This is a genomic window from Paenibacillus lemnae, assembly GCF_012933385.1.
GTDB lineage: Bacteria > Bacillota > Bacilli > Paenibacillales > Paenibacillaceae > Paenibacillus_AQ > Paenibacillus_AQ lemnae.
In genome coordinates this window covers 173,014-288,356 of the sequence record NZ_JABBPN010000003.1, presented here as the reverse complement: position 1 = coordinate 288,356, position 115,343 = coordinate 173,014, and the positions used below count along the sequence as shown (strand labels likewise).

The following is a 115,343-nucleotide window of genomic DNA, read 5'->3' as shown; positions in this document are numbered from 1 at the left end:
CCATGAGGTTATTGTGGTCACACGTTCCAAGCCGGCCCCGGAGGATCGAAGTGAACTGGAGCGAAAGCTAATCTACTTGACCTGGAATGATATGGATCAGCAGCCGCATCTGTTCGAGGGCTTGGATGCCTTAGTCAATCTCGCCGGCTCTTCCTTAAGCCAGCGTTGGACCGATGCTGCCAAGAAACGCATCATGAACTCACGCCAACAGACCGTTGCCTCTGCAGCCAAACTGATGACTTCACTGACACAGCCGCCGCCGGTCGTCATCCAGGCATCCGCGATGGCGATCTACGGAACCTCGGAAACCGAAACCTTTGATGAGAGCAGTCCTGCCACGGTCATGGACTTCCCCTCCCGTGTGGTGCAGGCCTGGGAAGAAGCGGCCGATAAAATTCAGGCAGAACGTCTGATCAAGCTCCGGATCAGTGTCGTGCTTGGAAGTGAGGGCGGGGCTTTTCCCAAGATGCTCTTCCCTTACATGCTTGGTGCAGGCGGTAGAATCGGCAGCGGCAGACAATGGATGTCCTGGATACATATCGACGATATCGTCAGACTGATCGAATTCTGCATTACAAACGACAATCTTTCATCGGGTCCTGTGAACGCAGCGTCACCGAACCCAGTAACGAACGACGAATTCGGACGCACGATTTCTGCGGTATTTCACCGGCCGCATTGGTTCCCGGTTCCTGCATTTTTATTGCGTACCGTTCTCGGGGAATTATCCCTCATTCTGCTGGAGGGACAGCGAATCATACCGGCCAAGGCCGAGAGAAACGGCTTTATATTCCGCTATCCCGAGCTGAAGGATGCGCTTGCGGAGTTAAAGGAGCACTGACACCGAATAGGACATACTATCTGAAACAGTCCGCGGACTCTTGGTCCGCGGACTTGGGTGCGCAAAAAAGGCCAAGCTCGATGAAAGCTCGGCCTTAAATGATTTCTATTGCACCGCGATGTAAACCTCTACCTGTGTATCCACCGGGTTAAATCCTTCTACCGAAACCGGATAAAGTTCAAAATCCCCTGTATAGCTTCGTCTTTCATCACTATGTAAGAAGTAGCTCCATATCCTCTGCCAAGTTTCCGGCACCACCTGGTGCATCGGGCCTCTGCTGCTGGTAAACACCAGATAATCCGAAGCGGGAACTTTGGCTTTAGCATAGGAGGCCGACTCTTCGACTTCTGGGCCTTCGGTTTCTTCATACCCGATCAGCAGCGTATAGTCACCATGCACACCTTCTTCATATTCTGTGTATAGTCCATAGATGAAACTTCGTTCCATGGTGTGATCTTGAACCATGTTTGAGGAAAAAAACTGCTCCCATAATCCCGGGATTTTTCCATTAGGACCTGCCTCTAGCGAATTTGAAGTTCTTGCCAATACTCCTGCCAGCCGGAACGCTGGTCTTGTGACTCGTTTTATTTCGGTTTCTGGTTTCTTCATCCTGTATATTCCTCTTTTCCAAACGTGATGAATCCAGTGTAAACCGTGAATGTGGACAGCTATGTGTCCAGGTTCCGATACTGTGCGGCAATTTTTTTCGCTCGCCGTGACAATTCTTCTGCAACCCAAGAAGGTCCTTCAACCAGAACAGTATCTCCCATACTCAGCAATGTCCCATATAACCATTCATCCACTTTAAGCACTGTGGATATGACCACCGAACCATCCGCTGCTTCAATCCAGCGTTCAGGATGAAACCAATCGGCCGCTCGCGGCCGTGCAGAAGGTGTGAACCTGAGCGTAACCGTACAAGGCATGCCTTCTGACCAGACCGAATTCCAGCTTAAAGCATCCAATTGGGGTCTCAAACGGGGCTGAGCCCGAGTTTCCAGCAATTTAATCTGCTCTATTCTGGATATCCGGAAAAGACGATGATCTTTGCGGTATAAACAGTATGCCTGAACATACCATACATTCCCCTTCAATATAAGCGAAACCGGCTCAACCTCCCGCTTCCGAACTACAGAATCTGCACCGGAGGATACATAATGAATGATAGCTCGTTGTTTTTGGGCGATGCATGCTCGTAAGAGATCAAGCTGCTCTCGAATCCCCTCCCGCTGTCCCCATGGATTCAAATCCATAATGAGCGGTTCGAAAGCCATGTGGTCTTCCTCGGGAATCCGCCCAACCTTGGCCTTATTAAGTAAATTTTGAATTTTATCAAGCAAAGCTTTTGTTTCCGGACTGCCGAGTGCTTGATGGATTCCTTTCGCCGCTGTGAACAGGGATCCCATCTCTTCTACCGACAGCCAGTATCTGTCGATCATAAAAGATTTCATAATTTCAAATCCTCCGCTTAAGCCCGGGTAAGCTACAACGGGGATTCCTGCCTGACTGATCGTATCCATATCCCGGTAAATCGTTTTGCTGGACACTTCAAATCGTTCCGAGAGCTCTCTGGCACTGACTCTGCCTTTATTTAGCATAAGCACAATGATACCAAGCAATCGATCTATTTTCATAGTTTCTCCTTCTTTATCTTAACTCTCATTAAACTCACTCAAAATACGTAAGACATCGTTCAAGTATCCTTTACCTGACGTTAAATAAGCTGTGCTACAATAACAGGACTGACACCTAAGAATATCGCTTCATACATAGCCAGGAGGAATGACACATGATCGAAGAACGATTACGGGATATGCGCCGCTGCCATCCGGATTACGTGAAGGTATCCCGTATTTCCGGAATTATAGGCGGTGTAACTTTAATGACCGCTGCTGCGGCTTATCTGCTGTTGGCGCAAAGCAAAGGATGGACACTAATTCCCGGCTGGGCGGCGCTGGCTCTTTTTATCATAGCGTTCATCTGGTTTACCTGCATCGAACCAGGTCTCACCTATCGTACATTCGGCTTTAAGGTGTCGCCGGAGCAGCTTGAGCTTGCCTCAGGTTATATCTGGCTTTCTGATACCGTTGTTCCCATGACACGGGTCCAGCACGTAGAGCTCGAGAGCGGACCACTGCTGAGAAGGTACGGTCTTGCCGAGGTGAAGGTCGTTACAGCCGCCAAAACCCATGTCATCAAGGCTTTAGAAAAAACCGAGGCAGAACAGCTCAAATTCCGAATCGGAGAGCTTGCCAAAGTGGTGGATCATGATGAGTAAACAGCATAACGTCCGCCGGCTTCATAAGCTCTTCATCCTGTTTCCACTGGTCGGATTTCTAAAGGCTCTTCTGCCTCTGACGGTTTTCTTTATGTTCCGTCTCAATCAAGAAAACGGGTTACTATCTGCACTCTGGCCCTGGACAGCAGGAGCCGGCGGGATCATTCTGCTCCTGCTGCTGACAGGATGGATGGACTGGAGACGGTTCACTTATGTATTGGAGGATGACAAAATCGTCATTCGCCGCGGTATCTGGCTGCGGGAGGAACAATCCATATATACGGGCCGCATACATTCCATGAATATGGAGCAGCCGATTGCTCAAAGACTCTTCGGTCTGACTCAGGTAAAGATTGACACCTCCGGGAAAAATGAAGACGGCGGAAAGCTGCCCGCAATCTCGCATGGTGAAGCCGAGCATCTTCAACGCTGGCTCCGGGAACGTACTCACATTCGTCATGAGGATGATTCCATAGTAAAACAAATTGAGGAAAAGAACGAACTTTTCCCGGGAAATGACACTTCCTGCCGGAAAGATGCCGAATTGCCGGCAGAAGAGCGAACCGTGCTGCTCAAGCTTTCTGCTGGACGTCTGCTGCTCGCCGCTCTGACTTCGTTTAACCTGTCACTCGCCTTCGCCTTTGCTGCGGCTATCGCTTCCTTTGCCGATGATTTGCTGCCGGATCAGCTGTATACCGTACTGTTCAAGGAAGCAGGACAGCTGCTTTCCGGCGGATGGACAGCTGCTATCATTCTTACTTTAATTCTTGCCTGGCTGTTATCTGCGGTTCTATATACCGTGAAGTATGCCGGCTTCACGGTAGAGCGTGTCGGCCAGCAGATCGCGGTAACCTGTGGACTGCTGGAACGAAAGCAGATGTTCTTCTCGCCGGGACGTGTTCAGGCCGTCTCCGTCAAAGAAGGTCTTCTGCGCCAGCCGTTCGGTTATGCCGAGGTGAAGCTCCATGTGCTGACTTCGGATTCTGACAAGCACCTGGTGCTGCATCCAATGCTCCCTTTAAAAGAAGTTCACGGTTTACTGCACAAAACGGTTCCGCATTTCCAAGCTCTTCCCGTGGACACTCGTTCTCCGCGCAGAGCCCTGTGGCTGTATCTCCGGCTGGAAGCATTGTTTACTACAGCAATATGCGCCGGCTGTATCTGGTACTTCAAGACACCTGGTCTGTGGTCGCTTCTGCTGCTTCCGCTGTCCATTTTTTATGCATACTGGACACACCGTGATACCGGCATGGCCCTGCATGAGAAGCAGTTAATTCTTCGCACACGGACACTCGCAAGGCACACCCGCTATGTCCGGCGTCCGCAGGTCATCAGCTTATCCGTTAAGGGAAGCCGATGGCAGCGCCGCCGCAAACTATTATCATTCGAAGTCAGCCTCATTTCGAGTCAGTATAACGGGCAGATTACGGGAATGGAACAAGCAGATGTGGAGCACGTCAAGCTGTGGTTCATGAAATCTGGCTCACCTTAGGCTTAACAGGTTCGGCACAAGTTCAGCACAGGATATGGATAACGTTGAAAACTAATGCACACATCTATATATTTATATACATACGATCTACATAACTTTAGTGCTGGAAAGGATTCTTGACTTGAAATCACAAACCAACGTTTACCTGCAGCTGACCCTCTCCATGTTCCGGACCGGTATTCTCGGATACGGAGGAGGCCCATCCGTCATTCCGCTGATCCGGCATGAAGCGGTTCACCGATACCAGTGGCTGTCCAATGACGAGTTCGGCGAAACCCTAGCACTCGCCAACGCCCTCCCAGGCCCAATCGCCACCAAAATGGCAGCCTATCTCGGCTATCAGCAAAAAAAGGCGGCCGGAGCCGTCGTGGCCGTACTTGCACACATCCTGCCGACGGCCCTTGCTATGATTGTTCTTTTCTCGGCAGTCCAGGTGCTCAGCAGTTCTACAATCATTGCCGGTATGATCGCCGGTGTGACGCCTGTCATCGCTGTCATGCTAGGCACGATGGCTTACGAATTCGGTGAAAAGGCGGTGAAAGGCCTCGGCTGGTATGCAGGAGCGGCATCCTTCATCATTGCTTTTCTTTTGCTGGAAACCGTACACATTCACCCGGCTATCGTTATCGTACTGTTTCTGACCTACGGGGCCCTTCACTTCAAGCTCCTCTCCAAAATGAGAAAACAACGCAAATCCGGAGAGGGGGCCTGATTCATGGAATGGGTTCAGGTATTTATCAGTTTTCTGATCTCCAACGTGCTGGGTTACGGCGGAGGTCCTGCCTCCATCCCTCTAATGTATGAGGACATTGTCACACGTCGGGGATGGCTGAGCGATCATGAGTTTTCAAATATGCTGGCTCTGGGCAATGCGCTGCCGGGTCCTATTGCCACAAAAATTGCCGCTTTTGTAGGATACGGTGTCGCCGGCTGGGGAGGCTTTACGGCAGCACTTGCAGCCACTGTGATTCCGTCCGCAGCGGCACTGATTTTGCTGCTGAAGCTTCTTCAGAAATACCGCAGCTCCCCCGTTGTCAAAGGAATGACGCTGCTGGTACAGCCCGTCATTGCGGTCATGATGCTGATGCTTACCTGGCAGATGACCTCAAGCTCTATCGTTTCTATCGGTACGGTTCAAACCCTGAGTATCGCAGCCGTCGCCTTCTGGGCCATGAATATCCGCAAAATCCATCCGGCCCTTGTGATCCTGGCTGCTTTCGCCTACGGTGCCATCGTGCTGTCACGTTTGATGTAGCTGATGGGCAGCACAAAAAAGGCGTTTCCCCAGACCACCGACAGGTCCGGGGAAACGCCTTTTTATGTGGCTCGCTCTCTTTTACACAACTTGATTCAACTTTAACTTCTTATAACTTAACCGTTGACCAGCAGCTCTTTCATCTGTTTAATCTGGTTCCGTTCCCCTGCGAGAACAATCATGGCCCCGGTTTCCAGCACATCGTCAGGACCCGGATTAATTTTCTGGCCATTCTCCCCAATGATCGCCAGAATGTTAACGCCGCTGCGCTGGCGGACCTGCAGCTCGGCAATCGACTTACCTGCGGCTTTATGTCCTGACTCCACACGGCACCATTCAATCACCAGGTCTTCGAGCGTCACTTCAACGTTCTCCAGCGCTGTCGGTCTGTAGGTCATTCCACCGATAATACCTGCCAGCTGACGAGCCTCATCATCTTCAAGTGTCAACGTGGAAATACTCTCGCTAGTGTCATCGTAATCAAAATGATGCATCTCTCTGCGGCCGTCATCATGGATGACCACCACCAGCTTATCGTCGGATCTCGTATCGATCTGAAATTTTTTGCCAATGCCCGGCAGATCAGACTCTCTGATCATACTCATGTGTTGATTCGCCTCCTGACTATTTAAACCAGCCTTTTTCCTTAAAGCGCGTAATGGCTTCGATCCGGTTGCTGACCCCAAGTTTGTCTAAGATGACAGATATGTAGTTCCGGACTGTTCCTGTTGTCAAATACAGTTCACTTGCAATTTCCTTCGTATTCTTGCCGTCAGCGATCAGTCCAAGGACCTCTTTCTCCCGCTCGGTCAGCGGATTTTCTTCCCCGTAAGCCTCATCCACCAGCTCAGGGGCATAGATGCGGCGGCCCTCCATAATGCTGCGGATCGACGTAGCGAGTTCCTCACTGGGACTGTCTTTCAGGAGATATCCGTGCGCACCAGCTTTCAGCGCCCGTTCAAAATAACCCGGGCGGGCGAAGGTCGTCAGTATCATGACCTTGCAGCCCTGTCCCTTTAACTCCTCTGCCGCTTCCAGTCCGCTCTTCACAGGCATCTCGATATCCATAATACAGATATCCGGCTGATGGAGATGAACCAGCTTCACAGCATCCTCTCCGTTACCTGCGGTGCCGACAACCTGCATGTCTTCTTCAAGGTCAAGCAGGGAAGCCAAAGCCCCCAGCAGCATTCTCTGGTCTTCCGCAATGACAACTGAGATCATGATTCCCCTGCCTCCTTCTCGGGCTTTTTGAGCACATGGGGCACCCTTAAAATCAAGGTTGTCCCTTCATCTGATTGAATGTTCATGCTCCCGTTGACAAATTCAAGCCGTTCCCACATGCCGCGCAGGCCGTTGCCCCGTGAGTATGCCTTGTCCCCGGGAATGCCGATCCCGTTGTCTTTCACCGTCACCACGAGTTCTGCTCTCGCGGGGGCAAGTGTGATGGAGCACTCACTGGCGCTGCTGTGCTTCACGATGTTGTTGACCGCTTCTTTCAAACACATACTGAGTACATTCTCATTCATAAGTGAGAGGTTCACCTCATCGGGATCTCCATGAAGATAAAACTCTATCTGGGCTGCTTTTAAAATCTGTGTGATCCGAAACATCTCATCCACCAGTCGTGTTCCTCTCATCTGAGTCACCAGCTCGCGTACTTCCTGGAGCGCAACCCTTGCGGTCTGCCTGACATCCTGAATTTCTTCATGGGCACGGTTTGGGTCTTTGGTGATCAGCTTGCCTGCAAGATCGCTCTTCAAACCGATGAGAGACAGCTTCTGCCCCAGTGTGTCATGGAGATCCCGGGCAATACGCTGGCGTTCTTCCAGCTTGACGAGCTCGGAGATCTTTTTGTTGGCATCCTCCAGCTGGCCCTGAAGCCTGTCGTTGTTGTTCCGGTTAAAGGTGGTGATCGGCAGCAGAACGACGGCCACGACACTCACGAGGACGAACGGCAGCTGGGTGATGAACCAAGGGTTGCGGGTGACAAAGCCATAATTCACGGTCAGTACGGTCGTCATCAGATGGATCGTATACAATGTGAAAAAACCGACTCTGTTTTTGATATTTCCTATGAAAAACGCCAGAAACAGCGCAAAATACACATATCCGAAGAGCAATGTCATCGTGATGGATATGAGAATCTGTACACTGGTCCAAAAATAAACGAGCCACCCTTTCGAAAGAAAGGACAGCACGTAGCAGCCGAAAAAAACTAGAATCATCACAATCCCGATCACAACCTGATAGGTGGACGTGGAGCGGAAGATAAAGTAAAACGGCAGGATATAAAAGACGACCCATACATAAGGATTCAGCCCTGTGCTTTTCTGAAATATCTGATACCATTTCTGCATAGGGCGTCACCTCTTCATAGCTTCATCTACTGTATCATAACATATTCTTCAGGTCTTACGAATACAAATCAGCCGGTTCCGGTTTTCAGTTCTGATACGGCGAGATCCGGATTCCGCTTTTCTTCACGTCTGCGCTTTTTCAGCTCTTTAAAGCTGATAAACGTCTTGCCTTTTTCATCCCACAAACGGAAGCTCAGCGCCTTCAGGCTGGTACGGATCGTAATGGTCGTTGCCTTGTGCAGCGGCGGTGAGGCATTATGCGCTTTTTCCAGGTGATAGTTCGGTACTTTCGGGCTCAGGTGATGCACATGGTGGAATCCGATGTTTCCGGTAATCCACTGCAGCAGCTTCGGCAGCTTGTAGTAAGAACTTCCATCTACCGCGGCATTAACATAGCTCCATTCCTCATCATGTTCGAAATACGTATCTTCGAATTGATGCTGAACATAGAACAGCCAGATGCCCAGCATTCCGGAGAAGAAGAACACCGGTGCCTGTACCAGTACAAAGGCCTGCCAGCCGATAGCCCAGCACAGCAGTGCATACAGGCCAACCAGCGACACATTCGTCACATACGTGTTAATGCGTTCTTTGCGTTTTGCGCCTTTACGGTTAAAGCGATAATCGATCAGAAAAATAAAGATGGGTCCAAGTCCAAACATAACCAGCGGGTTCCGATAAATACGGTAGCCAATTTTCGTCCAGATCGAAGCCTGTTCATATTCTTCTATCGTAAGCACCCACATATCGCCGGTTCCGCGCTTGTCGAGGTTGCTGCTTGTTGCATGGTGAATGGAGTGGCTGGTTTTCCACTGTTCATAAGGGCAGAGCGTCAAAACACCAGTAATCGTACCTAGAATCTTGTTCGCAGTGCGGCTCTTGAAGAATGATTGGTGACAGCAGTCATGGAAAATAATAAAGGTCCGCACGACAAAGCCTGATGCTACCATCGCGATCGGCAGTGTAAGCCAGTAGGATACCGAGAGACTCAAATAAGCAGCATACCAGAGTAAAGCTAGAGGCAGCAGTGTGTTGAGCATCTGCCGGATGCTTGATTTCATATCATTATGTTCATAGGGAGCGACATGTTTTTTTAGATGGGACAGTGAATTGGACTGGGCCATGATGTTTTCCTCCTCATTATGACGCGTGGCTGACAGATAGATTACCGGTACAGCTCACCTTTCTCTGTCTCTAGTGTAACCAAAAAGTGTCATGACACACAGTCACAAACGTCAAGTGACACATATGACAAATGTCATATTGCATGTAAAACAAGCCCTGTATATCCTTATACAGGAAATCATTATGTGCATGCAAAAAAGCCGTTTCCTGGGTTCACCATCCCAAACAGAAACGGCTTGATTTCAACCTTTTGGCCCATTTCGATACCGGTTCAGTTAACTCGGTTCTTCCCATCGGCAGGGTACACGAGACCGATCTGCCGCCTGGCTTCTTCTGCAATCTCTGCCGTGACCAATGTGGCTTCATGCGAGTTCATGCTGCTCTCTCGCTTCCCGGTCTCCAGGAGACCTATGAATTCCTCCAGTTCATAGAACATGGACTCATGGGTCTGGGATTGCGTAATATCCTCGATGGTGCCGTCACGATAATAAATTTTCACATCATAAGGCTGGTTGATCTTGTCAATGACCATAGTGCCGTTCTCGCCCTGAATCTCGGCCGGGAGGTAGGAATCACTGATTTTGGAGTGCATAATGACGGCATCCATGTCCGGGTAACGGATCAGCAGACTGCCTTCTCCATCTACACCGGAGGACAGTTTAATACCTTCCGCCTTCACCGCTTCCGGTCTGCCAAACAACACCGCCATGGGATAGATACAGTAGACACCGAGATCCATCAGAGAACCGTTAGAAAATTCAGGGTTAAATGCATTCAAAATCGTTCCCTGTTGAAAGGCGTCATACCGGGAAGAATATTGACAGTACCCCGCGAAATAGCGGCGAATGCGTCCCAGCTTGTACATATTATCCCGCACAGCCTTGAAATTCGGCATCATGGTCGACTTCAGGGCTTCCATCAGCAGAACATTATTCTCTCGAGCCGCTTTCATCATAGCGTGAACCTCAGCGGTATTGGATGCCATAGGCTTTTCGCACAGAACATGTTTGCCGTGATTCATACAGATCATCGCATGCTCTGCATGAAACGAATTCGGGCTGGCGATATATACAGCATCCACCTCATCGCTTGCCGCCATCTCGGAAATATCCGTATACACTGCAGGACGAGGCTCATATTTTGCTGCAAAAGCCGAGCCTTTCTCCTGGCTACGTGAATACACTGCTGTCAACCGAAACTGGTCGCTCTCCATCGCCGCTTGAATAAACCGTTCCGTAATCCAGTTGGTACCGATAATACCGAATCGAACCTGTAACAATTCAAAGTCATCCTCTCTTATGTAAGCTGCCCGGGCCATTGTTCAAAATCAGAGATGACCCTGCGCGCTTCCTCCGGAATGGGCGTGCTTTTGCCGCTAGCGGTGTCGACCAGTACAATCGTTCCCCGCCCTGCTGCCTTCAATTGATCCTTAACCATAATCGCATACTGGATTTCCATGGAAGACCGGCCGATCTCCGCCACCCGCACATGCAGGATCAAAGGATCTTTGAGGTACATCTGTGCCAGGTACTGACATTCCAGATCCGCAACCACAGATACGGCCTTCTGACTAAACAACTCGTCTGTCAGGTTCAGGTGCTCGAAATATTCAATCCGGCCCTGCTCAAAATACATAAAATAACTCACATTATTGACATGCCCCAGCATATCCGTCTCGCAATATCGGATTTTGATGGGAAATGAAAAATGAAATGTCTGCAGCCAGCTCTGAGGATCCGGCTGTATAAAGGTCTGTTTTCTCACAGGTTGTCCCCTTTCAGTAAGCGGCCATGCAAAAAATTGTTCTTTTACAAGCATAATGAAAAAAGCTGGCAGCCGTCAATCATGTAACACAACAAAAAAAGCAGAAACCTGTAACGCAGGCCTCTGCTTTTTCTTCCATTCGAAAGGTTAATGCTTCTTCTTATAGTAGGTAACCGCCAGCGCTAGCGCCAGCACCGAGCCTTTTACAATATCCATCGCATAGTAGGGAACCGACATCATAATCAGACCATTTTGCAAAATACCGATCAATACAGCACCGACAAATGTGCCGAGTGCATTCGGCTTGCCTGATCCCAGCACGGAGTAACCGATAAAGGCAGCAGCTACAGCATCCATCAAATAAGGGCCTCCTGCATTGACCTCAGCATTCATGACGCGCGCACCGAGGATGATTCCTCCCACCGCTGCGAACAGGGCGGAAATCAGATACGCTGTGAGCCGGTAGCGGCTGACTGCAATACCAGACAGCTCCGCCGCTTCGCGATTGCCGCCGATCATGTACATATACCGGCCATGCTTCGTATAGGTAAGGAACAAGTGAACGATCACGACGACCAGAAGCATGATGATAATAATCCAGGGGACCTGTCCGATTTTTTCAAACAGCGCTGGAATCTTCCCCTCCGCATATTCTCCGCTCGGCATAATCATATTCTGGGACACTGTGGCGCCGCGCGTGTACGTCAAGGCAACACCCTGGAACACAAACATGGTTGCGAGGGTCATCAGCATATCCTGAATTTTAAAATTAATAACAAGGAAAGCATTAATTAACCCTACAGCGAGACAGAAGACCAGCGTTAACGCAATGCCGGCACCGATATTATGGCCATGCCAGACAAAAAAAGAAATCACGAGAGCATTGGCCAGTGAGGCCGTGGAACCGACAGAGAGATCAAATCCTCCTACCGCCAGTGAAACCGTCAGACCCACTGCAATAATAGTAACAATCGAAATGGAGCGCAGGATGTTGATCACATTGCCCGAGCTGAGAAAATTATCGTTCATGATGCCAAAAACCGCGATCAGCACCACCACCGTAATCAATGTTCCATATTTATATAAAAAGTCAAAAGCACTTTGTGCCGGTTTCTCCCGGGTGACAGCCGGTGTATTCATGTCAATCCCCCTCCAGTACAGTACAGAAGCAGCTCTTCCTCGCTGCTGTTCGCTGTGTCCAGCTCCCTGGCAATTTTGCCGTCGTACATCACATACACACGATCCGAGATGCCCACAATCTCGGACAGCTCACTGGATGCGTACAGCACGCACTTGCCCCGGGAAGCCAGCTCTGCCACCAGGTCGAAAATGTCCCGTTTGGCTCCAACATCCACTCCCTTGGTCGGCTCGTCAAAAATATATACGTCAGCATCCACCAGCAGCCACTTGCCAATAGCAACCTTCTGCTGGTTCCCCCCGGACAGGCTGCCCACTTTCGTGTGGCCGCCGGGTGTTTTGATGCCCAGACTATCGATAATCACATTCGATGAACTGTTCTCTTTGCGGGAGCTCATCCAGATGCCGAAACGGCAGAACCTGGACAGCACAGCAGCAGTCAGATTGACCGAGACGGACTCTTCCACAAAAATCCCTTCACGCCGCCGCTCTTCCGGCACCAGGGCAATGCCCTGGCGGACTGCATCATGCGGTGAAGCGATGCGCAGTTTACGGCCGTTCAGCCTGAGCTCACCCGAATGCTTGGAGGCTCCGAACAATACCCGGCACAGCTCCGTTTTACCGGCACCCACAAGTCCGGCCAGACCTACAATTTCACCCTTGCGCAGCTGCAGGCTGACATCATTGACCTTGCCTTCGGTGTCCTTGATGCCCCGCGCTTCAAAGGCGGTCTCACCTACTGTACGTTTGCGAAGCGGGAACTGCTGCTCCATCCGGGCATTCAGCATGTGTTCCACAACTTCCTCTTGAGACAGATCCCGAATAGCTTCGGATGCGACCCGTTTACCATCACGGAGGATTGTAATTTCATCACAGATCTCATACAATTCCGGCAGCCGGTGAGAGATGAAAATCACACTGACCCCTTCGCCCTTCAGCTGCCGGACAAGCTTGAAGAGCTGCTCGGTTTCACTTCGGCTGAGCGGCGCGGTTGGTTCGTCCAGCACCAGAATACGGCACTGCTTGCTTACAGATCTTGCAATCAGCACCATCTGCTTCTCGGCCAGCGTCAGCTCCTGGACCAGCTTGCGTGTTGGAATATGAATACGCATACGTGCCAGAACAGCCTTCGCCTGTTCATGCATCTTCTGCCAGCGGATCATATGGCTGCCTTTCATATCATGAACCATAGATTCCAGCATGATATTCTCTGCGACCGTCAAATTGGGAATCAGCGCGGTGTCCACCTCTTGATACACGACCTGGATGCCGAGATCCTTCGCGTCTTTCGGCGAGGAAATGGACACGTTTGCTCCGTCCACGAGAATATCACCCTGATAATGGTTATAAGCCCCTGCTAAAATTTTCATCAAAGTCGACTTGCCGGCACCATTCGCTCCAATAAGTGCATGAGCCGTACCTGCTTGAAGTTCAAAGTCGACCTCGGATAAAGCCAGCACGCCCGGGAATGAAATGGTTATCCCTTTCATCTGCAGCAGCGGCGCAGCCGTTGACGGCTTAACCTGAACTCCAGACGGGTTTGTGACTGACATGATGCATCACCTTCTCCCCTCATTAAAATGGGCGCCCCTATCCAGATGGATAAGAGCGCCAGGCGGCAAATTATTCACCGTATACTTCTTTTAAAGACTTCATCCATTCTTCTTCAAAATCCGTACTGGTACCCCAGCCTGGAATCAAATCTGCAAGATTGCTCATATTCACAGCCTCTTGAGATTTCGAGAGACTGACTTGATCAATCAGTGTAGCTGGCAGGCTGAAGGTGGAAGGTGTTTCTTCCCCGGCGAGTTTCTTCGCCAGCAGACGCACATTCACAGCACCGATTGTTTTTGGATCCACAGCAGCTGTAGCCGTCCAAGGACTGTCCTGCTTCTGCATAACTTCCAGATCCGCGTTCGATACGTCGATCCCGTAAATCTTGATCTCATTGCGGCCGGCTTCGTTCAGGGCTCTTGCCGCCCCAATCGCGAATGCGTCCCAGGTGGCGAAAATCGCATCAATTTCACCTTTAGGATGCTTGGTGAGCATCGCAGCTACCGCATTCTGGGTTTCCACCGAAGTATCACTGCTGGCAACACCAAAGCGCTCAATTTCCTTAATTCCCGGATTGCTCTTCAGTGTTTCCTGATACACTGCATTACGGCGAACCATTGGCGGAAATCCGTCAACCCACAAATAGATGATGTTGGCCTCTGACCCCTGCTCTTCTACCAGGCGATCCAGCGACAGCTTGGCCAGATTCTCATCATCCTGGGAAGTGACGGTCACGCCTTCAATCTCAGCCAGCTCCGGTACAGAGTCAAATGCGACAACAGGAATTCCTTTCTCTTTCAGTGTCTTGACGTCTTCTACAGTGGCAGGGTCATCGCCGTGCGACAGCACTATACCGTCATATCCGTTACCTGCAGCCTGGGCAATCGCATCGTGGAACTTGGCTGCATCATTATTCGCGGTAAATGTATCTACTTTAAAACCTAAAGCTTCACCTTCCTGCTTCGCACCAGCCAGGAACTGTGCCGTGTGATCATCTCCGCCGATCTTGCGGATGACCATCAGCTTCATGTCTTCTTTCTCAGCAATCGCTGCCGGCAGGTTTTCGATGTCCGCCCTCGATCCGTTCTTGCTATCCCCTGCGGAACCCTGGCCGCATCCTGCAACCAGAATGGCTGCTGATAACAGCAAGCCGGACAGCTTGTACCATGGTTTTCTTGTGTTCATGTGTTTCTCCCCCTCAAATCATATCTCTTTTTATTACAAGTAATCCTATCGGATTTAAACAGGGGAGTCAACACTTTTTTATTTTGTACGTTAACGCAGTCAAGCAGGCGGGATCTTAACAGCGAATACCCATTGTATCCATCCATGCTCTCGCGATGAGTGCATGACCGGCCGGCGTCGGATGAACACCGTCATATGCCCAATAAGCCGGCTCCCTGCGGGCAGCTGCCGCGTTGAAAAGTCCGTCCAGCGGCACGAGCAGCGCTCCGAACTCGGCTGCCAAATCACGGACCGCGGTAATCTTCGGATCCAGGTCCTCACGCCAGCCTCTCCGGTCCTCAGGAACCGGAAGCACGAACGGCTCCATTAGAATCAGCTTCGCATTCAGTTTTTCCTGTGTCTGCTGCAGCAGCTTCCGGTACCCTGACTTGAACTGCTCTGTGCTTGTAGGATCCTGCGAATCATAACGGCGCCAGCAGTCGTTAATCCCGATATATACCGATACCCATGTTGGTTTAAGATCCAGGCAGTCTTCCTGCCATCTGTCCTGCAGGTTAACGACTCTGTCGCCGCCGATCCCCCGGTTCAGAAACTTCAAATTCAGCTCGGGGTGGTTTAGGCCTGCCAGACCGGCAACCATTTGCGGATATCCTGTGCCCAGGCTGTCAGGGTCCTGCCGATTTCGTCCGGCATCAGTGATGCTGTCTCCTTGAAAAAGTACGATATCATTCTCATGCAGCTGCATTAATAATCATCCTCCAAATTTAGACTGAGATTATGCTACCTATCTGGCGGCCGCGATGGCAAATGTTCTTACGACCGCTGTCACCTCCACTATAGAAAGGTATTTTTTTCATTTAATCTATATATGTATTTGCTATTAATACCCAGGTTCCTGCTGTCATAGTATAAATAATCACATGAGTTTTCAGGTTCTGCCCAGCCATGCGCATGACAAAAAAGAGCTTTCGATCAGGCGTCCGGAAGACGATTGATCGAAAGCTCCACAAGGTTGCAGATACATTGGCGAGATCTAACAGCCGCCCGCCGGACATCAAGGTTGGAATCGTGAGCGCTCAACCTGTGGCGGGTTACTTCTTTTTATGCTCGATGTATGTCAGCAACGCGATCACAAAGGATGCGAATAGGCTGCATCCCCTGGCCTAACCCGGACTAAATGCCCGGCTCTAGGATTCAAAAGGGTGACCTGCTAATCACAGCACATCTTCATAAAAAAGCTTAGCTTGTGGTTACTGCTTCGGGCTGGATACAGTGTGCCATAGACAAGATCTCCACATTGCCTGCGCGCTCACGCTCAAACGCATCAGTCCCCTGGCTGCGCCGGGAGAAAGTGATGTCTTTGGGCTCACCGGGAATGAGATCAAAGTCATTATCGCTGAAGATTCCCTCAATATCTGAGGACAGCCATACATGCCTCGCCAAGGTGCTGGTCTCCAAGCGGTAGACTGTACCTTCACTTTCCTGTATTTCCGTCAACGTGATTTCAGGCAGGCTGAGCTTCAGACCGCGGTCCTGGACAAAAAACCAGGTTTTGCTGTCGATGACATGCTCCTGCTCCTTCAGTTCAACCAGCAGTACCACGCTGCTTTCATCATGACTTCCCAGCAGCTGTTCTGTATCAACCTGATAGACCACATGGGCTTGCCGAGCAGATACACTCACCAGACGGGAATCATTCCACAGCAGCTCTCCCGTGAAGCTCAGAAGCCGCAGATCCAGAACACCGTCCCCATCTTTGGAGAGATCGGAGATGAGGGTCACGGACAGCACATCATCCTCACGATCTATCACCAAACTCACATCCCTGAAGCTGCGCTTGGCCGTATACTGCAGCGCCTTCCATCTTCCGAGATAATCCATCCCGGCCCATGAAGCTACAGGCCAGCAGTCATTCATCTGCCAGTACAGCGTTCCCATACAGTAAGGCATGCGGCGGCGATGCGCTTCAATCGCGGTTTTCATCGCTTCCGCCTGAAGCATCTGGCTCATGTACAGGAAGGATTCGAAGTTTTTCGGCTCGTTCATGTATTGGTCCATGTAGCTTTTTATCAAACGGTTTCCGGCACCGTTCTTCTGATGAGCCAGCATGACCTTGGACTCCAGCTCCATGTCGCTCTCTTCAGCATAAGTACGGACTGTGCGCGGTTCAGGGAAAGACTGAAATCCATATTCGCTCATGAAGCGGCCGACATGACGATTATAATTCTCGAACGGCTCTGTATTGTGCCACACTCCCCAATAGTGGATGTCCCCGCTCGTCGTATTCGGATTGGAGTGCTGGTGTTCATCATTGCTCAAGGACACCATCGGAGAGGAAGGCCAGTAATACGCCCCAGGTGCGCAGGCATTCACAGCCTCAGGAAGAATCTCGTGAAAAACCGCCTCATAGTCTCTCCAAATCTGCTCCCTCTGCTGTGCATTGTATTCCTTCTTCCAGCCCCACCCGGCGTTCTCATCATAGTGCGACCAAGCGGTGTCGATTTCATTGTTGCCGCACCAAAGGACAATGCTCGGATGATTGCGCAGGCGTGTGACATTCTCCTCTGCCTCAAGCCTTACATTTCCGAGAAATGCCTCGTCGCCGGGATACATACTGCAGGCAAACATAAAGTCCTGCCAAACCATAATGCCATACTCATCACACAGCTCGTAAAATACATCTTCCTCATAAATCCCGCCGCCCCATACACGCAGCATATTCATATTCGATGCTGCCGCAGAAGCAATCTCATGCCGGTAACGATCTGCCGTCACCTCTGTCAGAAAGCTGTCATTCGGAATGTGATTGGCCCCTTTGGCAAATACCGGTACCCCGTTCAGTTCAATATAAAATGAAGTGCCCTGCTCATCCTTGTTCCGGATCAATCTGGCACTGCGCAGGCCGGTTTTTACCGAGGCTGATGCTGATGAACCCTCCCCACACTCGAAAACGCTCTCGAAACTATAGAGATGCGGGTCTCCGAGTCCACGCGACCACCACAGCTTAGGATTTTCCATCTCGAGCTGAAGCTCAATACTCTGACGGCCGGCACTCAAGCTCAATTCCTGTGACCACTGGTAGCCCTCTGCAGATACTGTAAAGCGTCCTCTCAGTGCGCTGTCAGCTTCAATACTGGCAATCGCCGTAAGCCTTGCACCTGCTGCATTCACCTCATCCTGACGAATGAACAGATCATGGATCCGTACACCGGACCATGCCTCCACCATAACGGGCCGCCAAATGCCGCTTGTGACAAACCGCGGACCCCAATCCCAGCCGTAATGATAAGGCGCTTTACGAGCGAATATACTGAGCTTATGACCACCCAGCCCTCCAAGCTCCGACTGGTCATTTGTTGCCGGCAGCGGATACCCCAGCTTCTCCAGCTTGGGCAGATCCTCCTGAATGGGTGAACGAAAGACCACGCGCAGCGCATTGTTTCCCGGCTGGAAATGCCGTTTCACGTCAACCCGCCAGGAGCGGAACATGTTATCGGCAGCGAGGATATGCTCTCCATTCACATAAACGTCCGCATAGGTATCAAGCCCAGTAAACACAAGTTCCAGATGGGTTTCAGCCGCAAGCTCTTCTGTTACATCTACAACAGCTTCATATTCCCAGTTTTTTTTATCGATCCACTGCAGGTCATGCTCGTTGGTCCCATAAAAAGGTTCAGCAATTACCCCGTGACGCAAAAGGTCCGTGTGCACACATCCCGGAACCTTGGCAGGAAGCCAATCCTGACCTTCCACTTCTTTAAATTTCCAGTCTTGAATGATCAGTTGTTTAGGCATTATAAAGAACCCCTTTTCCCCAATGAATAACAAACAGAAAATAACAAAATAACATTAAATATTATTTGAATATCAAAGTTTACTGACATCTGAAGAAGACTTCATATATTCTTTCCAGACCGGCAGTTCCTCCCGTGTAACAGTCAAAGGATGCTGGTATGTTTTGATCAGCTGCGCCAGCTCTGTATATTGATTTGAGTAAAATCTGCGGCCTCCTTCTTCACGGAATACAAAGCTTCCATACCAGGTACAATTCCAGGCCCATGGAACACCATCCTTCAACATCTCATCCGGGTCGGGAATTACCCCGTTTTCGGATAACGCAATGATTTTCCTGGCCGTACTGTACTTTTCAGCCGTATGGAACCGCTCCTTCTGAGATGAATAATCGCATTCCGGTGAATAAATATCCTCTCCGATGATATCCACATACTCATCCCCGGGATACCAGTCTCCATGCTGCCCATTCCATACCCAGATCAGATTGTCCAGGCCATGATGCTTTGTCATCCGCTCATACATGAGCTTCCAAAGTGCAATACAGGGCTGGGGGCCTTTCGCCCCCCACCAGAACCACCCGCCCGAGGCCTCGTGCAGCGGTCTCCACAGCACCGGAACCTTCGCTTTTTGAAGCACTTTAAGCTGACCGGCAATGACATCAATATCCCGAAGGAGCAGATGATATTCTTCTGACGCTGGATCACTCATACCTTTTGCCACATCAAACGTAGTAGCCTTGGTGTAGAATCCGCTGTTCCAGGCTGCATTTGGGGGAAGATCAATCAGATCCTTGGGAGCATTCCAGTGCCAGCAAAACGTGACGATCCCGCCTTCTCTCCACCAATCCACTGCCAGATCAGTATCCCGGCATACCCTTCCCCGTTCTGCTCGGGAGGGGGAATAATCCATGAAGTCAAAGCCGGCGACTGCTGGATATTTCCCTGTATATTCATACAGTAAATCCAGCTCCGGCGGCGTCATGGTAACGCCAATCTGCTGGCCTGTCAGCATTTTTTTGCCGTACATACTGCAGAGGTATTCCATCAGTCCGCCCGCTTCCCAGGAGGGATGGGGATGGATAAGTTTCGGCTGCACTTGATAACGGGTGTCGTCAAGGTTTACGATTTGCTCTGCCATGAACAAGCCTCCTCATATGATGATGGCTGATCGCTGATCATTAATACGACGATACACGAGCACTTATCCAACGACTCCAGTACGTTCTACACTCTCTACGAAATGACGCTGCACGAACAGATACAGCAGAATCAGCGGAATGATAGCGAGCAGAATGCCAGTATCCACCACCAGCGCCACATAGTTGGGATCTGCTTCTGCCGAGTTGGAAATCCCCATTAGTCCCGGCAGGAACTGGCTGGCATCCGCCGGCAGGGAGGCGATCTTGAGCGGCATCAGCGCGCTGTCACTCATAAAGAGTGATGTATAGAACGTATCGTTATACTGCCAGACGAAGGAGAAGAGGGTTACGGTAATAAGCGGCGGAATGGCATTAGGCAGCATAATGCTAAAAAAGGTCTTGATCCCTCCAGCGCCATCAATGAGTGCCGCTTCTTCGATCTCCTTCGGCAGGCCGCGAAAAAACTGGCGGAAAATATAAATAAACAACCCTGCTTTAAGCCCTGTCGCCGTGGCTGAGGTAATAACTGACGGCCAATATGTACCTAACAGGTTAATGCCGTCTTTTCCCGTAAACAGGTGTACCACACCTAAAACGTCAAAGCTCCGGAAATGCAGATACATGGGCACCATCAGCGTGCTCATCGGGATCAGAATGGTCAAAACGACCAGCCCGAACAAAATATTGCTTCCAGGAAATTGAAAGCGGGCGAAACCGTAACCTGCCAGCGCTGTCGACATGGTGGTCAGCAGCATCGTCACAAACACATACACCATCGTGTTCAGCAAGAGCGGCCAGTAATCCAGCAGCTTCAGAGCTACACTCAGATTATCCAGAGTAAAATGTACCGGGATCATATAAATTGTCGGATTATAAATATCTTCTTTCGCCTTGAAAGCCATGGAGAATTTGGTCAGAATCGGATAGATAATGATAAAAGTAATGCCTAATATCAGCATAAACCGGCATATGGACCACAGCGAGTTCAGTGATTTGTTCTTGATCCGGTTGATGCGGTTGTGTGAGTCCTCGTCCCACCGTTCCCGAACGATAGCCATAACAATCCCCTCTTTCTCAGCCTAGTTGTGGTAAAAGGTTTTTCTGGATACAATGACGCCCATGACAATTAACAGCACACTGACCAGAATCGTGTACAACCAGGCCATCGCTGCGCTCAAACCGAAATTCTGTGTTTTGAACGCCGTCTCGTAAATCGTCTGGGTCACCCTGCTGTCCGAGAACGAATCAATAATGGTATAAATGATGTTCGTCAGAATGAGCGGACTGACCATCGGGAAGGTAATTTTCCAAAAGGATTCATAAGCGGTTGCACCTTCGATTTTGGCCACCTCATACATGGATCCAGGAACAGACTGCAGCGCTGCGAGAAAAATCAGAATCTGCACACCGGAGCTGCTGATGATCTCATAAATCCGCATAACCGCATCCACAATATAGTCTGTAACAGCGAGCGGAAACCCGGCTTCGGATAACAGAAGCACCATAGACCGGGCATTGAATTGGGAAGATGCCTGACCCAGCTGCTCCGCCACCTGGGCATTCCCGACAAGATTGATGAGACCCGCACTCTCCGCAGAAGCAATCGCCCCGGATGCGAGAATGACTGGCAGGAAGAAAATCGCCCTGGCAAGTCCCCGCCCCCGAAACTTCTGATTTAACAGTACTGCTGAGAACAAGCTAAAAAAAAGAATCAGCGGTACGTCCACCAACATGCCGAGAATCGACTCTGTCAATATCCGGTTAAAGTTGGCATCCACAAAGAGCGCATCTTGAAAGTTTTGCAAACCGACGTTCTGAAGCTCATACCCTCCCGGTGATACCATCAGCTTATTGAAGCTGAAACGGATCGACTGGGCCAGCGGCCCTGCGAACAGGAAGATGAATCCGATTAGCCAGGGCGCGATAAACAGCAGACCGAGCATGGATCGTTTCTGGACCAGTGTCAGTTTTATTTTCATGCCCCGTCACCCCCTGACGTAAAATCTTTCGCCTCCACCTTAACGCCGTTCACCGATACTGGCTTATCGGTATAGTTAATCAGCAGCGATGTTCCGCCTTCATACTTCACTTCCACTACGCCCTGCTGATGCCGGATATGTTCATCGATCGGCGTATTCCGAAGAGGACCCAGCACCTCGTTAACTCTGTTGTAGTAGGTAACCGCTTCCTCATACCAGTCCTCATACTGTGTGGAATACATATCATCAAACCGGGTGAACTTCAGCAGGGATGAAGGCTCATAGGACCATACAAAGTGCGGTGCAGCCCCCAGCTCCACCGAAGCCAGAATTTTGTGGCGGATGTCCTGCTCGGCACCGATATTCAGCGTCTGCCCGGCATAGTCCATATATCCGTGGATGACCATCTGATAAAAAGGCACCTCTTCATCGGTCAGGCTGAACCGGCTGGTACCCTCCGGGACATCCAGGATGTGATTGACATAAGGCCATGTGTAAGCATTCGCATCCGACACCATAACATCCGGATATTGTTCCTGCAGAAGCTTCATCTGACTGACTGCAATATGCTTCGCATCTTCACGGAAGACGACCCGGCCTACCCGGTAATCCGAGGACACCAGACTGCCGAGATCACGCAGGGATAGTGCCCCAATCCCGTAATTCTCATAGTTCCGTGCAAACTCCTTCACATAATACGGAAGCTTGGCTGGAGACAGCAGCGTATACGATCCATAATAAGGATCCATCCGGTTCATGTTGCGATCATAAGGATGCAGTTCTGCTGCTTCTCTGGTCACGAAGCGCGCCGCATCGGAGGACGGGTTGAAACCCGCTCCATCCCGGTAGATGTACTGGAATGCTACATCGGGATATAAGCCGCCGCCGCTCTGCTGAAGCTGTTCCTGCAGCTGGCTCAGTTCTTTTTTGCTGCCGAGCACGCGATCTGCCTTTACAGATACCGGTGCTTTGTGATGCACGCCCTTGCCAAACCAGCCCAGGTAGCGCATCCGCAGATTGGAGATCCCGTCCTCTGACAGCTTCCGCGCAATGTCACCGGCTTCCTGAAAGCTCGTCATGGATATCACCGCATCATAAGGGACACCCAAAAATGATTTCTGTTTATCGAGACTGCCGAGCATATCCACATAAAACGGCAGTTTTTGTTCCTCTGCCAGAGGTGTCAGCTTGTTCTGCTGCACCAGCATACTGCGATAGGCCTTCGCCATTCCTGAATAGCTGGCATCTCCCCCTGTCAAAAAGCTGTAGCGCACCGACAGATTTCCACGGTACAGCTCTTCGCTCAGCAGCTTGATTTCCTGAATCTTGGATCCGGTGTACAGCTCCAGTTCATCTTCGCCGCGCACAGCAAAACTGCTGTATACATAATTGTAGGAACTTTGCTTTCCCCCGATATCTGCAGCAATGCGGGCAGCGGCGTCGCCCTCTTCAATGACAGCGAACCAGGCGGCATCATCTGCCTTCAATCCATACACCGGCATGGCTGCCTTTTCAGCTACCTGTCCCCGGCCCCAGCTGTTGTCATTCGGGTCGGGTCCGTATACCTGCTGCACATACTGCTCTTCACGAATCTTCCCGTTGTTAAGACGAATCAGAGCCCCGCTTCCGTCAGGCACCAGCATGTAGCCTTCTTCCTCGGAGCCTGCTGCGCCGAAAAAGCGAAGCAGATCAATGCTGGCTATCCGGTGGTTCTCACTCTCTGTCACCTGATGCATCGGTATACTTACAAGCAGTGTACTGCCGTCCAGACGATACTCCATCGGAATCGTAAAGCTGGGCTTTGTAGATTCACCGCCTGCCGCTGATCCATTCTCTGCATTGTCTGCAGCGAGATCTTCTGCTGTATAACCAGCCTGCTCAAAAGCGGACAGCATTTTTTTCAGAACGAGCGGTTTTTTCACCTGTTCATCGAGACGTTCCAAAACCTCTGGATTGTTCTTGGTCGGGTAATACCTTGTTTCGACGTAATTGGCAAGAGATTCATCCAGCTTGCTCAGTACTTTCTCCTGAAGCCGTGATTTTGTTATATACTGGGGCAGCGCATCAACGCCGAGGGAAACATCGCCCAGCGTATAGGTGATACGAATTCCATTCTTAATGGCTTCTGCCGTGAAGTTCTTGCTTGTTACACTCCAGGGGAAACTATGATATGTTTCCAGCGTGCCAATCTGGTCCCTGAAAGAAACTGCCAGCTGGGAAGAGAGTACTTCTTTTTCAAAAGGAGACGCGATGGTATCCTCATTACGTTCTGAGGGGTTGCTGTACCATATATGTTTGCTTCTCTTGTCGCTGACAGCCACCTCGGCAGTAGTTTCATTGTAATACAGCGCCAGATCCTCGTTCTGGGCCGCCAGAATCATCCCTGGAATACCGGCTGCAGCCTCCGGCAGTGACTTCAGCTCCGTCCCGGGCTCAAGCTCCTCGAGCGTTTGGCGAAATGCGGATAAATCAGCAGCAGGTGCTCCACGGCTGGTGAGCCACAGCCCTGCCGCCAACATCAGGATAACTGCCCCGGCGAAGAACAAAAGCCACTTTTTTCGTTTTTTCACAGTGTTCCGCCCCCCTTCATGCCCGGAAAATAATCTCTCTGTACACATTGATCACGAATTCTGCGATCTGCTGGAGCATGCTGAAGATCAGCGTTCCCAGAAACACGATAATTCCCATGACTACAACACTAAGAAAGATCGTCAATATGGTTTTGGACGGAGAGTACTGGTGGACGGTCATAATTCCGACAAACAGCAAGCCGATAAACCAAAAGACGGCAGCCGTATTCAGCAAATAATAAAATACGGTTTCTTCCTGCACCATAAAGCGGCTGAACAGTGTCATCGGCGGATAAATCAGCACCAGAGGGACCAGCGCATACGACGTGGCCATCAGGATATCCCTGAACTTGCCCTCTCCTCCCATCAGGGTAGTCACAGACCAGTTCGCAATACACCACAGCAGCAAGGGTGCCAGCACAAAAACCAGCTCGCTCAAGCTGTTTAACCGGCGGAAATCATTGTAATTGACCAGGAATCCGGCATATTGCTTCTGAAGAATCATCGCCAGTACCAGCAGAAACAGAATGACCGCCGCTACCCGCAGTCTGCCGCGGTTTTCATATTTCATATCCCAGAATCCGTCAAACGGATGAAGGATCACATAGAGAGGAAACTTAAAATCCTGTTTCATGATTTCTCTCCCTCCTCAGCTTCCAGTGTCTCACCATTCTGAATCCCGCAAAGGCAGCCCCGGCGGCAAGCAGGAGGGAAAGCACGGTGCCAAAATGCTCTTTCATCACTTCTCTGCGGTATCTCTTATAGGCAACAGAATAATTTTTCCGATCCATGCCCAGTTTGAAATAAGTTAGCGCTTCCTTATTCTCCTGATTCATCAGCTTTGCTTTGCCGATCCCCGTATAGGCTATGTCGTAATTGGCGTTCAGCTGCAGAACCTGCTCCCATGCCGTTTCCGCCTCATCCGCTTCACCGCGGTAATGATGCCGAACAGCCTCATTAACGCGGGAGCCGAATACCGTCGGTTTAAACACGACAATATTTCCTTTCCCCCTGTCCAGTACAAGCTGCTTCTCACCCGCCATTTCGACGGCAGCCGGCGTTTTGAACAGACCCAGCTGATTGCCTTTCCCTCCAAAAATGTAGAGCAGATTGCCGTTCTCGTCATAAGTAAAGACCCTTCCCTGCGTAGAGTCCAGTCCGCTGTACATCCCGTCTCCCAGCACCTTCACATCAATAAACTTGGAAGGCCCTGTCGTCCGGCGGAAATAAACATCCCCTGCAACAGGATAATAACCAAGCCGCTTCAACACATCCTGTCCTGCCGGGTTAAGACGCTTAATCAGCTCTTCTGAACCAATATCGATGTTCGTTGCATACACAAAGCCTTTCTCGTCAATATCCACATTGGAAAATTCGGTCGGAATGAACAGCCGCATCTGGGCCTTCTGCGCTTTGGTGGAGACAAGCCTCCACAAGTAATCCGCATAATTCCGTTTGACCTTAATCGTACCGACATAGCCGATAAAACTGCCGTCTTCATCAAATTGCATAATCCCTTCGTACACCCCGCGGGCGACGACGAAGATCCGGTTCGCTTTATCGACGGTGACCTTCAGCGGAATAAACTTGAAGTCTTCCGGAAGCACCTCCGATTCCGGGTTCTGAATCATCCCAGCCAGTTTCCCCTCGGGAGTCAGGATGACAATCCGCTGGTGATCCGTATCGGCTATGTACATTTTTTCATCGTGATCCACAAAAATCCCGCTGGGATTGCTGAAGGTATCCTCCTTTCCTTCATGTTCAAAAGTTGTGATCACCTTAGCCTCCGTCCAGTCGGGGTTCATCTGCACAATCCGCTGATTGCCGGTATCCAGCACGTACAGTCTGCCTGAAGAAGAAACATGCATATCCGCAGGCTCCAGAAACTCCCCGATCCCCAGATTTTTTCCGGTGATATATCCTTCAGGCAGATACGCGGCCGGCATCGGAGTGGCTTCCTCCCAATAGTTGTAGTTGTAGCTCTCATAAGGAGCTGCTGTGGAGGAGGCGGCTGCCGGCTCCCCGGATCCGAGGCCGGTCAGCAGCAGGGAGACGGCCGCGACAAAGGCTATTAATTTCTTGGCTGGCATATGTTCATCCCCCTTAATCCTTCATTCCTGAAGTCGCCATGGTCTCGATAATCCGGCTCTGTGAGAACACGAATAGAATGATTGGCACGCTCATCAGTATGAGAGCAACCGCTGCTCCGGCACCGGCCCGTGCAATCCCGCCCATAATGATCTGATTCGAGGCAAAATGAAGCGTCTTCAGCTGCTCGCTGTAGATAAATCCATTCCCATCACTTCCCCACAAGATCTGAAACAGGAGAATAATGAGCGTGAGCCATGCCGGCTTGACGTTCGGCATCACGATGGACCAAAAGATACGGTACTCGTTCGCTCCGTCAATCTTGGCCGCTTCGAGCAGCGCATCCGGAATCTGCTCCATAAACTGCTTCATAAGATACAGTCCCAATGAGTAGGCAAATGCCGGAACGATAACGGCCCAGTAGGTGTCGATCAAGCCCAGCCAGGAGAGAATCATATAGTTGGGCGTTGCGGTAACAGCCGGCGTGAACATCAGCGACAGTACGACAATGCTGAACAGAAATGTTTTTCCCGGAAACTTGTGCTTTGCCAGCGGGTATGCAGCCGCCGAGGCCAGTATGACATGACCAACAATTCCGGCACCGGTAATGAAGACGGTGTTAAAAATGTAGCGGGAGAACGGTACCCATGTCTGGCTCAGCAAGTTCATAAGTTCGGAAAAGTTGTTCCATGTCGGATTTCGCACAAACAAGGTTGGCGGAAAGAGAAAGATTTCATCCAGCGGCTTGAAGGCATTGTTAATGGCGTATACCAGGGGAAGTGCCATGAACGCCCCAATGACAGCAAGCAGCATGAACAGCGAAAAGGTTCCCATGAAGGATCGGTTGACTCTTTTCTTACGAATCGGCATCAGCTGCCGAAGTTTGCTCCCGATCGGCTTTCCTGGAACATCAAGTGCAGCCTTCATGGTTACCCCCCCACCTTTTGCAGTAATTTTTGGACTATGAGATTGGTGCCGACCATCAGGCCAAACAGCACAGTGGCAATGGCAGACGCATATCCCATTTCGAATCGGGTCGTACCGTAATCAATAAGATGAGTTACTACGGTTTCTGCGGCATAGTTCACGCTCGGGAAACCTGCCAAAGCAATGGACACATCAGCTACGGCAAAAGACGTTGTCAGCTGAATGACTGCCCCAAACATAAGCTGCGGCCGCATGGAAGGCAGCGTAATATACCATAATTCCTGCCACCGGTTGCGAACCCCATCAACTGCACCCGCTTCATATAATGTTCTGTCTACCGTCTGGAGGCCTGCGATAAAAGCCAGAAACCCCGTGCCAAGGCTGAGCCAGAGCTGAACGAGAATGATGATCGGCATAATGTATGCCTCGGTTTTAAGCCATTGGATAGGCTCTAAAATCACACCGATCTTCATCAGCATTCCGTTAGCGATCCCGTAGCGGTCACCGGAAAAAATCATCAGCCAAATAAAATAAATGTTGCCCGAGATGGAGGGCGCATAAAAAATCAGCGTCATAAACGCTCTCATCCGGGGCGTGAGCTCATTAATGATCCATGCAAAAATAAAGCAGGCCAGATAACTTACAGGCCCTGTGATCGCCGCAAACAGCAGCGTATTCTTAATGGCCGTCAGGAAGATATCATCTTCCAGAAACAGCCGTGTGTAATTATCCCAGCCCACAAACCGGGGCAGCTCCAGCATATTAAAGTAAGAGAAGCTGAGTATGATAGAAACACTGACCGGAAGTACTGTGAACAAGGTGAAAAGGATCATGTATGGTGCGAGCAGAATATACGAATGCTTGCTGGCTTTCATTTCCTGCCGTTTGATGGACCACCATGAATCTTTTTTCGGCAGGCGGAGCTGAGCAGGCTCGGCACGCTTGACTTCCTGTATACTGGAATTTTGCAATTAGATCCCCCCCTGCTCCTGCAGCTGACCGAATTCTTTTTGCTTGTTGTAGATTTCATCCTGGATATACTGAACGGAATCCATGATCGCTTCACGGGGTTCAACCTGACCAATGACCGACCGGTAAAAAGCATTAAATAAATGCCTGCCGGTCGAATACCCTCCAGGAACCTCCGGAATGCCCTGTACCCATTGGAATTGTGCCTTCAGATTTTCGAAATCATCCACCGGCCACGGCAGCTGTTCCAGTGCCTTGATATTGGCAGTCGGATAGCGGGCTGCAGCGCCCATCAACCCTTCCATTTCCCGGCCAAACCCTGTCTGCGTCTCATCACTGGTCCACCATTTCATGAACTCCCATGCCGCTTCCTGATCCTTGGCCTGATCCAGCATTAGCACAGCGCTGCCCCCCGATGGAACCGTCCGGTCCAGTGTCCCGTCTTCCAGGACCGTGCCGGGCACAGGTACAAATCCCCACATGCCGCGGATTTCAGGAGCAAACACCGTCAGCTGGTTATAAGTCGTGTAATCGGCGATCCCGATGGGCATCTCTCCCGTTCGGAAACGGTTGGCGAAATCATATTCTCTCTCGAGCTTGTAATCTGTGTAGTACTCGCTCCACTTCTTGAAGGCCTCAATTCCGATTTTGGAATCCAGATCCGACTCCAATCCGTTATTGCGATAAAATTGTCCTCCGGCCTGCATCAGCAGCGTGGCATACATGGAATTCGGAGGCAGTGTCGTCCACTGGTCTGGAGCCTGGGCCACAACAGGAAGACCGAATGCCATATGATTCTTGTTCAGCACTGCAAGCAGATTAGCAACATCATCCCAGGTCTGAGGAACGTCAACACCAATCTCATTCAGCACATCCTTGCGGTAAAACAACATGTTGAACGTCTGGGTTTCGGGCAGCGCGTATACACCTTCCGAGTATTGATAGGGCACGAGCGCACTGCTGCGGAAACGATCTGCTACCGTGCCGAAATCACTGAACTGCGTCAAATCCGCAGCCGCATTTCGCATCGCAAAGTTGACAGGCAGATCATTGCCGATCTGCATCGCGACATCCGGACCCTGTCCGGCAAGAGTGGCTGGAAGCAGTGTCCCCATGTTCACCAGCTTCAAATCGACATTGATGCCGGTATCCTTCGTAAAGGTCTCATCGATCATGGACTTGATTGTATTCGCCTGATCCCGGCCGCTTCCGATCCACACCGTGACTGAGCGCTGGTCGGCTGCATCTGTAATGTTGCCGATCCGATTATAGTCAATGAAAAAGGAGGAGAAGAAGGTCGACGCTTCATGCTTAACTTTGGTTCCCGCTCCCATTCCTTTTGAGGGCAGCTTCCTGTCAGGCGAAGCTATATAGATGGCATCGATTTCCAGAGGCTGTTCTCTGGCCTGCTGCAGCCAGGTGCCAAGACCACCGGTATTCGTCTTATAAGCGTTCAGCCTCCGCGGAATGGTATCCGGATTATCCACCATTTCATCCAACTGGTCCGCCATCGTCCGGAGCACCGCCTCCTGATCACTGCTTTGACCAGCCAGCTGTTTCAGCCGCTCTGCGATAACCCTGAGCCGGCGGCTCTCACCCTCGAATACATCCAGCAGCTCGGGAATACGCTGCTCAACCCGATAGTCACGGACTTCATCCGGACTGTTTCCGGTAATCATCAAAATCTTCCGGTACATGGCATTCAGATTCAGCAGCGTGTTCTCCACCTCCTGGATCAGTGGTGCGAACTCTCCGAGGCTGACCTCCAGCCGCAGCACATGCTTACCTTCTTCCAAATGGAAGAGATACGGATCTTCACCGCCTAAAATATCATTGCGGTATCCGCTTTGATAGCGGAAAGGAACCCGGCTCATTTCTTCAAAAGGCACCTTCCCGTCGATGCTCAGCTTTCGGGTAGAATAGATGCCTCTTACGAAATTTTGCTGGGTTCTGAAACCGATCTTGTACAGTCCGGTTTCGGGAACATCCAGCTCCCATTCAATCCACTGTCCGGGCAGACGCCAATTAAAACCTCCGATCGTATTAATCCTCACTTTCGAAGGACTGTAAGGGCTTACACTTGCGCTGGAGCGCTCACTGAGCGGATACAGTGTCGGTGAAGATTTAGCGTAAGCCTCTTCGCCCTGGATCTCCAGCAAAATGCCTGTAGTTGGCAGAATTCCGTCCTTTTCGTACTGCTGTTTTACCTGGTCATAGGTAGGCGGTTCAGCCTGATGAAACAGCTTCAAACTGTGAATCACCATGGGCTCACGTGAAGCACTGAGTGTCAGCACATGTTCACCCTTGTCTAAATAAAATTGAAAGGGCTCCCTCACATACCCGTCCGAATCCCTTACGACAGCCTCGCGCCACCCGGGACGTTCACTTTGCTTCGGCCTCAGATCATTACCTTGATTATCCTGTTCCAATTCATCTTTGGTGTTACCCCAAATCCGGTCAAACTGCAGATAAGCTGCTTCTTCAAAGGGCAGATAACCGTCGATTCTCAAGGAGCGCTCGATCGTGGAGCTTTTGCCTTCCACCGGATAGTAAAGCAGAGAAAGATGATAAAGCCCTGCTTTCGGCACATCGACAGTCCACTCCACTCCCCCCCTCTCTCCGGTATAAAGGGATGGGCCCGGTTGACCTTCGTAATCATGGAGCATACGAACATCTGAATTATCCGCTCTGGAATAGTCAGCGGCATTCCAGGCAATTTCCATATCCGGACTTTCCTCGCCGCTCCATTGCGACAGATAGTTTTCATAAGGAAGGACAGATTCTTTTTTCCCTGCACCCGATACCAGCTTTACTGCCGGTATTTCAGGGACTGCCGCGGTTGCTGCTCCCGATTCGGTATCTCCTTCAAAAACGCCGGTGATCCACAGGAGCAGTACAGCTGCCGCTGCCACAGCCCCATACCAGCCCAGCCTTTTGTTTACCTTCACATTTCTTGTCAATGTCCATCCTCCTCGCGCGACATGAAGCCTGGCCACGAACGCCCTTATTCAATGTAACTCGCGGCAAGCATAGAAAAGGGGACGCTGCTGCTGCACGCGTCCCCCTCTTTGTTTTTCCCGCTAAGGTTGCCGCCTGAAGACCTGTAATTATTTACTTGCCCAGCTTATCGACAGATGCCTGGGCCTGCTGCTTGTATTTCTCTGCTGTGGCTGTGACTGATTGGTTTTTCACGATGATATCATCCACAAAAGCACCGGTCGGATATTCCGGATAAGCATCGTCCAGGGTAATCACACCAGTCCCTGTAATATGTTCGCGGATCATATCAATATCTTCCTGATTGGTATACATGCTCTCTAAGTATTCCTGGCTCGGATATTCTTCCGTTTGCGGAATGTCAAAGGTCTCTTCGTAAATCTGGTATACGATCGCTGCGTCTTCGACTCCCTTAGGAATAAACTTGGCGGCTGCACCGCTATTGGCATACGTAGCATCCGGAGAGCCTTGCGGCCCGTTAGGTACCGGTACAATGCCTACCTCAAACGTTAGGTCACCCAGCATCCATTCTGCTGCGAAGAAGATTGCCACATCTCCATCCTTGAACGTGTTGGTCTCTTCCCAGTCCATTGGGTTTCCGCTTTTCACTTTGACCACTTTGTCAACATTGTAAAGACGGTTCACAAATTCGGCGGCTTCGATCGTTTTGGCGTCGGACAGCATTTCCTTGCCGTTGACAGCATCTACGACATTTCCGCCATTGGCTGCCGTAAAATGTTTGAGCACATCCATGGCCCAGCCCGAGTAACCCCAAACATCGGTTTTACCATCATTATTAGTGTCTTTCGTCGCTTGTTTGGCGACTTCAAGGAGCTTATCCCAGGTCCATTCTCCGTTGGTGTACAGTTCCTGCAGATCAGGAAGTCCGAGCTTTTTGAAGAGATCCCGGTTGTAGTGAATGCCATGTCCCAGAGAACCCGGATTGTCAAACCCGTATTCATCACCGCCGATGGACGGAGATTTCGTCATCAGATCTGCATCCTTGTTAATATTGTTCTGCTCTGTCGTGAACTCACTAACCTTAAGCAGCTGTCCTTTCAAAATGGCTGGCAGAGCCGCTTTATATTCCATCTGTACAATGTCCGCAAACGGTTCGCCGGCCAGTACACTGGTGGTGAATTTATTCATGTACTCCTCAAAGGGAACGTTTACAAATTCAATCTTGCAGTTATACTTCTTCTCCAGCTCGGCGATCTTATCCAACCGCGCTTTCTCGGAAGCGGTAGCACCCGCTGGCTTCAAATCCCACCAGGCCGCTATTTTGATTACTCTGCCGCCCAGATCCTTTGCAGGAGGTTCTTCTTTTGCCGGTTCTTCAGGTGCAGGTTCTTTTACCTCTTCCTTGATCTCATTTTCTACAGGTGCCGGCGGTGTATTATTCTCAGCCGTTGATCCCCCGCCGCTGCAAGCGGTAAGCAAAAATATCAAACAAAACAAGATTAAAGAAAGCCCTTTCATTTTTCTCATTGTCAAACCTCCCATTAACGTTTATGAACCCCTCACGCTCAATTGATAACCAAACATAATAATAACAAAATTAGTATAATCACCACCATTTGTTATGTATTTGAAAAACAATATATCACCTGAAATAACAACCGTCAATACATCAATAGCAATTTTTTTACAACACCCCTAACTTTTCCTATTCCAGCAGTACGGTAGAACAGAAATAAAAATTGTATGCCAAAAAGCCCTGAGTCACTCAATCAGGGCTCTTCCTCTTCATCAGAGATGGACCATTCTATGATTCTCTTGCACCAGTTCCTGTTACAGAAGATGCTAGAAAGCGATCTTTAATCAGCACATCGGCCTGCACCAGAATTTTCTCATAATTTGACTGAGGATTATGCATTCTCCATAACAACTGGTCGACAGCGCGTCTTCCCAGCTGTTCCTTATTAACATTCACGGTAGCCAAAATGGGGCGATGAGGATGCGTATTATCAAAACCGGTCACCTGCACATCTGCAGGAACCTCCACCCCGACTTCCTTCAGAATATCAATGACATACTCTGCCATCCAATCGTTGATGCACACCAATACTTCAGGCAGTTTCCCACCAGCAGCAGCAGAAGTTAATGCAGATTTGATATCTTCATTCTCTCCTTCGACTAGTTCCGGAATCTGATGCTGCTCCAAGCCACAGTCAATCAGGGTTGACCTGAATCCGAGCCAGCGCTCATTAAAACTGTGAGCGTCTTTAATCGGGCCTACGAATTGAAAAGATTTGCAGCCTAATCGGATCAGGTTCATCATTATTTCCCTGATACAATGCAAATTATCGGAAAAGATCATGTCGCATTGAAATGCCGGATCCAGATGATCTACCATCATAACAGGAATATTCAGCTGACGGATATCCAGCAGTACCTGCGTGGAGACTGACCCGACGGTGATAATCCCGCCGATGGCCTGGGGATTGAGCAGTGAGAACATGGAGTCTGCCGTCGGTTCCGTCAGGGTTATAATATCAATCCCTTTCTGGTTCAGACGTGAAGATATCCCATTAAAGACTGGTCCCCAATAGACCGACTCCATGTTCTGATATCTGACATTTGGAAACAAAACAAGAATAGCTTTGTTATCTTTTCTTGTTCCCTCCTCAGGCGGCTGAACATCCAGATGTGCCGTTCTTCCCTGATCTTTAAAATACCCCAGCTGTCCCGCTGTCCGGATAATCATCTCCCGGGTATGGGTGCTGACGCCAGATTTGCCCGATAAGGCCCGGGATACCGCAAATTTAGATACACCGGTAAAATCGGCGATTTCCTGAATGGTTACTTTTTTCATCATATCAACCTACTTAAAAAACATTTTTGTATTTTATTATGATTGGATAGTCACCTAACAAAACATAGGATTTTGTTAGGTGATATCATCATAGCATGATTCGTCATAAAGCAAAAGCAGATTCTTGCACCACAATAAGAAGACCCCTGCAAACCATAGCGGAGGCCTTTCTCATTGTTATTATTTATTGCTGAGCCAATTGACCGTACAGACCGTGCTGACACCCACTTCGAACATCCGGTTCCAGGGCAGATACACCTCGTCAACCGAGACGCTCACCCTGTCCGTGTTCACATACTGCTGCACAAACTGCTCCAGCTTTTCCTGAACCATACCGGCTACCCTGCCGCGCTGACCATCGGCCTCAAAATAATCACAGCCTATCTGTTGAATAACACCGCCGGACAGCTCCTTGCGCACGACCGAGCAGTATCCGCAATCTTCGGTATATCGCAGTGCCAAAAAGTCCAAATGAGCCTGTCTTGAACCATACCGGTGATACAGCAGACCCTGGGCGATAACCGTCCCCAGCGTATTAGAGCTCGTATTCCAGCCGGCATAACCGGCAAGCTGGAACAGCATGCCTTTCTGCCTCAGCAGCTTCAGCAGCTGCAGATCGCCGCCATTCGCATAAGCTACATCCGCCACCGCCACCGGCTTGCCGTACCTGTTCATCATCTGATGACCGTACTCTACCAGTTCTACAACGTTTCGCAGCACCTGATAGGAAGCATTCGGCGATGGCTGGCTGTTCGCTTCCTCCATTCCTGCCCCGGGAGCATTAATCAGCAGAATCACATCCGCCTCCTGCGCGCTCCCGGCGATCTGGCCGCCTGCAGCCAAAATATGATACGTAACGCTCTCGAACAGCGGTCGGTCTTCATACAGAGGAGTGATATAAGGTGCACCCGAACCAGCAAAGCGCGGATAAATCCACGGCTTCTCACCATTCATCTCGTGGATCATCCGGATCGTCAGGGTACAGCCCGCCTCATCCGCACCGGGATACATGAGCGCGCGCAGCTCTACGTTACGGGACATCATATCCTGCCGTACCTGCTGCTGATCCAAGGCCGTCCAGCCGTATGGCGCCGAATCATCCTGAGGAATCACCAGAAAATCAATAATACCTTCCTCCACGTATTCCAGTACCTTCCGGTTTGCCATACGGTTTATGGCGCGCCGCTCCAGATAGTCGCGCTCGACTTCAGCCGGCAGGTTAGCCAGAATATCAGCCAGTTCCTGTTCTTCCTCTTCCGTTATTATGCCCAGTTCCTGCTTGTGGCTGAGATACCCCTTGCGGAATATGTCCCGTCCATACTGTCCATAATAGCCGGGCTCTTCATCATCACTGGAATACTGCGGACAGCGCATAATCAGATGCATGGCAAACAGCTTCAGAACCGGCCGGTTCTGCTTGATGGTCCGGAGCCTCTCCAGGCGGCCCAGTATCTCTGCTTCACTTAAATCATGCAGGCGGGAAGGAACAATACCTCCGTACAACAGCGTATCCAGAGAGACAACCGCACCATATGCATTGCTGCATTCTACTTCCAGCCAATCCGCAAGCTGTTTCGTGTCCCCGGGTGTTTTCTTGCGCCCCATCATGTCCAACGCAGGACGCACCATCTGTATTCCAGCATCCCGGATCAGCAGCTGTGGAAAATCATAATTGCAGGGCCTTTCATCCAGTGGCAGATAAACCAGCTTTTCATCAGCCAATGCTTCACTCTCCTTTGGAGTAAAAGATTGGATATAGTGTAGCATAGAACATCATCTTGGGGAATAATGTTCCATTTTAGTAATCAGTTTTAATTTTTATTCGGAACAGGATGTCAAAAAGACCGGCGGATGGCCGGCCTTATGTAAAGGTTGGAGGTATTAATACAGATCAAACATGTTAATATCATATCCTTGGGCCTTGAGATAATTAAACAGCTGAGCCCTGTGATGCTGGGCGTGTGTGACAATCTCGATCAGCCACTTGGCTTGAACCGGACCATGATCCAAATAAAACGGCTTGGTCTGCTTGTTCAGGAAATCCTCGTCACTCAGCGACTCCATATAGGCTTTGAGGTCGTCCGTCCCTCTGCGCAGCCAGCCGATCAGCTTGTCTGCATCCCGTCCCGCCTCGTTAATCTCCCGCTCCAGCGCCCGAATGTCCGGTTCGCTCTTTTCATGCAGAATCTCCAGATCTACGGAAGGAACCCCCGCGAGATGCTGAGCCAGTTCTTCCAGGCTTCTCATGTTCGCGGCGGGTCTGTACTCCCAATCCTCTGCTTTGATCTTCGTCATCAGGTTTGACGTCGTCCGGACAATCAGCTCCAGTTCTTCAAACAACAGCTTTTTCATTTCTTTGGCGGCATTCATGATCCAACACTCCTTTATTTTCGTTTCATACCATAAGGGTTGTATACAAAGTTAGTTTGTGATCCAGGTATGCTTCTCATTATAGCGTATAATAGTGACAGTTATTGTCATGGTTACGGATATTTATAAGGGGGATCTATCACGATGTCGAAATCCAAACGGCTGCTGGAGCTGATGCTGACCGTTAACCGGATGCGAAAATTTACGGTGAAGGAGCTGGCAGACCAGTTCGGCGTATCCAAAAGGACCATTCTGCGGGATTTACAGGAACTGAGCGAGCTTGGAGTCCCTCTCTATTCAGAGGTGGGACCCCATGGCGGCTATCAGGTGCTGAATGAGCGGATTTTGCCGCCCATTGCCTTCGGGGAGGATGAAGCCGTGGCTATGTTTTTTGCCAGCCATGCGCTGCGCCATTATTTGTTCATGCCGTTTGAGAAGGAGTCTGCAGCAGCACTGCATAAATTTTATCTCTACATGCCAGGGGATGTTCGGGACCGGATCGACCAGATTAAAAACCGGGTGGATATTTATACGCCCACGAGACAGCAGCAGGCACCCTGTTTATCTGTTCTGATGGAAGCCGCTGTGTATCAAAACGTAATCCAGATCCAATATACATCCGGCAGTGATGTGTCACAGCGATTGATTCAGCCCATCGGAATCTTCGCCAGCAGCGGGTTCTGGTACTGTCCCTCGTACTGCTTTCTCAGGCAGGATTTCCGCCTGTTCCGGTGTGACCGGATTACCTCTGCTGCGGCCGATCCTACCGGACAAACCCCTATGGATCATCGGCATATTCACTTGGGGAACTGGGAGCAGTTCTTGGAGAGAAGTATGCGCACCATACTTCTTGAAGTCGACCTCACTTCCGAAGGGGTCGAGCGCTGTGAAGCCGAACTGCGTCCGGCTCCTCAAGTGATCAAGTATGAGGATGGGTCTGGTGCCATCCGTCAGTCTGTACCGGCAAGTGAAATGGTATATTTCGCCCGCTTCTTCATCGGGCTGGGGGATGAAGCCCAGGTGGTCGGTCCCCCGGAGCTTATCGATGAGATGAGGCAGCAGCTGAGCAGCATGCTGGCCAGATACACGTGAGGGGTGGGTGTGCCGCCTCTTTTTACATATCCGGCAGAAAAGCAGCATCCCTTCGCGGATGCTGCTTTTCTTATTGGTGAACCGATCTCAGTTCTGTGACATAGGCTGATGTATCAATTTCGAACGGGAGCGAAGTGCCATGAGCCCATATGAACCGCCGGTACAGATCCAGACCATGACTTATTCAAGGCCGAATGTATTTATCCAGTATCCCCAGGTGCGGGGGCTTGCCAGCCGCCAGGCTGAGGAGCGGATCAACCGCACCATTACGATGACCCTGCAGGAGATGGAGCGAATCCAGCAGACTGTGCAAACCGGCACCAACCCACAGATCACCGTGCATTATGAGATCAAAACAAACGAACGCGGCATTCTCAGCCTGCTGCTCAGTAATTACACCTATTCAACGCCAATGGCGCATGGGTATACTGCAGCTAAAGGACTGACCTTCTCCACAGCTTCAGGACAGCTGTACCGTCTGAGTGATTTGTTTAAACCGGGCTCCAATTATGAAGCCGTATTGATCGCCGAGGTCAATCGCCAGATCAAGGAACGGAATCTGCCGGTACTTAACAATCCGGTCACCGTGCAGCGTGATCAGGATTTCTATCTGGCCGATAAAGCGTTGGTGCTTTTTTATCCGCTGTACGCCATCACGCCCTATTACGTCGGCATCCCAATGTTTCCGATCTCGGTATACACCCTCCAGCCCATCATCGCGGAGAATGGCCCGCTGGCTGTGTTGGCGGCGGATGTGGTTTGATATATTATTCTATCTTGCAAAATCCGCAAATAAGGTCCTTTGCAATGAATGTATACTGCTGTGAATAAACCTTCGGGAAGGATGATTTCGATGTGTCCTTGTGAACATCAAAAACAGCGCCTACTGGAAGCGTACGGGAAGCTGCCACCAGCGTTTATCCCTAATGCAGGCCAAAGGGATAACCAGATCTTATTTTACTCGCAAGGAAAAAATTTTCAATTCGCTTTTACACTAAATCAGATTTGGATGACTTTTTTCGAGACTGATCCTCTCCCTTCATTCTGCCGCAGAGCAAGGACCTATCGTTTCTCAAAAGGGCAGGATGAACGAGAAAAAGAGCGGCGGATCAAAGGCGTTACTCTCGCCTGGCGGTTTGTAAATGCTTCTTCCGGTGCAGCAATAGAAGGTGCACTTCCTCTCACTGGAAATATCAATTTTCTGTATGGCAAGGATCCTCAGAACTATTATACAAACCTGCCGCTGTACCAGAAAATCATTTATCGGCAGGTTTGGCCAGGTATTGACATCGTGTTCCAAGGATCCGAAGGAAAGCTTAAATATGATGTCGTGCTGCAGCCAGGCAGCCGCGTCAAGGATGTCCGGTTCCTCTATGATGGCGCAGACAGCATTCATTTGGATAAGTATGGAAACTTATTAATCGAAACTCCCTTTGGAACTTTTACAGATCTTAAACCATATGCCTATCAGGAAATTGGAAGCGGGCAGAAACAAGTTGGCTGTCATTATATGATTCAATCGGAACTAGATGGGAGCAGAAGCATCGGGTTTGAGATAACGGAGGAGATAGAGCCCGGATACCCGTTGATCATTGATCCGATTCTTCTCTATTCCACCTATCTTGGAGGTGCTGGTTATGATTCTAGTTCAGGCATCGCGCTGGACGCCTCCGGTAACGCGTTCGTAACAGGTACTACCGACTCCATCAATTTCCCCACTACACCAGGCGCATTTGATACTACCCCTAATACCGGAAGCGATGTATTTGTGACAAAGCTAAATCCAAACGGGACTGCTCTAGTCTATTCCACCTATATCGGAGGCGATGCAATTGATGAAGGCAACAGCATCGCGGTGGATGTTATGGGGAATGCCTACATAACAGGCTACACAAATTCTCCGGATTTCCCTACCACTCCCGGCGCGTTCGATACAAGCGGGGAAAGCGATGCATTTATAACTAAATTGAATTCGAACGGCTCAGCACTTGTCTACTCTACCTATCTCGGAGGCAGGAGCAATATTGATATAAGTTACAGTATTGCGGTAGATGAATCGGGAAATGCTTATGTGACAGGATTAACCCAATCGGATGATTTCCCTACTACTCCCGGTGCTTATGATGTCACATTTAATGGCTTGGAAGATGCTTTTGTGACCAAGCTGAACTCGAGTGGTTCCGCACTTGTTTATTCCACCTATCTCGGAGGGAGTGGGATTGATGAAGGATACGGAATCGCAGTAGATATTCTCGGCAATGCCTATGTAACAGGCATTACCACCTCAGATAATTTCCCCACCACTCCCGGCGCATTTTCTACCATCTTAAGTGGTAGTGATAATGCATTTGTGACGAAAATGAATCCGGCCGGATCCGCCCTCGTCTATTCAACATATCTCGGAGGCAGCGTGTCTGATGCTGGATTCGGGCTTGTTGTCGATGCATCAGAAAGCATTTATGTAACAGGCGGTACCTATTCATCCGATTTCCCTACCACATCCGGAGCTTTCAGTACCACCTATAGCGGAAACATTGATGCATTTGTGACGAAACTGAATCCGAACGGTTCTGACCTCATCTATTCCACATATCTCGGAGGCAGCGAGTTGGATACAGGTTCGAGCATCGCAGTCGATGCCTTTGGGAACGCTTATGTAACTGGTAACACCTTCTCCTCTGATTTCCCTACCCTTCCCGGTGCATTTGACACCAGCTACAACGGTGGCGGCGATGCATTTGTGACTCGTGTTAGTTTAACGGGGTCCGATTTACTCTTTTCTTCTTACCTCGGAGGCAGCGAGCAAGATTTCGGGTCAGGCATCATTTTAGATGCATACGGTACCGCTTATGTAACAGGCAGCACTGCCTCTGCCAACTTTCCTGCTACGCCCGGCGCATATGATATTTCCTTCAATGGCGGTTCTTCCGATGCATTTATTGCAAAAATCGGAGAAATCCAGATTCCGGGGCCTCCAGGACCGCAAGGTGAACCAGGGCCGGCAGGCCCCCTTGGCCCAACAGGAGCGCAGGGCACCCCTGGTGCACAAGGATTTCCAGGACCGCTTGGATCACAAGGTGAACGTGGTTCACAGGGGCTGTCTGGGTCGCAAGGCAGTCCGGGAGTACAAGGCCTTCCCGGACCACCGGGTTTGCCTGGAGCACAGGGGCTTCCTGGAGCACCTGGACTGCAGGGGAGTACAGGAGCACAAGGCTTGCCCGGACCTCAAGGTCCGTCAGGGCTAAAGGGTTTACGGAAGCGTTCGCCTGTTAAGAAAGTCATGCGCATCAACAGGCGATTGAAAAAAATCAATGCTCGCATAACCCGATTGTACAAAATCGTGTGCAGAAGAAGAAAACAGCGACGTATTAAATAAGATCTCGGTGTACAGCCTCCTGCGATTATGGAAACACTCTATAAAATAAAAATGTCTCGCCCTGGTACGCTTGAAGCAGAGGCGCGGGCGAGATCTGTTATACATATTATTTAGCTTAAACACATCAAGGTCAAACAAGTGACTAGGCAAGGCTGCCACAAAAAGTAATTACACCATCATTTTACAAATATCGTTCGTGAACTCAACCGGGTCAGACACCGGCAGCCCTTCGATCAGCAGCGCCTGGTTGTACAGCAGGTTGGTGTACAGGGCCAGCTTCTCCTGGTCGCTTTGCTGCGCGTTCTTCAAGGACTGGAACACCTCATGGTTAATGTTGATCTCCAGCACCTTGTCTGCCTGAATGCCCTGGTTGTTCGGCATCTGGCTCAGGATCTTCTCCATCTCGATGGACAGATCGCCATCGGTGGACAAGCAGACCGGATGCGATCTCAGACGCTTCGAGGCCTTGACGCTCTTCACTTTACCGCTCAGCATACCGCTCATCGCCTCGAACAGATCCTTGTTATCGCTCTCGGCTGCTTCTTCCGCCTTGTTGTCTTCTTCGCTGTCAATGCCCAGGTCGCCGCTGGAGACGGACTTGAATTCCTTCTCCTTATAGTTCACGAGCATCTTGATCGCGAACTCATCCACATCGTCCGTGAAGTAAAGAATTTCGTAGCCTTTATCAGCCACCAGCTCGGTCTGCGGCAGCTTCTCAATCCGGTCGATTGACTCCCCTGCAGCATAGTAGATATACTTCTGGTCCTCTGGCATACGGGACACATACTCGTCCAGCGTAACCAGCTTCTTCTCCTTGGAGGAGTGGAACAGCAGCAGATCCTGCAGCACATCCTTGTTTTGACCGTAATCGTTATACACACCGAACTTCAGCTGTCTGCCGAAAGCGCCGTAGAATTTCTCGTAATTCTCTCTTTCTTCCTTCAAAAGACTAAGCAGCGCACTCTTGACCTTACTCTTGATGTTCTTCGCAATCATGGTCAGCTGGCGGTCATGCTGCAGCATTTCCCGAGAAATGTTGAGTGACAGGTCTTCGGAATCGACCATACCCTTCACGAAGCTGAAATAGTCTGGCAGCAGATCGCCGCATTTGTCCATGATCAGCACGCCGTTGGAGTACAGCTCCAGGCCCTTCTCGTATTCCTTGGTGTAGTAATCAAACGGCGTATTCTCCGGGATAAACAGGATCGCATTGTACACCACCGCGCCGTCTGCCTTAACATGGATATGCTTGAGCGGCTTGTCAAAGCCGTAGCGTTTCTCAGCATAGAAGTTGTCATAATCCTCATCGGTCAGCTCGTCCTTGTTCTTGCGCCAGATTGGAACCATGCTGTTCACAACCTGCTCTTCGGTGAACTCCTCGAACTCGCCTTCCGCACCTTCCTTCGGACGCTGTCCGCTGACTTCCATCTTGATCGGATAGCGGATGAAATCGGAATACTTCTTGATAATCGCCTTCAGGCGGTACTCTTCCAAAAACTCATCATAGCTGTCATCTTCGGTATTCTCTTTGATCTTCAGTACGATCTCGGTACCCACGCTGTCTTTCTCTGCAGTTTCAATGACATAACCGTCCGCACCACTGGACTCCCACCGGTACGCTTCGCTGGCACCCAGCGCCTTCGTCGTTACGGTCACATGGTCTGCCACCATAAATGCGGAGTAGAAGCCGACGCCGAACTGACCGATGATATTATGGCCGTCCTTTGCTTCATTCTCATGCTTGAACGCAAGGGAACCGCTCTTCGCGATCGTACCCAGGTTGTTCTCCAGTTCTTCCTGATTCATACCGATCCCGGTGTCTGTGATTGTAAGGGTCCGGTTGTTCTTGTCTGCGGTCACCTGTACATAATAATCTTCTTTATTAAATACCAGCTGATCGTCAGTCAGCGCTTTATAGTAGATTTTATCAATCGCATCGCTGGCATTGGAAATCAATTCCCGCAGGAAAATTTCCCGCTGGGTATAAATGGAGTTAATCATCATTTCGAGCAATCGCTTGGATTCTGCTTTGAATTCTTTCTGAGCCATGGATGAATCTCCTTTCAGAACGGAAGTGATCTTTATTTAGCACTCACATGCCGCGAGTGCCAACACTTCTTTTATTTAACAATACCTGATTTTCGATGTCAATACGAAATCAGAAATCACGCCTTAGCTTCACATCTAAAAAAAGATCCCCAGCCGGTATGTTACCATGCTGGGAATCTTATTCAAAGTGCTCACTGCTCAATCACTGAGCGAGAAGCAGATCTAGTTCTCTTCGTCTGCCAACGCCGCCACGGCATTCAGTGCGGCTGCTATCTCGCGTTCAACCGCGCGGGCAACCGTATCCGTGTTCGGATCGTACTCGGCAGCCAGATCACTGTCGGCAAAGCCGTCCATCGCGACGATGGCCCCGGCTCGAACCCCGCGCAGTGCAGCGACAACATACAGTGCGGCGATCTCCATCTCGACACCGAGCGCACCTGCCGCTTTATATTTCTGATGCGGCACTTCCTCTACACCGTTGAAGAATACATCCAGCGTGACGGTCATGCCTTTGCGCACAACGCCTTCACCCGCCGCCATAGCACTTTGCAGCAGCGCCTCGGTCACCCGGCTATCCGCAACGGCCGGGAATCCGTCCGGCACGAGCTGACGGGTCAGACCGTCGGTGCGGATCGCCGCCGTGCTGATGACAAGACTTCCTGCCGGTACATCCGCATGATACGAGCCGGCTGTGCCAACCCGGATCAGCGTCTTAACCCCGGCACGGATGAGCTCCTCGAAGCAGACCGCGGCTCCCGGTGATCCTACACCATGACTGGTAACCGCAAGCCTGACACCTTTATAGGTGCCGACAAACGTCCGGTATTCCCGGCTGAACGCCAGCTCCCGCATATCCTCCAGCTTACCTGCAATTTTCTCCGCCCGCTTCGGGTCACCGCACACAATCGCGTACGGCGGTATATCTTCCGTATTCACCTGCAAAATCGGCATCAGCATATCAGTCATACTCCTTACGTGTCCATTCGTCTTCCGGGATCGGCAGCGCTTCACCGCTGAATCGCTGTTCCTTGAACGGGTCTGCTTCGTTATGAAAACCATTCTTCTCCCAAAATCCGGGGCGGTCTTCCTTCATAAACTCAATTCCTCGCAGCCACTTGGCGCTCTTCCAGAAATACCGGTGCGGCACGACGGTTCGCAGCGGCCAGCCGTGCTTCTTGGTCAGCGGTTCCCCGTTGAACTTGTAAGCCAGCATCACATCATCCCGCAGCAGATCTTCCATTGGTACGTTCGTATCGTAATCCGGATCGGCATGGAACATGACGTATTTCGCCTCCGGCTTTACCTTCAGCAGCTTGAGAAAGTCCCGGAACAGAATGCCTTCCCATGTTGTATCAAACTTGGACCACCGGGTGACGCAATGGATATCACAATCCACCGTTACGGTCGGCAGGGACAGCAGCTCCTCATAACTGAAGGTCACCGTTTCTTCCACCTCACCAAATATGCGCAGTGTCCATTCCTGCATATCGTACTCCGGCACATCACCCTCATGAAGAATCGGGAACTTCTCGGTCAGTGCTTGTCCGGGCGGCAGCTTGTCACGCTGCTCATCGCTCAGGTTACCGAGCGGCATGGGCTTCATTTTCTTCAAGCGTTCCGCTTTATTATGCATAGGTATCTCTCCTTTGAGACAGGGTTACCTCGAGCTTGAGCCCTGCTTCTGTGCGTCCTTCAGGAAGCTTTTATCCTTGAAAAAGAACATCGCGGCAATCGTTACGATATAAGGCAGCATTTGTGTAAAATGCGTCGGCAGCGCAAGCCCCTGGAACCGGATGCTGATCGCCTCCATGAAGCCGAAGAGCAGACTGCTTGCCGTAACGCCGAGCGGACCGGACTGCCCCAGCATGGTTGCCACCAGTGCAATGAATCCGCGTCCGTCCGTCATGCCTTCCGTAAACATCGTCAGCTGGCCGAGCGACAGCTGGGCGCCTGCCAAAGCGCAGAGCACCCCGCTCGCCAGCACCGCACCATACTGGTACCGCTGCACCCGAAGGCCCAGGCTGCTTGCAGCCAGTGGATTCTCCCCGGATGCGAGAAAGCGGAAGCCGCTCTTCGTCCGGTAGAAATAATACCACATCACGCCGGCAATCAGAAAGGCGAGATACACCAGCGGCGTATGTCCCGACAGAATGGGACCCACGACCGGTATATCTTCCAGCACCGGAATGTTCCATTTGGGAAGCCCCACCATCTCTTTATCATAGAAAGCGCCTTTGACGTCAAATAATGCCCGCAGGCTGAATGTCGTGAGCCCCGCAGCCAGGGCATTCATCGCGATCCCGACCACAATGACGTTGGCCTTCAGGTTGATCGAGAGATAAGCGAACATGAACGAGAAGACAAGCACCACCAGAATTGCAAAGAGGATGGCCAGCAGGACATTCCCGAAGAAATAATTACCCGCAATCGCGGAAAAAGCACCCAGCAGCATGAATCCTTCCAGGCCGACGTTAAACAGTCCGACTCGCGCACAGAGCGCGCCTCCCAGTGCAGCCAGCAGAATGGGAGTCAGAACACGGAGAGCCGTATTCAGCAGTGCCAGATCAAACAGCTGTTCCATGTGACTTACTCCCCTTTCTGCGTTTCAGGAAATCATAGGTGAACCGGGCGGAGATGAACAGAATGAGCGCAGCCTGAATGATGGCCCCTACCTCAAGCGGCACCTCGGTATTCCGTTCTACTCCCTGTCCGCCGGTCTGCAATGCAGCCAGGAAAAGGGCCGCAGCGAGTGTGCCGAGCGGATGAGAACGGGCCAGCAGTGCAGCCATAATGCCTGTCCAGGCATAGTCTGCGGTAGTCAATGCTCCGTCAATATAGCGGTACTGGGAGCCAAGGATCTCAACCGCGCCCCCAAGACCTGCCAGACCGCCGCTGAAGAACATAGCCCCCAGCATCATCGTCCCCCGGTTAATCCCCCCATAAAGGGCGAAGAGCGGATTGCCTCCAAGCATCCGGACCTCATAGCCGATCACCGAGCGCTTCAGCAGCACGTAGATGATGACAGCCAGCACGACTGCAAACACAAAACCGATATGCAGCGGCATGCCTGAAAACAGTTTGGGAAGCCATACGCTTTTATCCAGCATTGCCGATTGTGCCATCGCAGCAGAGCCTGAGGTATCCTTCAGCGGATAAGCTACCAGGTAACCGGCGAGCAGGTCCGCAATGTAATTGAGGAGCAGTGTCGAAATGAGCAGATTTACAGCAAACCGGGCATCAAAATATCCGGCCATGACCGACCACAAGCCCCCGGCAATTACACCGGCAAGCAGTGCGGCAATACTGACCAGCCATCCCGGTCCCGGCATGTACAATCCGACCAGTGAGGCTGCAAGCGCGCCAAAGATCATCTGTCCCGGTGCACCCAGATTAAAGAATCCTGCACGAAAAGCAAACGCCGCACCCAGGCCTACCAGTATGATGGGCGTGGCTCTGGACAGCGTATTGGTCAGGAAATAAAATCCGCCAAAGGCACCGTTCCACATTTCCTTATACGTCTCCAAGACTTCGCCGCCAGCAATCACAATAGCCACCGCACCAACCAGCAGGCCGACGAGCACGGCAGCCGCCGGCTGAACCAGCGGAGACAGCATTTTCATCCATTTATTCATTGTATACTTCCTCCTGCCATCAGCAGACCCAGCTTCTCTTCTGTCGCTTCCTCTGCGCGCAGCTCTCCGGCAATCTTTCCTTCATACATGACCAGAATCCGGTCAGACAGCTTGAGCACCTCGGACAGTTCCGAGGACACAAGCAGAATACCAGTCCCTTCATTCCGGCGCTTTAGCAGCTCGCCATGAATCGTCTCCATCGCTCCGATATCAACACCGCGTGTCGGCTCCGCAGCAATCAGAAACGGGGTTCCCTGCTCCAGCTCCCTGGCAACAATCAGCTTCTGCAGATTACCGCCAGACAAGTACTGGGTACTGGTGGCGAGTGATCCGGTCTTGATCGAAAACTTGCTGACCCAGCGTGATACCATTTCGCGGATATCCCTGCCCTTCATAAAGCCTCTGGACTGCATCCGGCGCTGATGTCCCATCAGTCCGGTCTCCAGCACCGTTGCCTCACGATTCGCTCCCCACACATACCGGTCCTCTGGAATGTGCGCCAATCCCTGCTCACGAATCTGGCGGGTAGAGAGCCCTGTAACATCCTTGCCGCCCAGACTGACCACGCCCTGATCCGGCTGCATCAAGCCTGAGATCACCTGCAGCAGCTCCGATTGGCCATTCCCGGAGATGCCAGCGATTCCGACAATCTCTCCGGAATGAACGGATAGTGAGATATCATCCAGCACAGCCTTGCTTCGGGAACCCTTGATCCCGATTCCGGAAAGCTCCAGCACCTTGTCTCCAGGCACTGCGGGAGTACGGTTCAGCTCTTTCAGTTCACGGCCGACCATCATTCGGGAGAGTTGGTAGGCATCGGTTTCCCCTTTAGCTACACTTCCTGTTACCGCACCATCCCGCAGTACAGTAATCCGATCTGCCACATCAAGCACTTCATTCAGCTTGTGGCTGATGAGAATAAAACTCTTTCCCTGCTTCGAGAGCATCTTGATCGCAGCAAGTAAATCCTGGACTTCCAGCGGTGTCAGCACACCTGTCGGCTCGTCCAGAATAATCACCTCCGCGCCCTGATACAGCACTTTCAAAATTTCCACACGCTGCTGTACCCCTGGTGCACTACTGCCGACCGAAGCTTCCGGATCTACTTTCATCCCGTATTTCTCGCACAGCCCTTTAACAATTTCGGCAGCCTGCCTGCGGTCAAAGCGCAACGCTTTTCCAGGTTCGCTTCCGATGACGATGTTCTCGGCAATGCTGAAAGAAGGAAACAGCATAAAATGCTGATGCACCATCCCGATCCCCTGTTTGATCGCATCCAGAGGACTGTCAAAGGTCACTTCCCGGCCGTCCACACGTATGGTCCCGGATGTGGGCTGTTCCATGCCGTACAGGATCCGCATCAGTGTCGTTTTTCCCGCCCCGTTCTCACCGACAATGGCGTGCACCTCGCCGGGCTGGAGGGAAAAATCAATACTGCGGTTGGCACTGAAACCGCCGTACATTTTCGTAATGTTCTCCATCTGAAGCAGCATGAACGTTATCCTCCCTCTCCTTTTGTAGAAATGAATGAAAGACCGACTGCCATGGACAGCCGGTCTCGTTAAGACTCCTTTATTGTTCCAATGCGTTCGTCACCTTGATTTTGCCGGAAATGATATCTTCAGAGATTCCTTTAAGCTGATCAATCACATCTTGTCCGATGAAGTCATTCAGCGGAGTTTCACTCTCATGTGTTACATAAGTGAGCCCTACGCCGCCCTCTTTCAGACCGTAGTCCTTGACGTCAAACGTGAAGTTACCTTCTGTAAAGTCCTTCACCGTTTCATATACCACCGCATCGGTTCCTTTAAGCTGGGCCAGTACGATGTGCTCCGGATCTGTTCCTGTATTGTCTGTATCTTGTCCCGAAGCATAGAAGCCTTTTTCTTTCGCAGCTTCAAACACGCCAAGGTCACCAACAGCAGACATACCTGCCACAAAATCAGCGCCTTTCGAATGCTGCAGCAGCGCGAACTCTTTCGCTTTCGCCGGATCAGTAAAGCTGCCGACATAGTTTACGAAGATTTCAACGTCCGGACGAACCGACTTCGCACCTTCTTCAAAGCCAGTCATATACTTGTGCATAATCGGAATGTCATCAGCGACCACATTGCCGACTTTACCGGTTTGGGTAGCCAGACCGGCAGCAGCACCCAGAAGATAAGCCGCTTCATGCTCCCGGAATACGACGCTGCGGATGTTTGGTCCTTCAACCACAGTATCAATAATGGCAAATGGTACATCCTCATTCTCAGGTGCGATCTTCTTCAGCGCATCTTCCATCTGGAAAGTAGACGTAATAATGAGATCGTATTTCTCGGCAACTGCTGTACGCAGATTCGTTTCAATAGAAGCTGGATCCGTGGATTCAATCGTCTTGACTTCCACATCGAACTCTTCACCGGCTTTCTTCAAGCCCTCGTCCATCAGCGCGAAAAACGGATTGACGCCGATCTTCTCCGGCAGCACCAGTGCAATGCGTTTTTTCTCACCGGAACCATTGTTATTGTCAGATGCTGTGTTCGTGTCGTCTGCCGGTTTATCGCCGCAGCCTGCCAGCAAACCAACCACCAGCACCATTGTTAGTAGAGTCGACCAAGTCTTTTTCATTCCTGCCATTAACCTCCTCGAGTATGCTTGCTTCTTTATACCTATAATCCTATGGGATAAAGAAACAGTTGTCAAAGCTAAATTTTAGCTTTTTCGTGAACATATCTGTCTTTTTTTGTAGGAAATCATCGTGAATTTACATAATCAAGGAACATTAAGACGCAACATTCGCTTTATTGTTCGGTTTTTTAAAAAAGCAATCTGTCGATTATGCCTTTTATTTGCACAATTCCACATATTTATCAGGCGTCTGCCAAATTATTATACAAGAAACCCGGCATAAGGTATAATTAATAATGGTTTTAATCGTGCATGTGAGAGGTGAACAATGACCAGAAACAGATCTGGATATTTCCGCAGTTTTGATGATGCTGCCGCTTATATTATTGAACTACTGGCCGGTTTAACCCGGGCAGATTCCATATTCATTGCAACGAACGACGGAATAACAAGCCAGATCGTCAAATCGTTTAATCGTGATAAAACTTTGGCTCGGGAAGGGTCATGCCTGCCTTACGAACAGTCCTTCTCCAGTCTTGTCAAACCTTCCCTGCAGGACCCGCTGGTGATTCATCATTTATCTGAGAACCCGGCCGCCAGGAACATGGACTCTAACCCTTCAGTTGGAGATTTCGGCTTCGCAGGTGTTCCGATTTCCTACCATAATGGAGATGCTTTCGGCACGCTGTGTATGTTTCAACACCATGAAGTCCCGGTCTCTGATCAGGATTTGAAAATACTCTCAGCCATGTCTGTATTTTTGTCTTATGTTATTGAGCTGGATCGGACGGTAAGCCGCCAGATGAACCGGAGCCGTAACCTAGAGAAAGACATGCAGCTGGCCGAGGAGCAAGTCGAGATCCTTCAGGCGGAAGCGCATGAAGCCAATGACTTTACTCAGAGCAAATCGGATTTCCTGGCCACGATGACTCATGAAATCCGCAACTCCATTAATGGAACTATAGGTATGACAGACCTGCTGCAAACAACAGATTTAACAGAAGAGCAGGAGGAGTATTTGCAGCTGCTGCAGAGCAGCAATGAAGCCCTGCTCGATTTAACCAATAATTTACTGGACTACAGTAAACTTGAAGCCGGAAAGGCAATGCTGGATGAGGAGCCTTTTGATATTGTCTCCATGACAGAGGATCTGCTGTATGTTATTTCTCCAAGAGCATTCAGCAGTAACATTGAAGTTGTGCTCGATGTAGACAAGAATGTCCCCACTTATTTACTCGGCGATGCCTCTAAAGTCCGGCAGATTTTGCTTAATTTTCTGAGCAATGCGCTTAAATTCACCCATGAAGGCGAAATTGTAGTTACGCTGTCTTCTATAGAGGGCGGCGCCCCGGAAGATACGGAATGTCTTCACATTTCGATCCGGGATACTGGCGTAGGGATTGAGCCTGATAAGCTGAATGGAATGTTCCAGCGATATCAGCAGCTTCACCGTAAAGATCAAAACCATCATTACGGAGGCACAGGACTGGGACTTGCCATTGCGAATAAGCTGATTCAGCTGATGGACGGAAAACTCAACGTAAAGAGCCAACCCGGCCATGGAACGACTATTGAGCTGACTCTTTATTTCAAGCGTTATAAGGGTTACGAAAACTTGCTGCATGATCTCGATCCCGATATTTTTGAACCGATGCGCGTTCTTATCGCAGATGATAACGAAACCAGCGGTCACATTTTGGGCCAGCTGCTCACTTGCTGGGGAATCCAGAGTACGTTTGTCCAGAACGGCATGGAGGCGCAAACGGCACTGTCATCCCCGGAACCATACGACCTCATCCTCCTGGACCGGAGTCTTCTTCATGGAGAGGATTCAATGCTTTTCCAGAAGGAAGGGGTTCCTGTCTCCCTGCTTGCTCCCATTGGAACCCGGCTGGACGATGAACAGCAGTCACAATTCAGCTTCATGACTTTTAAGCCGATCCGAAGACTGCAGCTATACAATGCTTTAATTGCTTTTCAGCGGAGAAATATGCTGTAGAGTGCACAAACCCTGCTCGCGCGCCGAAATGTATGCGGTGTTCCACATACATGGTGCACAAATGCATGACGAATGGGTTGAATCGCGTTAGGTGCACATTACGGCTTTGTATTATTCATCTTCGCTAGAGTAACTCGAATTGATTCGCAGCTACAACGTCACCTAGTCAGCAAAACGGGGCCGCCTCACAAAGATCTAAGATCTTAATGAGGCGGCCCCATGTGTTTATATTTACAGCAGCATGCCCTCTCTGGTGGGCACCCTGTCAGAAGGACCTGGATTCGATAAGTCCGGTCTTGACCAGCAGCCTTTCTGTCATGACCGCAGCTTCCGCCCGGGTCAAGATGCCTGCCGGACGAAGCTGCTGACTTGAGCCCTGGATCACGCCATGTTGAATCAATAATGTCGCAGCCCGCTCTGCCCAAGGAGAAAGAGCATTCTTGTCTGTATACCCCGTCAACACTACCTGGTCCTGACTGAGCATAAGCCCGCCCCCTGCTGTTTCAGACAGCCTCATCATCAAGACCATCGCTTCCTGGCGAGTGATGGGGCTTAACGGCCTAAATGCTGCATCCCTATATCCCTGAACGATACCATACTCATAAGCAGCACCTGCAGCATCATAAAACCAATCACTGGCCTTCACATCTGTAAACGGAGAAGCCTTAAGCCCGGTATCACTGGATGGGTCTGACTTCAGACCAAAAGCTCGAACCATAATTGCGAGCAGTTCAGCGCGTGTAACTGGTGCGTCTGGTGCATAATTTACTGAAAGATGGCCGTCATAACCCTGAACAATCATTTTGGATGCCAGGCTCTTTACCGCAGGCTCAGACCAGTGTCCGCGAAGATCCCTGAAGACGGGAGAGGAGATCTCCTGAAGCAGCACAAATGTACCGGGTGCCAGTGTGCTCAGCACCACCTCTGGGAGTACTTCACCATCCTGCGGCTTCATGTTTGCCGGAACATGCCTTAGTTCTTTCCCCGCCTTCCATGCAGCAGCTGTTGTGATCCGGCCTCCACCTGTTTCTTCCGGTCTCGGGATTCTCAATTCTACCATCCGGCTAAAGTTCGCTACAGATTCCAACCCATCACCCGATGAAACCCATACGGCCAACTCTACCGGCACGCCGAGCAGCCGGTATCCCTGCGCCATCGCCTCTTGAGAAATGTTCGCTTGATCTTCCTCGCCAACCACCGACAATTGAATGCTCGCCGCATTCTCCTGCACCTGATTCACAGAAGGTGGCGACACACTCTTCAATAATAAACCTGCAGCTGCCGGAGACGGGATCTCATGCACAGGTAATGTCAACTGGCCAATCTCTGTATAAAGCTTGATGATACCTTTACGGCTGTGCAGCAGTTCCAATGCTGAGTTGTCCAGATCCAGCGTGATCTCGTCCATTTTTCCTGGAACGTTAATAAATACGTCAGCATTTCCCGTATTCGCTGCCATTGCTTGAGCAAGGCGGGTACCATCGAGGATCAGACTTGCAGCTGTCCTGTTGTTCTCCTGCTTCACCGTTCCGGTGACGATGCCTGACAGCGCCTGGTCGTTCACAAGCGATACGATCTTTAACTGCTCTGGGAGGATTGTAGAATCGCCCGGAACCGGAGAACCTGATCCACCTGACACCGGAACACCTCCGCTGCCCGGTGACGGAGTTTCAGGTGGAGACGGGGAACCTTCATCATCTCCAGAGCCGTCTCCGTCATTATCGCCGCCTCCGTCACCAACACCGTCGCCCTCGCCGTCTCCTGGAACCTCGCTGCCAGGCTCAGCCTCCCTTATTACAGTAACCATGTATACCAACTTCTCACCTGACGCCGCTGAAACCTCTACTTTGATACTGCTGGTCCCTGAAGGTATCGGGAGCGCGGGACTCTTAACACCTGAGAGCAGCATCACAGGCCCGGACATCACTTCCCCGTCCTGTCCATAAACACCGGCGGTGACCACTGTCCTGCTGTCGTAAACATCCGCGGTCACCGACACATGATCACTATCATGTCTCAGGCTTGCCGTATACTCATGCACTGAGCTGGAAAAGGCTGGCGTCAAATCAACCGTTCCTGCTGAGGATTCCAGATCCAGCTGCTCCAGGAAAACCTCTACTGCAGGGTCTGGGTCCGGCGGATCGACCGAAGGAACTCTCCAGACGGCATACAGCGTAACATGATGATCCGAGATCAGAAGCTTGTCTCCCGGGGTGTAAGCATTCCCCGTTCCGTCCGCTGCTGTGTTCCACCCTATAAACTCATATCCGTCTCGTGACAATCCCCCGGTGTTGCCGGACACCGTCACAACATCACCTTCTGCATAAATGCCGTTATCTGTCGGCACACTCCCTGCCGTGCTTTCATTTCCGTCATAGGTTACGGTATAGAGTTTAGGTTTGGCCGCGGCAAAAGGCTTTACCGTATATGCCGCCTTATATCCGGCTCTGTCCCTCACAATGACATTGAAGTAATAGGTTTTGCCCGGCTCCAGGCCATATACCATCTGCTGCAATGAAGCTGGTGCATAACTGCCCAGCGGGGCTCCATGCCGTTCTATGCGTGCCACGGTATCGATCACCGCACTGGTTGAGACGTACAGCATGTACTCCAGCTGGTCCGTGGCTGTCAGGTTATCGTTAGCGGCATCCCAATTCACCTCTACGGTACCGGGCTCTGTTTCCACCACATTTAACTGGCTGACACTTGGCACCGGTGCCGTAGTGTCCAGCACTGCCTTGGTGACAGCGGGCAGGTTGCGGCTGTTCGCCGTATTATCCGCCATCTCACCGCCTCTCCCATATCCCCAGGCCCATAAAATGCCGCTGTCCTTCAGCGCTAAACTGAAATACCCGCCTGCTGCAATGTCAATCACACTGTCAATGCCTGCAGCTTGAAGAGGCACTGTGGTAGAAAGTTCATTTCCCTGCCCCAATTGTCCGTGATTGTTAGCGCCCCAGCCCCACACATTACCATCGGCATCCAGGGCCAGACTGTGATGTGCTCCTGCACTTATTTTCGTAATATCCTGTAAATTCTGCACCTGCACAGGCAGAGACCGGTCACTTCTGCTTCCGTCACCCAGCGTGCCATAGATATTGCGCCCCCAAGCCCAGACTGTACCGTCGTTCTTTAGGGCGAGACTGAAAAAAGTCCCTGCCGAGATGGACTTCACGTCATTCAGGCCGTTCACCTGCACAGCAAGGGATCGGTTTGTTCGAGTACCGTCTCCCAATTCGCCATACCCGTTATGTCCCCAAGCCCAGACCGTCCCATCACTTTTCAGAGCAAGACTGTTGTACTCTCCGGCAGCAATCTGAACTACGCCGCTCAAACCCTGCACCTTCACAGGGGATGTTCTCTTGACCAAGGTACCATCCCCGACCTCACCATCATCATTCCTGCCCCAGCCCCACACTTCACCTTCTTCATCCAGAGCCAGCATATGATACCCGACACTTCCGGCAATAGCCCGGATGGCAGGAAGTCCCTGCACTTGGACCGGAACATTTACATTGACTTCGGTGCCAATGCCAAGCTCTCCTTGCTCGTTCGCGCCCCAGCTCCATACTGTGCCGTCTCTTTTCAGCGCCATAGAACTCCGGGCTCCGGTGGCGATCTCAATGACATCCGTGAGACCTTTCGTTCTTACCGGACCGCTCCTTGAAACCGTCGATTCATTGCCTAATTGGCCTTTCGTATTTTGTCCCCATGAATACACTTCACCACTGCTGACCAGCGAAACGGCATGGTAAAACCCAGCACTCAGCTTAGGATCTACCGGAGAAGCCCCTGAATTTCCAAAAACCGCCTTCTCTCCTGTCCAGCCGCTCAGCGCTCCCAGCAGCAGACATACACTCAGCAAAACCCTGCCTAACCTCTTCAACCTTGATCCCTCCTGCCCAGAATAGAACCTTTCCTTCCTGATTTAGAACCTATGCTATCAAAGGAATACGGGCAGGAACATTGACAAACGTTAACTTTTTCCCTTTTTTCCCCTATAATCAAAATAGTTCGACATATGACGTCACTAACGGCGAGGAACGATGATCATGTCAAATAACATACCGATGATACAGGCGAAAATTTCACGGCCTGTTCTAAAAGACAACTTCATATACAGGCAGCAGTTAATGGAACAGATTACGTTGGGGAGCAAGGGAAAAATCACTTCCGTCACCGCGCCTGCCGGATACGGCAAGTCCACCCTGCTGGCTCAATGGGTATCCGGTACGACACATGACCAGCAAGTGCACGCCTGGCTGACGCTGGATGACAGAGACAATGACCCCGTTCGTTTCTGGCGCTATATCGTATACTCCCTGTGCACTTCGCTGTCCGGTGGCCTGGAGAACCGGTTTCTGGCCCTTGCCGACATGCTGCCCGGCACCTCTTCGGGCATGTTTCTGGATGCCCTGCTCTACGAACTGTCCCGGCTGACCAGCGACACCTATGTCATTCTGGATGATCTTCACCTCATTTATAACCCTAAAATTCACGAGGATCTGGCTTATTGGATACACTATTTGCCGCCCCACATTCACATCATGCTCTCGTCCCGCACTGAACTGCCGTTCTCTACCATTCGCTGGAGAGTTCAGGAGCAGGCTGCCAATATTTCAATAGACCAGCTTAAATTTACAGAAGAAGAGACCCGCGATTACCTCCGTTCCGTTTACAGCTACACTTCGATGTTCATATCGGATCAGCAGATTCGGGAAATGACAAAGCAGACCGAAGGATGGGTTACCGGACTTCAGCTGGCCTCCCTGTCTCTGCAAAGCTCAGGCCCTGATGAAGTGTTCATGCACGTCATTGGAGGGGATCACTATCATGTGGGAGAGTACCTTGTGAGCGAAGTGATGTCCAAGCTCCCGGAGGAAACACAGCATTTCTTGCTAAAAACATGCATCCTCTCCCGGTTTGATTCCGGTGCGTGCGATGCTGTCACTGAAATGAACAACAGCCATCTTGTGCTGAATGAGCTGCAAAGGCTGAATTTGTTTCTGATTCCGCTGGATGAGCAGAACCGATGGTTCCGATATCATCATCTGTTCGCAGAATTTTTGCAGCACCGTCTGTTCCTCGAAGATCCTTCAGCCTATAAAAAACTTCATGCTCTGGCAGGACAGCATTTTGCGGACAATGGCTGGATGGATGAGGCGCTGGACCACGTCATTCAGGCGGAGGAATATGAGCTTGCCGAATCTTATCTGTCGTCTCATCTTCAACATGTTCTCCGCCGGGGAGAACTGACGACACTCCGCAAGTGGCTGGACCATATCTCTTCTCGCCATACGCTGTCCCATGAGCTGTCCTTGTTCCTTGCCTTTGTTCTTGTTTTGACGGGTGAAATGAAGCAGGCGGAACAGATGCTCACGGATCTGGAACAGGTATGTGCCGGGATGCCTCCTTCGGAACGGCGGAACCAGCTGCAAAGCAGCATGCTGTTTGTACGTTCCAACCTGGTATTTCGAAATGGAGATTTCGAGAAATGGTTTGAATTCAGCCAAGGTATTCTAGATAACATCATCCCGGACAATCCGGTATATTTCCACTTCGACTACAACCTTCGCGATCCGCTGGTCCGGCGTACCTCAATGGGCTTGAACGGTGTCCTCTCCCGTGATACCGAAAAGATCGGGCTCATGTTCACCGGCGTACTCGCTGCACATGGGTGGGAAGATTCGCTGATCCATCTTTATGTCAAGCAGTCCCTGTGCGAGGGATATTATGAGTGGAACCGGCTGGAGGACAGCAGGCGTCTCGCTGGAGAAATTGCACAATCCAGGAGCAGCGTGGATACCCTGGGACTGCTGGTCCCTCTTCGGATTACCGAAGCCCGGCTGGCTGCAGCGGAAGGGCAGTACACGGTGGCCCATCATATTGTGGACGAAGCTCAGCAATCTGCATTGGCACGAAAGGAACATACATGGGTGCTGGAGCTCCGTGCATTTCGGGCCAGGCTTTTCCTGCAGGAGCGAAATATACCGCAAGCCAGAAAAGAGGTGGCGGCCTTAGGCATCCGGCCCAAGGATAAACCTGTTTACAGCCGGGAATTCCAGATTCTAACCCTTGTCCGTCTGCTGAGGAGACAGCGCAAAGAGCCTGAAGCCCTACAGCTGCTGGAGCTGTTAAAACCTCAGGCCGCTCGGGAGCAGCAGATTGCCAGTCTCGTGGAAATCTCTATTCTGCAGGCGCTGCTGGAAACTCAGAGGGGGCAGGCTGCGCGGGGAATGGATTTTCTTTCTGAGGCCTTGGCCCTGGGAAGTCAAAATGGATATGTCCGAAGCTTTCTGGATGAAGGACCCGAGATGAAGCAGCTGCTGAGCCTGTATGCTGAGCGCCTGGAAGACCAGAATGATCTTGAAGCAGAAGGGAATCTGCTGGACTATGTTCAAATGCTGGGCAGACAGTTTGCAGAATTCACTGAAGCGGGAACGGCTGGAACGGCTGCTGCCGCAGAATTGACATCTTCGCTCCTGCCGGAAGCCTTGAGCCGAACAGAGCTCGATCTGCTGAACCAGATCCGGCAGGGTGCCTCCAACAAGGAGATGGCTGCCAGTCTGTCCCTTTCCCCGGGCACGATCCGGGTATATCTCTCACGGCTGTACGACAAGCTTGAGGTTTCCACCCGTACCCAGGCGCTGATTAAAGCGCAGGATTTGGGGATTTTGGATGGAAGCAATTAAAGACACTCACACTCCAGATCAGGACTCAAAAGCACGGATCCACCGGAACCGGTTGACCTTGACGACAGCCACGAAGCATTTCAGAATTTGATCTGACTTCAGACAGATAAAAACCGCTGCCGGAGAAAGTTCAAACACAAATGCACCCAGGGCCGATGCTGGGAGTACCACAAGCCACATAAAAATAAAATCATTATACAGCACAAACTTCGTATCCCCGCCGCTGCGGACAATCCCTGTCAGTGCCGGCATCTGGTAAGCGGTGCCGATCACAGTGATCGACAGAATCGTCATGAACTGCAGCGCAAGACTCCGTGCTTCCCCGGATATGGAGTACCATTCGATAACGAAATCTTTGATCATAAACAGCAGCAACCCGGTGAGCAGGCCCAGCAGAAGGTACAGCATCTGAAGGGTCTTCGCATAGGCTTTTACCTTGCCGGGTCCCCCTTCTCCGATCGTCTTGCCAATGCATACAGCCGTAGCGCTGGCTGAAGCATAAATAATAACCGTAACCAGCTGAAAAATGGTGTTCGCTATACTGTTTGCGGCAATAGCGGCTTCACCCATATGTCCCAAAACCGCCGTTTGAGCAGCCATCGCGAGTCCCCATATGCTGTTTGACAGGAGGATGGGATACCCAATGGCAAGATACTGCCTGAACATCGGTTTGTCGATGGTGAAGAAGCCTGAGAGCTTCATACCGGTTTTACGGTCGTATTTTACCAGATACCAGATGACGATCCCGCACTCGACCACTCTCGCCGTCAGTGTGGCATAAGCCGACCCCGAAATCCCCAGCTCCGGAAACCCGAGGTTGCCGTATATCAACGCATAGTTCAGCAGCACGTTAATGCACAAAGTCGATAAAGAAACGAGAAAGCCGATGCGGACCGTCTCTACACTCCTTAACAGCGCAAGTATGGTGTTTGTTACCGCAAAAAAAACGTACGACCAGCAAATAATGACCAGATACTGTGCACCTTCAGCAATGACTGCAGCATCGTCTGTAAACAGGGACAGCACCTCATGCGGAAATACAAACACAACAGCTCCCAGCGTGATACTCAGCCCCAAAGCCAGCACCATGCCAACGCCAGCTGCCTTGCGGAGTCCTTCCAGCTTTTTGCCTCCCCAGAAGCGGGCTCCTAAGATAACCAGCCCCTCGCAAGCGCCCATCACCATCATGTGCAGTAAAAATTGAATCTGGTTAGCCAAGGCCGCTCCCGACAGCGCGGTTTGACTGTACCCGCCCAGCATGACATTGTCAGACAGATTAACCCCGAGTGATATCAGATTCTGCAGGCCGATGATCAGCGTCAGCCACAGAAAGGTTGTATAGAACTTTTTCTCCCGTACCCATATGCTCATGATGAAGAAACCTTTCCTTCTTGCCGTATTATTGATGCATTCCCAATATATACGAAGTATGGGCCTGACGCATACCCTTTTCCCGAGAAAAGAGAAGCGGCCCCGCTTTCGTCGACTCCATACTCTCTGCTCACCGGGGCAAAAGCCTGCACTAAAAAACAGGCTGCACAGGGACTTCCCCCTGTGCAGCCTGTTTTACCTCGTGCACGAGCTGCAGCTCGTGCTTACTTCCCGGCCAGCCCCTGCAGCGTGAAGGTCACGCTGTAGCCGCGGTTCGCATACAGGATATGCTCTGGATGCTGACGTGCACCCCAGCTGTCATCGCCGCCGACGCCCATCTGTTTGCTCATGATGCGCACAACGGTTTTGTCTGATACCGGCAGCTTGTAAGCGTGGTCGCTGCCTTCAACTTCCAGCGGCGTATACGGCAGTGCACTGAACTCAAACTTGGATGCGCCTTCGACAGCAAGGCCGGCACCCTGTCCGTCCGTCACCTTCGCACGGCGAACCTCCGTCTTACTTCCGCATTCCTGCGGACGCAGATATGGTACCCACTGCTCGCCCACAAGACCACTATAAAGACCCAGCTTGGCGCCAGTGTTGCGGTCCGAATAGTTCTCGAACGGCCCCTTGCCGTACCATTCCAGCTGATCAAAATCTCCAGCCATCGCAAACATCACGCCCACTTCAGGGATCTCCGGCAGGCCTTCTCCAGGCGTCAGCTGCAGGTTCACTTCAACCTGACCATCACCGCTCACGCGATATACCATGGTGCAGATTGATACAGGTACCGTCGGCAGGACATACTGAGCTCTTACCGTCACTTCGCGCTCGCCGGCCAGGTAGGTCAGCTCCTGCAGCTTGCGCTCAATGCTGGCTGTACGCCAAATGCTGCTGCGTTCTTCCAGCTTGTTGCCTCTGTCGTTATCAATCAGGGCACGCCAGAAGTTCGGCACAGGCGCCTGCTGAATCAGCTCGCGGTCACCGGCCAGATAAGAGACCATTTCACCGGTTTCCAGATCAAAACGGAGTGCGAATCCTTCTCCTTCAACGGTCAATCCGTCCTTCTGCTCGGATACCTTGACTGTACCTGCCGGCTCCAAACGGCGCACCGATGGCTTGATGGCCACTGGCAGCACAAACTGCTCAAAGGCTACTTCGTGCCCGGCATCTGCCCACGCATTACCTTCTTTCAGCAGATAGCTCACCGTAAGCACAGCTTCGCCCTCACCTGCTTCAGATGCAGCCTTCACCGCTTCACCCAGATCAACGGTCACAGTCGAACCTGGTGCAGCAGGCACCTTTTTCGTTCCTTCTTTTACTACAGTACCGTCTAACGCCACGGACCAAACAAAATCAAAGGCTGCAAGATCGGTGAACAAGTACCGGTTGCTGATCGAAATGATGCCGGATTCCAGATCCTCGGATGCAAAGCGGACGCTTTGGTAGCATTTTTTCACCTCGAAAATTTTAGGAGACACGCTGCGATCAGCAAAGATCAATCCATTACCACAGAACGTTCCGTCATGCGGGGACTCACCAAAATCGCCGCCGTAGGCCAGATACTCAGTCCCGTCTTCCGTCTTAGTCAGGATCGACTGATCCACCCAGTCCCAGATAAATCCGCCCTGGAGCACCGGATACTTGTCAAACAGATCCCAGTAGGTGCTTAATCCGCCGCAGGAATTGCCCATGGCATGACTGTATTCACACAGGATAAACGGTTTCTTCGGATCATTCTTGGCATAGTCTTCAACGACCCGCACATGGGAGTACATATGGCTCTCAATGTCAGATGCGGCATCGCTCGGACGGTAATGGAAGACGCCTTCATAGTGTACCGGACGCGATGAATCTTCCTGTTTAAAGTAATCGTACATGTGCAGGAAATTATCTCCGCCGAACGATTCGTTTCCAAGCGACCAGATGACGATGGACGGATGGTTTTTATCCCGCTCGAACATGGACTTGCTGCGGTCCAGTACATTTTCCCGCCACTCCGGCCTGCTGCCCGGCACGGTATCGCCAAGTTCCTTTTGACCATATGTCCAGGCTCCGTGTGTTTCCAGGTTGACTTCGTCAATCACATACAAGCCGTATTCATCGCACAGATCGTACCAGGCCGGATGATTCGGATAGTGAGATGTCCGCACCGCGTTGATGTTATATGCTTTCATCAGCTTCACATCGGTCAGCATTTCCTCATACCCAATCGCTCTGCCTTTGTCATGGGAAAACTCATGGCGGTTCACGCCCTTGAACTCAATGGTTTCACCGTTGATTTTCATCAGGTTGCCGTCAATTTCAAATCGGCGGAAGCCGGCTCTGCTGCTCACATACTGAAGCGTTTTGCCTTTGCTATCGACCAGATGCAGGACAAGGGTATACAGTGATGGCGATTCGGCGCTCCACTTCTTCGGTGAAGGCACCTGTGCCTCATATTCCAGCAGCTGCTGGCTCCAGGCACCACCTGATGCGCTGATGCTGCCTGCTTGTTCCCATACCGGGTTTCCTTCGCAGTCATACAGCTGCACGTTCAGCGTTACGCCGCTCACTTCCTGTTCATGATAATTATGAACCTTTGCCTGAACCTGCAGGTTACCATGCTCAAACGAGTCATCCAGAGTGGCATCGACCCGAAAATCATAAACATGCACATCCGGCGCGGTATACAGGAAGACTTCCCGGAAAATCCCGCTCATCCGCCAGAAATCCTGATCCTCCAGCCAGCTGGCATCACTCCAGCGGTAAACCTCAACCGCCAGCTTATTCTCACCCTGAGCAAGGTATGGCGTTAAATCAAATTCCGAAGGTGTAAAGGAATCCTCGCTATACCCGACCAATTCTCCGTTCAGCCAAATGTAAAAAGCTGATTCCACACCCTGGAAGCTGATAAAGACCGGCTGACCCTCCCATTCCTGCGGTACCGTAAAGGTTGTTACATAGGAACCGACCGGATTGTATTTTGTCGGCGCAAAAGGTGCTTTGAGGTCCTCCTGCTCAATCCACGGATAGCGTACATTCGTATACTGCGGATAATCATAACCCTGAAGCTGCCAGTGCGACGGAACCGGAATCTCATGCCAGGAACTGCAGTCATAGTCCAGCTTCTCAAAGCCTTGAATGCGGCTGGCCGGATTCTCGGCCCAGGCAAACTTCCACATTCCATTTAATGATTGGCGGCTTGCTGCAGCATCAACCTTGCCTGCCAAAGCTTCTTCCAGTGTGGCATAGCCGGCAAAAGCCGTATGCGCTTCCAAGCGATTGATTTGAAAAATCTCCGGATTATTATTCCACTCCGGGTATCCATTTCCCGGCGGTGTATATTTCAGCTTTTGTTTTGTCAGTAACGATTTGCTCAACATCGTCCACTCCCTGCTATAATATAATTATATTCACATTATAAACACAGGAATATTCCTTTTCTATTTAACAATTTTCATTACCATTAAAAAATATGAAAGTAGATGTGAGATTATGGATTTTGTATTTTTCACATTGGTGACTGAGCGGGACCGGCATCTTCCGCTTTACCTGACCAGCGCAGGGCAGTGGGGTAATCAGGATCCCGTCCAGCGTCCGGAAGGCTTCGCCTCCTATCAGCTGCTGCTCCCGCTATCCGGTGAAGGTACACTTCATGCAGACGGACATTCCTATCCGGTTAAAACCGGTCAAGTTATCTGCCTGTTTCCCAACGTTCCTCATCGTTATGAAGCAGATATCGAACCGTGGGGAATGCTGTTTATTGCTTTTGAAGGCAGCCTCTGCGCCCCGCTGCTGGAGCAGGCCGGCATTCACCGCTCCGGTGCTTATACGGTCAGTGATCCGGAAGGATTACATGCTGACCTCATGCCGATACTGGATTCCGTCAATGAGGAGGGACCGTTTGATGCCGCTGGTGCTTCCAAGCTGCTGTACTCCCTGCTGCTGGACCTGGATAAGGTCATCAGTACAAACCGTCATCAAGTCCATCTGCATGTACAGCGGCTGCAGCCTGTCTTGAATTACATTCGTGAGCATTGCCACCGCGCACTGACGATCCAGCAGCTGGCCGAGCAGGCCGGTATTACACCACAGTATTTATGCTCACTGTTCAAATCCACCATGAACCTGAGGCCCATGGAATACGTGAACCGGGAGCGCATTAATCGCAGCAAGCAGCTGATCTTCCAGGAGCCCGGATTAAAAATTCACGAGATTGCCCGGCAGTCGGGGTTTGAGCATGGAAGTTATTTTTGCACGGTGTTCAAAAAGCTGGAGGGTGTTACGCCCGAGCAGTTTAAGCGGTCCCATGGGCTCCAGCCGTGAGACGCTTCGCAACTTATCCTGTTCCTTAACCGTTTGTACAATAGGGAGGGACATTATGATGCGAATAATCAAAATTATCATCTCTGGATTAATTCTCATTTGTGCAGGCTGTGCAAATCCAGGAGACTCTGAAGAAAAGGCTGTTCCCGAGTTTCGCGGATATATCATTGATATTTCAAAGGATAAAATCCTGGTTGCCGGAGGTTCCATTGTGAAAGAGGATATAAAAACACTAAGCATGGAAGAAATTTTGGAAAAAGCTTCTCCAGATGCAGTATGGCTGGGGCTGCCTAGTGGTAGCAAAGAGACGGACTACGCAGTAGGTGATCAAGTTGATGTATGGACCACCGGGAACATGAATCACTCTTATCCAGCCCAAGGTACAGCAACGAAAATAGTGATCACATCGGAATAAACAAAACACACTAAAGAGACCGCCGCTTGATCGATGGGAAGTGATTCATCACCATCGATCAAGCGGCGGTCTTTCTCATCAGACCCATATAGAATGAAGTTAAGACGCTACCCATTCTACAGCGGAGGTGACAAGTGATTCTGGAGAAGCGGCAAAATTTAATGGACCACCCGTTTCGCCCACAGGAAGTTCTCCTCCCAGAATGGGATGTCGATGCTCCGGTACTGAACGCCGTCTTCCGGCTCGTCCAAAGCGTGGATCATCTTCCCGTCCCCGATGTAAATTCCGACATGTCCCGGGATATTCTGTGATTTGAAGCGGCTCGGGACTTTGAAGAACAGCAGATCCCCTTTTTGCAAAGCTTTTCTGCTCACCGTCGTTCCTACCTCACCTTGGGCCCGTGCTGTCCGCGGGAGATCCACGCCGTGCTGTTCAAACACATATTGGGTAAAAGACGAGCAGTCAAAGGCCTTGTCTTCCGGATAGGTTGAACCGAAAACATACCTGACCCCCAGATATTTGCTGGCGGTGTTCAGCAGCTGATCAACATCAACATTATTTTGTGATTGGGCTTGCAGCCTGCCGTTTAGTGACTTGCCGCCATGGCTGCTGTCCATCTTCTTAAAGCTGGAAGCCATCGGATCATCGGCGAAGCCATTCATGTTGTCGTGCTGGCCTTTGCTATTATTATCTGCATTCCCGTCTTCACCAATTGGCTTTGCCCGCATCTGTCCGTCCGCGAAATGAAAGGACATGTCCTGCCCGAACAGCTCTTCTACAGCTGCCAGCGGCAAGTAAGGCTGCCCATCAATAGCCGTTGGTGCTTGGCTTAACTTCATGGGCTTTCCTTGCCGCAAAGCCTTCTGTTCATTGAGTTTAAAGCTGTACTCTGCACCTGTATCTCCAATAAGGTAAGCACCATCTTTCTTGATCATACGATAGCCGAGGAGCTTCACCAGCTTCTGAGCATCCACGAATTGTCTTCCTTGCTGGCGGACCACCGGAATGTGGCCTTCTTCCGTGCTCATTTGGTGTATTTGTGGAGCTTGTTTGATCTTAGGTGTTTCGTTAGGTGTTTGATTGGATGCCGTGTTGCTGCTGCAGCTCACCAGCATCATCATACTGATGGCGAACAAGCTCCATTTTGCTGTACTATACATGTCATATCCTCCACAATGGTTTTTCTTATTTTCCTCATGGAGTACATTCTTTATTCGCTGTATTGATACAGCATTCACGTTTAGCTTATTCTTTCTTGCGCTTAGTTGAGCGCCGGAGCTAGCCGCGCTAACGGACATACAGTCCGTTAGCGCGGCTTTTTGGGTGGCTCAGGAAATCTAACGGACATTCAGTCCGTTAGAGCTGATTTCCAGCCATAAATGCTGCAATTTTATCCGCTAACGGACTGAGGGTCCGTTAGCGGGTAAAACCTTGGAGTTTCATGCCTCTAACGGACTGTATGTCCATTAAAGGCATGAAACTGCATATTTCTGAATTGGTTACTATTCTACCTCAGCTCGGACCGCTGCTTTGGGCGGGTTACTGTTCTACTTCAGTTCGGGCCGCTGCTAATGGTGGACCACTGGATTTCAGTTGGGCAAATAAGGACAGCACACACGCAGCACAAAAAACAGCCTGCGCGCACAAGCCGCAGGCTGCTCATTTCTCGTGAAGTCGTTACAGTACTCCACGTCTACTACACTATATTTGTTCACGCCATCTGTACTTCGGCTGCCAGCCAAGCAGCTGCTTGGCTTTGGCGTTGGACAGCAGCGTTTCATAGCCTTCCATTGGACCACGAAGATCGGTGACATCGGGATATCTTGCCGCCATGAGCTCACGGCTGGCAATATTCATACTGGTCTCATCAGCCGTGATGTTTAAAGCCACAGCCCCTAACCCATCCGCCTCCACAGCCAAACGGCAAGCCTCGGCTGCATCCCGGGTATCAATATAGCTCCACAGAATACGCTCCCGCTCTTCCGGCTTGTCTATAAACGACGGAAACCGTTCGTACCATTCCGGCGGAATGACATTACCGAGCCGCAGGGATACAACCTGCATACCGGTCCGGCGGTGAAACATTTCTGCTGTCTGCTCATTGACCACTTTGGACAGCCCGTAGCTGTCTTCGGGAAGCTGTGGGTGATTCTCATCGACAGGCACATACTGCGGTGCTGGCGGATGTACGGCGAACACAATCCCGTATGACGACTCACTGGACGCGATGACGGCCTTGGAGATGCCAAGACCTGCTGCCGCTTCAAGTACATTGTAGGTAGACATGACATTGTTGCGGAACGTTACTTCCGGTGTGCGGATATGCGCAGCGGGTATGGCAGCCAGATGCACGACTGCATCCGCACCTGCCAGCGCGCTGTAAGTCTCGCCCAGATCCTCCAGATTCACCAGCAGAGTCGGACATAACCGTTCTTCGGGCTGACGGGTATCCACGTTCACCACTTCATAACCGTGCTCTACAAACTGCCGGACCACCCATCGGCCCAGCATGCCGCTGCCGCCGGTTACCACAACCTTAGTCATGAGATCTCCTCCTTATATAATCACTACAGCTTCTACTTCAAAATCTCCTCAATCTTCTCCAGCACATCAGCGCTCAAGCAGACACCCGATGCTTTTGCATTCTCCGTCACCTGCTCCGGACGGCTTGCGCCAACCAGCGCGCTGGCGACATTCGGTTTGCTCAGAATCCAGGCTAAAGCCAGGTTGCCTACCGATACATCAAGTTCTTTCGCAATTCCTTCCAATTGGCGGACCTTCTCAATTTTTTCGTCGGTGATGCCTTTACGCATCCAATCCAGCTTGGCTGCCCGGCTGTCCTCCGGAATATCGGAAGCAGAGGTATACTTACCTGTCAGCAAACCCTGTGCCAGCGGTGAAAATACAACCTGTCCCACGCCCACACGCTCGCTCAGCGGCATCACTTCTTTTTCAATATAACGCTCGAACATGTTGTAGATCGGCTGGTTCACGACAATCCGGTCCAGCAGATAACGATCCGCCACCGTCATGGCCTCTGCGATCTGGGAAGCCTGCCACTCACTGACACCCACATACAGCACTTTGCCTTGACGAACCAGATCATCCAGTGCTCGGAGCGTTTCATCCAGCGGCGTTTCCGGATCATGACGGTGACAGTAAAAAATATCCACATAATCATGTCCCAGCCGCTTCAGGCTGGCATGAGCCTGTTCCATGATATGTTTCCGGGAAAGCCCGCGGTCGTTGGGTCCTTCACCCATCGGCCAAAATGCCTTGGTTGCAAGCACATAGGATTCCCGCGGATACGCTTTCAACGTTTCCCCTACAAGCACCTCGGCTGCGCCTCTTTCGTAGACATTTGCTGTATCAAAAAAGTTAATGCCCAAATCATACGCAGTCTTAATGGCTTGAACCGCATTTTCACGCTCTACATAACCGCCATATGTCAACCAGCTTCCCAAGCTGATTTCACTGACCTTTAGTCCGCTGCGTCCCAGTTTTCTATATTTCATTGTGCATACCTCCTAAAATTTATGGTGCTCTGACCTGTGTCTGCTATTCTATGACAGTTTCTACTCTTTTAAAAGAAGTGAAATGTTTTTCACTATATTATATAGAGGATAGCTGCTATACTCTGGTATAGTATGAGAAAAGGTGGAAGGGAAGCGATTTTCTTGGCGAATAAGGCCAGCAGTTATGTCCCGAAACAGCCGGAACATATTGAATGTAATATTGAAAAAACACTGCTCGTATTGGGCGGAAAATGGGCATTTCTCGTGATCCGCGAGCTGTTCTGCGGCACCAAACGTTTTGGTGAGCTGCAGAAGCAGATTCCGGACGTCAGCCCCCGGGCCCTGACCAGTACCCTCCGTCATCTGGAAGATCAGGGTGTGCTGGAACGCAAAGTTTTTCCAACCGTACCCGTAACCGTGGAGTACACCCTCACTCCGAAAGGCATGGATCTGCACGTGATCTGTAAAGAAATGAAGCTGTGGGCCGCCCGATGGACCTAAAGGTTCGATATCTGCCCGAAAATTTCGCAACAACAAAAAACCCTGCCTTTTACAAGGACAGGGTTTTACGTGGTGCTTTATTTAAGATGGATTGTACTCTTTTTTGGCTGTGTCCAGCATGTGATTCCAGTCTCTGAAGTCCGTCTCGCGCGCCACATGACGATCATACAGCTCTTCCAGAATATTGGAGACATCTTCGTAGGTCTGCACCTGGAAGTTGCCTTTTTCATTAAACTCATCAAAACTCTGGTGACGGGTATGCTTACGCATAAAGGAATCATTAAACAGCTTGCTTAGCGAGATATTGTTCGGGTCCTCCTGAACGTCCTTCTGGCCCTGCAGATCTTTCAGCAAATCGTCAAACGACATAGGTTGATGTCTTCTCAAATGACCACTCCTAGATAGTGTTTTTTGTTAAACCTCCGGACAACGTTACATCTTATTCGGCCGATCCTCGTTTGGATGACTGGATTCGTTCTCACTGTCCTTATTTTTCGTTCCCTTGCTCTTGTAGGGCTTTGGTGCGCTCTTGGCTCGGTTGGCACTGGCCTGCCAGCGGTTCCAGCCTTTCTTGCCGGTTCCGCGGCCTGTTCCGCCCTTACCTTTAGATTTACTCATGGTCTCACCCCGCCCTTGAATCATCCTGCTCTGCTCTCCAGTATACCAGCTTATCCTATGCTTAATCCACGAAAATGGAAAATTGTACAGTCCGCACACAAAAAAGGTATCTCCCGTGCGGGGAAACACCTCTCCCAGCTTTGCGTGTGCCCGAAACCTATGTGCGCAGCTCAGCCCACTTGGCTTCCAGCCATGTATCGAAATCTTCGCCTTTTTCACCTTCATACGTGTCGTAGACGTCAATTCGCATTTTTTTAAGCTTTTCCTTAAACAGCTCATAGCTGTGGTCTTTCGGAAGGCTTTTCTTAATGCGAATCAGCATCTTGGTGAGTCCTTTGACAGGCTCCTCCGGACGATGCGCCGGCTTCTCTACCTCTTCGCCGAGTCCTTTCAGCTGCTCATATGCAGCCATCCGTATCCGGGATACCGGATCGTTGACCATCCGGTTCATGAGCACATCCACCGCGTGGGGATTGTCCAGTGCCCCCAGGTCCGCTACGGCTTGAAGGCGTACACGCCAATCCGCTGTCCGGTTCGCCGCTGCTTTGAGCTCCTTATAGCGGTCTTCTACCGGCTGTTCGCCGTTTACTTGTGGTTCGTTTTCCAATTTTTTTCTTCCTTTCGTCTGCCAGTCTTCAGTTATAATGATCGCCCCAATATAGGCGTGAAATCTGCGTGTTGTGTATGTCACCATTATGAATACAAGCTTGTTGAAATATACACCATTCTGCGCAAGATGTACAGGGAAAACGTTATTCAGAAGCAGACCTGACCACGCAAAAATAAACGGATCTGTCCTCCGATATCGGAATATGTGATCCGTTTCTATGTTTTGCATCGTGCTTATATGTCCGGCACTTCGTCTTATGCCGTCGGCACTTGGATGTGGAACATAAACCGGCTTCCTTCGCTACTGGAACTCTCCAGCCATACCCTGCCGCCCATCAGCTCTGCCAGCTGCTTGCAGATGGACAGGCCCAATCCGGCACCGCTGTATTTTTTGGTATTCCTTTGATCGCGGATTTGGGAGAAAGAGCGGAAGAGGCGCTCCTGCTGATCTGCAGGAATGCCGATGCCCGTATCCTGTACCTCAAAGGTAATAGAGGCAGTGCCCTGCTGCTCCAGAGACATGTGGATCAGCAGATTTATTTCTCCTGCCTCCGTGTACTTCAGTGCATTGCCCAGCAGATTAATCAGGATCTGGGTGAGCTTATGGCTGTCCCCGATCAATGCGGCATCCATTTTAGCGTCAAAGATGCCCTGCAGCTTCAGACCTTTGTTCTTCGCATCTTGAGCAAATAACTGCAGAACATGATTCATGATGTCGCTGACCGTAAACGCACGTTCATCCAGCGTCATCGTACCGGATTCCATTTTGGAATATTCCAGAATATGATCCATCATCCCCAGCAGACTGGTGCTGCTCTTCTGAATCACATCCACATACAGCGTCTGGTCTTCTGTCAGTTCTGTCGACTGCAGAAGATCCGCCATGCCGATCACACCGTTTATGGGCGTGCGGATTTCATGGCTGAGCACGGCAAGCAGGTTATTCTTCTCTTCCATGACTTGGGCAGCGGCCTCTTCAGCCTCCCGCAGCTGCTGTAGTGTGGCTTCCATTTCCAGCAATCCCGTAAAAAAAGTGGATAAAGAAAGCAGAAGCTCGACATCTCTCTCTTCATATTTATAAAAATCCTGATCGAAGGAACAGAGGGAACCATACACCTCGCCCCGCTCATCTCGAATCGGTACGCCGATAAAGGAACAGCCTCCAACAAACTGAGTGGCATCCATCTCCCGGGTTAACGGGTGGGTCAGATTATTATGAATGACCAGCGGTCCCTGGGCATGCTCGGTGACGAGTGCACAATAAGACTCCGCATTCTCGACAACCAGTCCCTCTCCCAGAATGATTTTGTCGCGGTTGTACGCCTTCAGCACCTTGGTGGAGATATCGTCCAAGTTCGCAATACAAAACGTATTGGCCGGAATCATCCGGCTGGCCGTATCCATCACCTGGGCCGCTGCGTTATATAATTTCTGTGAAATGACTGACAGCACATCAACAAAATCCGTCTTCAACATGTGACCGCTCGTCCTCCTGAGTTTGATTAAAAAAATAACCTTATTTTTATTACAAAAAAAATGAAGCTATGAACGGCACCGCTGCCTTTCTGGATGGGTTCATCTGACACACAAAACATCGTGGAAAGAGTATATCACTACAGGAGGTAGATTGATAGTTTTGGTTTGGCGTCTTTTAACATTGGAGCTAGCAGGCCTGCTCTCATCCGTACATAAGGCTGTTTTTCAAGCTTATTTCGTCCGCCTGATCACACCCTGACTTCCTCGCTGTACAAAGCACGCCACTTCTCCAGCCGCTCATGCATAATCGTACGGTATCTTACTGGTTCCAGGATCTCAGCATCCGGACCATATTGGCTGAGCCAATTTAGAAATTCCCGGTCATGGTTGAGCGTGACCTCAAATAAAAGACTCCCGTCCTTCAGATCCGTCATGCGCGGTCTCACAAACATCTCTTCTTCTTTTATATATCTGGCGACTTCCGGTGTGAATAACACCTTGAAAGCAATCTGTTCATTGCCGCGCTCGATCGACCAAGTGTGTTTCATATAGCTCTGGAGATTGAAATCTGTTTTCTCAAAGCTGCGCGCGGTCATCTCAAGTTTGCGGAAGCGGCTCAGCCGAAAGGTGCGAATGTCCTGTGCCATATGACAATAGCCGATCAGATAAAACCGCTGGTCACGCGGGATGAGATAATACGGATCGATCTCACGCTCTGTCAGTTCATTGCGGCTCTGGGTATGATAGATGGCGGTAAGTGACCTTCCAGACAAAACGGCCTGGATTACCGCCAATAGATAATTCGGCGAATCCTCACGGTATGCAGGAGAGCCCATCTGGATGATGTCCGCCACATGCTGGAGGATCTCCTGATCCCGGCGCATTTCCCGCACGGATGTGGCCATAACTTTATCATAAGCACTGTCAAAGCCCGGCGGCAGCTGGGTTTTATCCACAATGGAAGGCAGCATGGTAAACACCAGCTCTTCCTGCTGCGTCCAGTTTAATGGGTATACGGCAAAATCGCCTGCGAATGTATAGCCTTTCCCATAACCGTCGTTCGTGATAGGTGCTAATGTATCGAGCGCACGGAGATCACGATATATGGTGCGCACATCAACTTCACATTTCAGAGCCAGCTCCGGTGCCGTTATGCCTGGTCTTGCCTGAATGGCGTATATAATTTTAAACCAACGATACAATTTATCTGACATAGGTCTTATCTCCCATTAATTTGTATAATTTTCACCCTGTTAACTTCGACAAAAGACTCACATACCCCTCCTTTAGAACTAAAAAAGTCACCTCGCCGATAAGACGAGGTGACTTTTTCGATCTATTCCAGGAACCCTTCTAATGCAATGGACGGCCTGCCGTCTGTCTGCCATGCGCCTTTGTTATAGCCGTTATTGTAACCCGGAGGGGCCTGCGGCTCCCAGTAGAACACGCCCAGACCTTTGCCCTCCGGCATAGTTTTGATTTCGTGGTTCAGAGCATGAACGAACGCCCGGCACTCCTCAGGCAGGTTATAGTCCATCCCGATTTCAGAGATGATGATGCTCTTGCCGTATGATGCTGCCATATGCTCAGCGTTGGCCATGAGCTGTTTTACTTTAGCTGTGCTTTCTCCCTGTTCGGGATATAAGGACATGCCGAGTACATCAAATGCAGCACCATGCTCCATCAGACCGCCGATATTCCACTGAAATAACTGCTGATCATATCCGTTGGAGACATGTACCAGTGTCTGTGTGACCGGACTGACGGATTTCACCGCTTGATGGCCCGCACTCACTAGAGCTGCATATTGATCCATATGCTCCGAAGCTTTACCGTCATCCCACAGCATGCCATGATCCGTCTCATTGCCCACCTGTACCCACTCCGGGGTAATCCCGTGTGCTTTCATGGTTTCCATCACGCTGACGGTATGGTCATGCACGGCATTCACCAGCTGCGAGAAGGACAATTGCTGCCAGGCTTTCGGCTTGTTCTGCTGTCCGGGATCGGCCCAGGAATCACTGTAGTGCAGGGTCAGCATAATGCGCATTCCCTTGCTGCTCGCACGTACCGCAAGCTCTGCCGCTTTCTCAGCATTCATATAGCCGTTCAGATAATCGTTCATATCGGGGTTCACCCAAACACGGATTCGCGCCGAATTCATCTGGTAGTCTTGAATCAAAATGTCCAAAATGTCCCGTTCGGTACCTTCTCGGTCTTTCCATGTATAGCCTTGAGCCTCCATCCCGATTACCCAGCTGATGTCAGCACCTTTGGCGAACGCTGGATCATACCCGGCCGGTTCCTTCTGCTCCGCAGCTCTCCCCGTCAAAATCTTCACACCGTATGCCTCCAGCTCCACCTCATGTCCTGCTGATTCACCGCTTAACAGATCACTGTACGGCAGCTCACCCAGGCTGAGCACCTGATTCTCTCCGGTAAAGTTCATGACGAATATATAATCCCGTTCGCCATCCGTCCGGACCGAAGCGCTGATACCGGCAGGCAGATCCACTGGCAGCGCACGGCGTACGCCTGTATCCTCCGCGAGCTTCCTGTAGAAATCCCGATGGAATGGCTCCTTGTTTCGGGAGGCGATATAATAGGCTTTGCCCTGTCCCAGATGATTAACGGTAAGTGCAGGACGGCCTGCGTAGAAATCGGAACGGTAGACCGCCAGCGCCTCCGCCGTCTCCAGATGGATCAGATCACACAGCTCCACAGCATCGTACTCTTCCCGCAGATTGAATTCCTCCCCGGCACAGGTCACGATCCCGTTCATATCATGATCATGCAGTCCGTCCATCTCCTCGGACCAGATGCCAAGGGTTTTACGAAGCGGACCTGGAAAACCTCCCAGGAAACAGAGGTCGGTCTCATCGGCTATGCCGGACCAGTACGTCGCAACAAAGGTGCCGCCGTTCTGCACAAATGTCTCAATACGCTCCGCAACACCTGGACGGACCATGTACAGCATCGGAGCGATCAGCAGCTTATAACCGGAAAAATCCTGCTCCATATCGATCACATCAATCGCCGTCCCCAATTCCCACAGCGCGCGATAATGAGCCTGAACGGTCTCCTCATATTTCACACCCATGTTCCGCGGCCCCTGTGCGTCATTCACTGCCCAGCGATTCTCCCAGTCAAAAATAATCGCTGTTTCCGCCGGAACACTCGTCCCGACAACAGCATCCATCTGCTTCAGATGACTGCCGACATCGCTTACATCGGCGAACACCCGAGTGTGCTCATGACCGGCATGATCCACAACAGCACCATGAAACTTCTCACTGGAACCACGGCTCTTCCTCCATTGGAAATACTGCACTGTATCCGATCCGTGAGCCACCGCCTGTAGAGAAGAGAGCAGATGCATACCAGGACGCTTCAGCTTGCTGACCGGCTGCCAGTTCGTCAAGCTTGGCGTGCTCTCCATAAGCATCCATGGCTTGCCGCCTTTGATGGACCTGAGGATATCATGCATCATCGCAACACGGGCCGCTTGCTCCGCATCATCTCCGCCTTGATCATGCCAGGTCGGATAGCTGTCCCAGGAGACGACGTCCAGCAGATCAGCAAACTTCCAATAATTTAATCCTTCATAATATTCCATAAGATTGGTCGTAACCGGAAGTTCCGGATTGGCAGCCTTCAGCGGCTCTATTTCATGGCGGATAAAATCGGCTGTCTGCTCGGTGACAAACCGCCGCCAGTCCAGGTTCATGCCATGCACCTGGGTTTCCCCATGCGGTGCAGGGGATTCAATCTGACTCCAGCGTGTGATTGTATGACTCCAGAATGCGGTCCACCAGCTGTGATTCAGCTCATCCAGTGACTTGTAACGGGCCTGAACCCACGTCCGAAACGCGTCCTGACAGTAAGAACAGTGACAGTCACCGCCAAACTCATTGGAAATATGCCAGCCAATCACGGCCGGATGCTGGCTGTATCGCTCGGCCAGCCGGGTATTCATAATCGTAACCTTCTCCCGGTACACAGGAGAGGTATAGCAGTGGTTGTGACGGAACCCATGCAAATTGCGTACACGGTTAGCCCCAACCCGCAGCACTTGAGGATAGCTTTCCGACATCCACGCAGGTCTTGCTCCGCTTGGCGTGGCCAGGAATGCATAGATTCCATTTGCCGCAAAACGATCCAGCAGTTCATCCAGCCACTCAAAGGTAAACACGCCTTCTTCCGGCTCCAGGGATACCCAGGAGAAAATACCGACAGACATCACATTACAGCCGGCCAGCTTCATCAGCCGGATATCTTCTTCCAGCACTTCAGGATAGCGCTGCCACTGCTCTGGATTATAATCAGCACCGTGCAGCATATGAGGAACACGCGGGCTGATCGGGTCATATTTTCGGGATTTTACCATGAAACAAACCTCCTTCGTTTGGTCTTACATTATGTCTCTTTACTCTTTCACCGAACCTAGGGTCATTCCCTTCACAAAAAAGCGCTGAAGGAACGGATATACCAATAATATGGGCAGTGCCCCAATGAAAATCTGGGCCGCGTTGACCGTAGTCTGCGAAATCAGCTCCATTTCCTGCGGACTCATACTCATTGAACTCATATCCCGCTGTATAATGACGGTCTGTAAAAAGGTAGCCAGTGGAAAATCACGGGAATCGTTTAAATACAGCAGTCCGTCAAACCAGGAGTTCCAGTGAAACACCATGCTGAACAGCGCAATGGTTGCGATCGATGGCAGCGATACCGGCAGGTAAATGCGGAATAGAGTTTTGAAATGACCAGCGCCATCGATCAGCGCAGCCTCTTCCAGTTCTTTTGGAATCCCCCGGAAAAAGTTCAGCATTAGAATGACCAGGAAGGTGTTCACCGTGGCCGGCAGGACAAGAACCCAGAAGGAATTGATCAGTCCCAGCTTTTGAATCACAATATAAAACGGCACCAGACCGCCATTAAAAATCATGCTGAACACGAACAGCCAGGAGTAGAAGCTGCGGCTGCGGAACACCGAATTATCTTTGGACAGCGGATAAGCAGCAAGGAAAGTAACGGCCAGCGTAACTGCCGTTCCCAGTACGGTCCGTGCCACAGAAATCAGAATCGAGCGCAGAAAAGCCGGATTATTCATCGTTTTTTTATACGCCTCAATCGAAAACTCCACAGGCCACAGTCCCACCAGGCTCGCATCAGCAGCTGCCTTGGAACTGAAGGAGATGGCCAGGACATGGATTAGCGGTACGATACACAGAACGGCCAGGAAGATCAGAAAGCCAATATTAAACACATTAAATACGCGGTATCCGAGTGATTTGTAATACACGGGCTAACCCCTCTTTCTTTCTAGAATATACGGTATCCTGCCCATTTGTAGGCCATGCGGTAGGACACAAGAATCAGAATCATAGAGATCACTGACTTGAACAATCCGATCGCCGTTCCAAATCCCATCTCTCCATTGATTATCGCCGTCCGGTAAACAAACGTATCGATAATATCACCCTTCTCATATACAAGCGGGTTGTAAAGATTGAAGATCTGATCAAACCCGGCATTCAAAACATTACCAAGTGCCAAGGTGCCTACCACTACTGTAATCGGTAGCATGGAAGGAATTGTAATATGTAGCGTCTGTCGGAATCGGCTCGCACCATCCATCTCGGCAGCTTCATACAGCGTCGGGTTTACCCCCGCCAGAGCGGCCAGGAACACAATCGTGTTATAACCGAATTCTTTCCATACATCCGAGATGATCACCGTAAATCGGAACCAGTTATTATCCCCCAGGAAGAAGATCGGGTCCACTCCGAACATGCCAAGAATACGATTGGCAAAACCATCTACAGCCAGCATTTCGATCAGAATCCCGCCAAGGATGACCCATGACAGAAAATGCGGCAGATAAACCAGCGTCTGAATGGTTCCTTTCACTGCCGTTTTCCGGACTTCGTTCAGCAATATAGCGAACCCGAACGGTATAAGCAGGTTAAATACAATTTTCAGAACGGCAATGACCAGTGTGTTTAAAATGACCTGCATACTATCCTGTCTTTCAAATAAATACCGGAAGTTGTCCAGTCCCACCCATTCCGATCCGCTCAGTCCCAGCCAAGGCTTATAATTCTGAAAAGCCATGATGATGCCGCCCATCGGCAGATAGCTGAACAAGAACAGGCAGATGACCGCTGGCAGCAGCATCACGTGAAACGGCCATGTTTTTTTCATCCTTTTCATATGCAAAGATCCTCCCGTAATATCAATCTACCTCTTGATTATGAAGCGCTTTGGAAGTTCGAAGTAGCCCACAAAACCAATATAAATGGCAGAATCCCAATCTCTTTTTCATCAACCCGAAATGATAAAAGAGCGGCCCTTGCGGACCGCTCTTCTCATGCAGTGGCTTTATTTCACACTTTGGTACCACTCGTTAACTTCTTTCGTAATTTGTTCACCGCCGCCCGCTGTCCACGTCTGAACGAAGGTATCAAACGCGTCCACTGGCTGCTTGCCGTAAATGATTTCATTCATAATCTGATTCTCGATCTTGGTCAGGTAATCCCACTTGGACTTCATCGTTTCCGTTGTCGGACCTGTAAAGAGGTTCTTCTTGGAAATCTCCTCTTGGGACAGCAGTACCTTGGCTGCTTCCGGCGTATCTTTACCGTAATTCACAGCAACTTCTTTCTCAAGTCGGGATTCCGGTTCTGCACCGTCTGCCAGCTTCATCAGCGCCTTCATCTGCGCATCCGGAATGCGGGCACCGTCACGGACCAGCAGGTAACGGAGTGCATTCACAAACCCACCGTCAATCTCGTCATTCGGGATCATTTTTCCGTTCTCATCCAACTGATAGTCATATCCTTCGAACAATCCATTCTCAAATTCGCTGCCCGGTCCGGCAGAAGCGTAATTGTCGAACAGATAGTTCTGATACGTAAAGAACGCTTCGGGATGTTCCATATCCTTATTGATCAGCGTAACTCCATTTGTATAATGCGTGCCATGACGCATAGCGGTACCGTCCGGTCCTACAGGAATCGGAATTGGTTTCCATACAGCATCCGGGTCATTCTTCACCGTATCGGACAGCGGCCAGCCGCTCATCCAATAAGGTCCTGGAATAATCCCCGCCGTTCCGGCTACCGCCGGTTCAGCCGTTTTGTTCTCATCCCAAAGCGCAGCTTCTTTTGGAATATATCCTTTTTCCAGCCACTCCTTCAGTTTGAGCAGTCCTTCCTTCATAGCAGGATTTACCGAACCGTATTCCAGGCTGCCGTCGGCTCCCTCGTTCCATTGCTGAGGCAGCGTACCGTAAGCCCCAAAGATCCAGGACGGATCTGCCATCCAGGTGTTCATCGATGTCTTGAAGCCAATGCTCAGCGGCGTCACTTTATCCGGAGCCAGTCCAGAAGGATTCTGATTGCGGAATGCATCCATAACCTTCTCCAAATCGTCCATCGTCTTTGGCGCACTCATGCCGAGTTTATCCAGCCAGTCCTGACGGATCCACAGCACATAGTCGTGATTATAGGCATAATCCAGCACCGGAATGCCCATTCGTTTGCCATCTCGGGTGTACTGATTCCATACACCTGGATCCAGATCCATTGCTTTCTTCCAATTATCTGACGCGTATTGATCGAACAAGGCTCCCGCATCCGCAAACATGCCGGAATCAATCAAATCCTGTGCCAGCTGGTTATTCTCATTACCCAGCGTCACGATATCCGGCATGTCCTGACCGGATGACATGGATAAACGCAGCTTGGTCCCAAATGCTCCGTTCGTATCGGTAATGGACCATAAGGTCTTGATGTTGATGCCCATTTTCTCTTTAGCCCACTTGGTAGCTACGTTGTTCTCAATCGTTTCTCCATTCTTGTACTGGAGGGTCGGATCGATACCCCAGACGGTGGAAATGGTGACTTCAGGATCATATTTCTCTTTGTAAACGTTCTCGCTTTTCGGTTCAGCAGACGGCGTCTGCGGCTGTTCTGCCTCACTGCCGCCGGAGCATGCTGTCAGGCTTCCTGCCAGTACCAGCGATGCCAGAACCGGCATCCATTTTTTTCTTTGTTTCATATTGAACGTACCCCCTTGTACCTGATCAACTACAAGTTTTATTATAGAGGGCCTCTTATCCCCAGGATATGTCACGAATCGAAGATTTCTGCACCTTTCGCAATCATCCTTGGTCCCGGTATTCGTTAGGCGTCATGCCGTAATGCTTTCGGAACATTTTGCTGAAATACTGCGGATTCTGATAACCGAGTTCGGCTGTAATCTCATAAATTTTCTTATTGGTATGCTTCAGCAGATACACAGCCCGCTCCATCCGCTTGCGGATAATATAATCACCGAGACCTTCTCCGGTCTCGGATTTGTATATTTTCGAAAGGTAGACCGGATGCAGGAACACGCGGTCCGCAATCGTCTTCACAGACAGATCGTGACCGGAATCTGTCGTTACCATCTCCTGTACCTGCTTGATCATATGGCTTTTGCTCGTTGTGACCTGGTCCAGGGAGAGATTCCCCAGTTTCTGCAGCATGTCATGGGACCAGGCTTTCAGCTTGGGTACAGACTGCACAATCTGCTGAATATACAGCGGATCCCATGAGGCCTGGTCCAGCTGATGGATATCATATCCTCGCTTGTGAGCGATATACATGCAAGCATTCGCTACACTCAGGAACAGCTCGTACAGCGGCATTCTTCCGCTGGAGGCGTTTTCAATCTGAGCAAAAGCAGCATCAAGTTTTTCACGTGCCTGATCCCACTGGCTGCTCTCCAGCAAATGCAGGAGGCTCGGAGGGTGTGCAAGACTGTGTACTGCCTGCATACTTCGATCCGGCTGCCTGGAATGATTTCCGGTCACAGCTCCTGCTGACGGCCCGTCCCTCAGGGATCCGGTATACATCCTTTCCAATCCTGCTCGGTACACCTCGGCCGTCGCTGCCGGGAAAAGAAATGTTTCCGTGACCCATACGAAAATCTCACCCTTCAGATAGCTGCTCACCGACTGCTGAAACAGGGTGATACACGGTTCAAGAAGGCCGGGACTGATATATTCCGGGGGATCACTCCTGCCCTGTACGAGCAGAATCATGCCGTGATGAGGCGCTTTGCCTGGCCAGACCCGAAAACAATCTCTAAAGATCTCCTCCGCGATATTACCGATCGCGTACTCCATCAGCGTAATCGAACGGTCATCCATGCCGGTAAAAGATGTCCCGAGCTGAATCAGGAGCATGACGGCCGGCTTATCCATATGCAGCGGAATCTCGTAATCCTCCAGATTCCGGTGAAGAACGGTCCGGGGCAGGTTCCGTCCCAAAACCAGATCATGCATCAGTGTGGTTCGGAGAATAGCAAGGTCTGTTTTCCGGCTGTATCGCAAATGATGGATTTTCTCCAGTTCCTCCCGTTCCTCCCGGATTGCTGCTGCGGCTGACTCTACGCTCTGAATGAACTCCTCATCATCTACAGGCTTGAGAATATAGTCAGCCGCCTGCAGCCGAATCGCCTGCTTGGCATATTCAAAATCGGAATATCCGGTTAGCAGAATACAGCGAACCTGTGTCCATCGTTCCGTTATAGTTTCGATTAATTCCAGTCCTGTCATATCCGGCATCCGGATATCTGTCACCACAATATCGATCTCCCGCTCTTCCAGCAGGTCGATGGCTTCCAGAGCAGACACAGCCTGATGTACCTCGCTCACACCAAGGCTGTCCCAGGGAATGGTCTGATACAAACTTTCCGTCACGTAACTTTCATCATCAACCAGTAAGATATTCATCCTTGCCTACCTCCTGCTTCCTCCCTGATTCTGCGGTACATCCGGAGAGCGGCCAGTACAACACAGCACGCACGCCTCCTTCTGGAGAGGCATCATAATATACACCAGCCTCCTCACCGAAACGCAGCCTCATCCGCTGATATACATTCCAAACCCCGCATCCCATGTTCTCGTCCATTGGACGGGTAAGCTGCTGCTCCAACATTTCCCGCTCGGCAGCATTCATCCCGATCCCGTTATCATCCACCTGAATGTAAGCCATTGTTCTCTCGATCCTGAACGTAATGGCAATCTCCCCGTGTCCCGACCGGGGCTCAATGCCGTGCAGGACCGCATTCTCTACCAGCGGCTGTATGACCAGCGGAGGAATTTGCAGCTTGTCTGCATCTTCATCCACCCTGATTCGGTACTCCAGCCGCTTCATTCGCATCTGCTGAATTTGCAGGTAATGGGTAACAAATTCGATTTCGTGACTCAATGGAACCAGCTCCCTCTCCTGCCGGGTTGTATACCGGAAATAACGGGACAGGTTGTGCGACATCGCAATTACGGCTTCAAATTTTTTTAACTTGGCCATGCTCGTAATGAACGAGAAGCAATTATAAAAAAAATGCGGATTAATCTGCGATTGAAGCTGTTTCAGCTTCGCCTCCCGAACATGAATTTTCTCCAGATACACCCGTTCAAAAAGCTCCTGAATCTGCTCCACCATATGATTGAACCGGGTGGCCAAAAAACTGAACTCATTGTGTCCTGTTTCATTCATCCGAACCGTATAGTCCCCCGCCTGCAGACGGCGGAACACGTGAATCAACTGTTTGATGGGAACCTGAACCCGCGAGTAGAGAAGATATGCTGCGAGACAGCTCATCAGCAGCAGGGCACCAACCGTGATATAGAACAGCCGGTTGGATATAACGATCGGCTCCATAATGTCGGACAGCGGAAGATAGTCAATCAGGACCCAGCCTGTCGTTTCTGAGACGGCCATGCTGACTGCATAGGTTTTGCCATTCACTTCCTTGACGCGGCTTTCAGAAGGCGCGGTCATGGGATCTTGTTCCAGCTGTGTGATCATATGGCGGATAATCTCCTGATCGGCACTTCGGTTGTAAATGATTCCGGTGTCCGGCTTGTAGTAAAAGGGATCACCTCTTCCATCGCTCTTGATGCGGTCCAGCATATCCTGGATATTTCGGCTGTCAAACTCTACCTTGATGACCGTATGAAATTGACCGGAAGTGTTAGCTGTGTATGGCGAGACCGAGTACCAGACGAACTGGTAATCCCATGAGTCCCCTTCGTTCCCCGGAATGACCTGCCAGCCCGGAGCAATCTTCTCCTTCAGCTCTTTATGTGAATAGAAGCCGGCATCGTTGTCCGTCACCACTCGATTTAATGAGGGAGAATAGATAGATAGATTACTCCGCCAATTGGAAGAACTCTCCTGGATGCTCAGCTTGGTCTGGATCTTCTTGATTAGATTAATTTCATCCAGCTTCAGATACCGTTCGTCCAGATAAAGATCCCGGAAGCTGGAAATGTCCGGATCGTGCAGAAGCAGGTTCGGCCAGGAAGCGAGCAAATCAATCTGGTTATTCACCTGGTTCTGAAAAAAGACAAGCTGGTTGGTATTGGACTGGCTCAGCTCATCGCTCAGTACGTGAGTGGTGGTCTGGTTGGAATACCAATATAATCCAAGTATCGGAATGAGCATGAGAAATATGAATAGTATGATTTTACGAAACAGATTAAATCTGGGCATAAGATTCCCCTTTTTTTTCATCATGATGGAAGGCGACATGAAAGCAAATATATTTATTATATCGGGAATATCTTCTTAAATGTAAGGGCATTCAATCAAGATTTCGGATGTTATTGAAAGCACAAAGACCCTGAAGCATACTATCATCTTCAGGGCTTAAATAGTGCTCTATTCTTTCTATTCTTTCTCTGCCTTCAGTCTGGCTCGGAACGCTGTCACCGACGCCATCCATTCCACGATGGGATGCGGATAATCCTCCCCAAGCGTGACACCATACTCCAGCTGGTCAAATAGCGTAAACTCAGGGACTTCATAGATGCGCTCAGAAGGAATTGCCTGCAGCTCGGGCAGCCATTTACGGGCATAGGCCCCCTGCGGATCATAGTCATTCCCCTGCTTTGTTACATTAAATATGCGGTACGGCCGGGTATCATTCCCTACCGCCGAATTGTAGCACCAGTTCCCGTAATTGACGGACACATCATAATCCAGGAGGCTGGACTCAAACCACTCTGCCCCTGCCCGCCAGTCGACACCTAGATTTTTCGCGAGGAAGCTCGCCGTATTCTGTCTTCCCCGGTTGGACATCCAGCCGCTCTGCTGCAGCTCTCGCATATTGGCGTCCACGAACGGATACCCGGTTTCCCCGGAGCACCACGCCCGGATCCTCTTCTCATCCCTGGACAAGGGCAGCTTCTTATCATCCAGTCCACCAGCGAAAAAAATCCGATCCCCATATTTCCTGTGCACATAGATAAAGTACTCCCGCCACAGCAGCTCAGCCATAAATCCTTGTGTGGACTCGTTCATCGCAATGCTCTGCTCGTAGTCCTTCAGACCCCAATAGACCACACGCGGAGACAGACAGCCCAAGGCCAGGTACGGGGACAGTTTGGAGGAATCGTCATACTCCAGCAGCCCATTGCGGGTTTCGCCATACCGGCTGACATGCTGATGATCATAAAAATAATGCTTCAGCCGTTTCCTCCCTTCCGAGGAACCTCCGCGGAACACCGGATCTGATGGCAGCATCGAACTGTCCAGTCCCAGCTGGTCCAGGTTCGGGATGTCGCCTTCTTCAGCAGCAATCACGGCTTCCTGCCGCTTCGGAAGAGGAAGCAGGGGACGGACGCATTGTTCCTGGCTGCGAAGGATGATTTTTTGAAATGGTGTATACAGCTTGGGCAGGTCCTCCAGCGGAAAAGGCAGGTCCTCCGGATGTACGAGACTATGTCCATCAAACCCGTGAAAAGCTAGCCCGGGATGCTGTGACTTCACCAGCTTCACGGTTTCCTCTTCTTCACTTCCCAGTTCGTCATGGTAATACACCTCCTGAATGTCCAGGTTCCCGGAGGCGGCAAGTTCTTCTATAACCTGTTCGGGCCTGCCCATACGAACGATCAGCTTCATGCCCAGCTTGTGGAGGTTATCCCGCAGCTCTTTCACGCTTTCAATGAGAAACCGTGCACGATGTGCACCTGTTTTCGGAAATCCGAATGAGGTGACTCCGTAATCACGGGGATCGAAACAATACAGGCCCGCCACGGGCCTGCCGGATGCCGAAGCACGAAGCAGCGGCTCATGATCATGCACACGCAGATCCTTGCGAAACCAGACCAGGGAACATTCCATAAACAGTCCCTCCTTTCTTTTTACAAACACTATACACTTACTATACAATTAACCCATATGAAAAGCATTGTGATCATAAGGAGGATGCGCTAGTTGTGGAAAAACTAAACCTGCCTGCGTCAAAGGTTCACTTCACCCCGCTTGCTGTACGGTCATTATGGGCCGGTATCATCGCAGGGGTCTTATTGGGATTGTTTCTGAAAGGTGTTGAATATGTAACATCATTAAAGGTATATACACTGTTATTAAACGTCGACTATATCCCGCTCCTGAATCAGCTTCAGCTGTCCGAATTCGCAGAATTTCTGCTTCACCTTATCATTTCCGTCCTGCTTGCTTTGGTGCTGGCGCTCATTGTTAACTGGAAGGGAACAGCATGGTCCATACGCACCCGCCTGTACTTTTATATGGCTGTAAACACAGCAGTAGGACTGCTCTTATATCCGACCACGGCACTGTCTACGCGGACACCCGATTTGTTGGATCTCCCGGCTCTGCTGTTCTGGCTTACAGGCCACCTGCTGTACGGACTGCTGCTTGGCTGGATGATGAGAGAACGCATACCCCGCTGAACAACCAGCATAGTATGACACCTGTCATGCCCAAGGGCATGACGCCCGTGTCTACCGCCCCCGCCTCCTGAGCCGTACACTGTGAGAAGGAATACACGTAAACGGACTTGGGAGGATTTTATAAGATGAATACACAAACTTCGGAACGGATCCGGCTGCTGGATATTTTAAGGGGCTTTGCCATTCTGGGCACCCTTGGCACGAACATATGGCTGTTTGCTCATCTGGGCAACATTGATTATCTATTCACCTACACACATAACGAGTGGTGGGCCTCTGTCGACACACTGATCCGCTATATCGTGCTGTTTCTGGTCAATGGCAAGCTGCTGGGGATGCTGACTCTTTTATTCGGGGTTGGGCTTGAAATTCAGTACCGCAGAGCACGCTTGCGTAACAAGCGTTGGCCCGGTCCTTATCTGTGGACTGCCCTGTTTCTCATGCTGGAAGGTCTGCTGCACTATACACTCGTTCTGGAATATGACATTCTTATGAGCTATGCCCTCACCTCCATCATCGTCGCCTGGATCGTAAGCCGCGGAGACCGCTTCATCCGGCGCAGCATGTGGATCACAGGAAGCATCCATGGTATATTCGTGTTACTGTTGTTTATGGCCACGATGATCACCTATTTTATGGGAGGCAGCATGTCTATAGGCAATGCAGCCTTCTCAGAGACCGTATATAGCAGTGGAACCTGGCTGGAACAAGTGATGTTCCGGATTTCCAATTTCGGCTTCTTCCGCACGGAAGCGGTCTTCGTTCTTCCACTTAATATCTTTCTGTTTCTGGCAGGGATCCGCTTGATGCGTGCAGGTGCTTTTGCGCCGGATCAGCGTGGGCGGGAAATACGACGCCGTATGCTGAAGGTGGGTCTTGGTGCAGGTATTCCGCTGAATCTCCTGCTGTTTGTGCCCGGTGGACTTTTCGATTTCCCGCTGCGCTATCTGTTTGCCCCGGTAATGACATTAGGATACATCGCCCTGATTGCCCTGATGACAGAGCGATTCTCTCAGTGGGGCCTGTGGTCCATGCTTGAGCGGATCGGCAAAATGGCGCTGAGCTGTTATGTCCTGCAAAATGTGCTGGCCTCCATTCTGTTCTACAGCTGGGGCTTTTCGCTTGGAGGCAGCACAAGTTCCCTTGCCACTGTCACAGTCTGGCTATCCATCTGTCTGTTCCTGATCCTGTTTTCCACCGTATGGTTTAACATTTTCAAGCAAGGTCCGCTGGAAGCGGCACGTAAATTCTTCATCCGCCGGATGACTGACAAAGGACGTCACCATGATTCAAAAACTGTATCCTCCTAAACAACTGGAACGTTATCTGTTTATTGATCTGTTCTCATTGATATGCCTGGCTTACCTGACCTTCGCCGCTCCTCAGCCGTTCGGATGGGGGATCAGCCTGGGTCTATATGTACTGACACTGCTTACCTTCTACATCGGTATATGGCAGCGGGGATGGATGCTTGTTCTGGCTTCCTGGGCGGGGCTTGGTATTGTCACCATCTATGCATTGTTCTATAACGAATGGCTGCTCTTATACGGCTTTATGTATGCCGATCTGCTGGGACGCGCGCGAAGTGTAAGGCATATGGCCGCCGGAATGGCCGGGATTGCCGTGATGTTTCTGGTTACGCATGCTGCTTTACATGGGGATCTGTTCACTTTTTTCACTTCTCCGTTTATGCCGGTAATGGCCCTGCAGCTGCTCACACCTTACATTATCCAGACCATTGAGAGGTCCCGCTTACTCTCCACGAAGCTCAATGATGCCAACCGCAAATTGGAGCGGTATATCCAGGAGGAAGAACGCACCCGGATCGCCCGGGATCTTCACGACACATTGGGCCAGACCCTGACCATGATCAAGATGAAAAGTGAGCTCGCATCACGGCTCGTGGATAAGGATTCCGAACGTGCGCGCTCCGAAATCGAAGAGATTAAAACAAGCTCCCGCCAGGCGCTGCAGCAGGTACGTGAACTGGTCACCTCCATGCGGCATGTATCGCTGGAGGAGGAGCTATCGCAGGCACAGATTCTGCTGATGTCAGCTGGCATTGCGCTGGAGATCCGCTCTACTGGAAGCGTACCTCCGCTGCCTCCGGCCGTGGAAACCATGCTGGCTCTCTCCCTGCGGGAAGCTGTGACGAATATTGTGAAACATAGCAGAGCGGATCGGTGCAGCATCGCCAGACACCATGAGGAAGATCACTGCCGGATCACCATCACAGACAATGGCTGCGGGATATCTCCTGATTCTGGAGAGGGATTCGGCCTCCCGTCCATGCACGAACGTATGCGTCAGGTTCATGGGGAAGCTCATGTGAGTTCCGTCCTCGGGCAAGGAACCGCAGTAGAGTTAATCGTTCCGGTTATGACGGAACATTCCTGATGGGTGCCGTAATACAAGGAGGAGAGACTTTCAATGATACGCATCGTGATCGCTGAAGATCAGCATATGCTGCGCGGCGCCTTCGCCTCGCTGCTGCAGCTGGAAGAAGATTTTGAAATTATATCGCAGGTATCCGGCGGCCATGAAGCGCTGAGTATGATCGAAGCCTGCAAGCCGGATATATGCCTGCTGGACATTGAAATGCCGGGCCTCACCGGTCTGGAGGTGGCACAGACGGTAAGGGACCGCGGCTGGAACTGTAAGATCATGATTGTTACGACGTTCGCCAGACCCGGCTATCTGCAAAAAGCGATGAATGCCGCCGTCGATGCTTACCTGCTCAAGGATGAGCCTATCGAATTTCTAGTGGAAGCGATACGCAGAGTCATGCAGGGCAAACGGGTGGTCAGTCCGTATTTGGCAGACTCCCTGTTCACCCATGAAGCCAACCCGCTGACCGAGCGTGAGCAGGAAGTCCTTCGCATGGTCTCAGAAGGCGGTACCACCCGGCACATTGCCGAACATCTTTACCTGACCACAGGTACCGTGCGGAATTATTTATCCTCTGCGATCCAGAAGCTCGAAGTTGAAACCCGGCATCATGCCATTGAAAAAGCACGTGACCGCGGATGGATCTGATACAAGTAAAAAGCGGTGCCAGGGTGTTGAACCCTGGCACCGCTTTTTACTTGCATATTCCCAGCTCTGTCTGTCAGAAACTCATGTTAAACTACCGCAGCTTGTCCTGCCTAGGAGGCTTTATCCGGTGTACGCACATAAGCAGTCTGGGCAGCCTGATTCCACTGCACTTCCCTGCCCAGTGCTTCTGAAGCAAACCGGAGCGGAACCATCGTTTTACCTTCATGAATGAAAGGCTCTGCACTCATTTCGAGCTGCTTGTCATTTTTGATCACCGTATTCTTGCCTACTGTAATGATGAGGTACGTTTTGGACCCCGTAATCTCAATCTCCTTGTTGATATTGTCCCACTGCATGTTCAAACCATCCCGTTCTTGAATCAGTTCTGTAAAAGCTACGAATATCTGATTGTCTTTCATGACAATATTCCCTTGCGGGACTTTATTTTGATTGATATAAACATTAGGATCGCTGCTTGCAGATGCATCTGTAGGCTGCACTGCACCAAAGGTAAGAAAAAAGGCAAACATACTGATCACCAGCCGAATGCCATGCTTCATGATGTCTCCTCCTTTTTTTCTATGAAGATACTCTACTTATATAGACGCGTTCACAAATATAAAGTTGCTCATCCAACATGAAAAACCCAGCATACGCCGGGCTCTTTCGTTTCCTATTCTATTACAATGCTAACTGGTTCCCCTTCTCCAGCCTTCTGATTTGCTTCTCACCAATCTCCGCCATATCGCGGAATTGATGGATCGTCTCTCTCATCTTCGGCAGTGCCTCCTGCTTGTAGGTGCTGATCGAATCCATGGCCTCAATCACTTCACTGAAGGCCGTTTTCAGGGAATCCAGTGACAAATTGGACTCAATCGACTTCTTGTGAATTTCGGCTCCCTGTTCTTTCAGCATTCTCGATGTGCTTTCCATAAGATTCGAAGTCACTTGATTTAAAATATCAACCTTCTTCAAAACGATACGCTGGTTGTACAAAGCGCCTGCCACCATAACCGACGTTCGGAGCGCAGAGATTGTTACGGTCTTGGCCCGGTCTACCACCCTCATCATCTGACGGTTATTACGAATCACCAATTCAATTGCAATGATGCCCTGCTGGTTTACTACCTGCATCTCCTGCATATCCATCACTCTTTGTCTTAAGGGGAACAAGATTTCTTCCGTGATGAAGCGGACTTTCTCCGGATCCTCATTCCGCATCTTCGCAGCCTCGATCTGGGCTTCAATAGATTCATCCATTAATGTGCCCAGCTGAATCTCTTTCTTGAGAATTTTGGTGAGTTCGCGCAGGGAATGCTGCTCCATTTCCAGCGTTTTGTTATCGTTACTCATAATGATCTTGCCTTTATCCAAAGAAGCAACGATATCGGCAATGACCGAATCCGCTTTTTCGAATCTGAGGAAATAGGCGCGAATCGGATTGAAGAACTTTCCCAGAAAGCCGGTTTTTGTGAAGTCGACCAGACTTGGATCCAAATCTTTAATTTGGGTGTGCAGCTCGCTTAAACCCTTGGCCACTACCCCGCCTTCATCTCCCGATTTCGACAGGTTGCCGACAGACACCTGCAGCAATGAGTTTTTGGTGGATGAGTGTTTTATTGTATTCACTCCGAAGGAGTCAATGGACTGCAAAATCTCCCGGCGTGTATCGAGAGAATCCAGATTGATCTCCATGATTTTCGCAACATTATTTTCTGCCAGTTTCTTGAGCTCTGTGACTTCGGCTGGTTCAGGCTGTACCTCCTGCTCGATGACAGACTGAATTTCCTCCGGGCTTGTTACCTGCATGGAAAAAGACATAGGAATAACCTCCATTATTCGAATTATGATTACATTTGAACATTGAACAGATTTCCGATTTTATACACGACGTCTTCGGTGTCTGCGTTGATGCTGGCTGCTTCATTAATGACTGAAATATCTTCGAGTGCTTCAATGTTGGCATTATATCCAATCGTATAAATAGGAATCTTGTACGTTTCAATGAGGCCTTTAATATCCTTTAATGTGTTCCCTTCATTGGTCTCGCCGTCACTTAACACAAAAATTATCGGTTTCATGTTTGGATTCACAGCAAGCTCATCCTGAAGCATTTTGATCGCTACGATAATACCGTCGAACGTTGCCGTTCCCCCGCTCGGCTGCAGACTGTTAACCGCACCCACGAACATCGACTGCTGATTCGTGTTGAACGTATCAATCGGAAGGTTGATGGTAACATCACTGGAATAGGAAACCAGTCCGATGCTGTTGTCTTTCCCCAAGTACTTTTGGCCTTTAATGAGAGATTCCCTCAGCTGATTGATCCGTTCGCCTGCCATGCTTCCGGATACATCGGTCACAAAGACAGCAGCCAGCGGTTTGGAGACATTCTTCTTCTCTTTCCAGATCTTCTGAGCAGAACCAAGCAGGTTCCCGTCCACGGCAGGCAGGTCTGATTTGTAATCTTCAAGACCATTGAAGCCTTTTTGCTCACCCGTGGCCTGATACTTTTCCTGGACTACAAATTCTGCGAATTTTGTAATGATTTCCTTTTTCTCTGCGGATACTTTACCCAGCGCATACAGAGGCGAGTCATGCCGTACACCAAACGGAGTAAATACATATCCGCCTTTCAGGTCAGCGGCGTTCACATAGGTCTGGTACTCCAGAACAAAACCGTCCAGGGCACCTGACTTCGCGGCTTCACGCATCTGGATGGTGGTTGAAGCCGTAAACGGGATGTTGGCTTGGAACTTCTCAAACTTTTCAACCGCTTTTGTGCCCAGCATGTTAGACCGGTCAAAGGTATCCAGCGCAGTAATCAGAAAATTCAATCCGGTTGAACTGGCAAAGGGGTCTGTGTAGCCCATCGAGAAATCATTATTTTCAATCGCTTCGATGACGGTTTTCACATTGACAGCACCATACTTTTCGACCAAGAAATCATGTTTTGCCTTCTTGATCACGATTCCCGGAACGTTACCTATAAGCCGGTCTGTGATCAATTCGGCTTTCACGCCATTGGCTTGCACCATCTCTCCCCACAATTCCGAGGATGGGGTAAACGCATCGGGGACGTATTTACCGGATTTAATATAGTCTGCTGCGGTACCGGAAGCGATATTGCGAACCTTGACTGAAACAGGTTTTCCGTTAACTTGAATCTTCGCCTTGTTAAATGCTGTCGCAACTTCCGTCAGCCACCCGTCAACGCCGGTTCCGGATTTCTCCGTGGAAGAGAAGATTTCAACATAGCTGCTGGTCGTCGGCTCGACCGTGACCGGAAACTTAGCGATATCCGGGAGCGATTCGGCAATATCGGCCGGGTTCAGGTCAATCTGTCCCTTCACGGGCGCTTCCGTCATAACGTTTATTTTGGAGTACATCTTCTCCAGTTTCTTATTGGCGCGCTCGGCTGCGGCTTGTGGATCACTGTCTCCTATATTCGAGGTTAAGCTGATTCCTGCGTACACCAGCACGAATACTGTGACAATCAGAATCACAGAGGTCATGAGAAACTTTTTTTGCTTTTTCATTACACGCACTCCTAATCTCTGTAGAATTTCGTTTGTTTAATAAGGGAATCGATTTCCTGCATACACTGCATGTTCTCAATCTCTGCAGGATCAAAGCTGTCGAGTCTGGAGATTTCAACGAGCAGCTTATCCAGCTTCAGTAAAATTTCTTCATTCGTAGCCAGCGAACCACTTATAAATGAGAAAAACTCATCGTAAACCGCCTGTTTCTCCTGAATTATGCGCTGCGGCAGACTGGACTTTCCCTGCTTTTGAATACTGTTGTAATCGGCCTCATCGAACAAGCGGATCCGGTTCAGCATGCTTCGGATGTTTAAATAGAACAGCTTCTCCACTTCGTGGGCAACGGAAATGAACTTTTTGTACGTAAGCTCATTGGGATCGAACCTTTGGTTTAACACGCCCAGCAGGGTAAGCATTCTTTGCTGAAGACGGCCCAGTTGGGATATGGAAAGATCTATTTCGGATTTCAGTGTTTTTATTCCCTTGTATTGTTCAACGGCCATTATGTATTCCTCATGGGTTTCCAGCGGTTTGACAGGCGCCGCTGCCGGTGTTGTTTTGATAAGCAGGATATAGATCGCATAGAGGAGAGCCACAAGACTTGTTAACAACAACGTGATAACCAATGCGGACGTAAGCGGACTCTCACCATACCGGAGACCTAACAGGCCGGGGGATAAAACAATAATATTGACGGCTGAAACACCCAGCATCACCGCTAAGAGCTTTACATATTTATTTTTCAAAACTTACTCACCCCCTTGACTCTGCTGAAAGATATACCTACTAAGTAAAATTGTGTAAACATGTCTAATGACATTATATACGTATCTTCACGAAAAACGGTCCGTTATTTTTTGCAGACTAATTTGCACTGCCGAAAATGCCAAAACTGATCCATTGGACATAAAAAACCTGCTGCCGCAGCTGCGGCAGCAGGCTCCCACATGGTGGTTACAGCTGCTGAATGGATTCTAGGTATTACGCTTTCCACCACTTCCCATTATCTTAGCCAGGGGATAGATGCCCAGACTCTGTATCACAAGCGATAACATCACAACGGCAAAGGACAAGGAAAGAATAAGCTCGGTCTCTCCTGTAGAAGAAGCCTCTTGTGCAAGTGTAAGCAGCAGCACAACAGACATCGTTCCCCGAATGCCTGACAAGGAGATCAGGGTACAGGTTCGCCAGTCGTTGAAATCGCGCCAGCCCCGGAATGACTCCATTGTCAGTAGAATGACGAGAAACCGGATCGCCAGGGAAGCTGCAAGAATAAGAACAGCTAGTCCCCAGCCGTCCAAAGTCAGGTAATCCATCGCCCGGATCCCGATCATCAGAAACACCAGCGCCAGAATGGTAGGTTCAACCACATTCCAGAAGCCATTTAATGCCTCACGGTAGTGATCCTCCTTGTTCGTATGCTCAAACTCCCACCCCAGCATAATGCCGGAAGCAACTACAGCTAATACGCCGGAGATGCCCAGCTGCTCGGCCAGATGAAACACGCCATAAGCAGCAATAATGCTCAGCATGACCTGGTATTCCCGGTGATGAGTGACATGAATGGTTTTGCTGAGCAGCCAGCCAGCGCCTACGCCCAGAAGAGCTCCGCCCAGCCCCAGCAGCAGAAATTCACCGAGAAATGACAGCCAATTAAACGATTTTCCATCCATATACATGCCTGCCAGGACGCCAAACAGCACCACACTGGTTCCGTCGTTAATCATCGATTCTCCATCAACCACATCCGCAGCTTCTTCATCAATGGATGACTGCTTGAGGATGGAGACGACAGATACCGGGTCGGTTGGCGTAAGGATAGAAGATATAAGGAGTGCACCGACAAAAGACAAGCCGGCAAACATACCCGCTGCAGCGTAAATCACCATCCCCAGCAGCAGTGCTGAAGCAAGCAGCCCCACTGTGCTTAATACCGCGATCACACCCGCATGTTTCCGTAACGCCCGGGGCGGGTATTTGTAGGCGGATATAAACAATAATCCGGGAAGAAAGATATCATACAGGACCTGCTTGCTGAGCTCCAGATGGGCAAAATAAGGAATATAGGAGAGTCCGATCCCGATGAGTACAAGAATGACCGGAACCGGTACATTTTCTTTTTTCTTATCTACGGCAAAAACAATATACCCCGCCAAGAGCAGCAGGATTACCTGTATCACTTCCACAAAAAACGCCCCTCTATGCACCGCGTAGCAGCCTTCCAATAAATGACTGCCCTTTATTATATGAGGTTATTAACCGCCAGAGGGGCGGGATCAATCATCCGGGAATCGAGTCAAAAAATGACGGCCGCCGGCATGCTCACTGAGTCACAGCCTGGCGCCGTCTGCCGTATGCCCAGTGATTGGTCGGACCATGTCCCTGACCCAGACCCAGGCTGTCTTCGATGGCTGCCTGAATGAAGGCTCTGCCTTCTGTAATGGCCGCCATCTCTGACATTCCTTTGGCCAGCCCGGCCGTAATGGCTGCCGAGAACGTGCAGCCTGTTCCGTGGGTATGTACCGTCTCGACCCGCCGACCCAGCAGCTTGGTGAATACCCTGCCGTCATAAATCAAATCCGTGATCTGGTCTCCTTCCTTCTCCTCATGACCTCCCTTGATCACGACGAAATCTGAGCCCATGTCATGAATGCGTTTCGCTGCCTCCCTCCGGTCCTCCATACTGTAGATCGACATGCCGGCCAGCACCTCCGCTTCCGGGAGGTTCGGCGTGACAATCAGGGCCAGCGGAAGAAGATCCCGCTTCAACGCTGTAACCGCTTCGGCCTGCAGCAGATCCGCACCGCCCTTGGCGATCATGACGGGATCGACCACGACATTCTTCCACCCAAAGCTGCTGATCTTGTCCGCTACGGCACTGATAATATCGGCGTTGAACAGCATGCCTGTCTTCAAGGCATGCACCCCCAGATCGCAGCCTACCGATTCAATCTGGGCCGCTGCGGCTTCCGCACTGAGCGGATAAACACCCTGGACGCCCAGGGTGTTCTGGGCCGTCACAGCCGTCAGAGCTGACATGCCGTACACGCCGAGCTCCTGAAAAGTTTTCAGATCAGCCTGGATACCTGCACCTCCTCCGCTGTCAGAGCCTGCAATGGTAAGCGCCCGGGGAATGACTGCTACGCTCATGTTGCTGACCCCGCAGCGGCAGCGCCGGCCTCCAGCACCACTTCAGCGGCAGGCTTCTGGACCGGCCAATCTTCCAGACGGTAGGCCATATCCCAGAACATATACTCCAGCTGGCAGCTGAGGAGAAAATGTTCCGTCATGCGCTCCTTTTCCGCATCCGCTGCCCCAAGCGCCCAGGCATCCACCCGCTGACACAGCTTTGAGGTGATTCCTTCGGCACGGTTTCCATAAAAGGTAATCCAGTCATGAAACGGATGGTCCGGGCCCGGCTTGACCTCGTCCAGCAGCTTCTGGCCGATCTCCACGTATGTCCATGGACACGGCAGCAGCACCGCCATGATTTCACCCAGGCTGCCTTCGTGGGCTACGGTCAGCATATGCCGGATGTAATGATGCGCAGACGGAGCTAATGCATAGCCCTGCATCTCTTCATAAGTAACGCCGGCCACCTCACAAAAATTGTTATGCGGATGAACCTCGCTGTGCAGTACGAAAGAAATCTGCTCGTTAAACAGAGCAATTTCTTCCCGTGAGCCGCTCTTTGAAATCGCAATCCCGTAAATGCGCATGAAGGCATTCAAATATTCAAAATCCTGCTTCACATAGTGCATCAACTGTTCCCGTTCCAGGTTCCCTTCTGCAATTCCCCGCACAAAGGGATGATCAAAAATCGCCTGAAAAATACCGTCCGCCTTGTGACGGAGCTCCTGTGTAAAATTCATATTCCTTCCACCTCCAGCATGAATAAAAAGCAGGAAGTCCTTCTCTGTTCGTTAAATCACGGTGTCGCCTTACTGGAAGACGCGCAAAAAAAGCCGCCCCCGTAAGCGGGAGCGGCTGGTGTCCTTGTGGTTGTAGCTGCTGCATTGAAAATAATAATGAAACAGCAGTCATGACGGCCGGCTCCACTTTCCTACGCTAGTATGAACTAGATCAGGTTCAAAGGGTCCAGGATATACTCCTGTCTCAGCCGCATACGGCTCCCCTAGTGGACTTCCTATTCTTTTGCCTATAACTGTACATAGGTTTGAAGATTCTGTCAAACGGTTATGCATTTTAAATAAATCGTCCTTTGCCATTTACGAGTTAGCATGTGAAAATAAGCTGAAGCGAATCTGTAAGGAGTTGTTATCCATGAAAAAAGTGCTGTATGTACCGCTCGACGACCGTCCGGTCAATCTGGACGATGTCATTATTTTGGGGCGTTCTGCCGGCTTAGAGGTGATCACCCCGGATGATGAGTATATAAAAAATCGGATGGATTCCCATAAGACATCAGAGGGAGATACGCTGATGAGCACCTCATGCCCTCATGTCGGGGATACGGCGGCTATACGGCGGTTTATTGAAGAGCTGGCCGACAGCGCTGACGGCTTCATCATCTCATCCGATATGCTGGCCTACGGCGGCTTGATAGGCAGCCGCCGCCTGCGCCCCAGCGGCAGCGGCAATTACCCTGATTATGATCCTGAAGTCACACACCTGCTGGATGTGATCAGGACCGTAAAAGAGCGTTACCCGCACAAGCCGGTATATGTACTGGATACGATCATGCGGCTGGCGACCACGACCTACGTGGACGGGGTATTTCAGGATGCCTATGATGAATCCCGAAATCTCATGAAACAACCGAGGAAGCCGTTCTCAAGACTGGAAGATATTTTGTCAGGATATGATCTGAAACCGGACGGCACTCCTTATCCAGACAGTCATACGTTTAACAAAGAAGAATATTATGAGGCCAGACGCCATAAGTTCAAGTCCAATGTCTATCTGCTGCATCAGCTATGCCGTCTTGGCTTCATCGATTTTCTGGCGATTGGTGTAGATGATTCGTCTACCCAGGGCGTCCAGGCAAACGAAATTATTTTTATCGAAAATTACATCAACGAAAACCTGGAAGGCGAGGATGGACAGCAGCCGGAGCGGGTCATCATCCTTCCGGATGCAGACGGACTCGGGCATTCCCTGATGGCACGCATGGCGTGTCAGTTATCAAGCAGTTTCCATAAACGACATTATGCTGTCCAATATTTCGGACCGGATGGCTGCAGTATTATCAATCCTTATGAATATATGAGTGTACACGACAATATCCGTTATCATGTCGAGATCGTACGTGGACAGCTGGTGGATGATGTAGATTCAGGTGCTTCCAGTTCCTTCGCTTCGAAAAAGCCGGAAGTGCAGATCATCGCAGTAACCGGGCCGGAAGGTATTTCGGCCGCCATACAGCAGCTTCAGAACAACGCTGCAGACGAGGTGCCCAGCGTAGTCATCGACTTTACAGGCGGAGGCGCAGCCCGTCCGGAGGTGGCCGAAGCGCTGCTGGATACGCCGGCAGCAGGGCAGCTGCTGGGATACAGTGCCTGGAACACGGCCGGCAACAAAATCGGCATCGCGCTAGGCATGGCACAGGCCCGGTATGCTTTTGTAACCTCTGAACAAGAGGATTCCAGCAGGAAAAGTGCGGTCCAGAGTCATGGCTCTCTGTTATTCAAGCGTTTCCTTAAGGATTATGCCTACAAAAAGATCACTATTGCCGTGATTCGGGAATACTCCCGGGCCCGTGCGCTCTATACCAACATCCCTTATGCAGACGGACATATGTTGTTGTTTAACACGGAGGAGGACTACGTTCATCTGACTCAGATGCTCCAGGAGCAGATGCAGCTGCATTGCGCCGCTTTAGCGGCTCGAAACGCTTTTGGAATCGGCAGTACAAACCCTTCCCGGAATGTACTTTCCATGTGTGGCGGCCGCTGGACCTATGCGGAGTATACAAGTGTTTCTCTGCCAGAAGACGGCGTGGAATTCACCTGGCACCGGGCGTTTGAGATTACACTTCAGCCAAGCGTAGTCCTGAATGAAGTTCATCAATCCTGACTCAATTTGCTGCGGTTAGATTTAATCGCAGCTTTCATAACGTGAGACGGGTGCCTCGGAAACAGGGCACCCGTCTTTTTTGCTGGCAGTTTATCGCTTCAACTGAAGTGCTTGTCCGCATCTTGCGCAATACCTTGAAGCTGGCGGGGATACCGTCCGGCAGCTGTCGCAGACCAGACTTTTGCCTGATGCGTTGGAGGTGGAGGTTCCTTCCGCGGGCTGATTCCCAACCGTGTCCTGCAGCCGGTGTTCCGTATGCCGTTCAGGGTTTACCGCACCCAGACGCTCAATCTCCTCTTTCGCTCCAATCCGAAGCAGCAGGTAGAGCAGTGCAATCCCCGCAACACCCACACTGACCATCCCGATTAACTTGCCGCCGCCGTTAGCATAGGGGTAGTTCCAGACCGAATGAAGCAGAATGCTCAGCAGGATGCCAAGCATAACAAGCACAAGCTTCCCGCGGCCCGATCCGCTAGTCTCCTGTTTGTCCCCCCGCCGGCTCATTCCGTACCAGATGCCTGCTGCAGCAATGGCGGTCCACGTCCCGTGTCCAAAAGGAGAGAGCAGCGCACGTACCCATAATACGGCAAGCATGCCCGGTGCAGCCCCCTGCTGCAGATAGGTCCAGCCGTACAATATGCTTTCCAGAGCAGCAAATCCCATGCCAGCCGCAGCCCCGAATACGATCGCGTCCATCAAAAAGCGTCCCGTGCGTCCACGTAGAAATACTAGACACACCGCCAGTTTCAGGATTTCTTCAACCACGGCAATGGTCAGAACCATTCTCCATGTCGAAGCCGCTGTTCCTGATAATCCGGGATCCTGCAGCAAGTATCGTTCCAGTACCCAGGCACCCGGCACTGTCGTCAGTGCAGAAACGCCAAACACCAGAGCCAGCCGGGCAGGCCGAAACCCTAATAGCTGGGATCCGCGAATATAAGCAACAAAGGTGACCGGGCCTAGAAATCCGCCCGTCAGCAGTGCGCCGAAGATCCAGACCGGCTGCCGGATCCAGACTGCAAGAATTGTAAAGAGTACAAACAATCCACCAAGCCACAGCACGATATCCATCCAGCGATCTCTAGCTGGTGCTGCGTTAGATACCGCAGCGGTGCGGCTTTGCTCCGAAGCACTCTCAGCCGCACCATCTGTCACAGCAGCCGCAGCTTCTGAGACGCCTGTTGGGTGAGACGCGCCCCCGCTGCTGCTCTCTTCGGCCGAGAAATGCAGCTTGGCCTGCACCTCCGGTGTCAGCAAATCCGGCCTCCGGATATCCAGCACCTCATAGAACTGGCGGCGTACCGGCTCATACTGCTGCAGGACGAAATGAAACTCATCACGGCCCATGACCATCAGCTCGCCGCTTTCCAGCGCTTTCACGGTGCCCGTATGCGCCTCACCGGTAAGCAGATCCATTTCACCAAAATAATCTCCGGCTTTGAAGATCTGCTTCTTTCTCCTGCCGCTTCGGACTTCAAACCGACCCTCTGAAATCATGTAGAAGCGGTCTGATTTGACGCCTTCTTCCAGGATGGTGTCATCCTTGTACACCTTGCGCCTCACCGTTACTTCGGCAAGTCCCCGCAGCTCGGCATTCGGGATCGCTGCCCATATGGATGCTTTGCTGAGCATCGCATGCATCGTCCGGATTCGAGCCGAGAAGGACAAGCTTTCATGGAACATCGGGCTGGCCGCCGCCAGCCTGCTGAATGCATTTTGTTCCAGCCGAAGCGCGGTTACGCCCCCGATCGCCTGAACACTGGACGTTCTTTTTTCCTCCAGAAAGAGAGCAACCTCGCCAATCAAGGCACCTTCGCCAAGCCGGTCAAGGGTTACGGAGTCACCGATCAAATTCCTGGAAGTAATGCGGACCTCGCCGCTTTTGATAAAATAACAGGAGCTTCCGTAGCTGCCCTCTTCTATCAGATAGCTTCCTGCCTCAAATCGCTCTTCATGCATTGATCCGGCCGCTGCCAAGAGCTCAGACTCCGGCACTCCCCGGAATAAAGGGTGTCCCTGCAAAAACTGTACTGCCGATTCTGCCGTTGACATGAACATCTCCCCAAATGACAAAAGAACCCGCCACAAGGCAGATTCTTTCTCGTATTCTTATGTCATTCTATTATGTATGAATCTGGAACTAAAGTCACGTGACGATTATCTCATATTGCCGATGATGCTGCTTCTGGAATCCTGCATCTTCTTGATGAAGCTGGACATGGTTTCAAAAGCCTCGTTTCTTTTGTTGCTGAGCGATTGGAGGCGAAGCATGTCCATCTGCTGACTGTTTGACTTGGCATCCGACAGCGACTTCGCTTCTGTAATCAGGATGTTGGCCTCCTGGAAGGAATAGTCCAGCTTGTCCTTGTTTCCCAGGCCATTTGACTCCACGCGGGCTGCCAAATCAGCGCTAATCGTAATGGAGCCGCCTTCTGTAATCCCTGAGGTCAAGCCTTTAAACTGGCCAATAATGTCGTTTAGCTCGGCCAGACTTTGATTGACTTGCTGCATCTGCTCAATTTGATTCTGCAGCTGCTGATCCAGCAAATTTGACCGCTCCTGCTGAACAGCCATCAGCGCAGATTCAATATCCATACTGGACAGATCGACCATGTTCAAACCAATTTGCCCAACGGAGTTATTCGTGCCGCTTCCGCTTACAACCTGCTTCATAGACACATACGCCTGATCATTCATCATGATGCCTGTCCCTGCTGCGACACCGACCAATAATGATCCTGCCATGGATAATATCATTTTCCGGTTCATCTCATTCAACCTCATTTCACTGTTAAATCTATACTAGAACTTATTTCCTAGATCATAACAGAGCAAGCTGGCATCAACAACCCAAAATATGACAAATTGAGATGAAAATTTCGCTTTATTTCAAGGGTATGCTAAGCCGCTTAATTGGATGGCTTCGTTTGAAGCCTGGGCAGGACAAGCTGTATACTAGGATGGCTAACAGAGTGATTAACAAAGGAGAGATGACGATGTTGCACCGCAGATTGGGCGCAAGCGGGCTGCAGGTTTCGGAACTGGGGCTCGGGACGAATGCTTTTGGGAAACGAGCGGATCAGGAAACCTCAACCGCAATTATCCACCATGCGCTGGACCATGGAATTAATTTCATAGACACCGCCAATATATATGCCGGAACCGAATCGGAACGAATTATTGGAGAAGCCTTGAAGGCCCGGCGGCATGAAGCTGTGCTGACGACCAAGGCAGGACTGCCGCGGGGAAAGGGGCCTGGCGAACAGGGTTCGTCGCGTTCCCATCTTATGAAGGAGCTGGAAGGCAGTCTGCAGCGGCTTCAGACAGACTATGTCGATTTGTATCAGATTCATACCTTTGACCCGTACACACCTCTGGAAGAAACGCTGCGCACCCTGGATGACATGGTTTCCTCAGGGAAAGTTCGGTATATCGGGGCTTCCAACTATGCTGCATGGGAACTGATGAAGGCACTCGGACTGAGTGATCTGAAAGGATACATCCGCTATACCTCTATACAGACCAGCTACTCTTTGGCAGACCGGACGCCGGAACGGGAGCTTGTTCCCCTGTGTCTGGACCAGGGCATCGGCCTGATTCCTTATTTCCCGCTGGCCGGTGGTATCCTGACCGGCAAATACAAGGATAGCGGCAGCATTCCATCCGGCTCCAGAGCGGATACGGACCCGAACTTCACCCGATTTTTTCAGGAACGAAATCTTACGCTCGGCCAGCAGGTCAGTGAACTGGCTGCCGAATATGGATATACCCCGAGCGCCTTATCGCTGGCCTGGCTTTTCAAACGTCCGGCTGTATCCACCGTCATTGTCGGCGCTACGAGCACGGCTCAGCTGGAAAGCAATCTGGAGAGCCTGCATCTTGAACTCGACGAGGAGCTCGCCTCCAGAATGGATGAGATCAGCCGTCCATTCATTAATAGCGAACCCTTTGCTTCATACCGTTTGTCTTAACGAGTTTTTATGGCCCGAACGGCTCGAATGAGAAGCAGAATGATCCCTATACCTGCAGCCGCAAAGCTTCCGTAGATCATCATCCACTTCAAGAGTGTAAAGACAGGGGTTAGCTGGGCCACAACAGGAGTAGGCTGCGGATAGCGGTACATCACCAAGGATGCACCGAGATTCTCCAGCAGATCAAACAACCAGCCGCCCAAGGGCAGCAGATGAATGAACCGCCACCGGCTCCGCTCGGGAAGAAACCGGTACAGCGAGGTCAACAGCGTACAGAGAAAGAACAAGTACACGAGCGGCCATACGATATCAAACGTAAAACGTGCCTGGATGTATTCCTTCCGCCCCTCTTCTCCATAGATATCTGCGATCCGGTACAGATCCTCCGCCGTATACACAAATGAGGAGTCAGGAGACTCGCCGCTTCCCGTGGCTCCCTCTGACTTCTCTGCCTGCTGAGGCAGTACAAAAATCATGAAACAGATGAAGATTGCAACAGCTGCAAGAGTCCATTTCCAGTTCACCTTGTCATACACCCATGACGATACCGCTCGAAATGCATTCATTTTGACCCCTCCTCTTCTATAAATAAACAGGGACATCCCGCAAAAAACAACGTCTGCGCTCTGTCCCTGCTCTTATATGGTTATGCCCAATCTATCATTTCAATGGCCCGTTCCTTGTCCAGATCAATATAATGACCATTCACCTGGATCAGAGGGCGAATCGGATGCTGGGGATGTATCATAATTACTTTTCCCGAACACCCATTGGAAAGCAGCACTTGATTGCCAATCATCATATCCATAATCCGCTTTACAAATTTCAAGGTCACCCGGGGATCAAGCATGCCATACGCATGCTCGGTCATTTCTTTAAGCACTCGGTACACCGGGGCTGGATTCTTATAGGGTCTTTTGGATACCATGGCATGAAACACATCGGCTGCCGCTACAATTTTGCTGTAGAAGTCAATCTCCTCACTTCTTAATTTAAAAGGGTACCCTTTTCCATCTTCACGTTCATGATGTTGAAGCGCCGCCATAGCTTGCGCGCTCGAAATCTCAGGTGTACGTTTGAGCATCTCATAGCCATATATCGTATGCTGCTGCATCTCGCGCATTTCCATATCAGTTAATCTGCCGGGCTTGTTAATAATCTCCTCCGGAATCATAACCTTACCGATATCATGCAGAAGCGCAGCCTCTGTCAATTCGTTTAATTGTGCGTGCTTGAGCCCCAGCTCTTTTCCGATCAGCCGGGAAAGCAGCGCCACCCCAATACTGTGACGATACGTATATTCATCACTCTGCTCCATTCGGTAAAACAGCGTCCTGATATCCGGACTGTCATTGAGGTCCACAATCAAAGGTGTAATGGAACTGCGAATACGAGCGATCGGCACCTGAAGTGTGCACCTCGCAAGAACAAAAGCGGCCTTAAGTTCCTCTACGGCTTGATCCACCATGTGAACCGCCTGAGTAGGCTCTATGTCTTCATCACATATGTGAACGTGATTTGCCAGTAACAGCTCTATATTTCTGGCAGTAAGAATAGAGCAGGCCGGCAGCAGCAATATGTCTTTCGAATACACATTTTGCTTCAGACGATACCCGATGTGGGCAGACAAACTGTGGTTAGATCCTTGCGACTCAATAGACATGACAGCACCACTTCCCTGAGAACATCGATAGCAAGGGAGCTATTCTGGTTTCAGACATTGGCAGAGGTAAATACACGATTCTCTGTATAGTCATAAATCTCCCTACATCGTTTGCCAATACAGATCCGTCCTCCGTACCACTGGGTTACAGAGATTTGTTTGCCGGCCTTCATGATCGTATCCGCACCTGTCTGTCCGCCAATTATCCGTGCCTGTATGCTTCCACCTGATTCGAGCTTGGACCCGCGGCATACGGCTGATTCATAGGCAAATGAAATATCCCCCGCTGAAAATAAATCACTGTTCAGCACGCCCTCACCCAGAATGGAAATATGACCATTGGATTTGAGCTCACTGTTATGGCACTGATTGATGCGGATTTCCACTTCATTCTCCTGCATCCGCTCTACTTCTGCGTATGTATTGTCCAAGTATGCCAGATATCCTTTCAAAAGATTGTATGACATGTTCTCCAACAGCAGAGCAGGCTGGATGAACATCTCCGACATTCGCTGCAGGTTCTGGAATTCATCCTTTTTAAAGTGCTGGATGTTCGCTATAACGATCAGCAATTCCTTGATAACAACTGGAATTTCCCTGAATTTGTTTTCGATCAGAAGCAGGAGGATTTGGCCAAAGCGGACGGATTGTTTTTTAGACTCCAGTGCCTTGTTCAGTGTCTCTGAGGCCATCAGCATCTTGCGCAGCAAATCACTCAGCGTTTTGGAAGCTTGATATAAACGGTTAAACATAACCCCGTAGTATCCGGAATACAGCTTGCTGCCGATTACGTTGCCTTTTACATAAATGCTGCCCGTTGCTGTAACGGTAGATCCGTACACACTTCCATACACGTAGACGTTACCAAGTGACTCGACGATCATCCCCTCGGTAATGTCACCATAGATAATGACATCCCCGGAAAAAACAATATTGCCGGTTTTAATATCCGCATTACCCGATACGACAAAAGAAGTCGAGATTTCGAAGGTCTTGATTTTCCCGCCGGTGATTCTCGGCCTGCCTTCCCTCAGCGCTATAATTTCCCCTTCTGAAGTCATTTCCACTGTAGATTTAGCAATGATCATGATATCCCTAGGAGGATCTGGAAGAAGAATGTTACCGTAAACATCATAGCCGGGAATCCCTTCAATGACAGGTATCTTCCTTGCGATGACCTCCCCTTGTTTCGCGGAGGGGATCTGCAGATGATTCCTGAAGTTCACCGTGCCTCCGATTTCAAAAAAATGACTTTCGATCTGCTCCGAAAAGTAGACCTCAAGCCGGGCATCTGTTCCGGGAACTGCCTTTTTCCCTTTGGCTATCGTAATTTTCCGAAAGGTGGGATTTTCCAATTCATCATGAATGGCGGCCAAATCTACGTGTGATTTGATTGATCTGCCTTCGATTACGGCCATAACATCATCAAGTCGAAGAATTTCAAGGACAATATCCCGATCTTCTACAGCTTTGAAGAGCACTGTGGAGTCATTTTCAACCTTCTCCAGTTTCGCAGAATAGCGCTCTCTTGAAATCAGCTGGAAATCAGTCACCAGCTTGTCTTCGGTAACACTTAACTCAAATAATGGCTGATCTTCAACTTCCCACTGTATATTGTCTGTTGAGGTGACATTAACATCACCCTCGATCCATTCACCATTCACTTTCAACTTTACAGGTGCTTCAGCCTCGATCGTTATAGACTGTCCTGAAGGGAACGAATCCTCTACTTGAATGGTTTTATCAATAATATGAATTCTTTCTCCTGCACCATCATCCTGATTCACATCCAATGTTGGGGACGGCCCCTGCCAGGAAGATGCATCAAGCTCCTCGAGATTGATCTGTTTAATTAAACTTGTTAATTCTTCTTCTGACATCATATTCATCATACATTCCCTCCTCGGAGGAGCTGGTGGATCCTTTATGTATTATGTTAATAATGTAAGGGATTTCTTAACAATCTGTCTAATTCTCTCTTATTATTTCGGACCTGTTTTTTGACATTCTACGACAAAATTCGAATTTTTCGATTCAAATGGTGGTCCGTTCAGGTAAATATCATTTGTACACCTAACTAACCAAATAAAAGTGAGTCATGAAGGTGCATGACCTGTCATCCCATCCGGTTCATAGATTTGCTAACTATCTTCTATATGACACTCAAAGGAGCGCTGCAATGATTCGGGTCATTATTGCGGATGAACAAAAAAACGACATGGAACGGATCAAGTTTTATATAGACAATTCCCCCGGTTTCCATATTGTCGATACATGCATCAACGAAGAGGAATTGATCGATTCCGTAATCAAGAATCAGCCACATTTAATTCTGCTCGAGACCCGTCTGCCTGGAATGAATGGTATTGAAGCGATGCGGTCCTGTATGAATATCCAAAGAGACTTGCTGTGTATCTTCATAACCAGCTATGACGAATATGCGGTGGAGGCGTTTGAGCTTGCCGCGGTGGATTACATACTAAAGCCTGTTGAGAAAAAACGGATTTACAGGGCTCTGGAGAAAGCAGGAAAGCGGTTCGAGTCTCAACAGGAGTCTTTTTTATTACAGCGCCTAACCATTAAAGATGGTCAAAACTCGTACTATATTCGATTCGATCACATTTTATTTATTGAGAAGATTGGTAAAAAGTGTCACATACTGACCAAAGATAAAATGTATCACACCACCGACACCATTGAGAATCTTCTGGGTCAGCTGCCAGGCAGGCAGTTTTTTCTCTCACACCGCTCCTATATTGTTAACCTCAACTGGATTTCTGGTATTAGTTCTGAAAGTCAGACCTACCTGGCTTACTTTCACCATACAACGAAGTATGCACATGTCTCCAAACTTAAAATTGTAGAATTGCAGCAGAGAATGCAGTATATATAGCAATTGAAAAAGACCCACTCAAGAGCTGAAAATCTTAGTTCTTGAAGGGGCCCCTTTGCTGCCCGTGACGAGGCACTGCTCAGATTCCAGGCATAATCCTGGCTGAGGATTTGAAAAGCTGTTATCATCCCTGCGATCAGGACAGCGTCTCCCATCTTGCCCACATTTCCTGGGGATTTACTTCATAGATCCCGTCTTCCCTGAACATAAACTGGTGCATAATAAACTCGCGGCGCAGGGTCGCAAAATCATCATGATACGTCTTGATAAATTCGTTGATTTCCTTCTCGCTGTACTTCTTTCCATACTCCAGCTTCTCTACCATGTGCTCCAGCACCATCAATTTTTTCTTCAGTTGGGAAGGAATGCTCTTCAGCTTCCCGTCCTGTGTGATGAAGTTTCTGATCACGCCATCTCTCTTCTGTTTTTGCTGCTCATCCATTTCCTGAGCACCTCCTTCGCTTTTGCGGTAAATCAGATTTACAGCAGCCTTGCTGCTGGATTGAATCATATAATGATCGAGTGAAAAATAAATGGCATTCTTGTCCCGCCGCTCCTGGATCAAGCTGGCCTCTCTCAGCTTGGCCGCATGGTGCGTAATGGTAGCCGGTGTGACCCCCAGTTTCTCGGCCAGCACCTGGCCGTTCATTTCGCCTTGGGCGAGCAGTATTAGAATTTGAACCCGCTTGGGATCGGCTAACGCTTTATGGTAGCTGACGACTTTATCCAGCTGCATCTGCTTCACATCCTTCTGAATTATAATCCGCTAATTTGTCATTCATCTAATTAGTCATATGTTAAATTAGTTATCTGTTAAATTAGATACTATTTAAATTAGATAGCTGTGTCAAGAAGTATCATGAATGAATGTGTGATGTTGTGTGTGAGCATGTAGAGTTAGGCAGTTAGTAGAAATGAACCTAGGAATATGAATGTGGCGCTGGAGGATAAGATTTGGCGGAGATCAGGAGGGCGCAAGCTGGCAAACACCGGGAGGCTCTAACGGACATGGAGTCCGTTAGAGCAGGTATTTGCGCTGAAAATGGACTCTCCGTATGCTCTAACGGACTGAGGGTCCGTTAGAATTCCAAGTAACTAGTGATTCTATAAAGTCAGCAGCTTCCAGCATAATCATAAATCACTTGACCTCGCAACAGCCACATGCCCATAGTCGGGTTGCGCTGACAAATGCACAAAAGAATACCCTCAAGATGTTTGGCATCTCAAGGGCATCCTGTACTTGATATTGACTCGCTCAACATGCGTTCATGATGTCGGGAGCAAGCCACCGCTGCCTGGCTTTTAACTTACGGTGAAACCATGCCGCCGTTCGCATTCAAAGTTTCTCCCGATACATAGCTGGACTCCTGGCTGGCCAGATATACATAGGCTGAAGCCATTTCGGCCGGCTGTCCTGCACGGCCCAGCGGTGTCGAAGAACCGAACTCGCCAAGCACTTCCTCCGGCTGTCCGCCTACCACTTGAAGCGGTGTCCAGACCGGACCCGGTGCCACGACATTAACACGGATCCCCTTGCTGCCCACCTGCTGAGCAAGCGCTTTGCTGAATGTGTTAATGGCCGCTTTGGTCGTTGCATAGTCCAGCAGAATTTCAGACGGGCTGTAGGCCTGGATGGAAGACGTATTAATAATCGAGCTGCCTGGCTTCATATGCGGGATTGCCGCTTTGCACAGCCAGAACATGGCATATACATTCGTCTTGAACGTCGCATCAAACTGCTCATCGCTCAAGTCCGCGATATTCTCCACATACTGCTGCTTGCCGGCCACATTGGCCAGAATATCAATGCTGCCCAGCTGCTCTACGGCCTGTGATATCAACTGCTTGCAGTAAGAAGGATCCTTCAGATCTCCGGGAACGGCAACCGCTTTTTGGCCAGCTTCTTCAATCAGCTTCACAACTTCCTGAGCATCGGCTTCTTCTTCAGGCAGATATGACAGTACTACATCCGCTCCTTCACGAGCAAATGCAATCGCCGCAGCACGGCCAATGCCGCTGTCCGCTCCAGTTACGACTGCCTTGCGGCCGGTCAATCTTCCGGTTCCACGGTAGCTCTGCTCCCCGCAGTCCGGCACGGGAGTCATTTCTTTTTGAAGCCCCGGTTCATCCTGCTGCTGTTTCCATTCTGATGATGCCTGCGGATACTGTTTCGTTGGATCCTGTGTCTGGTACTGGTCCTGATTTGCCACGGTTGTTTCCCTCCTTGGTTACGTTCAATAGATTTTGCTGCTTTGCAGCCTCACTATTTTTTTGTAACCTTAAAGCCCTCTGGCTAAACTCATCACAGCATATGGATAAAATTTACATACCTGAAACATTGACCCTTGTCCTGTCGTCAGAGTATATAACAAGGAGGGATTTCGATGAAGTTAAAGCAGCAGATCCTATGCACAGCCGCGCTGTTTCTCTTCTTCTTGACCAGTGCATGCTCCATCGCGGAAAACGGTCCGCCTGGCCTTTTACCTGCTCCGGAAGAGCAGAGTCCCCCGTCTCAAGAACACGATAACGTCCAGCCCGACGAACCTGACAGCGGATTACAGGTCCATACCGGCAGTACCATCTCAATGGAAACCACTATTGAAGGTATGACAGAAGAAGTGAAGGTTGTGGAATACACCCTGACTCCTGCCGGTATTCAGTATCATCTGAGGGTCCTGATGGGTTCCCCGTCTGTTGAAGGCGGGCAGGTTGTTTATCAGAGAGCCATGGGGGAAGGAACCGCCGAGTTGATGGTTGAAGTCCTGGAAGAGACTCCGCTTGAGGAAGCCGCCGGAAAAGCGCAGCATACTCTCCAGCAGAAGGGTTTTACGCCTGGTCAGACGGAGAAGGTGCCGCAGGAGTTAAACGGTTATGAAGGAACACGGCAGAGCTTCCTTCACGAAGACCAGATTCATGGATATTATGCCTTCGATATCGAGGCAAGCTGCCTGATCATCTATTACAGTTATCCCGCCGAAGCTGCAGACGGTATGGGGGCTGTCATGCACGAAATGCTGCAGTCCATTTCCATTGAAGACTGAAGAAGATAAACGCATCCTCTATTTCTGTCCCGCCGCCTGCATCAAAGCATAAATTTTACGAGTGGTATTAACGTTGCGGACGGTCATGGATTGATACAGCTTGGTCCCGATCAGCTTATTCATGCTGCTTTTCGTTACGTTAGGCCGGTCCACCGACCACAAAATAGCTCCCGGAGCATACAACACCGTCTCAATCTCGGGCTTGATGTTCAGCTGCTCCAGCACAGATTCATGTGCGTATTCCTCCCATAAGAACAAGCAGTCACTCTTCATCCGGTCGTCGTTGCTCCAGTCTGTGGGAAGTATGCTCATGACGGCCTCCATGTCGGCCATGCTTCGCACCAATACTTTGATTGACAGCCCGAAGTGTTCCAGGATCGCTGCCTCCAGGACGGCGGCGATCTCATTTTGGGACGCCCGGTCTGAGGTAAAGACGATATTCCCGGAATTAATATACGTTACGACGTTCGTCATACCTGCCGTCTCAAACACCTTTTTTAACTGCTTCATATCTACTTTATTATTTCCGCCGACGTTGATTCCCCGCAGCAGTGCCGTGTAAACCAAGGCCATTCCCCCATTAGTTCAATTTTTTCAAGCTTCACGAATGTTCTAATCGCCCTTATGTAAAAAATCTTGATTATATATTCACTCCAGTCGCAGCATAATCCTGTAATTTCTTATATTTCATAGACACAAAAATCATATTTCTCTAGTCCCTAGTTAAGCTTGTTGTATACAGCTTCGTTCCACAGCCAGCCAGCTTCTGCGTCTGCTTGCTGCCACCAGCCCCGCCTTTCAGAATGCGAGTACGGGAAGCTGAACATCCGGCAATACAGCGCAAAGACAGCTCCACGCCTCTTTTATGCGGGAGCTGTCTTTGTGATCCGGCTCAGTTATTAAACACCTGTGTAATATTTAATCAGAGCCTGTGTCCCTTTATCTTCATATCCCTTTTCCGCCAGCTGCTGGTACAGTGATTCGGCAAGCGACAGACCCGGCGTAACCAGATTCATCTCCTTGGCTGAGTCGAGCGCAATACCCATATCCTTAATGAAATGCTTGATGTAAAAGCCCGGTTCCAGGTTACCGGCAATCATCCGCGGAGCCAGGTTGCTTAGTGACCAGCTGCCTGCCGCCCCGCTTTCGATACTCTTCAGCACGGTTTCGGGATCCAGCCCTGCACTCTCTGCGTAGGCCAGCGCCTCGCATACTCCCATCATATTGGAAGCAATGGCAATCTGGTTGCACATCTTGGTGTGCTGTCCTGCTCCAGCCTGTCCCTGATGAACGATATTGCTTCCCATCAATGACAGCAAGGGATGCAGTGCCTCGACATCCTTCTGTTCTCCGCCGATCATAATCGACAAGCGAGCTTCGCGTGCTCCCACGTCACCACCGGATACCGGAGCATCCAGAGCATGAAGCCCTTTGGCAACGGCAGCTTCATAGATACGTCGGGCAAGCTGGGGGCTCGACGTGGTCATGTCAATCAAGTAAGCACCCTCCCGGGCATGAGCAATCAGCCCGTCTTCTCCCAGGTATATCTCCTCAACATCTTTCGGATAACCGACCATCGTGATGATAACATCACAGGCTTCTGCCAGTTTGGCCGGGGTACCGTGCCATGCAGCCCCCTCCGCTACCAGCGACTCCGCTTTAGAGGCCGTTCTTGTGTACACATGCAGCGAATATCCGGCCTTCATAATATGTCCCGCCATGCTGTGGCCCATAACGCCCAGGCCGATAAATCCCACCGAGGTATGATCCGGTGCAATGGTCATGATGTATCGTCTCCTTTGTGTACGCAGCTGACTTATGCGTTTCTTGAATTCGTCTTGTTTAATTCTAGCACTCCCCGGCTCATACCTCCAACCTTTCAACCTTTAGGAGAATGATTCAACCCATAAGCAAACAAAGAAAAGCGCCCTACGCTGTCAAAGTCAGAGACTTTGACAACAAGACCGCTTTCTCTATTGAATAATGAACTAATTTGGCCTATGAAGCTGGAACCTAGCTATGTTTAACAACGCTGAATACCGTAAGGACAAGCTTACAGCACCTTCGATGGCCAGTTCCCGTACCAGGAATACCCTGTTCGGCGTTCTTTCTCGATATCACTGAGCTTGTATTTGACCACCCCGTCACGCCCTACAAAGATCGGCCGATTGCTTCTAATCTCATAAAAGCGTGCCCATATCGGCGTTGTTACACTCGGATCCTCCACCACAATGACATCATCACTAGTTTTTACAACCCGGATGCCGAGAATTTGTACTGTTCTGAACCAGTCTTCGGCTGCCTTGATAGAAGCTGTGATCTGAGAGCTGGCTGGTCTTGTTTTCAGAAACTGTACAATGCCTACGCTCTCATTAGCTGTAAGCGAAGGCACCTCATAAGCCCGCGCTCCGGCCGGCTTCAGCGTCCCGGAATCATGCTGTTGTCCCCAGGCCGTCCTTTTTTCATTCACAATAACCTGTGTGTTAAGAAGGCAGTCTACTCCCTTGGCGACCGCAGACCTGCTGCGATCTGCCAGCGATGTGTCCACAAAGGAGAAATCTCCCTTCTTCTGAGACACCTCGTCCAACAATTTCATTACGTTAACCATCGCATTATCATTAAATGTTATATGTTTATGATATCCGGAGCTGTTATAAATCTGTGGCCAGCCGCCGTTAGAATACTGCATATTGAGCAGGAATTGAATGCCTCGCACCGCAGCTGCTGAATACCTGCTGTCATTAGTTCGCTTGAACTCGGCAGCAAGCCTGCGGATTTCAGTATAGGTGGCTCCGTTATCGATGGTTGATTTAGCCCACTCGCCACTGGTGGTGGCATAATTTTTTCTCCAGCCTCCATCTGACCGTTGATTACTCAAAATCTCCGCAATGGTGGCTGTCTCCCCTGAATCTGCAGATACCGGCTCAGCAGGCTGAAGCATTACACTCAGTACACTAAACAAAAGAGTCAAGACAAGCGCAGCAGACATATAAGGCTTGTTCTTCTTCATTAACATCACCAACTCCTTTCTGGACTTGAACCACGTTAATTTGAAAATTAAGCTGTATCTAAGCTGAGATAAGAAGAATACACCTCCTTTCAATAGGAACTAAAAAAATAGAGTTACGATAACGATATGTTAACGCTTACAATTATAGTTTAACCTCTCATATTATGTCAATTATTAACTTAAAAAGTTTATAATTGAATTTATGTTTTATTATATAAATATAAATTCAATCAGACAGCAAGAAACCGCCATCACGAGATGACGGTTTCTTGCCTCTAATCCGCTGCCAGCCTGCCGGTATACATCAGCTTGTTATCATCTTTTTTGGTAATTTCAATGATACGTGTGCCGACCTTTTCCTTATTTAGATACACGTCAACATTAATCGTATACAAAACATGCTGCTTCTCATGTCTTGACAGCGGCGGTGACCAATATACCTTATCCCCTGACGAAACACTGACTGTCCGCCCCTGCTCTCTCACCTTATAATCCGTCGTATTCCACAGTACGAACTTGCCGCCAGAAGCGGTTAGTTCAATCTGGTCAGCATCCTCGGCCGTGATGGTTAGAGGAAGACCTGGCACACTGCTCATGGTCGGCGAGTACTGACCTAGCGGAAAATCGACGTTAGGTTTGACTTCGATCGGCATTCCGTCGGCAGCATATGCGGTAATCGCCAAGCTTGGAATGAGGCCGCCCTGCTCTTGCCCGTTCTGATTATCCACCAGAGCGAAAGTCATAACAACAAACAAAAGTGCAGCGCTAATCATCGCGGCCGTGCGCAACCTCCGCCGACGCACAGGGTGAATGTTCTCCAAATATCCCTCTGAAGGAGTGCCGCTGTCCGAGCGCGCAAGTGTGATCACCCGATCTTTAAGTTCCTTCTCCGCCTGAATCCGGTTCATACCGCTCACGTATTTCCGGTTAATCTTCATCCTCAAACCCTCCTTGTATCATAATCCGAAGTTTTCCCTTCGCCCGCTTCAGCTGTGTTCGAACTGTAGCCTCATTCAGATCCAGCAAATCGGCGATCTCAGAAGTCTTGTAGCCTTCGTAATAATAAAGATGGATCACCAGCCGATACTTACGAGGCAGCATCAGCACATGGGACAGCACATCCATCTCCTCGGTATCCTGATCGATAAGCGGGACGTTCTCCACCGGAGCGAACCATCTGCTCCAAACCGACCGGGACAGGTCCTGGCACTGATTGATGGTGACCCGAATGAGCCAGGCTTTCTCATGCTCCATACTGGAGAAGCCCTGCCGGTATCTGCACAGCTTGATCAGGACTTCCTGACACACATCCTGTGCATCTGCTAAATTCCCGGTGTGGCTCAGTGCAAGCCGAAGCACCATATCTGCATGCCGGTCGACCTGTTCACGGAAGAGATCAGCCGCATTCCCGAAGTCCCTGCACTCATCCAACTGCTTCACACCTCCTACATAGAACACGATCCGCTGAGCTGAATTGTTTCATGCACTCTGCAAAAATATTGAGGTTCAGATCTCTTTTTTCACTCGGCCCCTGGAGGGAGGCATGCCTTTATATTTCTTGTACAGCTTCGTAAAATAATTCGCATTGTCACAGCCTACGCGCTCGGCAATCTCCGTGATCGTCAGGCTGCTTTCCTGCAGCAGCTGCTCCGCCAGCGCGATACGGCATCCATTCATATACTCCACGAACGTCTGACCGGTCAGCTTCTTAAACATTTTGCAAAAATGGTACACGTTCAGTCCGACTTGACCTGCGGCATCCGTGACTGACATTTTTTCTGCCGGATTTGCTTCTATGTGCTCGATCAGCCCCTTAAACCGGTCGCGGTTCGGAAAATAGGGAGCTGCCGCCCCGCCCTGCGGGTGCTGAGGCAGAAAACGCCGCGCCAGCAGCGTGAACAGCGCATGCAGCTTTGATTTGACGACAAGCTGATATGCCGGGGGCTGATCCGCCATCTCCTCAATCGCTTCAAATAAAAGCGGATATGCCCCCTCACAGGCGTCGTCCTCCTCAGCCGGCTTAACCGGAAAACGCAGCCGGCCTTCCAGATAAGGCGATACAAACCCGGTGTGCACCGGGTCATGAATAAAGTCGTGAAAAAGTGCTCCGTTTACGACGACCGAATCATAATTCACGTTCCCATCCTCCACCGCAAACCCCACATGCAGCGCCCCGGCAGGGATAACCAGCACCTCACCTGTCTGTGCCATGTAAGGTCTGCTATCTATGTGGAACTGCGCCTTGCCGCTGCGCATCACGATAAATTCAAAATGCTCGTGCCAGTGCAGATATAATACACACTCCCCCACCTTCATTTCAGAACACCGATTCTGAAAGAGCTGAAACGGATGGGATTTATGATCCATACGGGTATTCTCGTGAAGCGCTTCCATATTTGTCACTGGCTTCTCCCCCTTAAACACAAGATAAGACTAATAATGCACAACATTGTATAGAGTCATCGGGCAGCTGCCGGACTATAATGAGTGTGTCAAGAAGACTATAAGCCAATATTGGAGTGAATTTCAATCATGAATCATGAAATACGTATAGGTACTTTAGTAGGCGCTCCCAATGCCGCCCGGGTCATTCCGCAAATTCTTCCTCACGGGTTTGAGTCCTTCAATCTGACCTTTTGGCAGACTACCGGTGACCTCGATCTTCCGGAAACCGCCAAAACCATCCGGGAGGTTACGGACGAACATGGTGCGGTTATTTCGTCACTCAGCATCTTCGGCAATCCGCTTACGGGAGCCGGAGACAGTGCCGATACCCTGGCAAGCTGGGAACGGGCCATCGACCATGCTCATCTGTTCGGTGCGGACATCGTCTCCGGCTTTACAGGCCGGCTGCCAGGGCAGCCGATTAACGAATCCATCCCGAGGTTCAAAGAGGTATTCGGAGAGCTGGCGCGCCGGGCAGAAGACCGCGGCGTTCGCATCGCCTTTGAGAACTGTGACATGGGCGGAACCTGGCAGACCGGAGAGTGGAACATCGCTCACGGCCCGGCAGCCTGGGAGATGATGTTTGATGCTGTTCCGAATGAGAATGTCGGATTGGAGTGGGAGCCGTGCCACCAGATGGTCAGCCTGATCGATCCCATCCCGCAGCTGCGCAAATGGGTACATAAAGTTTTCCATGTTCATGGCAAGGACGCCACCATTGCCTGGGATGTCGTCAAAGAGCAGGGGATCCATGGACCGAACCCTTTTGTATGGCACAGAACTCCCGGCTTCGGGGACACCAACTGGTCAGACATTATTACCATTCTGCGCCAGCATGGATACCAAGGCACCATCGATATCGAGGGCTGGCATGATCCGGTGTACAAGGGAGAACTGGAAATGACCGGACAGGTGCATGCACTGAACTATCTCAAACAATGCCGTGGCGGAAGCTTTATCCCTAATCCGGTGTAAAGATGGAGATGAATTTGATGGATAAAAAATACCGTGTTATTGTAGCCGGCTGCGGCGGTATGTCCAACACATGGGT

At 50.4% G+C, this 115,343-nt stretch carries 93 protein-coding genes, 2 pseudogenes and 1 riboswitch (2 of these 96 only partly in view); of the genes and pseudogenes, 23 read left to right on the top strand and 72 right to left on the bottom strand.

The features are described from left to right. Nucleotides 1-841: the 3' portion of a TIGR01777 family oxidoreductase gene (locus tag HII30_RS04925; protein WP_169503885.1), read on the top strand. The gene continues 71 nt to the left of window position 1, outside the view; only the last 841 of its 912 coding nucleotides appear in the window; its start codon lies off the left edge, out of view; it ends in the stop codon at nt 839-841. A gap of 105 nt (nt 842-946) precedes the next feature. Here the strand turns inward: HII30_RS04925 and HII30_RS04920 are convergent, their stop codons facing one another. Both HII30_RS04920 and HII30_RS04915 read right to left on the bottom strand, forming a co-directional pair. Next, the gene (locus HII30_RS04920) at nt 947-1,450 is read right to left on the bottom strand and encodes a GyrI-like domain-containing protein (protein WP_169503884.1); all 504 of its coding nucleotides are present in this window, start codon (nt 1,448-1,450) and stop codon (nt 947-949) included. A 59-nt stretch (nt 1,451-1,509) separates the two neighbouring features. Further along, a complete protein-coding gene (locus HII30_RS04915; RefSeq protein ID WP_169503883.1) occupies nt 1,510-2,475 on the bottom strand; it encodes a helix-turn-helix transcriptional regulator in 966 nt (321 codons plus the stop codon). Between the two features lie 155 nt (nt 2,476-2,630). On the opposite strand from HII30_RS04915, the gene HII30_RS04910 reads away from it, so the two are divergent. The 4 genes from HII30_RS04910 (at nt 2,631) to chrA (ending at nt 5,866) form a co-directional block, all read left to right on the top strand. Beyond that, a complete protein-coding gene (locus HII30_RS04910) occupies nt 2,631-3,119 on the top strand; it encodes a PH domain-containing protein (RefSeq protein WP_211184438.1) in 489 nt (162 codons plus the stop codon). Further along, nucleotides 3,112-4,611, top strand: coding sequence for a PH domain-containing protein (locus tag HII30_RS04905; protein ID WP_169504098.1), 1,500 nt, complete (start codon nt 3,112-3,114; stop codon nt 4,609-4,611). Before HII30_RS04910 ends, HII30_RS04905 begins: the two co-directional genes overlap by 8 nt. Before the next feature lie 121 nt (nt 4,612-4,732). Next, nucleotides 4,733-5,323 carry a chromate efflux transporter ChrB gene (gene chrB, locus HII30_RS04900; protein WP_281363434.1) on the top strand — a complete coding sequence of 197 codons (591 nt, stop codon included), beginning with the start codon at nt 4,733-4,735 and terminating at the stop codon, nt 5,321-5,323. 3 nt (nt 5,324-5,326) lie between these two features. Beyond that, entirely contained in the window at nt 5,327-5,866 is a 540-nt protein-coding gene (gene chrA / locus HII30_RS04895; RefSeq protein ID WP_169503882.1) for a chromate efflux transporter ChrA, read from the top strand. A 116-nt stretch (nt 5,867-5,982) separates the two neighbouring features. Here the strand turns inward: chrA and HII30_RS04890 are convergent, their stop codons facing one another. From HII30_RS04890 to HII30_RS04775, 24 genes are all read right to left on the bottom strand, one after another. Further along, entirely contained in the window at nt 5,983-6,471 is a 489-nt protein-coding gene (locus tag HII30_RS04890; protein WP_169503881.1) for a cation:proton antiporter regulatory subunit, read from the bottom strand. A 19-nt stretch (nt 6,472-6,490) separates the two neighbouring features. Further along, nucleotides 6,491-7,090, bottom strand: coding sequence for a response regulator transcription factor (locus HII30_RS04885; protein WP_169503880.1), 600 nt, complete (start codon nt 7,088-7,090; stop codon nt 6,491-6,493). Next, nucleotides 7,087-8,226, bottom strand: coding sequence for a sensor histidine kinase (locus HII30_RS04880; RefSeq protein WP_169503879.1), 1,140 nt, complete (start codon nt 8,224-8,226; stop codon nt 7,087-7,089). Before HII30_RS04880 ends, HII30_RS04885 begins: the two co-directional genes overlap by 4 nt. A gap of 68 nt (nt 8,227-8,294) precedes the next feature. Beyond that, nucleotides 8,295-9,350 (bottom strand): Delta(5) desaturase DesA, encoded by a 1,056-nt coding sequence (desA, locus tag HII30_RS04875; protein WP_169503878.1) that lies wholly within the window; start codon nt 9,348-9,350, stop codon nt 8,295-8,297. A gap of 272 nt (nt 9,351-9,622) precedes the next feature. Then, complete coding sequence (locus HII30_RS04870; protein WP_281363433.1) at nt 9,623-10,630, bottom strand: Gfo/Idh/MocA family protein; 1,008 nt, start codon at nt 10,628-10,630, stop codon at nt 9,623-9,625. 17 nt (nt 10,631-10,647) lie between these two features. Then, nucleotides 10,648-11,115, bottom strand: coding sequence for a thioesterase family protein (locus HII30_RS04865; protein WP_169503876.1), 468 nt, complete (start codon nt 11,113-11,115; stop codon nt 10,648-10,650). 147 nt (nt 11,116-11,262) lie between these two features. Next, the gene (locus HII30_RS04860) at nt 11,263-12,255 is read right to left on the bottom strand and encodes an ABC transporter permease (RefSeq protein WP_169503875.1); all 993 of its coding nucleotides are present in this window, start codon (nt 12,253-12,255) and stop codon (nt 11,263-11,265) included. Then, nucleotides 12,252-13,805 carry a sugar ABC transporter ATP-binding protein gene (locus tag HII30_RS04855; RefSeq protein ID WP_246246109.1) on the bottom strand — a complete coding sequence of 518 codons (1,554 nt, stop codon included), beginning with the start codon at nt 13,803-13,805 and terminating at the stop codon, nt 12,252-12,254. Before HII30_RS04855 ends, HII30_RS04860 begins: the two co-directional genes overlap by 4 nt. Nucleotides 13,806-13,875: 70 nt before the next feature. After that, a complete protein-coding gene (locus HII30_RS04850; protein WP_169503874.1) occupies nt 13,876-14,991 on the bottom strand; it encodes a sugar ABC transporter substrate-binding protein in 1,116 nt (371 codons plus the stop codon). Nucleotides 14,992-15,106: 115 nt separating this feature from the next. Then, nucleotides 15,107-15,736, bottom strand: coding sequence for an SGNH/GDSL hydrolase family protein (locus HII30_RS04845; RefSeq protein ID WP_169503873.1), 630 nt, complete (start codon nt 15,734-15,736; stop codon nt 15,107-15,109). Nucleotides 15,737-16,230: 494 nt separating this feature from the next. Beyond that, entirely contained in the window at nt 16,231-18,786 is a 2,556-nt protein-coding gene (locus tag HII30_RS04840; RefSeq protein ID WP_169503872.1) for a beta-mannosidase, read from the bottom strand. A 72-nt stretch (nt 18,787-18,858) separates the two neighbouring features. Further along, nucleotides 18,859-19,923 carry a glycosyl hydrolase gene (locus HII30_RS04835; RefSeq protein ID WP_169503871.1) on the bottom strand — a complete coding sequence of 355 codons (1,065 nt, stop codon included), beginning with the start codon at nt 19,921-19,923 and terminating at the stop codon, nt 18,859-18,861. A 63-nt stretch (nt 19,924-19,986) separates the two neighbouring features. Then, nucleotides 19,987-20,982 (bottom strand): carbohydrate ABC transporter permease, encoded by a 996-nt coding sequence (locus HII30_RS04830; protein WP_169503870.1) that lies wholly within the window; start codon nt 20,980-20,982, stop codon nt 19,987-19,989. Nucleotides 20,983-21,003: 21 nt separating this feature from the next. Continuing rightward, nucleotides 21,004-21,903 carry a carbohydrate ABC transporter permease gene (locus tag HII30_RS04825; RefSeq protein WP_169503869.1) on the bottom strand — a complete coding sequence of 300 codons (900 nt, stop codon included), beginning with the start codon at nt 21,901-21,903 and terminating at the stop codon, nt 21,004-21,006. Beyond that, a complete protein-coding gene (locus HII30_RS04820) occupies nt 21,900-24,473 on the bottom strand; it encodes a DUF5696 domain-containing protein (RefSeq protein ID WP_343045067.1) in 2,574 nt (857 codons plus the stop codon). The genes HII30_RS04825 and HII30_RS04820 overlap by 4 nt, the downstream gene beginning before the upstream one ends. Before the next feature lie 16 nt (nt 24,474-24,489). Next, on the bottom strand, nt 24,490-25,107 hold the full coding sequence (locus HII30_RS04815; protein ID WP_169503867.1) for a Yip1 family protein: 618 nt from the start codon (nt 25,105-25,107) through the stop codon (nt 24,490-24,492). Beyond that, nucleotides 25,091-26,563 carry an NHL repeat-containing protein gene (locus tag HII30_RS04810; RefSeq protein WP_169503866.1) on the bottom strand — a complete coding sequence of 491 codons (1,473 nt, stop codon included), beginning with the start codon at nt 26,561-26,563 and terminating at the stop codon, nt 25,091-25,093. Before HII30_RS04810 ends, HII30_RS04815 begins: the two co-directional genes overlap by 17 nt. A gap of 13 nt (nt 26,564-26,576) precedes the next feature. Then, nucleotides 26,577-27,431, bottom strand: coding sequence for a carbohydrate ABC transporter permease (locus HII30_RS04805; RefSeq protein WP_169504095.1), 855 nt, complete (start codon nt 27,429-27,431; stop codon nt 26,577-26,579). Nucleotides 27,432-27,490: 59 nt separating this feature from the next. Beyond that, complete coding sequence (locus HII30_RS04800; protein ID WP_425495977.1) at nt 27,491-28,363, bottom strand: carbohydrate ABC transporter permease; 873 nt, start codon at nt 28,361-28,363, stop codon at nt 27,491-27,493. Nucleotides 28,364-28,459: 96 nt separating this feature from the next. Next, entirely contained in the window at nt 28,460-31,369 is a 2,910-nt protein-coding gene (locus HII30_RS04795; RefSeq protein WP_425495976.1) for an extracellular solute-binding protein, read from the bottom strand. Nucleotides 31,370-31,568: 199 nt separating this feature from the next. Further along, nucleotides 31,569-32,942 (bottom strand): ABC transporter substrate-binding protein, encoded by a 1,374-nt coding sequence (locus HII30_RS04790; RefSeq protein WP_169503864.1) that lies wholly within the window; start codon nt 32,940-32,942, stop codon nt 31,569-31,571. A 277-nt stretch (nt 32,943-33,219) separates the two neighbouring features. Next, entirely contained in the window at nt 33,220-34,272 is a 1,053-nt protein-coding gene (locus tag HII30_RS04785) for a LacI family DNA-binding transcriptional regulator (protein WP_169503863.1), read from the bottom strand. A gap of 177 nt (nt 34,273-34,449) precedes the next feature. Next, nucleotides 34,450-35,991 (bottom strand): DUF4127 family protein, encoded by a 1,542-nt coding sequence (locus HII30_RS04780; protein ID WP_246246107.1) that lies wholly within the window; start codon nt 35,989-35,991, stop codon nt 34,450-34,452. A 159-nt stretch (nt 35,992-36,150) separates the two neighbouring features. After that, on the bottom strand, nt 36,151-36,639 hold the full coding sequence (locus tag HII30_RS04775; RefSeq protein WP_169503861.1) for a DinB family protein: 489 nt from the start codon (nt 36,637-36,639) through the stop codon (nt 36,151-36,153). Nucleotides 36,640-36,783: 144 nt separating this feature from the next. Here HII30_RS04775 and HII30_RS04770 point away from each other — a divergent pair, with 144 nt between their 5' ends. The 3 genes from HII30_RS04770 (at nt 36,784) to HII30_RS04760 (ending at nt 41,107) form a co-directional block, all read left to right on the top strand. Further along, nucleotides 36,784-37,731 carry a helix-turn-helix transcriptional regulator gene (locus tag HII30_RS04770; RefSeq protein ID WP_169503860.1) on the top strand — a complete coding sequence of 316 codons (948 nt, stop codon included), beginning with the start codon at nt 36,784-36,786 and terminating at the stop codon, nt 37,729-37,731. 139 nt (nt 37,732-37,870) lie between these two features. Further along, complete coding sequence (locus tag HII30_RS04765; protein WP_169503859.1) at nt 37,871-38,494, top strand: DUF3298 and DUF4163 domain-containing protein; 624 nt, start codon at nt 37,871-37,873, stop codon at nt 38,492-38,494. A 48-nt stretch (nt 38,495-38,542) separates the two neighbouring features. After that, nucleotides 38,543-41,107, top strand: a complete 2,565-nt coding sequence (locus HII30_RS04760) for an SBBP repeat-containing protein (RefSeq protein WP_484549377.1) — start codon at nt 38,543-38,545, stop codon at nt 41,105-41,107. Nucleotides 41,108-41,275: 168 nt separating this feature from the next. Here the strand turns inward: HII30_RS04760 and htpG are convergent, their stop codons facing one another. From htpG to HII30_RS04725, 7 genes are all read right to left on the bottom strand, one after another. Then, nucleotides 41,276-43,156: a molecular chaperone HtpG gene (gene htpG, locus HII30_RS04755; RefSeq protein WP_169503857.1), complete on the bottom strand. Its 1,881-nt coding sequence runs from the start codon at nt 43,154-43,156 to the stop codon at nt 41,276-41,278. Nucleotides 43,157-43,378: 222 nt separating this feature from the next. Next, nucleotides 43,379-44,113, bottom strand: a complete 735-nt coding sequence (locus tag HII30_RS04750; RefSeq protein WP_169504093.1) for a nucleoside phosphorylase — start codon at nt 44,111-44,113, stop codon at nt 43,379-43,381. A gap of 1 nt (nt 44,114) precedes the next feature. Then, entirely contained in the window at nt 44,115-44,789 is a 675-nt protein-coding gene (locus tag HII30_RS04745) for a sulfite oxidase-like oxidoreductase (RefSeq protein ID WP_169503856.1), read from the bottom strand. A gap of 24 nt (nt 44,790-44,813) precedes the next feature. Further along, nucleotides 44,814-45,737: an ABC transporter permease gene (locus HII30_RS04740; protein WP_169503855.1), complete on the bottom strand. Its 924-nt coding sequence runs from the start codon at nt 45,735-45,737 to the stop codon at nt 44,814-44,816. Next, nucleotides 45,721-46,788: an ABC transporter permease gene (locus HII30_RS04735; protein WP_169503854.1), complete on the bottom strand. Its 1,068-nt coding sequence runs from the start codon at nt 46,786-46,788 to the stop codon at nt 45,721-45,723. Before HII30_RS04735 ends, HII30_RS04740 begins: the two co-directional genes overlap by 17 nt. Further along, nucleotides 46,785-48,281, bottom strand: coding sequence for an ABC transporter ATP-binding protein (locus HII30_RS04730; RefSeq protein WP_169503853.1), 1,497 nt, complete (start codon nt 48,279-48,281; stop codon nt 46,785-46,787). The genes HII30_RS04735 and HII30_RS04730 overlap by 4 nt, the downstream gene beginning before the upstream one ends. A 79-nt stretch (nt 48,282-48,360) precedes the next feature. Next, nucleotides 48,361-49,398 (bottom strand): BMP family protein, encoded by a 1,038-nt coding sequence (locus tag HII30_RS04725; protein WP_169503852.1) that lies wholly within the window; start codon nt 49,396-49,398, stop codon nt 48,361-48,363. Between the two features lie 328 nt (nt 49,399-49,726). Between HII30_RS04725 and HII30_RS04720 the strand changes: the two genes are divergently transcribed. After that, nucleotides 49,727-51,397 (top strand): ATP-binding protein, encoded by a 1,671-nt coding sequence (locus tag HII30_RS04720; RefSeq protein WP_169503851.1) that lies wholly within the window; start codon nt 49,727-49,729, stop codon nt 51,395-51,397. 265 nt (nt 51,398-51,662) lie between these two features. On the opposite strand, the gene HII30_RS04715 is transcribed toward HII30_RS04720, so the two are convergent. Further along, nucleotides 51,663-55,283 carry an RCC1 domain-containing protein gene (locus HII30_RS04715; protein ID WP_169503850.1) on the bottom strand — a complete coding sequence of 1,207 codons (3,621 nt, stop codon included), beginning with the start codon at nt 55,281-55,283 and terminating at the stop codon, nt 51,663-51,665. 166 nt (nt 55,284-55,449) lie between these two features. Between HII30_RS04715 and HII30_RS04710 the strand changes: the two genes are divergently transcribed. After that, complete coding sequence (locus HII30_RS04710; RefSeq protein ID WP_246246106.1) at nt 55,450-58,089, top strand: winged helix-turn-helix domain-containing protein; 2,640 nt, start codon at nt 55,450-55,452, stop codon at nt 58,087-58,089. An 18-nt stretch (nt 58,090-58,107) separates the two neighbouring features. On the opposite strand, the gene HII30_RS04705 is transcribed toward HII30_RS04710, so the two are convergent. Then, nucleotides 58,108-59,460: an MATE family efflux transporter gene (locus HII30_RS04705; protein ID WP_169503848.1), complete on the bottom strand. Its 1,353-nt coding sequence runs from the start codon at nt 59,458-59,460 to the stop codon at nt 58,108-58,110. 224 nt (nt 59,461-59,684) lie between these two features. Further along, nucleotides 59,685-62,822, bottom strand: a complete 3,138-nt coding sequence (gene lacZ, locus HII30_RS04700) for a beta-galactosidase, LacZ type (protein ID WP_246246105.1) — start codon at nt 62,820-62,822, stop codon at nt 59,685-59,687. A gap of 115 nt (nt 62,823-62,937) precedes the next feature. Between lacZ and HII30_RS04695 the strand changes: the two genes are divergently transcribed. Then, nucleotides 62,938-63,768 carry a helix-turn-helix transcriptional regulator gene (locus HII30_RS04695; protein WP_169503846.1) on the top strand — a complete coding sequence of 277 codons (831 nt, stop codon included), beginning with the start codon at nt 62,938-62,940 and terminating at the stop codon, nt 63,766-63,768. A 55-nt stretch (nt 63,769-63,823) separates the two neighbouring features. Beyond that, a complete protein-coding gene (locus HII30_RS04690) occupies nt 63,824-64,183 on the top strand; it encodes a DUF3221 domain-containing protein (RefSeq protein WP_169503845.1) in 360 nt (119 codons plus the stop codon). A gap of 158 nt (nt 64,184-64,341) precedes the next feature. Here the strand turns inward: HII30_RS04690 and HII30_RS04685 are convergent, their stop codons facing one another. The 3 genes from HII30_RS04685 to HII30_RS04675 all read right to left on the bottom strand — a co-directional run bounded on the left by HII30_RS04685 (nt 64,342) and on the right by HII30_RS04675 (nt 67,698). After that, the gene (locus tag HII30_RS04685) at nt 64,342-65,343 is read right to left on the bottom strand and encodes a C40 family peptidase (RefSeq protein WP_169503844.1); all 1,002 of its coding nucleotides are present in this window, start codon (nt 65,341-65,343) and stop codon (nt 64,342-64,344) included. A 541-nt stretch (nt 65,344-65,884) separates the two neighbouring features. Further along, entirely contained in the window at nt 65,885-66,727 is an 843-nt protein-coding gene (locus HII30_RS04680; protein ID WP_169503843.1) for an NAD-dependent epimerase/dehydratase family protein, read from the bottom strand. Between the two features lie 32 nt (nt 66,728-66,759). Beyond that, entirely contained in the window at nt 66,760-67,698 is a 939-nt protein-coding gene (locus tag HII30_RS04675; protein WP_169503842.1) for an aldo/keto reductase family protein, read from the bottom strand. Between the two features lie 132 nt (nt 67,699-67,830). Between HII30_RS04675 and HII30_RS04670 the strand changes: the two genes are divergently transcribed. Beyond that, nucleotides 67,831-68,199 carry a winged helix-turn-helix transcriptional regulator gene (locus tag HII30_RS04670; protein ID WP_211184436.1) on the top strand — a complete coding sequence of 123 codons (369 nt, stop codon included), beginning with the start codon at nt 67,831-67,833 and terminating at the stop codon, nt 68,197-68,199. An 81-nt stretch (nt 68,200-68,280) separates the two neighbouring features. On the opposite strand, the gene HII30_RS04665 is transcribed toward HII30_RS04670, so the two are convergent. The 13 genes and pseudogenes from HII30_RS04665 to HII30_RS04605 all read right to left on the bottom strand — a co-directional run bounded on the left by HII30_RS04665 (nt 68,281) and on the right by HII30_RS04605 (nt 84,083). Continuing rightward, on the bottom strand, nt 68,281-68,568 hold the full coding sequence (locus HII30_RS04665; RefSeq protein WP_169504092.1) for a hypothetical protein: 288 nt from the start codon (nt 68,566-68,568) through the stop codon (nt 68,281-68,283). Nucleotides 68,569-68,631: 63 nt separating this feature from the next. Further along, complete coding sequence (locus tag HII30_RS04660) at nt 68,632-68,817, bottom strand: DUF3934 family protein (protein WP_169503840.1); 186 nt, start codon at nt 68,815-68,817, stop codon at nt 68,632-68,634. A 157-nt stretch (nt 68,818-68,974) separates the two neighbouring features. Continuing rightward, nucleotides 68,975-69,424 (bottom strand): HEAT repeat domain-containing protein, encoded by a 450-nt coding sequence (locus tag HII30_RS04655; RefSeq protein ID WP_246246104.1) that lies wholly within the window; start codon nt 69,422-69,424, stop codon nt 68,975-68,977. A 257-nt stretch (nt 69,425-69,681) separates the two neighbouring features. Further along, nucleotides 69,682-70,902 (bottom strand): GAF domain-containing sensor histidine kinase, encoded by a 1,221-nt coding sequence (locus HII30_RS04650; protein WP_169503838.1) that lies wholly within the window; start codon nt 70,900-70,902, stop codon nt 69,682-69,684. Nucleotides 70,903-71,150: 248 nt separating this feature from the next. Next, nucleotides 71,151-72,116 carry a helix-turn-helix transcriptional regulator gene (locus HII30_RS04645; protein ID WP_169503837.1) on the bottom strand — a complete coding sequence of 322 codons (966 nt, stop codon included), beginning with the start codon at nt 72,114-72,116 and terminating at the stop codon, nt 71,151-71,153. 122 nt (nt 72,117-72,238) lie between these two features. Further along, nucleotides 72,239-73,165, bottom strand: a pseudogene (locus HII30_RS21555) (glycosyl hydrolase 53 family protein); the annotation flags it as partial. 113 nt (nt 73,166-73,278) lie between these two features. Further along, nucleotides 73,279-75,289 (bottom strand): annotated as a pseudogene (locus HII30_RS21440) (beta-galactosidase); the annotation flags it as partial. A 39-nt stretch (nt 75,290-75,328) separates the two neighbouring features. Beyond that, nucleotides 75,329-76,207, bottom strand: a complete 879-nt coding sequence (locus HII30_RS04630) for an ABC transporter permease subunit (protein WP_169503836.1) — start codon at nt 76,205-76,207, stop codon at nt 75,329-75,331. A gap of 20 nt (nt 76,208-76,227) precedes the next feature. After that, nucleotides 76,228-77,118, bottom strand: coding sequence for an ABC transporter permease (locus HII30_RS04625; protein WP_169503835.1), 891 nt, complete (start codon nt 77,116-77,118; stop codon nt 76,228-76,230). Nucleotides 77,119-77,286: 168 nt separating this feature from the next. Beyond that, the gene (locus HII30_RS04620) at nt 77,287-78,966 is read right to left on the bottom strand and encodes a type 2 periplasmic-binding domain-containing protein (protein ID WP_169503834.1); all 1,680 of its coding nucleotides are present in this window, start codon (nt 78,964-78,966) and stop codon (nt 77,287-77,289) included. A gap of 103 nt (nt 78,967-79,069) precedes the next feature. Beyond that, nucleotides 79,070-80,686 (bottom strand): response regulator, encoded by a 1,617-nt coding sequence (locus tag HII30_RS04615; protein WP_169503833.1) that lies wholly within the window; start codon nt 80,684-80,686, stop codon nt 79,070-79,072. After that, nucleotides 80,667-82,451, bottom strand: coding sequence for a sensor histidine kinase (locus HII30_RS04610; protein ID WP_169503832.1), 1,785 nt, complete (start codon nt 82,449-82,451; stop codon nt 80,667-80,669). Before HII30_RS04610 ends, HII30_RS04615 begins: the two co-directional genes overlap by 20 nt. Before the next feature lie 177 nt (nt 82,452-82,628). Then, the gene (locus HII30_RS04605) at nt 82,629-84,083 is read right to left on the bottom strand and encodes a DASH family cryptochrome (RefSeq protein WP_169503831.1); all 1,455 of its coding nucleotides are present in this window, start codon (nt 84,081-84,083) and stop codon (nt 82,629-82,631) included. Nucleotides 84,084-84,178: 95 nt separating this feature from the next. Here HII30_RS04605 and HII30_RS04600 point away from each other — a divergent pair, with 95 nt between their 5' ends. From HII30_RS04600 to HII30_RS04585, 4 genes are all read left to right on the top strand, one after another. Next, a complete protein-coding gene (locus HII30_RS04600) occupies nt 84,179-84,655 on the top strand; it encodes a hypothetical protein (protein ID WP_343045066.1) in 477 nt (158 codons plus the stop codon). A 125-nt stretch (nt 84,656-84,780) separates the two neighbouring features. Next, nucleotides 84,781-85,965: a DUF418 domain-containing protein gene (locus HII30_RS04595; RefSeq protein ID WP_169503830.1), complete on the top strand. Its 1,185-nt coding sequence runs from the start codon at nt 84,781-84,783 to the stop codon at nt 85,963-85,965. Further along, nucleotides 85,940-87,052 carry a sensor histidine kinase gene (locus HII30_RS04590; RefSeq protein WP_169503829.1) on the top strand — a complete coding sequence of 371 codons (1,113 nt, stop codon included), beginning with the start codon at nt 85,940-85,942 and terminating at the stop codon, nt 87,050-87,052. The genes HII30_RS04595 and HII30_RS04590 overlap by 26 nt, the downstream gene beginning before the upstream one ends. Before the next feature lie 33 nt (nt 87,053-87,085). Further along, on the top strand, nt 87,086-87,691 hold the full coding sequence (locus HII30_RS04585; protein ID WP_169503828.1) for a response regulator transcription factor: 606 nt from the start codon (nt 87,086-87,088) through the stop codon (nt 87,689-87,691). 110 nt (nt 87,692-87,801) lie between these two features. Here the strand turns inward: HII30_RS04585 and HII30_RS04580 are convergent, their stop codons facing one another. The 7 genes from HII30_RS04580 to tenA form a co-directional block, all read right to left on the bottom strand. Further along, nucleotides 87,802-88,251: a copper amine oxidase N-terminal domain-containing protein gene (locus HII30_RS04580; protein ID WP_169503827.1), complete on the bottom strand. Its 450-nt coding sequence runs from the start codon at nt 88,249-88,251 to the stop codon at nt 87,802-87,804. Nucleotides 88,252-88,372: 121 nt separating this feature from the next. Next, nucleotides 88,373-89,512, bottom strand: a complete 1,140-nt coding sequence (locus tag HII30_RS04575; protein ID WP_169503826.1) for a toxic anion resistance protein — start codon at nt 89,510-89,512, stop codon at nt 88,373-88,375. 29 nt (nt 89,513-89,541) lie between these two features. Beyond that, nucleotides 89,542-91,230, bottom strand: coding sequence for a vWA domain-containing protein (locus HII30_RS04570; RefSeq protein WP_169503825.1), 1,689 nt, complete (start codon nt 91,228-91,230; stop codon nt 89,542-89,544). A gap of 11 nt (nt 91,231-91,241) precedes the next feature. Further along, entirely contained in the window at nt 91,242-91,979 is a 738-nt protein-coding gene (locus tag HII30_RS04565) for a hypothetical protein (RefSeq protein WP_246246103.1), read from the bottom strand. A 228-nt stretch (nt 91,980-92,207) separates the two neighbouring features. Beyond that, on the bottom strand, nt 92,208-93,419 hold the full coding sequence (locus HII30_RS04560) for a cation:proton antiporter domain-containing protein (RefSeq protein WP_169503824.1): 1,212 nt from the start codon (nt 93,417-93,419) through the stop codon (nt 92,208-92,210). Nucleotides 93,420-93,555: 136 nt separating this feature from the next. Next, a complete protein-coding gene (gene thiD / locus HII30_RS04555; RefSeq protein WP_169503823.1) occupies nt 93,556-94,383 on the bottom strand; it encodes a bifunctional hydroxymethylpyrimidine kinase/phosphomethylpyrimidine kinase in 828 nt (275 codons plus the stop codon). Further along, nucleotides 94,380-95,105: a thiaminase II gene (tenA, locus tag HII30_RS04550; protein WP_169503822.1), complete on the bottom strand. Its 726-nt coding sequence runs from the start codon at nt 95,103-95,105 to the stop codon at nt 94,380-94,382. The genes thiD and tenA overlap by 4 nt, the downstream gene beginning before the upstream one ends. A 171-nt stretch (nt 95,106-95,276) precedes the next feature. Next, nucleotides 95,277-95,380, bottom strand: a riboswitch (TPP riboswitch). Nucleotides 95,381-95,517: 137 nt separating this feature from the next. On the opposite strand from tenA, the gene HII30_RS04545 reads away from it, so the two are divergent. After that, entirely contained in the window at nt 95,518-97,269 is a 1,752-nt protein-coding gene (locus HII30_RS04545) for a DUF4127 family protein (protein WP_169503821.1), read from the top strand. 90 nt (nt 97,270-97,359) lie between these two features. Here HII30_RS04545 and HII30_RS04540 read toward each other — a convergent pair whose 3' ends face one another. Both HII30_RS04540 and HII30_RS04535 read right to left on the bottom strand, forming a co-directional pair. Continuing rightward, nucleotides 97,360-99,321 (bottom strand): cyclic nucleotide-binding domain-containing protein, encoded by a 1,962-nt coding sequence (locus HII30_RS04540; protein ID WP_169503820.1) that lies wholly within the window; start codon nt 99,319-99,321, stop codon nt 97,360-97,362. Between the two features lie 105 nt (nt 99,322-99,426). Further along, nucleotides 99,427-100,014, bottom strand: a complete 588-nt coding sequence (locus HII30_RS04535; protein ID WP_246246102.1) for a hypothetical protein — start codon at nt 100,012-100,014, stop codon at nt 99,427-99,429. Between the two features lie 251 nt (nt 100,015-100,265). On the opposite strand from HII30_RS04535, the gene HII30_RS04530 reads away from it, so the two are divergent. After that, nucleotides 100,266-101,240: an aldo/keto reductase gene (locus tag HII30_RS04530; RefSeq protein ID WP_169504088.1), complete on the top strand. Its 975-nt coding sequence runs from the start codon at nt 100,266-100,268 to the stop codon at nt 101,238-101,240. Here HII30_RS04530 and HII30_RS04525 read toward each other — a convergent pair. The 3 genes from HII30_RS04525 to HII30_RS04515 form a co-directional block, all read right to left on the bottom strand. Continuing rightward, nucleotides 101,237-101,806 (bottom strand): hypothetical protein, encoded by a 570-nt coding sequence (locus tag HII30_RS04525; RefSeq protein WP_169503818.1) that lies wholly within the window; start codon nt 101,804-101,806, stop codon nt 101,237-101,239. The genes HII30_RS04530 and HII30_RS04525 overlap by 4 nt on opposite strands. A gap of 80 nt (nt 101,807-101,886) precedes the next feature. Continuing rightward, nucleotides 101,887-102,903: an HD-GYP domain-containing protein gene (locus HII30_RS04520; protein WP_169503817.1), complete on the bottom strand. Its 1,017-nt coding sequence runs from the start codon at nt 102,901-102,903 to the stop codon at nt 101,887-101,889. Between the two features lie 50 nt (nt 102,904-102,953). After that, on the bottom strand, nt 102,954-104,792 hold the full coding sequence (locus tag HII30_RS04515) for a flagellar assembly protein A (protein WP_169503816.1): 1,839 nt from the start codon (nt 104,790-104,792) through the stop codon (nt 102,954-102,956). 290 nt (nt 104,793-105,082) lie between these two features. Between HII30_RS04515 and HII30_RS04510 the strand changes: the two genes are divergently transcribed. After that, on the top strand, nt 105,083-105,796 hold the full coding sequence (locus HII30_RS04510; protein ID WP_169503815.1) for a LytR/AlgR family response regulator transcription factor: 714 nt from the start codon (nt 105,083-105,085) through the stop codon (nt 105,794-105,796). Nucleotides 105,797-105,932: 136 nt separating this feature from the next. Here HII30_RS04510 and HII30_RS04505 read toward each other — a convergent pair whose 3' ends face one another. Together HII30_RS04505 and HII30_RS04500 are read right to left on the bottom strand one after the other, a co-directional pair. Further along, nucleotides 105,933-106,532, bottom strand: coding sequence for a DUF2087 domain-containing protein (locus HII30_RS04505; protein ID WP_169503814.1), 600 nt, complete (start codon nt 106,530-106,532; stop codon nt 105,933-105,935). 571 nt (nt 106,533-107,103) lie between these two features. Next, nucleotides 107,104-108,006 (bottom strand): SDR family oxidoreductase, encoded by a 903-nt coding sequence (locus HII30_RS04500; protein WP_169503813.1) that lies wholly within the window; start codon nt 108,004-108,006, stop codon nt 107,104-107,106. Between the two features lie 174 nt (nt 108,007-108,180). On the opposite strand from HII30_RS04500, the gene HII30_RS04495 reads away from it, so the two are divergent. After that, nucleotides 108,181-108,837, top strand: a complete 657-nt coding sequence (locus tag HII30_RS04495) for a hypothetical protein (RefSeq protein WP_169503812.1) — start codon at nt 108,181-108,183, stop codon at nt 108,835-108,837. An 18-nt stretch (nt 108,838-108,855) separates the two neighbouring features. Here HII30_RS04495 and HII30_RS04490 read toward each other — a convergent pair whose 3' ends face one another. The 6 genes from HII30_RS04490 to HII30_RS04465 form a co-directional block, all read right to left on the bottom strand. Next, nucleotides 108,856-109,404, bottom strand: a complete 549-nt coding sequence (locus HII30_RS04490; RefSeq protein ID WP_169504087.1) for a DUF1697 domain-containing protein — start codon at nt 109,402-109,404, stop codon at nt 108,856-108,858. 332 nt (nt 109,405-109,736) lie between these two features. Next, nucleotides 109,737-110,657 carry an NAD(P)-dependent oxidoreductase gene (locus tag HII30_RS04485; RefSeq protein WP_343045070.1) on the bottom strand — a complete coding sequence of 307 codons (921 nt, stop codon included), beginning with the start codon at nt 110,655-110,657 and terminating at the stop codon, nt 109,737-109,739. Nucleotides 110,658-110,890: 233 nt separating this feature from the next. Further along, a complete protein-coding gene (pelA, locus tag HII30_RS04480; protein ID WP_169503811.1) occupies nt 110,891-111,847 on the bottom strand; it encodes a pectate lyase in 957 nt (318 codons plus the stop codon). A 275-nt stretch (nt 111,848-112,122) separates the two neighbouring features. After that, nucleotides 112,123-112,785: a hypothetical protein gene (locus tag HII30_RS04475; RefSeq protein ID WP_169503810.1), complete on the bottom strand. Its 663-nt coding sequence runs from the start codon at nt 112,783-112,785 to the stop codon at nt 112,123-112,125. Next, nucleotides 112,775-113,287 carry a sigma-70 family RNA polymerase sigma factor gene (locus HII30_RS04470; protein WP_169503809.1) on the bottom strand — a complete coding sequence of 171 codons (513 nt, stop codon included), beginning with the start codon at nt 113,285-113,287 and terminating at the stop codon, nt 112,775-112,777. The genes HII30_RS04475 and HII30_RS04470 overlap by 11 nt, the downstream gene beginning before the upstream one ends. A gap of 66 nt (nt 113,288-113,353) precedes the next feature. Continuing rightward, a complete protein-coding gene (locus HII30_RS04465; RefSeq protein WP_169504085.1) occupies nt 113,354-114,241 on the bottom strand; it encodes a helix-turn-helix transcriptional regulator in 888 nt (295 codons plus the stop codon). Nucleotides 114,242-114,379: 138 nt separating this feature from the next. On the opposite strand from HII30_RS04465, the gene HII30_RS04460 reads away from it, so the two are divergent. Both HII30_RS04460 and HII30_RS04455 read left to right on the top strand, forming a co-directional pair. Continuing rightward, on the top strand, nt 114,380-115,267 hold the full coding sequence (locus tag HII30_RS04460) for a sugar phosphate isomerase/epimerase family protein (RefSeq protein ID WP_169503808.1): 888 nt from the start codon (nt 114,380-114,382) through the stop codon (nt 115,265-115,267). A 17-nt stretch (nt 115,268-115,284) separates the two neighbouring features. Continuing rightward, nucleotides 115,285-115,343: the beginning of a Gfo/Idh/MocA family protein gene (locus HII30_RS04455; RefSeq protein ID WP_169503807.1), read on the top strand. Its footprint extends 991 nt past the window's final position; the window shows 59 of its 1,050 coding nt (coding positions 1-59); it begins with the start codon at nt 115,285-115,287; its stop codon lies beyond the right edge, outside the window.

Excerpts from the sequence above, each read along its gene's own strand:
- HII30_RS04540 (WP_169503820.1), bottom strand. The coding sequence starts at position 99,321 with ATGTCAACGGCAGAATCGGCAGTACAGTTTTTGCAGGGACACCCTTTA.
- HII30_RS04615 (WP_169503833.1), bottom strand. The coding sequence starts at position 80,686 with ATGAATATCTTACTGGTTGATGATGAAAGTTACGTGACGGAAAGTTTG.
- HII30_RS04840 (WP_169503872.1), bottom strand. The coding sequence starts at position 18,786 with ATGCCTAAACAACTGATCATTCAAGACTGGAAATTTAAAGAAGTGGAA.
- chrA (WP_169503882.1), top strand. The coding sequence starts at position 5,327 with ATGGAATGGGTTCAGGTATTTATCAGTTTTCTGATCTCCAACGTGCTG.
- HII30_RS04855 (WP_246246109.1), bottom strand. The coding sequence starts at position 13,805 with ATGTCAGTCACAAACCCGTCTGGAGTTCAGGTTAAGCCGTCAACGGCT.
- HII30_RS04845 (WP_169503873.1), bottom strand. The coding sequence starts at position 15,736 with ATGCAGCTGCATGAGAATGATATCGTACTTTTTCAAGGAGACAGCATC.
- HII30_RS04695 (WP_169503846.1), top strand. The coding sequence starts at position 62,938 with ATGGATTTTGTATTTTTCACATTGGTGACTGAGCGGGACCGGCATCTT.
- HII30_RS04705 (WP_169503848.1), bottom strand. The coding sequence starts at position 59,460 with ATGAGCATATGGGTACGGGAGAAAAAGTTCTATACAACCTTTCTGTGG.
- HII30_RS04645 (WP_169503837.1), bottom strand. The coding sequence starts at position 72,116 with ATGTCAGATAAATTGTATCGTTGGTTTAAAATTATATACGCCATTCAG.
- HII30_RS04810 (WP_169503866.1), bottom strand. The coding sequence starts at position 26,563 with ATGCCAGCCAAGAAATTAATAGCCTTTGTCGCGGCCGTCTCCCTGCTG.
- HII30_RS04730 (WP_169503853.1), bottom strand. The coding sequence starts at position 48,281 with ATGCTGCTTCAGATGGAGAACATTACGAAAATGTACGGCGGTTTCAGT.
- HII30_RS04790 (WP_169503864.1), bottom strand. The coding sequence starts at position 32,942 with ATGAGAAAAATGAAAGGGCTTTCTTTAATCTTGTTTTGTTTGATATTT.
- HII30_RS04785 (WP_169503863.1), bottom strand. The coding sequence starts at position 34,272 with ATGATGAAAAAAGTAACCATTCAGGAAATCGCCGATTTTACCGGTGTA.
- HII30_RS04520 (WP_169503817.1), bottom strand. The coding sequence starts at position 102,903 with ATGTCTATTGAGTCGCAAGGATCTAACCACAGTTTGTCTGCCCACATC.
- HII30_RS04460 (WP_169503808.1), top strand. The coding sequence starts at position 114,380 with ATGAATCATGAAATACGTATAGGTACTTTAGTAGGCGCTCCCAATGCC.
- HII30_RS04510 (WP_169503815.1), top strand. The coding sequence starts at position 105,083 with ATGATTCGGGTCATTATTGCGGATGAACAAAAAAACGACATGGAACGG.
- HII30_RS04760 (WP_484549377.1), top strand. The coding sequence starts at position 38,543 with ATGTATACTGCTGTGAATAAACCTTCGGGAAGGATGATTTCGATGTGT.
- HII30_RS04465 (WP_169504085.1), bottom strand. The coding sequence starts at position 114,241 with ATGGAAGCGCTTCACGAGAATACCCGTATGGATCATAAATCCCATCCG.
- HII30_RS04475 (WP_169503810.1), bottom strand. The coding sequence starts at position 112,785 with ATGAAGATTAACCGGAAATACGTGAGCGGTATGAACCGGATTCAGGCG.
- HII30_RS04690 (WP_169503845.1), top strand. The coding sequence starts at position 63,824 with ATGATGCGAATAATCAAAATTATCATCTCTGGATTAATTCTCATTTGT.
- HII30_RS04800 (WP_425495977.1), bottom strand. The coding sequence starts at position 28,363 with ATGAAAGCCAGCAAGCATTCGTATATTCTGCTCGCACCATACATGATC.
- HII30_RS04625 (WP_169503835.1), bottom strand. The coding sequence starts at position 77,118 with ATGAAAAGGATGAAAAAAACATGGCCGTTTCACGTGATGCTGCTGCCA.
- HII30_RS04720 (WP_169503851.1), top strand. The coding sequence starts at position 49,727 with ATGACCAGAAACAGATCTGGATATTTCCGCAGTTTTGATGATGCTGCC.
- HII30_RS04595 (WP_169503830.1), top strand. The coding sequence starts at position 84,781 with ATGAATACACAAACTTCGGAACGGATCCGGCTGCTGGATATTTTAAGG.
- HII30_RS04910 (WP_211184438.1), top strand. The coding sequence starts at position 2,631 with ATGATCGAAGAACGATTACGGGATATGCGCCGCTGCCATCCGGATTAC.
- HII30_RS04885 (WP_169503880.1), bottom strand. The coding sequence starts at position 7,090 with ATGATCTCAGTTGTCATTGCGGAAGACCAGAGAATGCTGCTGGGGGCT.
- htpG (WP_169503857.1), bottom strand. The coding sequence starts at position 43,156 with ATGGCTCAGAAAGAATTCAAAGCAGAATCCAAGCGATTGCTCGAAATG.
- HII30_RS04915 (WP_169503883.1), bottom strand. The coding sequence starts at position 2,475 with ATGAAAATAGATCGATTGCTTGGTATCATTGTGCTTATGCTAAATAAA.
- HII30_RS04675 (WP_169503842.1), bottom strand. The coding sequence starts at position 67,698 with ATGAAATATAGAAAACTGGGACGCAGCGGACTAAAGGTCAGTGAAATC.
- HII30_RS04495 (WP_169503812.1), top strand. The coding sequence starts at position 108,181 with ATGAAGTTAAAGCAGCAGATCCTATGCACAGCCGCGCTGTTTCTCTTC.
- HII30_RS04580 (WP_169503827.1), bottom strand. The coding sequence starts at position 88,251 with ATGAAGCATGGCATTCGGCTGGTGATCAGTATGTTTGCCTTTTTTCTT.
- HII30_RS04920 (WP_169503884.1), bottom strand. The coding sequence starts at position 1,450 with ATGAAGAAACCAGAAACCGAAATAAAACGAGTCACAAGACCAGCGTTC.
- HII30_RS04590 (WP_169503829.1), top strand. The coding sequence starts at position 85,940 with ATGATTCAAAAACTGTATCCTCCTAAACAACTGGAACGTTATCTGTTT.
- HII30_RS04515 (WP_169503816.1), bottom strand. The coding sequence starts at position 104,792 with ATGAATATGATGTCAGAAGAAGAATTAACAAGTTTAATTAAACAGATC.
- HII30_RS04535 (WP_246246102.1), bottom strand. The coding sequence starts at position 100,014 with ATGGCAGGATCATTATTGGTCGGTGTCGCAGCAGGGACAGGCATCATG.
- HII30_RS04905 (WP_169504098.1), top strand. The coding sequence starts at position 3,112 with ATGAGTAAACAGCATAACGTCCGCCGGCTTCATAAGCTCTTCATCCTG.
- HII30_RS04570 (WP_169503825.1), bottom strand. The coding sequence starts at position 91,230 with ATGAAAAAGCAAAAAAAGTTTCTCATGACCTCTGTGATTCTGATTGTC.
- HII30_RS04740 (WP_169503855.1), bottom strand. The coding sequence starts at position 45,737 with ATGGAACAGCTGTTTGATCTGGCACTGCTGAATACGGCTCTCCGTGTT.
- HII30_RS04745 (WP_169503856.1), bottom strand. The coding sequence starts at position 44,789 with ATGCATAATAAAGCGGAACGCTTGAAGAAAATGAAGCCCATGCCGCTC.
- HII30_RS04825 (WP_169503869.1), bottom strand. The coding sequence starts at position 21,903 with ATGAAAATAAAACTGACACTGGTCCAGAAACGATCCATGCTCGGTCTG.
- HII30_RS04850 (WP_169503874.1), bottom strand. The coding sequence starts at position 14,991 with ATGAACACAAGAAAACCATGGTACAAGCTGTCCGGCTTGCTGTTATCA.
- HII30_RS04650 (WP_169503838.1), bottom strand. The coding sequence starts at position 70,902 with ATGTTGAAGACGGATTTTGTTGATGTGCTGTCAGTCATTTCACAGAAA.
- HII30_RS04665 (WP_169504092.1), bottom strand. The coding sequence starts at position 68,568 with ATGTCGTTTGACGATTTGCTGAAAGATCTGCAGGGCCAGAAGGACGTT.
- HII30_RS04525 (WP_169503818.1), bottom strand. The coding sequence starts at position 101,806 with ATGAATGCATTTCGAGCGGTATCGTCATGGGTGTATGACAAGGTGAAC.
- HII30_RS04605 (WP_169503831.1), bottom strand. The coding sequence starts at position 84,083 with ATGGAATGTTCCCTGGTCTGGTTTCGCAAGGATCTGCGTGTGCATGAT.
- HII30_RS04670 (WP_211184436.1), top strand. The coding sequence starts at position 67,831 with ATGAGAAAAGGTGGAAGGGAAGCGATTTTCTTGGCGAATAAGGCCAGC.
- HII30_RS04725 (WP_169503852.1), bottom strand. The coding sequence starts at position 49,398 with ATGAAAAAGACTTGGTCGACTCTACTAACAATGGTGCTGGTGGTTGGT.
- HII30_RS04545 (WP_169503821.1), top strand. The coding sequence starts at position 95,518 with ATGAAAAAAGTGCTGTATGTACCGCTCGACGACCGTCCGGTCAATCTG.
- HII30_RS04835 (WP_169503871.1), bottom strand. The coding sequence starts at position 19,923 with ATGGCAGAGCAAATCGTAAACCTTGACGACACCCGTTATCAAGTGCAG.
- HII30_RS04710 (WP_246246106.1), top strand. The coding sequence starts at position 55,450 with ATGTCAAATAACATACCGATGATACAGGCGAAAATTTCACGGCCTGTT.
- HII30_RS04680 (WP_169503843.1), bottom strand. The coding sequence starts at position 66,727 with ATGACTAAGGTTGTGGTAACCGGCGGCAGCGGCATGCTGGGCCGATGG.
- HII30_RS04685 (WP_169503844.1), bottom strand. The coding sequence starts at position 65,343 with ATGTATAGTACAGCAAAATGGAGCTTGTTCGCCATCAGTATGATGATG.
- HII30_RS04660 (WP_169503840.1), bottom strand. The coding sequence starts at position 68,817 with ATGAGTAAATCTAAAGGTAAGGGCGGAACAGGCCGCGGAACCGGCAAG.
- HII30_RS04890 (WP_169503881.1), bottom strand. The coding sequence starts at position 6,471 with ATGAGTATGATCAGAGAGTCTGATCTGCCGGGCATTGGCAAAAAATTT.
- HII30_RS04505 (WP_169503814.1), bottom strand. The coding sequence starts at position 106,532 with ATGCAGCTGGATAAAGTCGTCAGCTACCATAAAGCGTTAGCCGATCCC.
- HII30_RS04610 (WP_169503832.1), bottom strand. The coding sequence starts at position 82,451 with ATGCCCAGATTTAATCTGTTTCGTAAAATCATACTATTCATATTTCTC.
- thiD (WP_169503823.1), bottom strand. The coding sequence starts at position 94,383 with ATGAGCGTAGCAGTCATTCCCCGGGCGCTTACCATTGCAGGCTCTGAC.
- HII30_RS04750 (WP_169504093.1), bottom strand. The coding sequence starts at position 44,113 with ATGCTGATGCCGATTTTGCAGGTGAATACGGAAGATATACCGCCGTAC.
- HII30_RS04775 (WP_169503861.1), bottom strand. The coding sequence starts at position 36,639 with ATGAATGCCGCCAAAGAAATGAAAAAGCTGTTGTTTGAAGAACTGGAG.
- HII30_RS04735 (WP_169503854.1), bottom strand. The coding sequence starts at position 46,788 with ATGAATAAATGGATGAAAATGCTGTCTCCGCTGGTTCAGCCGGCGGCT.
- HII30_RS04620 (WP_169503834.1), bottom strand. The coding sequence starts at position 78,966 with ATGAAACAAAGAAAAAAATGGATGCCGGTTCTGGCATCGCTGGTACTG.
- HII30_RS04765 (WP_169503859.1), top strand. The coding sequence starts at position 37,871 with ATGAGCCCATATGAACCGCCGGTACAGATCCAGACCATGACTTATTCA.
- desA (WP_169503878.1), bottom strand. The coding sequence starts at position 9,350 with ATGGCCCAGTCCAATTCACTGTCCCATCTAAAAAAACATGTCGCTCCC.
- HII30_RS04530 (WP_169504088.1), top strand. The coding sequence starts at position 100,266 with ATGTTGCACCGCAGATTGGGCGCAAGCGGGCTGCAGGTTTCGGAACTG.
- HII30_RS04815 (WP_169503867.1), bottom strand. The coding sequence starts at position 25,107 with ATGAAACAGGATTTTAAGTTTCCTCTCTATGTGATCCTTCATCCGTTT.
- HII30_RS04860 (WP_169503875.1), bottom strand. The coding sequence starts at position 12,255 with ATGAATACACCGGCTGTCACCCGGGAGAAACCGGCACAAAGTGCTTTT.
- HII30_RS04830 (WP_169503870.1), bottom strand. The coding sequence starts at position 20,982 with ATGGCTATCGTTCGGGAACGGTGGGACGAGGACTCACACAACCGCATC.
- HII30_RS04585 (WP_169503828.1), top strand. The coding sequence starts at position 87,086 with ATGATACGCATCGTGATCGCTGAAGATCAGCATATGCTGCGCGGCGCC.
- pelA (WP_169503811.1), bottom strand. The coding sequence starts at position 111,847 with ATGAAGAAGAACAAGCCTTATATGTCTGCTGCGCTTGTCTTGACTCTT.
- HII30_RS04880 (WP_169503879.1), bottom strand. The coding sequence starts at position 8,226 with ATGCAGAAATGGTATCAGATATTTCAGAAAAGCACAGGGCTGAATCCT.
- tenA (WP_169503822.1), bottom strand. The coding sequence starts at position 95,105 with ATGAATTTTACACAGGAGCTCCGTCACAAGGCGGACGGTATTTTTCAG.
- HII30_RS04575 (WP_169503826.1), bottom strand. The coding sequence starts at position 89,512 with ATGTCTTTTTCCATGCAGGTAACAAGCCCGGAGGAAATTCAGTCTGTC.
- HII30_RS04770 (WP_169503860.1), top strand. The coding sequence starts at position 36,784 with ATGTCGAAATCCAAACGGCTGCTGGAGCTGATGCTGACCGTTAACCGG.
- HII30_RS04805 (WP_169504095.1), bottom strand. The coding sequence starts at position 27,431 with ATGCCGATTCGTAAGAAAAGAGTCAACCGATCCTTCATGGGAACCTTT.